Raw genomic sequence first — 110,313 nt, 5'->3', positions numbered from 1 at the left:
CTGGGCGCGGCTGCCATGGCCATAAGCATGATCATCGCCTCTGACCGGGCCGAAGCCGCCCAACACATGAAGAACGAAGAGCGCCGGCTCAGCGACATTCTGGACGGGATCGACAACGCGGTCTTCGCCTTTGATCCCTCTGGCGCGCTTCTGCATGTCAACGAAGCCGCCCAGGCGCTGACCATCGGCGCGCCCTCGCCCTCTGCCTGGCTGGACCAGGCGCGGTTCCACCACCTCCAACAACGTGCGCCCCTGGAAGATGGCGAACGTCCGTTGCAACGGCTGATCCGCAGCGGCCACCCCGGCGACATGACCCTGGGCTACCTGGACCCGGCCCAGGATGAACGCATACTGCATTTTGTCGCCCGCCGCACCGGAACGCCGGAAGCGCCAGGCCAGTGGATCCTCAACGTCACCGACGAAACGGCCCGCTGGCGGATGCGGAGTCAACTTGACCGGGCCGAAAGGCTGGATGCCATCGGCCAGATGTCCGGCGGCATCGCCCATGAAATGGCCAATATCCTGGGTGTCATCAGGCTGTCCGCCGATACCGGTCAACTGACGGAGGACGCGATTTCCCATGGGCGCTACTTCTCGGCCATCCAGGAAGCCTGCGACCGCGGCACGGAGCTGACAGAACGGATTCTGGCCATATCCCAGAGTCAGGGCTATGGCGCCCGTCCGTTCGAAGCCGCCCGCGTGATCCGCGAAGCGACCACCTTTGCCCGCCGCACCATGCCCAGCAACATCGCGCTTCAGGTGCGGATGCCGCGCAAGCCCCTGCCCACCGGCTGCGATCCGCGCGACCTCGAAAACGCCATTCTGAACCTGCTGCTCAATGCCCAGAACGCGATCATCGAAGCCGATCAGCGCACAGGGCGCATCTTGCTTTCGGTGACCCGCAGTGACGACGCGATCATCGTGACGGTCGAAGACGACGGCCCCGGCATGTCCCCCGATGTCCTGAGCCGCGCCACGGAGCCCTTCTTTACCACCCGCCAGCACAGCGGCGGCACCGGGTTGGGACTGGCGATGGTGCAGAACTTTGCCAGCCGCAGCGAAGGCCGCCTTTTCCTCAGTTCCGCTGAAGGGCGCGGGACCACCGCCCGGCTCACCTTCCCGGCCCTGCCGGAGGTCGAAGATCACGCCGCCTTTGGTCTGCCAGCGCATCCTGCCTCAGAAAACGGTCCCATCGGACCGCTTGATCTGACGGGCCTGAAACTTCTGCTGGCAGAGGATGATGTGCTCTTCGGTGAGACAGTGGGCGATTCCCTGCGCCTTCTGGGAGCGTCACTGGTCGCGGCGTCGACGGCCTCTGCAGCTGCGGAACTGCTGCGGTCGCGGCGCGACTTCGACCTTCTGATCACCGATATCGTCCTGCCCGGCGGGTTGAATGGCTTTGACCTGGCCGCGCTGGCCAGGGAGCAGCGCCCGGACCTGCCGGTGATTTACGTCAGCGGCTATGGTGCGGATTACCACAGCGCACAGGAACGGCCGCCGGGTATCTATCTGCGCAAACCCGTGAGCATGCAGGTCCTGGCCCACAGCATCTCTCGCCTCTGTCGCGCACCTGCCTGAGCGGCTATGGCGCTAGTCGGTTATCAGGCGGGTGGCAAATCCAGTGGGGCCCAGCGGACGGCCGTAGATGAACCCCTGCCCCATGTCGCAGCCCATCTCTTGCAGGCGCTTAGCCTGTTCGCTGTTCTCGATCCCTTCCGCGATGACCCGGAACCCAAGGTCCTTGGCCAGCTGCACGATCGAACTGACAATGGCCCGGTCGCGGTAATCGGTGCAGAGATCGCGGATGAAGGACTTGTCGATCTTGACGATATCCACCGGCCAGCTCTTCAGATGGCGCAAACCGCTGTAGCCCATGCCGAAATCGTCTAGCGCGATCTCCGCACCGCGTCGGCGCAGTTCCTCCAGGGTGCGGAAGACCTGGCCGGAGGGTTCCCCCATGACCACCGTTTCCTGGACCTCGATGATGATCGCGGACCAATCTACCCCGAAATCTGACAGCGCGGCCTGGAAATCGAAGACGAACTCACGGTCCATGAGGTCGAAATAGGTCAGGTTCAGCGAAAGCTTCACTTGCCGGTCCAGCGCCAGGCGGGCCCTGGTGAAATGCTGCAGTGAGCTCTGGATAATATGCCGCGTCAGCAGCGTGGCGAGGCCGTGATCGGTGAAGATGGATGAGAACGTCGCCGGGGACAGCAGACCGTGTCGCGGGTTTTCCCAGCGGCAAAGGACCTCGTAGGCGTGGGTCTCACCCGTGGACAGCTGCACCATGGGCTGGAAGTAGGGCACCACCTGCCCGGCCCGGCACGCCGCCTGGAAAGTCTTGGCAAGCTGCGCGTGATCGAAACGCTCTGCCACGTCCTCGCTGTAGACCGTCGCCGTGCTGCGCCCGGATTCCTTGGAGGCATAAAGCGCCAGGTCCGCGCGGTGATAAAGCGTGTCGTAATCATCGCCATGCTCGGGCGTCACCGCCGCGCCAATGCTGACCCGCCCAAGATCCGGCTTGTTCAGGTAGGCAGAGGCCCGCAGGATCGTCATCCGGCACATCGTCATCAGCGATTTCAGGTAGCTCTCACCCATCTTGGGCAGATCTGCGAAGACGGCGAATTCATCCCCCCCAATCCGGCCCACGATGGCATTTGCGCGCGAGGTATCTAGCAATGCCTGCGCCACGGTCTTCAGGTAATTGTCCCCGAACTGGTGGCCGTACATGTCGTTGACCGTCTTGAAGTGGTCCACGTCGATCAGGATGAAGGCCCCCGGCTCACCTTTCAACTCCAGACGCTCGCGCACCTTGCCTTCGAAGGTAGAGATATTCTCCAGGCCGGTCAGCGGATCCTGCTCCGAGATCCGTTGCAAGCGCAGTGCGCGGCTGCGACTTGCGGCCAAGTCGCGCTGCAGATCCAGCCGTGCCCACCAAGTCGAAAGCAGGAACTCCAGGTTGTCAGCGACCCGTTCGACATCTGCCAGCGTCAGCGGCGTGAAGGGGACCAGAGGGGGATCGTCCGGGTGATCGGAGGAGACGTCAGCGCTGGCATTGCCCGGAGCGTAGCCCAGGGCCAGCATGCCCGCACATTGCCCGTCCTGCAGGTACAGCACACGCGTCAGCGCACGCGCCGGAGTCGGGTCGCCCAACTCATGCATTTCTGTGGCCTCTGCCTGCAGGGCCAAGCCGCGCGCGTCATGATCGAGATTGGCGTCCGCCAGGTCTAGAAGCCTGTTCCAGGCCAGGTCGCGCAGCGCCGTGATGTCTGCCTCTACCTCGCCCAGATGGCATATCATCGGATTGAAGCTTTCTTTCTCCTCGGCCTCCGGAAAGCTGCTGGCGACCTCGGCGACGCCCGGCTGGACAGGCATGACGGGAACCCCGGTTCTGGCAACCAGAGCCGGGTTGAGAAGCAGCACGGCACAGCGCGCATCCGTGGTGCTGCGAGCCAGTTCGAGCGCGGCATCAAGAGACCGGGTCAAGCCGTCCAGCCCCAGGTCGAGCGTTTGCATCGGAACGAACCCATCTCCGCCGATCATGCGGGCACCCCGCGGTCCACGAGGCCTGTCGCGCGGGGTATCTTCCCCCGGCTCCTGCGACAGGTCGGACGCATATTCGGCCTCTGGATCGAACTCCGGTTGAGGGTCGCCATCAGGCCCGGATGCCACCCTTGCCCCGGCGCCGTCCACCGCATCAAACCATTGCCCATCCGAACGTCGAGGCTGGCGATGCGCCACCCGGTCCTGCTGAGCATCACGCCCTTCAATCGTCCCGTCTTTCGTGGATTGTCCCATTCGGGTCCCCCCGGAGCCCCGCAATCAAGCCCGGCCCCTGCTGTGCCCTTGCCATGGACAGATCTGTCATTCCCACTCCTGCACGGGGCACCGGCCCGCTTGAACTTGCGGTCCCGTCGCAGGCCCGCCTTTCGGTGATGACTGCCCCTGCGGGCCGCTTTCAGGGGCCATAGGTCAGGACAATCATACGAGCCCGCCAATGCAGCAGCCTGGCTGCGCGACGGGCATCTCACCGGTTCGGCGGGACTTTCCTACGCGACGAGTGTCCGCGTGATTGATTAATGAGTTGTTAATTCTTTTGCCGCGCAAAGCAACTCAAGGATGAATCCCGCCTTGCCGCTGCGCGGGCGCCGCAGGTCGCGCTTCCTGCATCCACCTGGCGACGCCGGCGCGCGTGGCGCTCAGGACCGCTTGGACCGCCGCTTCTGCGCTGGCGGTTTGCAGCCCGGCGTGACGCCCCTGACCTGCGGGTGCGGCGACGGCGATGCAATCGGTGCCGGTGCCCGTGGCAGGACCGGTCGGCATTGCGCACTTCGCGCCACAGGATCCTTCTGGTGGCGACGAAACCGGGGCGGCGTGGCCCAGATGAGAACCTGCATCTCCTGCCCCAGGTCGAATTCAAGCCAGGGCGCCCGGAAGCGCGCGCTTATTTCAGCACGCGCAGCGGCTGGAAGACCGGACCATCCGGGGTGTCTTCGTGGATAGCGGTGATCTGGAAGGCCCGCGCAAGCAGCTCCGGCACAAGCACCTTTGCAGGCGGGCCGTCGGCCAGGATGCCGCCCTCCGCCACCAGGATCAGCCGGGTACAATGACGCGCCGCAAGCCCCAGGTCATGCAAAGAGACCAGAAGCCCATGCCCTTCTTTCGCCAGATCCGCGAAGACCTCCATCACGGCGATCTGGTGGGCAGGATCCAGACCGGCGATTGGCTCATCTGCCAGCAGCAAGCGGCTTTCCTGGGCAAGGGCGCGGGCAATCAACGCGCGGGCCTGTTCCCCACCAGAAAGCTGAGTGGCATCCCGGTGGCGCAGCGGGTCAAGCTGAAGCCGGTCCAGGGCGGAATCCACGGCCAGGCGATCCGCTTCTGCCCCACCGGTGCCATGTGGCAGGCGGCCAAGCGCGACGAGGTCCTCAACGGAAACCGGCCAAGCGATCTCTCTCTGTTGGGGCAACCATGCGGCATGGCGGGCGCGATATTGCGGCGAAAGCTCCGCAAGAGAGCTCTCACCGCTGAAGGGCAAGAGCCCCATGGCCGCGCGCATCAGGGTGGTCTTGCCCGCGCCGTTCGGGCCGATCAGCCCTACCAACTCACCTTCGCGCAGCTCGAAGGAAACGCCGGAAAATACCGGGCGCTCGGCCAGTTCAACGCTCAGATCACGGATCAGAAGCAGGCTCACGCGCGCGCCCTCCGCATTTGCCAGAGCAGGCGCAGGAAGAAGGGTGCCCCGATCAGGGCCGTCAGAACGCCGAGTTTCAGGTCCCGGTCCGGGGCGATCAGGCGCACGGCAATATCCGCCGCCAGCAGCATCGCCGCCCCGCCCACGGCAGAGACCGCCAGAAGGCGCCCCGGCCGCCCGGCCACGCGGGCGCGCAGCAGATGTGGAACGACCAGGCCGACGAAGCCGATGACACCGGCCACCGCCGTCGCCGCGCCGATCGCCGCTGCCGTCCCCAATACCACCTGCCAGCGCAGGCGCGTCAGATCGATACCCAGCCCCTCGGCGGCGTCCTCGCCCAGTGTCAGCGCCTCGAGCCCCCGCGCAGAGCGCAGCAAGAGGAGCCACCCCAGCAGTGTGAAGGGCAGCGCCAGCATCACATGGGTCACTGACCGATCCGCAAGCGAGCCCATCATCCAAAAGACGATCTCTCCGGCGGCATAGGGGTTGGGCGACAGGTTCAGAACCAGCGATGTCAGCGCCCCGGCCATGGCCGAAATCGCGATGCCCGCCAAGATCAGCGTCAGCGACCCGCCGCGCGGCCCCGCCAGCGCCACGAGCAGCAAGACCGCCACCAGCGCGCCGGCCAGCGCTGCCAGCGGAAGGGCCAGCGCAAAGAGGGCGGCAAAGCCTGTTTGCAACGCCAGAACAGCGCCAAAGGCCGCTGCGCCGGAGACCCCTATGATCCCCGGCTCGGCCAAGGGATTGCGCAGAAAGCCCTGCATCGCCGCGCCGGACAGGCCAAGCGAAGCCCCGATCATCAGCGCCAGCAGGACCCTAGGCAGGCGGATCTCGCGCATGACCAAGACCGCCGGGCCATCGCCGCCCAGCACCAGCGCGCGCAGGCTCTCGCCCAGGCCCAACCCAGCCGGTCCCAATGCAAGCGACACCAGCGCCAGCAAGATCACCAGCGGGATCAGGATCCGCAGTACCGGGGTCATTCGATCTCCTTCCGGAAGATGGCAAGCTCCTCTACCGCCTGCAGCACGTAGGGCGTGCCGCACAGCCAGTCGCGATCCGCGACCGGGTGAGAGGCGCGCCGATCCCGGATTGCCTGTACAACCGGATGGGCAAGCACCGCTTCGGATCGGGAAGCCCCGGGATAGGGCGTACCGGTGATCAGGGCCTCCGGATCTGCCATCGCCAGCTTTTCCAGCGGCAGGTGGCCGCCGCGCATGTCCCCGGCGATATTGGAGAACCCGGCGGCCATCAGGATCTCTCCGGCCAGGGTGCGATCGCCGGTGGTATAACCATTCGCGTAATAGATCGCGGCAGAGGGGCTGCGCGCCACCTCGGCCCGCAGGACCTCCAGCCGGGCATCGAAATCAGCGATCAGCGCCTCCGCCCGTACCTCGCGGCCAAGCGCCGCGCCGATCCGGGCCAGACGGTCGCGAATGTCGGCCAGGCTGTAGGCCGGTTGCACCTCAAGCACCTCGCGGCCCAGCCGCCGCAGCATGGAAACCGTTGCGCGGGAGGTATAGCCGCCGGCCAGGACGAGGTCGGGCTGCATCAGCCAGACCTCCTCCGCGCCAGCGTGGTTGATCGGGTAGGCCCTGGCCTCTTCCACCATCGCAGAGCTGCGCGGTTCAACCGCCAAGTCGGAGACAGATATCAGTTGGCCCGGCGCGGCCAGCAACATCGCCAACTGATCGGTGCACAGGTTGATGGATACCACCCGCTTGGGGGGATTGCCTGCCGCCAGCAGGCCCGGCGCGGCGCCCAGAAAGAGCGCCGCGCCGATAATCCTAGAAACTGCCGCGAATGCCGACATAAAGTGCCCTGTCGCTTTGACCATAGCCCCGCACCGTCTGGTACTGTTCGTCCAGAAGGTTCACGACGCGAAGGTAAACCTCGCTTCTATCGGAGATACCATAGGCAACGGACAGGTCTACAAGCGTGTAGTCCGGCAGCGGCGTTCCGCGGTCCAGGTGGTCACTTACGTGACGCACTGACAGGTTCGAATTCAACTCATCGCTCAGATCTGCTGAAAGACGCAGCACCAGGTCGTTGCGGGGCACACGATCCAGCCGATCGCCCGCGGCATCGCTGGCCTCTGTCCATGTATAACTGCCTTGTAGACGCAGGCTTTCGTTCAAAGCCCAACCGCCGGACAGCTCAAGCCCCTGCATATCGCTGGTGCCGGGCACCTGAACGTAGCCGCCACCAATCCAGTCGATCAGGTCCGTGATTTCCATCCGAAACAGCGTCGCCTTCGCAAAGCCCGCGTCGAAGCGCTTTTCGATGCCCAGATCGAAGCTGCGCGATGTCTCAGGCGTGAGGCTGCTGTTTCCGTAGGTCAGGTCGTACAGCTCATATAGCGAAGGCGTTCGAAACCCCGTCCCGGCCGAGGCGCGAACGGTGATGTCTTCTTTTGGGCGCCAGGCCATGGCCAGCCGTCCGGTGGTCTCTCCGCCGAAAACAGAATGCTCATCCCGCCGGACAGAGGCCACCACGTCGAAGTTCCGCAGCGCCGCCCATCGGGTTTCCGCGTAGGCCCCAATGATGTCGCTTTCGACATAGAAGTCATCCGCGCGGTAGCCTTCCCGCGTGGCGTCCCCTCCGAAGGCCAGCATCACATTGGGCGACAGATCCATGCTTGCGCCATAGGCCAGTGCCTTCCGGGTGCCAAGGTTCGGGTAGTAGGAAGATCCCCAATTATCCGTGCCCCAGCTTTCCCTGTCGATCTGATAGAACTGGGCAGAGAATTCCTGCGCCAACACATCGCCTTCGACCTTCACGAAGCCCCGCACCCCGTAAGAGGTTGCCCTGTTCCTCTCGTCCGGGCTGCCGTCCATCGGGCCGGAGCCATATTCGTCGTACTCGGTTTCGGTCTTCTGCCAGAAGGCCGCGCCCCCCACCGTCACGCTGTCAGTCAGATCGTAAACGCCGGTGAAGGACAGCCGCGTGCCCTCATGTCCGTCGGCCTCGGTATTGCCGTCTTTCTCATCCGCGCTGGACCAGCCATCGGTGCGCACGTGGGACAGGGTCACAGCGTAGGTGCCCCGCGCTCCCATGTAACTTTGGTTCAGGCTGAAACGTCTGGTGTTGTAGCTGCCGTATTCCAGCGCGTAGTTGCGCGACAGGCCCATTTCCGTCGCCTGATTGGTCGAGATGGAGATCACGCCCGCGATCGCCTCGGACCCGTAAAGCGCCGATTGCGCGCCTTTCAGCACTTCCACACGGCCGATATCGGCGGTGGTCAGCGACCCGAAGTTGAAGGAGTTCTGAGAGGCCGAGGGGTCATTCACGTCGATCCCGTCGATCAGCACGCTGAAATAAGCACCACCCGCACCGCGAATGCGCAGGGTCGTGGCATTCCCGATACCACCCGCCGTGGTGACGCTTAGGCCCGGCAGCGTGGCAAGGTAATCGACCAGGCGGGCATCACCGGCCTCTTGCAGGTCCTCCCGGGTCACGATCTCGACCGTGGCGCCGGCGCGGGCGGCCTCGGTCTCTCCACGGTTGGCCGTTACGCTGATCTCATCCAGCGTGGTGATCTCCTGGGCCATAGCCGGTGCCAGAAGGCAGGCCGTCAGGCAGGTAGAGGCGGCGAAAGCCGCGATAAGTTTCTTGGTCATGCGAGTCCTTCCCGCGCCCCGGAGCCGGCGCGCGCAGTCACTGGGATCCCGGACAGTTTCCGGCCCGGAGGGTTGCCTTGCCACCTCTACGGAAGGTCCGTTGCCCCTGGCGCACCCCGCGCCCGGAACGGGTGATCGACTTCGGCAGGTCTCCTGACTTGCGGGTCCTCGCTTGGCCGGGTCTTCCCACCCCAAAGCTGCGGAGGCAGTGACATTGTCCGGCTTCGCTCTCCGCCTACAGTTGCGGGGGCAGTCGCGGCATTGGGGGTCCCCCTGACCGCATTCCCTATTCACCGGGCAAGGCCCGGACCGAAGCGGCGCGAGCGGTAGAGTAATCCCACCCCCAAGGCAAGCCGTCCTGGGCTTTGCGGCAATTTCGCACGGGCCGGGGCGACCTCTTGGCGTGTCATGGGCGTTCGGGATACAAGGGCACCATGAACCGCGTCCTGACCCATCGTCTGATCCTGACCGTGCTGGCCTGCTTCATTGCCCTGGCCGGCCCTGCCTCGACGCGGCACATGGCACCCGACGCGGACCAGGTCGCTCAGCTGGAACTGACCCTGGCGCTTGGCGCCCCGCTGGCCGAGCTTTGCGGTGACGAGCACGCCGTGCACGATCACCGCTGCCCCTTCTGTCACCTGCTGCCCGAAGCCCCCCGCGCTACCTTTGACGCGCAAGAGGCTCGCCTGGTCTTCGCGCTGGACGATCAGCTTCTGCGCGACCTCACGGCCGGCGCCCAACAGGGGCTGGGCCATCGGCTGGCCCGCGCCCCTCCGGTCACGACCTGATCCTTTCGACCAAGACAGATCAGACCCGCGGCCCGGAACAGGCTGCATCGGCGCATGGGCTCAGCCCCGCCAGACCGGAGATAGAAATGAAACGCTTCCTTACCGCCCTCGCCCTCGTAGCCCTCGGCACGACAGCCCAAGCCTCTGATATGGACCACGGCAGCAACCACGGCATGGACCACGAAACCATGGCCGAACAGCCGATGGCCATGACGACCACCCTGGGCGACCTGGCGCTTGAGGCGCCCTATGCCCGCGCAACCCTGCCCAATGCGCCGGTTGGCGGCGGCTTCCTGACGATCACCAACACCGGCGACACGCCCGATCGGCTGACCGCGGTGGAAACCTCTGTCGCCGGACGCGGAGAAATCCACGAGATGGTCATGAAGGGCGATGTGATGATGATGTCCGCCCTGCCCGACGGGCTGGAAATTCCCGCCGGCGAGACGATCGTTCTCAAGCCCGGTGGCTACCACCTGATGTTCATGGATCTGAAAGAGCCCCTGAGCGAAGGTGAAACCGTCACCGTCACGCTGACCTTCGAGACGGCCGGCACGGTGGACCTGCCCTTCGACATTCGCGCCGTCAACGCAGGCGCAGGCGGCCACTCCCACATGAAAATGGACTGAGATCGCAATCATGCAGCTGAACACCAAGACCGTTTCCATCCTGGGCCTCTGGGTGCTGGCGCTGCTGGCACTTCTGGGTCTGATCTGGGTCCGGGTGATCGAACCCCGGATCACCCGCGACGTGTCTGAACAACTGGGTCAGGGCGATTACACGCTGGTCGCAGCGGATGGTACCACGTTTACCGAAGACACTTTAGTGGGCGAGCCCACCGCGGTCTTCTTCGGCTTCACCCATTGCCCGGATGTCTGCCCGACCACGATGGGTGATATCGCCACCTGGCAAGAGACCCTGGCCGAGGAGGGAGCGGAGCCGATCCGCACCTTCTTCGTCACCGTCGACCCGGAACGCGACACCCCGGAACTGTTGGAGGACTATGTCTCCTGGGCGCCTAGTGTCACTGGCTTCAGCGGGGATCCGGACGAGGTTCAGAAGGCCATCAAGGCCTTCCGCATCTTTGCCTCCAAGGTCCCTCTGGAGGATGGCGATTACACCATGAACCACTCGGCCTCTGTACTGCTGTTCGACGACAAGGGGCAGTACTTCGGCGTCGTCGGATACCAAGAAGACTATGATCGCGTGATGGAACGTCTCCGCAAATTGCAAGCCAGCTGAGGCCACCTCGGCCAGATCAAGCTACCGCTTCCAAGGTACACATCGGCCCGCCCCCGCAAGAGGGCGGGCCGATGCCATTTCCGTGGCTTCATCCGCCGAAGATCCGAAAGCGCGTCCCGACTTTCAATAAAACACCGCCGCAGAAATCACCTGCACCGCCGATCCGACAATGACAACGCAGATGAAATAGCCCGACCGATTTCCTGGAGATACACCCCGGCGCTCGGGAAGGTCGCTATCACCTCCCCTATCGACGGGCTGCACCCGGCAAGCCTTCGACACGATTGGCATTTCGCGCAAGGCGCACAATTTCAAGGCACAGGCGCGCTGCACCTTGTGCTTAACGGCCACAACATGTTGGCAAAGCAGAAAAAAGCCACCCAGAAGGCCTTCAGCCCTCCGTTCTGGCGCCATTGCGTTTCTAAAGGTTGACTCGCGCCCTTCGCGCGGCATCATTCGTCAGGTCGGCTGTGCCACCAAATGCCGGCATCGGGATAAGAAGCAGCAAACTGCCCGCCCCGGGAGGTTTTTATGCGCGATGCGCCAGGCCTTGCCCTACCGCCTCTGCGCGGCAGGAAACGCCGTTTCATGGCCGTCGCGCCATTGAATTGAAGACAATCGGGAGGATCACATGATTGCATTTAAACCCCGCGGCGCGCGCGCGTCCGCGTTTCTTGGCACCGCTCTGGCACTTTGCCTGACCAGCCAGGCCATGGCGAAAGACCTGCGCTTCTGGACCACTGAAGAACAACCCGAGCGGCTGGCCCGCCAGGAACAGATGGCCGCCGATTTCGAAGAGGCAACCGGCCTCTCGGTCGAGGTCATCCCGGTCACGGAAAGCGAACTTGGCACCCGCGCCACCGCCGCCTACGCCGCTGGCGACCTGCCGGACGTGATCTATCACACCCTGCAATACGCCCTGCCCTGGGCCGAAGCCGGGCTGCTGGACGGCGATGCCGCGACAGAGGTCGTGGAAGAGCTGGGCATGGATACCTTTGCTCCCGGCGCGCTGGAAATGGCCGCCTTCGATGGTGGCATCGCCTCGGTTCCCGTCGATGGCTGGACGCAGATGATCGTCTACCGCAAGGACCTGTTCGAAGAAGCCGGGCTTGAGCCCCCCACCACCTACGCCGCCGTGACCGCCGCGGTCGAAGCGCTGCACAACCCGCCGGAAATGTACGGCTTCGTCGCGGCCACCAAGGTCGATGACAACTTCATGTCCCAGGTGCTGGAGCATGTCTTCCTGGCCAATGGCGTCAGCCCCGTGGGCGCAGATGGCTTCCAGCCGCTGGACCCGGCCAAGACCAAGGAAGTGCTGGAATTCTACAAGACCATCGCCGAAGCCTCTCCGCCCGGAGACCTGTTCTGGAAGCAGTCCCGCGAAGTCTACTTTGCAGGGGACGCGGCGATGATCATCTGGTCGCCTTTCATTCTGGATGAGCTGGCCGGCCTGCGTGACAGCGCGCCGCCCACCCTGAACGACGATCCCACCTCGCCCGAGCTTGCCTCCAAGACCGGGATCGTGACCAATTTCGCCGGTCCATCGAACCCCGATGGCGCCGCCTGGTCCGAGATGAACCTGTTCGGGATCACCGTGGACGCGGATATCGATAACGCCATCGAGTTCGTGAAATACTCCATGACGGATGGCTACATGAACACCCTGGCCATCGCGCCCGAGGGCAAGTTCCCGATCCGTCGCGGCACCGCCGACAACCCCACCGAATACTCCGATGCCTGGGCTGCGCTGCCCGTCGGCGTGGATCGCAAGGCTCCGCTCGGGGAGCTCTATTCGGAGGACATGATCTCAGAGATCGTCGGCGGCCTGGACGTAGCGCAACGCTGGGGCGTGGCGGATGGCCAGCTTGGGCTGGCGTCCAAGATGGTCAACACCCAGACCATCAATCGCTACGTGCGCGAGTACATCGACGGTGAGATCAGCGCCGACGACGCCATCGCCGCGATGAATGAAGAGCTGGCCAAGGTCGAGTAATGGAACGTCGCAAGACCGGAGGCGTGGCATGAGCACCGCCTCCTCGCATGATCCCGTCCCACCAAAGGGCCGGGGTCCCCTCGCCCGGCGCGAAGCGCGGTTGGCATGGCAACTCCTGCTGCCAACGCTGACCGCTGTGTCGCTTGTCGTCATCCTGCCGCTGCTGGCGATCTTCTGGATCTCCGTCAAACCGGTGACCCTGGCGGATCTGCGTCCGCCCGCCCCCATCGTGCGAGAAAGCCTGCGTGGGGAAGGCGATGAGATGCGCGTGGAATACCGTCTGCGCAACTCCTCTCGGGATACGGCGGTCACGGGAGTCGTGCTGACCGACACCCTGCCCGATGGCCTGACCCTGGCCGGGGAACCCGAAGCCCCCTGCCTTGTCGACGGACAGGACATCACCTGCGATTTCGGCGATCTTGAGGGCGGCGATCGCGCCACCGTCGCCATTCCCGTCACGGGCGATGCCGAAACCGCCGAGGACGCCGCCGAAGGCTCCGCCCCAAGGGTCACCGGGTCCGCCCCCAACGTGCTGACTAACTTTACCTTCACCTTGGAAAACTTCGCCCGGATCTTCGATGGCGATGAATTCTGGGGCGTGCTGGGCGTCACGCTGTTCTATACCTTCTTCGGCACCGCCGGCGCGCTGATCGTAGGGCTGTTTGCCGCCATGCTGCTGGACCGCAGTTTCAAGGGCCAAGGCATCCTGCGCGGGCTCTACCTGTTCCCATACGTGGCACCAGTTATCGCCGTTGCCTTCACCTGGGTTACCCTTTTCGATCCTTTCTCCGGCTCTGCAAACGCTCTGCTGATCCAGATGGGGGTCAGCAGTTCGGCCATCAACTTCTTCGGGGAACGCCCGCTTGCGTTGATCATGGTCACATTGTTCGAAGTCTGGCGCTATTTCCCGCTGTCCTTCCTATTCATCCTGGCGCGGATGCAGAGCATCGACACGGACATGTACGAAGCGGCAGACATGGACGGCGCCTCGCCCTTCCAGAAGTTCCGCTACCTGTCGATGCCGCAGCTGCTGGGGATCCTCTCTGTCCTGTTCCTGCTGCGCTTCATCTGGACCTTCAACAAGTTCGACGACATCTTCCTGCTGACAGGCGGCAACGCCGGGACGCGCGTGCTGACGGTCAACGTCTATGAACAGGCCTTCGCGGTCTCCAACATCGGCGCGGGCGCGGCCGTGGCGGTGGTGATCTTCGCCTGCCTGGTGCTGTTCTCCGTCTTCTTCTTCCGCGTCATGAGCCGAGAGGAAGGCCTATGATCAAGAACGGATATCTCACCGGCGCCGTGCTGGGGGTGCTTTGGTCCTTTACCATGGCGGTCACCGTGGCCGTGGCGATGAGCTTCGCCACCGGCGACGGCTTCCGCCCCGGTCTGCTGGGCATCTTGCTGGCAGGCGCGCTCTGCGGAGCAGCCGCCCCGCGCCTTGGCCGCTGGCCAACGCTGGCGCTCGGCGTACTGCTGACAGGCCTGCTGACGCTGATCGCCCTGCCGCCCGTGGTGGCAGAGACCATGCTTGTCTCGGCACTCATTACCGTGGCGCTCTTTGGCGCGGCGCTTGGTCTTGGCATGGCCAAGATCATGCAGCAGCTCCCCACCGGCGCGCTGACCCGCCATGAGTTCGAGGGCGCGATCATCCGCTTCCTCACCGGCTTCGGCTATGTCTTCTTCACCGCCATCGTGGTCATCCCTTTCTATGTGATGGTCATGACTTCGCTGAAAAGCCAGCAGGCGCTGTTGCAGAACCCTCTCGACTTTTCGCTGGACCTGTCGCGGGGCTGGGACCTGTTCCGCAGCTACCGTGAGCTGCTGACGGATTACGGCTTTGCACGCTACCTCTGGACCAGCTTTTATGTCTCCGTCCTGACGGTGCTGATCACCCTGGCCTTCTCCATCCCCGGCGCCTACGCCGTGGCGCGGCTGCGGTTCCGGGGGAGCGCGCTGTTTTCCCGCTCGATCCTGCTGATCTACATGGTGCCGATGATCGTCTTGGCGCTGCCCATCTACATCGGCTTCTCGATGCTGGGGCTGCGCAACACGATCTTCGGGCTTGTGCTGATCTACCCCGTCACCACCATCCCGGTCGCCCTCTACATGCTGCAGGGCTACTTCCGCGGTCTCCCCGGAGAGGTCGAGGAAGCCGGGCTCATGGACGGTCTCTCGCGCCTGGCCGTGATCTGGAAGATCACCCTGCCGCTGTCGCTGCCGGCCCTCGCCTCCGTGTCGCTCTACGTCTTCATGATCGCCTGGAACGAGTTCCTGCTGGCCTTCATGCTGCTGGACGACCCGTCGAAATTCACCCTGACCAGGGGCATCGCCAGCCTCAACTCCTCGGAAATCCCGCGCCAGCACCTGATGGCAGGCGCGGTGATCGCGACGGTGCCGATCATGGCGCTCTTCCTTGGTCTGGAACGCTTCATGACACGCGGGCTGACCGCGGGTTCCGTGAAAGGATAATTACAGATGTCCGCAATTACACTCCAGGCGGTCGAAAAATGGTACGGTGCCGTGCAGGTTATCAAGGGCATCGACCTTGAGGTGCAGGAAGGCGAATTCGTCGTCTTCGTTGGCCCATCGGGCTGTGGGAAATCCACCCTGCTGCGGATGATCGGCGGGCTTGAGGAAATCTCGCGCGGGGACCTGCTGATCGACGGGCGCAAAGCCACCTCCGAAGCGCCCAGCCAGCGCGGCCTCACCATGGTCTTTCAAAGTTACGCGCTTTACCCGCACATGTCCGTGGCCGAGAACATGGGCTTCTCGCTCAAGACCGCCGGCGCGCCGAAAAAGGAAATCGACGCCAAGGTCAACGAAGCCGCAGAGGTCCTGAAACTCGAAGCCCTGCTCGACAGGCGGCCAAAGGACCTTTCAGGCGGTCAGCGCCAACGCGTGGCCATCGGGCGAAGCATCGTGCGCGACCCCACCGCCTTCCTCTTTGATGAGCCACTTTCGAACCTGGACGCGGCCCTGCGCGTGGAAATGCGCTATGAAATCGCCAAGCTGCACCAGAGGCTGAAAAAGGCGATGATCTACGTCACCCATGACCAGGTGGAGGCGATGACCCTCGCCGATCGCATTGTGGTGCTGGACGCGGGTAAGATCGCCCAGGTTGGCACCCCGCGTGAGCTTTACGAGCGCCCGGCGAACCTTTTCGTGGCGCAGTTCATTGGCTCGCCCAAGATGAACGTACTTCCCTGCACCAGCTCCGGCGGCACCTGGCAGTTGGAAGGCGGCCGTGGGGCGCCCGGCGCCCCGGAAGGCGCGCAACACCTCGGCATCCGCCCCGAACATATCACCCTGCTTCCTGCCGGACAGGGCGCCTGCGACGGCACCGTGGACGTGGTCGAATACCTAGGTGCAGATACCTTCCTGCTGGTGGACTGCGGCACGCTCGGAAGGCTGACGGTGCGGGTGATAGGCGACACCGCCCTGCAGCCCGGCGACAGTTGCGGCCTGGGCTTCGACAGCGACTGGCTCAGCTTCTTCGACGCAGATGGGCTCGCCCTGCGCTAGGCCGCGTCTTCTTCTTGCCACGAAACTCTGGGGGGAACGAAACAGAGGGGCATCGAGCCCCTCTGTTTCGTTGGGGGCAAAGCCCCCCTACCTGCGGCCCTCACGGATCCACCCGGCCAAGATCAGAAGCGCCGCAACCAAGAGCACCAGCCAGGCAGGTAGCAGCGGAATCTGGTTGACATTGCGGGTTTCGTAGGCTTCCCTCGGCGAGAAACCGATCCAACCGCGCCCCGCTGCCGGGCGACCCGGCCGCACGTCGCGGAGTCCCGGCAGACCATCCGACAGTGCCATGATCCCGCCACGTGTCGCGTCCACCGCCGGTTCCAGAGCCGTGCCATCTGCGATCGTTTCCTCGAACTCGCGCGGCGCGGCAGGCCCCAGGCCAATGACACTCGAAAGCTCCCCTGCCGTCAGCCGGTAGAGGCCGATCTCCGGCCCCGTGAAACGTGCTTCGAAACGCCCGGGAGAAACCTCTTCCAGCGGCAGCTCTGTCTCGGTTCCGTCAGGCGCTGTCACTGTGACAGAGCCCACCCCTTCAGCGAGAGTGCGCCGTGTGATAACCATGTCCTGGCCTTGGGCCTCTGCTGTCAGGGCCTCTTCTTCCAGCTCGGGTTCCTTCATCATCCAATGGGCCAGCCGCCGCAGCAGTTCCAGCTGCGGGCCGCCGCCCTCGTATCCCCGCGTCCAGAGCCAGGCGTGATCCGAGGCCAGAAGTGCGACGCGCCCCTCTCCGACCCGGTCGAGAACCAGAAGCGGGCTCTCATCCACCCCGGACATGACCACCTGGCCGCGTTCCGGCGTCACCTCGATCTGGCGCATCCAGCGGCCCCAGTCGGCGCCCCACTCATCCTCAAGCCCGGCGGTCACCGGGTGGCGGTGGCCCAGGTCCGTCACCAAGGGCACATAGCCCTGTTCAAAGACTCGCGCGGTCGGGCGGGCCGGCAGAACCTCTGCCAGGGGCGAGCGATAGATGGAATCGGCCGAGGCGAAGTCGGGGCCGGCTGCAATCAGCACCGCCCCGCCGTTCTCTACATACTGGCGCACATTGTCGATGTAGAGCGTGGGCAGGATGCCGCGCCGCTTGTAGCGATCAAAGATGATCAGGTCGAAGTCTTCAATCTTCTCAAGGAAAAGCTCACGCGTGGGGAAGGCGATCAGGGATAGTTCGGACACCGGCACGCCGTCCTGTTTGGCCGGGGGCCTCAGGATGGTGAAATGCACCAGATCGACGGAGCTGTCGGATTTCAGAAGGTTGCGCCAGGTGCGCCCGCCCGGATGCGGCTCGCCTGACACCAGCAGCACCCGCAGACGGTCCCGCACCCCGTTCATCTGGACGATTGCAGAATTGTTGCGCTCTGTCAGCTCGCCCTCCTGCTCGGGGGTAGAGAACTGGATCACGTTGCGCCCGCCGTGGGTCAGGGTCACCGGTACCGCGATCTGTTCGCCGGGACGCACCTGCACGGTCACCGGATCGCCACCATCCAGCGACATGGTCAGATCTGCAAGGTCGCGGGCGTCTTCGGGCACCGCTCCGCTGTCTTCGACTTCCAGGGTCAGGGTAACTTCTTCGTCGATGATGCCGAAAGCCGGTGCATTTCGCACGATCAGCCGGCGGTCCCAATCCTGGGGCGTGCCGGTCAGCAGAAGGTGCATCGGCGCGGGGACCGATGGCAGTTGGTCCAGGTCATGCAGACGCCCGTCCGACAGCAGGATCACGCCAGAGATCCGCCCCCGCGGTTCCTCTGCCAGGGCCTCCGAGAGCGCCGTCATCAGCAGAGTGCCGCTGTCTTCGGCACCGTCTCCCAGTTCGACGCGTCGCAACTCAGTATTGGGGCGGCTCTCGATGCGGCTGGCCAGGGCTTGCGCCGCACGTTCGGTCTGCTCTGCCCGCGCACCCAGCCGTTGCGAGGCCGAGCGGTCCTCGACCATCAGCACGATATCGGTCAATGGCGCGCGATCTTCCTGGCGCAGCGAGGGACCGGTCAGCGCAGCCAGGATCACCACGCCCGCCAATCCGCGCCACAACCACCCGGCCAGCCCCAGCCAAAGCGCCAGCACAACCCCTGCAGCCGTCAGCACGGCCAGCAGGCCTAGCACTGCCCAGGGCAGAAGGGGGTCAAAGATGATCTGTCCGGTCATTACTGGCCCAATCGGTCAAGCAGTGCAGGCACATGCACCTGGTCGGATTTGTAGTTGCCCGTCAGGACATGCATCACGAGGTTGACGCCAAAGCGGAAGGCGACCTCTCTCTGGCGTTCGCCCGCCAGCCCTGACCCCACCGGCACAAGCGCCGCGCCACTGCCGTCCACGGCCCAGGCAGAGGCCCAGTCGTTGCCGCCGATCACCACCGGCGTCACGCCATCGTTGAGATTGCGGAAAGGCATCCCCTCGATCAGCTCGGCATCAGGCGGCGCGGCCTCGACCCAGATGTCGCCGCGGTCAAAACGGCCCGGGAAATCCTGCAGCAGGTAGAAGGTGCGGGTGATCACGTGGTCTTCGGGGATCGGCTCAAGTGGCGGGATGTCCAGCGGCTGGGCGATGCGTTGCAGGCGCCGCCCTTCCGGGCTGGAGGCGCCGTAGCCCGCGATATCGGCATCCCGGGTATCAAAAAGGATCATGCCGCCGGTACGCAGATATCGGTTCAGCTTGGCATAGGCCGCGTCCGAAGGGATCGGCTGATCCGCCGAGATCGGCCAGTAGAGGAAGGGAAAGAGCGAGAGTTCATCGGTCTCAAGGTCCACGGCCATTGGCGCGGCCGGCTCGACCGAGGTGCGGAAGGTCAGCACGTTCGAAAGACCCTGAAGACCTGCTTGCGCCAGACCATCCAGCTGGTCGTTTCCGGTAACCACATGAGCCAGCACCACCTCTTCCGTGGCCCGGACGGCGAAGGCATCGCTATCCTGTGCGCGGCCCTCTCCCGGCAGCGCCAGCGCCAGCAGCACCAGCGCGGCAGGGGCGGCCCGTGCCCCGTGCAGCCGACCCGACAAAGCCAGAGAGGCCAGGATATCCGCCAGCAGCAATACCAGAGCCAGCCCCAGAAGGAGCCCCCCCAAGGGCATCTCCTCGGGGTCGGTGAGACCTTCGACGATCACGTCGCCGGGCCAGGTCGTAGGCAGCAGGGCGCTGTCGCTGTTCATGACGTTGCGCGCAATCGCGCGATCCTCGCTTTGATAGAGCCCCGGCAGCATATCCGGCCCCAGAGCAGCCGAAAGCATCTCTGCGCCGTCAACGCTGGGCAAAGTTCCGGCGTTGGAGATCGTGCCGAAGGCATCGATCACGCGCTGCGGCTGCCAGGTGGTGCCTTCAAGCTCAACCGGATCGGGGTCGGCGGTGACAGAACTGACGGAGAGCCGCTCCAGCATCTGCACGAACAGCCCTGAGAGCGGCAGGTTCGACCATTCCGCGTTGGCAGTGACGTGGAACAGGACCACCTGCCCGTCGCCCAGATGCTTACGGGTAACCAGCGGGGTGCCGTCCGACAGCCGGGCAATGGCGCGTTCGGCCAGCGTGGGATCCGGCTGGGCCATGACCTGGGAAGACACGGTGACATCAGCGGGGATCTCCAGCCCGTAGAAGGGGCTGTCGGCATCGAAGGGGGCCAAAGTCTTGGGTTCGCCCCAGCTCATCGCCCCGCCCACGTTGCGCCCGCCAGCGCGTAGGCGCACGGGCATGAGCGTATCTATCTCGTCCCGGCCCAGATCGCTTGCCGCCAGCCGCGGCCCGGCAAAGCGCAGCAGCATCCCGCCGCCATCAACCCAATCCTCAAGCATCTGGGTTTCGCCCGCCGACAGGGTCGCCACATCGGCCAGAACCACCACGTCGGGGTTGGCCGGCAGCACGTCTGTCAGCGCGCCATGCAGCAGATCCGCGTTGGTTTCCAGCGCGCGTTGCAAGTAGTGCAGCGGCGAAAGCAGCTCGAGCCCTTCACGATCCTCACGGCCCGCGATCAGCGCCACTTCTCGCCGTCGCAAGCCGTCATCGGTCAGGGCAATGGCCCCGGCAGAGCGCTCCCCGGTCACAGCGAAATGGGTCAGCCGCGCACGCAGTTCGGCAGGCAAGATCAGCGGTTCGCTTGCCACGGCCTCTCCGCCAGAGAAGGTCAGATCGACGGTCTCAAGCACACGCATCGCGCCTGACGGGTCGCGCCCATGGGCCTGTACAGAGATCACCCTGGCGGCATCCAGCGCATGGCTTGCGCGCACGGCGGTCAGCTGTACCGCGCCGCCGTCAAAGACGGCGGGGCGCAGGGCAACGACATCCTGACCGGTCTCAAGCACCCTTACCTGGCCCTTGGCGGCAACGGCGGCAAGCACCTCCGCCCGCCCTGGCCGGTCCAGCCCGTCGGAAATCCATACGGTTTCGAAGCCGTCGGTCAGGTCACCCACGGCAGCAAGGAAGCGCGCCATGGCTGCATCATCTGCGGGGGCGGGCTGCCATGGTTCCGGCGCCAGGCCCGGCAAGCGGGTCGCCCAGGTCTCCGGCGTCTGGAACACGGGCGCTTCGGGGGTGGTCAGGCGGACCACAGCGGCAGAGCGCCCCTGGCGCCCGGCTTCGGCCAGCAATGTCTCTACCGCCTCTGCCTTGCGCGGCCATTCGGGCGCAGAGGCCCAGGAACCATCCAGCAAGATCAGCAGGGGGTCAGAAGTGGTTTGGCGTTCGGGATCGGGGTTCAGCACCGGACCGGCCAGACCGATGATCACGGCGGCCACGGCCAGCATCCTCAGCAGCAGCAGCCACCATGGCGTGCGGTCGGAAACGCTTTCCTCATCCTTCAGGCCCAGCAGCAGCGCCACGCCGGGAAAGCGGCGGCGCACCGGCGCGGGTGGCACGGCTCGCAGCAGGATCCACAGCAACGGCAGGGCGAAAAGGGCCAGCACCAGCCATGGCGCGGTGAAACCTATGCCGCCAAGTATCATGTTGTCCCCCTGTCAAGCGCCTGCCAGATCCACAGCAAGGCGGACTGCGCAGAGGCCTGGGTGTGATGGGTATTGAACTGCCAGCCGGTCACGCGGCACAGCGATTGCAGCTCGTCCTTGCGCTCTGCCAGCCGGTCCAAGTAGCGGTCCCGAAGGTCATTGGCCTTCAGGGTCTCATGGGCGACGCTGCCGCCGACGCTTTCAAAGATCGTCCTGCCGGAGAAGGGAAATGCCTCTTCCACCGGGTCGAGCACCTGAAGCAAAACGCCCCGCACGCCACGGTCCGCTGCCTTGGTCAGGGCCAGTTTCAACTGGTCCACCGGCCCCAGGAAATCCGAGACGAAAAGCGCCCGCGCGTTGGGGATCATCGACCGATGTTCGGGCACGCCGAAATCCGCCGGATCCGGTTCCGAAAAGAACTCTGCCAGCCGCAGGATCTGGTTCTGGCCGCGCCGGGGCGGCAAGAGGGTGCCAGTTAGGCCAACGCGCTCTCCGCCACGGATCAGCAAGATGGCCGTGGCCAGTGCGAGGTTGCGCGCCCGGTCGCCCTTCATCGGCAGCTTCTTTGTGCTGGCGAACTGCATTGAAGCCGATTGATCGACCCAGAGCATGACGCTTTGAGCAATCTGCCATTCCCGTTCCCGCACGAACCGGTCGTCAGAGCGCGCAGACCGGCGCCAGTCGATCCAGCGGCGCGGATCGCCCGGCTGTACCGGGCGATATTGCCAGAAGTCATCGCCCAGGCCAGCACGACGTCGGCCGTGATCGCCCAGCAGGACGGTCCCCGCCAGTTGCTCTGCCCGTGCCAGAAGCGGCGGGAGCTTGGCGGCCTCTTCCTCGGCCCGGTGGCGAAGTTGGGCGGGTGTCCTCACGCGGCGGCCTCGACCCCTGAGACAGAGGCAGCCACATCAGCGATCAGCCCATCCAGGCTGTCACCACGCGCGCGGGCGGCGAAGTTCAGCCCCATGCGATGCGACAGGACAGGCTGGGCGCAGGCGATCACATCTTCAGAAGACGGCGCCAGGCGGCCCTGTAACATGGCGCGCGCGCGAACCGTCAGCATCAGCGCCTGTGCTGCACGGGGGCCGGGCCCCCAGGACACGCTGTCTTTCACGCTTTGTGGCGCGGTGACATCATCGGGACGGCAGGCGCGCACAAGGTCCAGGATCGTTTCGACAACGCTGTCACCCACCGGCATCCGGCGCAGCAGGACTTGGGCTTGCAACAGCTCCTCCGCGGTAAAGACGGCATGGGCCTCTTCCTCGATAGCGCCGGTGGTGGACAGCAGGATTTCCCGCTCCGTGTCGCGGTCCGGATAGGTCACGTCGATTTTCACCAGGAAACGGTCCAGCTGCGCTTCGGGCAGCGGATAGGTGCCCTCCTGTTCGATCGGGTTCTGGGTCGCCAGCACAGAGAACGGCTTCCCAAGCGAGCGATTCTCTCCGGCGACGGTCACGACCTTTTCCTGCATCGCCTGCAGCAGGGCGGATTGGGTCCGGGGCGAGGCACGGTTGATCTCATCCGCCATCAGGAGCTGGCAGAAAACCGGACCGGGCAGGAAGCGGAAGGCACGTGTGCCGTCCTCTGAAGTTTCCAACACTTCGGAGCCAAGAATATCCGCCGGCATCAGGTCCGGAGTGAACTGGATTCGGTTGCCATGCAGGCCCATCACGGTCGAGAGCGTCTCTACCAGCCGGGTCTTGCCCAGGCCCGGCAGGCCGATCAAAAGCGCGTGCCCGGAACACAGCAGCGCGGAGAGCGTCAGGTCGACGACCTGCTCCTGCCCCACGAAACGCTTGGTGATGGAGCTCTTGGCCTGCGCCAGCTTTTCCTCCACCGCTTCGATCGCGGCGACGAGATCCTCGGCTTCTGCCATGGCAATACTCCTGCGTGAAACTATATCTTAATGACGAACCCTACCGCTCATATGGTTAACGGCCAATTCATGACGTCACAAAATCCCGTGAAAGTCACCGCAGACAGCATACTCGCCTCCGCACGCGCGGCGAAGGGGCGCGGATTGCCGCCGGTGCACGACTGGAACCCGCCCTTCTGTGGCGACCTGGACATGCGCATTGCGCGCGATGGCACATGGTTTTACCTCGGGACGCCGATCGGGCGGCCAGAACTGGTGCGACTTTTTTCCACCATCCTGCGCCGGGACGGGGACGATTACTTTCTGGTCACGCCGGTCGAAAAGGTGGGCATCAGAGTCGATGACGCCCCTTTCCTTGCCGTGGATTTCGAGGTCTCGGACCCCGGTCCCGATCAGGTTCTGACCTTCCTGACTAACGTGGCCGACCGCGCCGAGGCAGGCCTCGATCATCCGATCCGGGTAGAGCGGGATCCCGAAACCGGCGAACCCGCACCCTATGTGCTTGTCCGCGACCGGCTTGAGGCGCTGATCGACCGAAAGAGCTTCTATCGGCTGGTCGATCTGGGCGAGACGCGTGAACAATACGGCGAAGGCTGGTTCGGGATATGCTCCGGCGGCGTATTTTTCCCGATAATCCTCGCGAAAGAGTTGACCACGGATTAACCACTTCGCATCCTCCGCCGACGGTAGGCACAGCCTTGTAGGTAGCCACTGCTGGGGGACACGGATGCTGAAGTTCGCGGCAAATCTATCGGGGCTGTTCTGTGAACTGCCGGTGCAAGACCGCGTGCTGGCGGCAGCGGATGCAGGGTTCGACGCGGTAGAAATCCCCTTTCCCTATGACGCACCGGCCATGGACCTGCGCAACGCACTGGGCTTCACCGGCCTGCCGGTCACCATGATCGCAGCACCGCCGCCGAATTACACCGGTGGCACGGCGGGCTATGCCGCCTTGCCCGGTGGCCAAACCCGGTTCCAGCACGATTTCCGCCGCGCCCTGCGCTATGCTCAGGCGCTGAAAGCCCACCATATCCATGTCCTGTCCGGCGCCGCCCACGGTCAGGAGGCCTTTGAGACGCTGGTCGAGAACCTGACCTGGGCCTGCGATTTTGCCCCCCGCCAGAGCCTGGTGATAGAGCCGATGAATACCGCCGACCTGCCCGGCTACTTTCTGGACAGTCCGGAACGGGCCGCGGAGGTGATCGAAGCAGCGGGGCGCAAGACCCTGGGACTGCAATTCGACGCCTACCACATCCATAAGATCACCGGCGATGTGCCCGGCAGCTGGCAACGTTTCGGGCACCTGGCCCGCCACGTGCAGATCGCCGCAGCCCCCGACCAGGGCGAACCCGACCGCGGGGGCATCGACTTTGCCGCCTTCTTCGACCAACTCCGGCATGATGGCTACGCTGGCTGGATCGGGGCGGATTACCGGCCGCGCGGACAGACCACCAAGGGGCTCGGCTGGCTGGCCGCCGCGCAGGAAGGTACCGGTTCCTTCAAGAAACAGGCCTGACCGCGTCCGCGCGCGCCTCGCATGTTTCACCACCGCCCCTAGGCAGCAGGTTTCCCGATTTTCCTGACAGGCTGCTGACACTATGCTGTCAGCAGCCCTGTGTCATGACATCCTTACCGCAACCCGAGTAAGGAAGTTTTCCATGACACCTCCCATCGTCGTCTGGACAGAGATCCCCGTGACCGACCTGAAGAAAGCCATCGCCTTCTACAACGCCGTCTTCGACTGGCAGATGGTGCCCAGCATGATGGGTCCCGAAGAAGTCGCCGTCTTCGGCGGCCAGGGTTCTGCCCAGACCGTCTCCGGCAACCTGGTCGAGGGGCCTGCCGCCGGCGGTACGGGACCCGTCGTCCATATCGCCGTGCCGGACCTTGCCGCCGCCACGGACCGCGCAAAAACCGCCGGCGCCAAGGTGATGGAGGGCCCGGTGCAGATCCCCGCAGGCCGTTACACCAACATCCAGGACCCCGACGGCAACCGCATCGGCCTGTTTGAGCCGAAGGCCGCATGAACCGGAGCATCAAATGAGACGGGCCGACCGCCTTTTCCAGATCGTCCAGTACCTGCGGGGCGGACGCCTGGTGACGGCGGCCCAACTTGCGGAGCGCCTGGAAGTGTCGCTCCGCACGATCTACCGCGATGTCGCAGACCTGATCGGCTCCGGCGTGCCCATCGAAGGGGAAGCCGGTGTGGGCTACATCATGCGGGACGGCTACGATCTGCCGCCACTGATGTTCACCCGAGACGAAATCGTCGCGCTGGTGGCAGGTGCCAGGCTGATCCGCGCATGGGGCGGGCTGACCATGGCCGCCAATGCCGAAGAGGCCCTGGCAAAGATCGAAACCGTTCTGCCCCCTGCCCTGCGCACCCGCGCGTCAGAGGTTCAGATCCACGCCTTTGCCCAACGCTCCATGACGGATGCCGAACGCGCCCGCCTTGACCGGGTGGAAGAGGCGATCCATGCCCGCCTGCGCCTGTCCCTGTCCTATGCGGATGAGGCTGGCGTGGTGACCGGCCGCTGCGTCCGGCCTCTGGGGCTGTTCTTCTGGGGGCGCGTCTGGACCCTCGTCGCATGGTGCGAGCTGCGCGACGACTTCCGCACCTTCCGCCTGGACCGGATCACGGAGATGACCGAGGAAGACCGCTTTCCCGCGGACAGAGACAAGTCACTAGCCCGGTTCAAGGTGATGCAGCGTGCGAGCCACGCTAGCAGCGACACAGGCGCCAACCCGATCCGGACCTAAGGCCACTGGTGACGCACCCCGGTCAATGCCCGATCAATGGCGCGCCCTGGCAGGCCTCCTCGGGGCTTTCGACCTCGATGGTGACATGGGTCAGCGCAAAGACACTGGACAGCCGCGCCTTGATCTCTGCCCGCACCGCCAGCGGATCGCTGCCATCGGCGGCCAGGACCACGTGGGCCTCAAGCGCCGCTTCCTTTTCCTGCATCCGCCAGAGGTGAAGATGGTGAAGGGAGTCCACCCCCGCAACACCCCGGATCTCTTCCGCGACCTCGCTCACTGTCGGGCTGTCCGGGCTGCCCAGCATCAAAAGGCGGATCACCGGACCGACCTCTCGGCCAGCGTGCCAGAGGATATAGGCAGAGATCCCCAGCGTGACGATCGGATCAATGAGCCGCCAGTCATAGAGAAGGATCAGCGTGCCCGCGACGATCACCGCGACAGAGCCCAGGGCGTCCGCGATATTATGCAGGAACGCCGCGCGCATGTTCACACTGTCCTTCGACAGCCCCAGGATCATCAGAGCGGTGATCGTATCGATGACCAGGGCGACGACAGCGACCACGACGACGATCCAGCCCTCGACATCCTGCGGGGAAAACAGGCGCTCAACGCCCTGGTAAGCGAGCATGATCGCGATGACGATCAGCGTGGTGTAATTGACCAATGCGGCCACGACCTCGGCCCGGCCATATCCGAAGGTCATGGCCTCATCCGCCGGCCGGCGAGCGATCTTGCGGGCCCAGAAGGCAATCACCAAGGACAGCGCATCGGACAGGTTGTGAACTGCATCAGCGATGAGGGCGAGAGAGCCTGACAAAACCCCGGCGACGATCTGCACCACTGTCAGCGCCACGTTCACCACGACCGCCCAAGCGACGCGCCTGTCCCCCAGATCCGCGGCGTGATGATGGTGGTGGTGGTGCCCATGCGCGGCCCCCGTAGAGCCCGCATGGTGATCGTGGTCGTGTTCGTGGGCGCCGGCCTTGACCTCTGGCCCTGCTGCATCCTGTGACATCGCGGAATATCCTTTTCACGTCTCCGGTAGCGAGCCTGTACGGCCCTTTACCTTCTTCGCGGCCCAACCTAAGACCTCCAGTGACTGGAGGTTCAAGGAGAAAATCCATGTTTTCCATAGGAAACCTGTCCCGCGCGACGGGCGTGAAGGTCAATACGATCCGCTATTACGAAGAAGCAGGGCTGATGCCCCAGACAGAGCGCACTGCGGGGAACCAGCGGCGCTACACGGCGTCGGCGCGGGATCGACTCCATTTCATCGCGCACAGCCGGGCACTCGGCCTGCCGCTGGACGCAATACGCCGCTTGCTGGAGCTCTCGGACAAGGGGCGCGACTGCACCGACGCCCATGAGATAGCCCAGGACCATCTGCGCGACGTCCGAAAACGGATCGCCCGCCTGCGCCGCCTTGAAGCCGAACTCCTGCGCCTTTCGGAGGCGTGTGACCACGCGCCCGGCGCGCCCTGTGGCCTGATCCAGGCCTTGGGCGATCATGATCAATGCCACGGCGAGCACTAAATCGTGTTAGCGGGCTGCGCCCGTCGCATGCGCGAATCCATGACCCGCGCAGATACCGGCATCCGCGCTAGGGGCGGTGAAGTACGGCCAGGGCGCTCAGTGCGCCTCGGCCCAGTTCTTCCCTTGCCCGGCATCGACGATCAGCGGCACGTCCAGTTTGAGCGCCGGTTCAGTGGCCGCTTCCATGACCTTCTTCGCCGCTGCGATCAGATCATCGACGGCAGAGGCATCCACCTCGAAGACCAGTTCATCGTGCACCTGCAACAGCATCTTGGCCGGCAGGCCCTCGATCGCATCGGGCATCCGGATCATGGCGCGGCGGATGATGTCTGCCGCCGTGCCTTGGATCGGCGCGTTGATGGCCGCGCGCTTTGCGAACCCGGCATGGGGGCCTTTCGCGGCAATCTCGGGCGTATGGATCTTGCGACCGAAGAGCGTTGAAACGAAAAGGTTTTCCTTCGCATAGGCCACGGTTTGATCCATGTATTCCTTGATGCCCGGGAAGCGCTCGAAGTAGCGGTCGATGAAACCCTGCGCCTCGGCGCGCGGGATGCGCAGGTTGCGGGCCAGACCGAAACCAGAGATGCCGTAGATCACGCCAAAGTTGATCGCCTTGGCCTGGCGGCGGACCTCTGGTGTCATCTCATCCAAGGGCACGCCGAACATCTCGGAGGCGGTGGCGGCGTGGATGTCCTGGCCTTCGTGGAAGGCCTGCTTGAGCGATCCGATATCCGCCACATGGGCCAGGATGCGCAGCTCGATCTGAGAATAGTCAAGCGACACCAACGCCTTGCCATCCGGCGCAACGAAAGCCTCGCGAATGCGGCGGCCCTCCTCGGACCGGATCGGGATGTTCTGCAGGTTGGGGTCCGAGGACGCCAGCCGCCCGGTGTTCGCCCCGGTCTGCAGGTAGGAGGTATGGACCCGCCCCGTTTCCGGGTTGATGAAGCGTTGCAGCGCATCCGTATAGGTCGATTTCAACTTCGACAGCGCCCGCCAGTCCAGCACGCGCCCGGGCAGGTCGTGTTCCGTCGCCAGATCTTCCAGCACGTCGGCGCCCGTGGCATAGGCGCCGGTCTTGCCCTTCTTGCCGCCCGGCAAGCTCATCTTGTCAAAGAGGATCTCGCCCAGCTGCTTGGGAGAGCCGACGTTGAAGGTTTCCCCGGCCAGCTCGTGGATCTCGGCTTCCAGCCCGGCCATCTTCTGGGCAAAGGCATTGGACATGCGCGACAGCGTATCGCGGTCGACCTGGATGCCCTGCATCTCCATCTTCGCCAGAACCGGGGACAGCGGGCGTTCAAGGGTCTCGTAGACCGTGGTCACCTTTTCCCGGTGCAGGCGCGGCTTGAGCAGCTGCCAGAGGCGCAGGGTTACATCCGCGTCCTCTGCCGCATAGGTGGCAGCCTTTTCGATCGGCACCAGGTCAAAGGTGATCTGGCTCTTGCCGGATCCCAGCAGTTCCTTGATCGGGATCGGCGTGTGCCCAAGGTAGCGTTCAGACAGCGCGTCCATGCCGTGGTTATGCAGCCCGGCGTTGAGCGCATAGCTGATCAGCATGGTGTCATCGTAAGGTGCGATGGAAATCCCGTATCTTTTCAGGATCTTGGCATCGTACTTCATGTTCTGACCGATTTTCAGGACCGCTGGGTCCTCGAAAAGCGGCTTGAGCAGGTCGAGCGCATCATTCAGCGGCATCTGGCCTTCTGCCAAGGCATCCGAGGCAAACAACCCGTCGTCCGCCCCTTCCGCCTTGTGGGTCAGCGGAACATAGCAGGCATGGCCCGCATCGACGCAAAGACAGATGCCGACAAGCTCTGCCTGCATCTCGTCCAGGCCGGTGGTTTCGGTGTCCACGGCGATGGCGCCACGCTCATTGGCGCGGGCGATCCATTTCAGGAGGGTCTCTGCATCCGTAACTGTCTCGTATTTAGAGGCATCGAGCGGCGGGGCCGCTGGCGCATCCTCTTCCACAGCGGCATCGGGTGCGGCGGGGGTATCGTCGATCTCCGGGGCCTTTTCACCCATCTGTTCGGCAATACGCTTTGTCAAGGTGCGGAATTCCATCTCTGCCAGGAAGGGCAGCAGGACGTCGGGCTCGGGGTCGCGCACTTCCAGGTCGTCCAGCGTGAAATCGAGCGGCGTGGAACAATCCAGCGTGACCAGGCGCTTGGAAAGTTCGATCTGCTCGCGCTTCTCGATCAGGGTCTGGCGGCGCTTGGGCTGCTTGATCTTCTCTGCGTTGTCCAGAAGCGTCTCAAGGTCGCCCCACTCATTGATCAGCAGGGCGGCGGTCTTGATCCCGATGCCGGGCGCGCCGGGAACGTTGTCGACGGAATCGCCGGCCAGCGCCTGAACGTCGATCACCTTGTCAGGCGTGACGCCAAACTTGGCCTCCACCCCTTCGCTGTCGATGCGCAGGTTCTTCATCGGGTCGAGCATCTCGATCCCGCCGCCGACCAGCTGCATCAGGTCCTTGTCAGAGGACAGGATTGTCACGCGCCCCCCGGCCGCGTCGGCTTGGCGAGCCAGCGTGGCCATGATGTCATCGGCTTCGTACCCCTCAAGCTCCTTGCAGGCGATGTTGAAGGCTTCGGTGGCCCGGCGGGTCAGGGGCATCTGGGGCCGCAGGTCTTCCGGCATGGCCTCTCGGTTGGCCTTGTAGAGGTCGTAAAGATCGTTGCGGAAGGTGTGGGAGCCCTTGTCGAAGATCACGGCCACGTGAGTTGGCGCATCCGGCCCGGTGTTGCCCTCGACATAGCGGTGCAGCATGTTGCAGAAGCCGGAGACGGCACCGATTGGCAGCCCGTCGGACTTGCGCGTCAGCGGGGGAAGGGCGTGGTAGGCCCGAAAGATATAGGCCGATCCGTCGATCAGGTGCAGGTGACAACCCTTGCCGAATGCCATAGCGGCCTCTCCTGTGGTGATGCGTCTTTGCGGCGTTATCCCAGTTTTCCCGCCCGGGCGCCAGCCGCTTGGCCCTGCCGCGCCGCGCAGCTTCCAGCCGGTGTGCGGTGCTGAACAACGCCCTCCGCAAAACGGCCCTTTTCAAAGATCCATCACGCCCCAAGTCGATGGGTGAGGCACGCAAGCCTCGGGAGATACGAAAGGAACCCGACATGTCTGGCACAAGCTACGAAGGGAAAACCGTCCTGATCACCGGCGCCAACGGCGCGATCGGCACGGCCACCGCGAAACTGCTGGCCGAGCGCGGGGCAGAGGTCTTTGCCGTGGACATTCCCGGCACGGATTGGAGCGCCTTCCGCAACGCCGTGGGCCACGAAGACCGGGTCGCCACCGGAGAGGCAGATGTGACCCTCGAAAAGGACGTGAAGGGCTACGTGGAAGCGGCCAAGGCGCGCTTCGGAAAGATCGATGTCTTCTTCAACAACGCCGGGGTCGAAGGACCTGTGGCCGAATTGCCGGACCTGAAAATCGACGATCTGCGCAAGGTCTTCGACGTCAACGTGGTGGGCGTGGTCCTGGGCCTGAAGTACGTCCTGAAAGAGATGTACGCTGCAGGCAAGGGCGCCGTGGTGAACACCTCCTCCGTGGCCGGGCTGGGCGGCTCGCCGGGGATGACTCCCTACATTTCTTCCAAGCACGCGGTGCTGGGGGTAACCCGTACTGCCGCGCTTGAAGGTGCGCCAAAAGGGGTGCGCGTGAACTGCGTGAACCCGGGACCTATCGACAGCCGGATGATGGATTCGATCAACACCGGCCAGGGCGACAAGGAAAAGATGCACGATGCGACCGCCAGCGCGGTCCCCATGGCGCGCTACGGCACCCCCGTGGAAGTGGCCGGACTTGTGGCTTTCCTGGGCTCCGACGATGCGGGCTACTGCAATGGCGGCTTCTACACCGTCGACGGCGGCATGACAGCGACCTAAGCCGCCCCTACCCCCTGAAATGATGAAAGCAGATGGATCGCGCCGGCCTACTGGGCTGGCGCGTTTTCCTTTTGCGGGAAGGGGTTCAGGCCTTGGGGGCCTTGTCCTGGTGCCCGCGCAGCACGTATTTCGCGTCGCAGTAGCCGCATTCCACGTAGCCAGTGTCTTCCGGAATGGTCAGCCAGACGCGGGGATGGCCAAGTGCGCCCTCTCCGCCGTCACAGGCGACCTTGCGGCTGTCCACGATCTTGGTTTCCGGAGCTTCGATCGGCATGTGGCTGGTCCTCTTGAGGCTGTGGCGCCGTCCTTTGCGCGCTGAGCCGGGATAGACCAGAATCCGTCCCGGAGGCAAGGTGGCCTGGGGGCTCGTCCCTTTCGCGGGACGGGCCATGTTTTGATCCGGGCGTGAGCTTGCCCGAGGGAGAGAAGCTTAGGCGGGATCCACCAGGCGCCCCAGCGGTCGGCCGCCCAGGATGTGAACGTGCATATGTGGCACTTCCTGCATCCCGTGTTCGCCCGCGTTGGAAATGAACCGGCAACCTGCTGCCTCATCGGCCGTGATGCCCGCGGTCTTGCAGATCTTTGCCACGGCCCGGGTGAAATCCAGGATCTCCTCGTCCGAGGCCTCTGCCGCGAAGTGATCGTAGGTGACGTAAGCCCCCTTGGGGATCACCAGGATATGGACCGGCGCATGGGGGCGGATATCCTCAAACGCCAGGGTGTGGTCGGTCTCCAGCACGGTGTTGTTGGGGATCTCTCCGCGCAGGATCTTCGCGAAAATGTTTTCAGTGTCATAGACATAGGACATGAGGGGCCTCAATCGGTGAACAGGTGGTCGAGCGCGACGATCTCTTTCGCCGTGTCTTCTGGTATGGACAGGAAGCGGGCCAGCGCCGGGGCGTTTTCCGCCGCATCCCGGGATTCCCGAATCCTGAAATGGTTCTCGAATTCGCTATCGCGGATCTGGTCGCTTTCAAAGGTTATGTCGTGGCGAATCGTCGGCAGCAGCCGGTCCAGCGTATCCTGAGAGGTCTGTTCGCCCGCAAGTTCGACACGCTTGGCATGTCCGATCAGGTAGTCATCGGTGAAAGTGCACTCGACCTCCAGCAGGCGGGTCTGGGCGCGGTCACCGCAGAAATCGTTCAGCAGGTCCAGCCCGGACGGGTCCAGGCAGATCACCATACGGTCCGTCTGGTAGTAATCAAAGAGCATCCGCATCAGTGCGCGGCGATGACGGGTGCGCTTTTCCAGCGTCGACTGGATGCCGCCCAGGTCCGGAAGCGCGGAGTCCTCCTCATGGAAAAGATATTCCAGGGTGACGATGTCGGTCTTCTCGCGAATCTGCTGCGCCAACCGCTTGGCCACGTGCCATTTCTTGCAAACCACGATCATCAGCTCGCGTTCGCGCCCCAGAGAGCTTTCCGTCTCCCAGAACCGTGTAGCGAATCGGCGGCCAACCCGCCCGCGACCAGACAGGAACCGGAACAGCGAGCGCCCTTCATTGGAAATCTGGAAATCGACGCCCTTCGCGGCGTAAAGCTGGCCCAGCCGGCGCTTAACCTCATGCGCCTCCGGGGAAATCTTACGTGCAAACAGGAAGTCCTGCCCCAGCAGCAAATCGTAGTGATCGTTGTAGAATGTCACCGGCATTCCGTAATCGGTGAACATCAGGAAGGTCAGCGTGCGCGTCCGCAGCTCCTTTTCCGCTACAAGGTGGCGCACCACGGTCTGGAAAAAGGTCTCATCCGGGATCCAGGTGGTGCGGAAAAAGCGCATCACATCGTCGCGGGTGTCGCAGAATTCCAACACTGCTTCGATGGTGCGCCGCCGCAGGCACCACCATTGCGATCCGATTTGAACCTGGATGTCTTCGGGGATCTCGCGGGTCAGCCCAAGGCGGCGCTGCCAGTCCAGAAACTTGTAGAACCAGAACTTGTGCTTCCGCTCATTCAGGTAGTGACGGTAGATCAGCCGCTCTTCCTTGATCCCCGTCTTGATCCAGCCGGAGTCGAAGAAATCGAAGCTCTCGATGTAATCCACCTCTTCCCGATCTAGGAAAGCATGAGCGTATTCCGCCGTCTTGATCGACATGCAATCCCCTGAAAGCATGTAGAAATGTGTGGCCTTGGGGAAATCCCGGATCGCCGTCTGAACCGCGTAGAGCGTGGCCTGCACAAGGGACCATTCCCCCCAGCCGCATTTCGCGCGCTTGTGGGAAAAGGTCACGTTCGGGTTGTCCTTCAGTGCTTCGCGGATCTTCTGGTAATGGGCGGGCTTGGCACGGGCGTCGAAATGGATCGACATGTAGTCCCCCACGGCGGTCAGCCGCTGGGCCTGTTCGATGATGCCTTCCGGGTCCTTGTGGCAGAGCAATATGAACGCGATCGTCGCCATTGGCGAAACATAGTGCCTTTCTGCTACAGGTCCCCTGAGAAGACTTATGCGTCATGACAGATTGATAATATAGACTTTCTTTGCTTTTTTGTGCGGGATAGGGCGTGGGCAACAAGCGCCCTCGGCGGAGGCAGCACAATATGGGGTTTCCCGGAACCTGGATGACGGAGAGCGAGAGCGTGGTGTATCGGGTGGTCCCGAAATGCGCGTGCTCCACAATCGGCCAGATCATGTTTTACTCGGACCACGGTCGTTTCTTCGACGGTGACATCCACGATTCAACCGAAGGGCTGCACAAGTGGTCCCAAGAGGCCAGCCAGCCGCTGATCGAGGCGAATGCGCAGGCGCACAAATCCTATGCGTTCACCTGCGTGCGCAATCCCTACACGCGCATCCTGTCGTCCTTCTTCGACAAGATCTGCGGGATCCAGCGCAACGGGAATCGCTACCGGGGCAACCTGGTGCCGATGGTGATGCAGAAATACGGGATCGACGTTGGCGGCGACGACGGAAAGCAGGAATTCGACCAGATCAAGAGCTTCCGGCGCTTCCTGCTGTTCGCGCGCGACACGATCCGCTTCAAGAAGCCGATGGACCCAGACATTCACTGGTCCGCCATGTCCGGCCACGTGTCGACCTACATCGTAAACGGGGGTCTCTACGACAAGATCTTCTGGACTGAGCGTTTCAACGAGGGAATGCAGGACGTCCTTGAGCACATCAAGACACCCCATCAGGTCGATCTGGCCAGCATCCCCCGTTTCAACGAGAGCGAAGGGCACGGCCCGAAGCGCGCGCATCCCGTAGAGGACTACTTCGACGACCTGTCGATGCATCTGGTCTACGAGATCTACAAGCGCGACTTCCACCTGTTCAAATACGATTTCGAGAACCCCGCCAACAAGATGCCGGTAGGAGAGATCGACCTGGACGAGGTTCACGCAAAGCTGGGCGAATAATCCTGCCGGACCGCTGGTTATACTTGAGATCAACAGGAAGGTCCGGAGTTCTCCGGGCCTTTTTCATTTCCGGCACGCCCAAGCCCCAAGGCAGCTGAGCAAGCGCGGAGCAAACAAAAAGCCCTGCCGCAGAGCGGCAGGGAGAGTGGCCGCCGCGCCAAGGCGCGACGGTACAGGCATTCTGGAATTTTCTTGAAGTCAGCGCATTTCCGACCGGATCTGCTGACGCAGAAGGTCGATCGGGATGGTTTTTCCATCCTTGCGGAAATGCCAATAGGTCCAGCCGTTGCAGGAGGGCGCGCCTTCAAGGTGCGCTCCAACTTGGTGGATAGAGCCCTTCACGTCATCGCCGATCAGCGTACCATCGGCACGCACCTTGGCCTTGTGACGACCGTTCATGGAATAAAGCTGTTCACCCGGGCGCAGCATGCCGCGCTCGACCAGCTGACCAAATGGCACGCGGGGTTCCGCACGTTTGCCGGTGCTGACCTCCAGCGCTTCCTTGTTGAACTTGCGGATCTTCTTGAGGCGGGCTTCCGCGATCTTGCGGTAGCTTTCCTCGCGCTCGATACCGATGAAATCGCGGCCCAGCATCTTTGCCACGGCGCCAGTTGTGCCGGTGCCGAAGAAGGGATCCAGCACCACGTCACCAGGGTTGGTGGAGCCCACCAGAACCCGGTGCAACAGGCTTTGCGGTTTCTGTGTCGGATGAGCCTTGTCGCCGTGTTCATCTTTCAGACGTTCATGGCCGTTGCAGATGGGCAGAACCCAGTCAGAACGCATCTGCACGCCTTCGTTCAGGGCCTTCAGCGCCTCGTAGTTGAAAGTGTATTTCGCGCCCTCGGACTTCGACGCCCAGATCATCGTCTCATGGGCATTGGTAAAGCGCTTGCCACGGAAGTTCGGCATCGGGTTCGACTTGCGCCAGACGACATCGTTCAGGATCCAGTAACCGGCATCCTGAAGCGCCGCGCCGACCCGGAAGATGTTATGATAGGAGCCGATCACCCAGATCGCGCCGTTGGGCTTCAGCACCCGCCGCGCCGCCTTCAGCCACTCCCGCGTGAAGCGGTCATAGGCTTCGAAACTGGCGAACTGGTCCCAATGATCATCCACCGCGTCCACGCGGGAGTTATCGGGCCGGTGCAGGTCGCCGCGAAGTTGCAGGTTGTAGGGGGGATCAGCAAAGATCAGGTCGATGGAATTCTCGGGAAGCGCATTCATCGCCTCCACGCAATCGCCGGATAGGATCGTGTTTAGGGGGAGCTCGAGAGCCCCTTTCACCTTGGATTTCATCATGTACTGCCTCATTACGGCGCATTTGTTGCGCTCGATTATAGGTCCAAATGATGAGTCAATGGCGATTCTTGGTCAATTTATTTATTTGAATCAGGCCGTTAGTTTTGCTCTCGACACAAGATATTGCGAACCGGCGCAAAGCTGCGTCTATGATGTGGGGTCACACCAAGATCCTGTAGAGCGGCGCGGTGACCAATCGTTGGGTAACCGGCATTCGTTTCCCAGCCATAGCCGGGGTAGTGTTGCGCCAAATCCCACATGATCTGATCACGTGCGATTTTTGCGGCGATAGAGGCCGCCGCGATCGACAGGGATCGCGCATCCCCTTTGACGAGCGGCGTCGCCGGCAGATTCAACGCCTTGGGGACCAGATTTCCATCGACCAGGACGTGATCGGGGCGCTCGCTCAGGCCCTGGATCGCGCGGCACATCGCCAGATGGCTGGCTTGCAAAATGTTGAGCTCGTCGATCTCCTCTACCGTGGCGTGCGCGACGGAGACGATGGCGCTGCCTTCCAGCATCTCGTTCACGGCCAGCCGCAGGCGTTTGCCCAGCTGCTTGGAATCGTTGATCCCTTCAGGGATGCAGGCGGGATCCAGGATCACCGCCGCCGCAGTCACGGGACCGGCCAGCGGGCCGCGCCCCACCTCGTCCACCCCGGCCACGCGAAGCGCGCCCTCGGTCAGAAGGGCGCGTTCATGGGTGAAATCGGGGGCTGTCTTGGGCTTTTTCATGCTCCGGTTCTCACAGAGCGCTCCGCACCGTGCAAGGCCCGGCAGGATAGGCCAAGAGGGAAAGGCCTGTCAGTTCCAGCGCCGGTGATCGCCACCCCGCTTGCGATCTTCGTCACGGCGATGTCCAGGCCGCTGGTCCCCGTGCTTGTACCGCGGGCGAACCGGGGCGAATTCATGCAACCGGTGCCGGGGAACCCAAATGTAGCGCCCCTGAGGGCGCGGCGTGCGGTAAACGGGCTTCGGCTGCGGTCTGGGTCGGAATTGAGCGACTGGCGGCGCGGACTTGTACCCGGCGTTGTCCAGCGCCTTGCCAAGGGCAATCAACGCGGCGGTGCCGATGATAAGCCCGGTTACGGCCTCCCGATCCGCGGCCCTGGCCTGACCGGCAGCCAGAGGGGTAAAGACGATGGCTCCGGCAGCAAGAAGAGCAATTGCGATACGACGCATGGTCTTTCCTTTCATGAGGTGGCCCGGCGGACCTGAGGCTGACGCGTCCGGTGGATCCGAACGCCATGGCCCAACCTCAATCCGCACCCCGAAATCGCGCAATAACCACAGATGGCTATCCGATAGCACGCGCTATGCGGCCGGCTGGGGCGCGTTGGTTATTGAATGTCATGGCCGTTGCGCCGACAGTCAGCCCATGAAACGCACCCGCTTCCTTCCTGCCGCACTCGCAGCGCTGCTGCTGGCCGGCCCTGCCCTTGCGCAGACCCCGTGCTATGCCGATTACAAGGCCCGCCGGGACAATCCCTATGAGCTGCACTACGGCGTCATGAAGCTGGGCAGCTGCAACGCCCAGACCGCCGAAGCGGAGCTGCGCACACGGCTGGCGCAAGCAGGCTGGACGCTGCTCAACCTGGTATCCATCTTCAAGGCCGATGGACTTGAGCAGAGGAAGGCAAATGCCGGAGCCAACTATCTACGCTTCTGACCTGCGCCGCAGGACGCTGTGGATCACCGCCTTCGGCCTTGGTGCCGTGGTGATCATCCTGGCCGTGGCGGCGGTCTTCCTGTTCCTCAGCCTGCCGGATGCGAACGCCTTCAATGCGCGGGTCGAACGGATCTTTGTCGAAAATGACCTGACCAGCCAGGCAGAGGTCAAGCTGCTCAACATCCTGGCGCTTTCGGGCACCGCCTTTTCGGAAACGCTGGTCAGCTACCGAATGGTGATCTTCGTCCTGTTGGTCTTTGCCACGGCACTGCTTTTGGCCGCGGTCGGTGCGCTTGTCCTGCTCTTGTCGCTCAGCCGCCGGCTGGCGCGGATCGAACGCGCGGGAATCGAGGTCAACTCCCTCATGATCTCGCGCGAGGAAAAGATGGTCTACCTGAACAACCTCGGCTTCAAGCTGACCGATGCCGCGCTTGAGACGCTTTCGGTGCTGGCAGAGGCCCGGATGGACGATGACGTACTGACGGGCGCCCAGATCGAGGCCCTGCTGTCGGGCCGGGCAGAGGAAGATTGCGAAGAAGCCGCCGGCGCGACACGGATCAAGCGCCTGCGCGACACGCTGGGCAACCAGATCGTGTCCGAACTTCTGATCCGCAATATCGCGCGCCGCGGCTATGTTCTTTCCGTGGGCAAGGATGTTATCCGGGTGATCTAGGACAGGAGACCCCGCATGCCCCGTACCATCGATCTGAATTCCGACCTTGGCGAAGCCTACGGCCCCTGGCCCATGGGCGATGACGACGCCATGCTGGACCTGGTCAATTCGGCCAATATCGCCTGCGGTGGCCATGCCTCTGACCCTGAAACCATGTACCGCTCGCTGCGACTCTGCGCGGAAAAGGGCGTCAAAGTCGGTGCCCATCCAGGCTACCCGGATCGAGAGGGCTTTGGCCGCCGGGTGATCCCGATGACCCCGGAAGAGGTCGGGCGCATCACCGCAGCCCAGATCGGCGCGCTGCAAGGCATGGCAGCCCTTGCCGGAACACAGGTCACCTATGTGAAGCCCCACGGCGCACTCAACAACCATGCCTCTGCCAACCGACCCTATGCCGATGCCATCGCACAGGCCGTGAAATCCATGCCGGGTGACCTTGCGCTGCTGGCGGTCTCTGGCACTGAACTGGACAAGGCCGGGCGCGCGGCGGGGCTGCCAACCTATTCAGAGATCTTTGCGGATCGCGGTTATACGCCTGAGGGTCAGCTTGTGCCGCGCAGCCAGCCCGGCGCCATGATCCATGACCCGCAAGCCGCCACCGACCGACTGCTGCGTTTTCTGGACAGCGGCCTGATGGAGGTCGTCGGGGGCGACCCCATCCCGCTCGAGGCTGCTTCGATCTGCATCCATGGCGACAGCGCCTCTGCGGTGGCCATGGCGCGGGATATCCGCGCCCGCCTTGCTGCGGCTGGCGTGGACTTCCAAGCCTTTACCTGAGCGGGTTTCGCAGCTCGCAAAGCTGAATGCAAAAGGGGGCCGAAGCCCCCTTTTTCCGTTTCCGCATCTGGTTGCTGTCAGCTGGGCGACATGCCCCGCAGCCGCTCGCTGCGGCGGCGCAGAAGCTCCAGCGTTGCCAGCAGCGCGATGGAGATACAGACTAGGATCGTCGCAACCGCAAGGATCGTCGGAGATATCTGTTCGCGCAGACCGATGAACATCTGCCAAGGCAGCGTCTTCTGACCGGCAGAGCCGACGAACAGCACCACGACCACCTCATCGAAAGAGGTGATGAAGGCGAAGAGCCCGCCAGAGATCACGCCCGGAAGGATCAGCGGCATCTGCACCCGGAAGAAGGTGGTGATCGGGTTGGCCCCCATGTTGGCCGCCGCGCGCGTCAGAGAGTTGTCAAAGCCCACCAATGTCGCCGTCACGGTGATGATGACGAAGGGAATGCCAAGCGCCGCATGCGCCAGCACGACACCCAGGTACGTCCCCTGAAGACCGATCCGCGAGTAGAAGAAGTACATGCCCGCGGCCGAGATGATCAGCGGCACAATCATTGGAGAGATCAGGATCGCCATGATCGCCCGGCGGAAAGGCACATGGGGTTGGGACAGGCCGATGGCCGCCAGCGTGCCGAAGCCCACCGACAGGATCGTCGCCATCGGAGCAATGCGCAGGGAGTTCCACAGCGCCTGTTGCCAGTCCGAGTTGGTGAAGAAGTCGCGGTAATGCTTCAGCGAATATCCCGCTGGATCGAATTTCAGCATTTCCGGCGTGAAGGTGAAGAAATCTTCCGCGTTGAAGGACAGCGGCATGACCACGAGGATCGGTGTGATCAGAAAGACCAGGATCGCGCCAGCGATGGTGCGGAAGGCGTAGTACCACAGCACCTGCCCCGGAGTGGAATAGGGCGGCATGGCCGTCCGGTAACGCCCCGAGGCCACGAAGAAGGTGATCACGCCGAAGAGCCAGCCCAGCAGTCCGCCGAAGACCATGCCAGACAGGCCCGATGTGACAAGGCCGGAGATGGCAAAGATCAGGATGAAGAGCCAGCGCCCGACCGTCTCCTTCTCACGCAGGAAGGTGACCGCGGCCCAGGCCAGCGCCCCGCAGACCACCGCGCCAGCGATGATCCCCAGGATGCCGGACCCTTGGGATGTCCCGAAGAAGAGGCCGAAGAAGGCCCCGAAGGCTGCTACCACACCGGCAGCAAACGAAGCGGGTTTCGGTTGTACGATTACAAGAGACATTGCTTACCCCAGCTTCACATTGTCGATGCCGACGATCCGGTCGTAGGCCCAGTAGAGCAAGAGCACCACGGCCAGCAGGATCGACCCGAGTGCGGCCGCAAGGCCCCAGTTCAGCGAGGACGAGATATGATAGGCGATCCGGTTCGAGATGAACGTACCGGTGGTACCGCCCACGATTTCCGGCGTGATGTAATAGCCGATGGACAGGATGAAGACGAGGATCGAGCCCGCGCCGATACCCGGCACCGACTGCGGGAAGTAGACCCGCCAGAAGGCCGTCCAGTTCGTTGCCCCAAGGCTCTTGGCCGCCCGCAGGTAGGTCGGCGGAATGCCCTGCATCACAGAGTAGAGCGGCAGGATCATGAAGGGCAGCAGGATGTGGGTCATGGCGACGATCGTGCCGAACTGGTTGTTGATCATCACCAGCCGGTTCATGTCATCTACCAGTCCAAGCCAGACCAGCACATCGTTGATCACCCCTTGTTGCTGCAACATCACCTTCCAGGCAGAGGTCCGCACTAGCAGAGATGTCCAGAAAGGCAGAAGTACCAGGATCATCAGCAGGTTAGCGCGGCTGGCGGGCAGGTTGGCCAGCAGCCAGGCCACCGGGTAGCCCAACAGGATGCAGGACCCGGTGATGACCAGCGACATGAACATCGTGCGCTTGAAGAGCTTGAGGTAGATCTGCTGGTTCTCGGGACGCATCGAAATGCCATCCGGAGTCAGCTGCATGTCCACCGCGTTCAGGAAATAACCCGAGGTGTATTTCGGCGAATAGGTCTGGATCGTGGCCCAGACATTCGGGTCCAGCCAGTCGCCATCTTCATCCGCGAAGAACTGCTTGAGCGGAACCAGGGGAATATCGGCGGCCTTGGCAGCTTGCAGCGCCTCGGCTTCGGGACCGGAGTAGCTGGCCACATCGGCAGTCTGTAGATCCTCGATCAGGCCGACATAAACGGCCTCCCAGGGGTCTTCTTCCGCAACGACATCTTCCTCTACCAGCGCGGTGAAGGTGGCGAAATCGGTATAGGCCAGCGTGGTCGCCGGCAGAAGCTGACGGATCTCCTCTGAGGGCGCGAAGCCCACGTCACCTGGCAGGGTCTCGGATGTCATCTTCTCAAGCACCCGGACGCGATCCGCGACGAAGCCCGTTTCGGACGGGCCGGTGCCGGTCATCAGCCTGTAGACGAAATCGCCTTCGCCCCAGCGTTCATCCACCTCTTCCAGCGCGTCGAGGTAATCATCCCCGACATCATCAAGGCCGCGCCCCGAGGACCGGAAAAGAGAGGACAGCCCGGTCTGCTCATAGTTCAGCCGGGTGCCAAGCTTGGTGTGTTCCTTGGCTTCAGCCGCCAGGAAAAGATCGAAGTAGAGCGCATCGTAAACGCCTTCGCCGGGGGCTTCACCGACGGAGTGGTCCCAATCATCAAGCGCCTCGACCGTGCCGGGAAGCGTGTTGGTGACGATGTCGTTTTCGACCGAGCGGAACAACATGTCCGCGATCGGCGCAATGAAGGTCACGAGGACAAAGATCAGCAGCGGCGCGATCAGCATCAAGGCGCGCAACTTCTGCCGTCGCAGGGCCCGGTTCAGGCTGCTCTTCAGCGAACGGCCGTCTGCCGACAGCATCTCACCGTGCTTTCCGGTTTCATCGCCCGTCGCGGGCTTGTCCGGTATCGGGCCTGTCTGCGTGGTATCGCTCATGTCATCCCTGTCGTTCTGTTACGGATCCTTTTCCGGATCCTTTATGGGTGCAGCGGGCCCCGAAGGGCCCGCCTGCTATGTCAGACGCTTAGCGTCTTATTGAGCCAGCCAGGCTTGGAATTTCGCGTCGATGTCGTCGCGATAGTCAGCCCAGAACTCGTAGTTGTAGAGGAAGGTGTTGCCGGAGTTCGCAGGGTCGGTCGGCATGTGCTGCTTCATCTCTTCCGGAACCAGCGGCGCAGAAGACACCCGTGCCGGGCCGTAAGAGATGTACTGAGCCTGGTCAGCCAGACGCTGCGTGTCCGTGGCGAACTTCACGAAGTGCTTGACGCGTGCAAGGTGTGCTTCGTCCAGGCCTTCCGGGATGATCCAGCCGTCCAGGTCGAAGACCTGCGCGTCCCACATCATGCCAACGGGCTGGTCCTGCTCTTCAATCACGGAGTAGAGGCGGCCGTTGTAGGTGGAGCCCATGAAGACTTCGCCATCTGCCAGAAGCTGCGGCGTATCGGCGCCGGCAGACCACCAGATCACGTCATCCTTGATGGTGCCCAGCTTGGCGAGCGCTTGCTCCTGGCCTTCCGGGGTTGCCAGCACGTCATAGACTTCTTCCTTGTCGACGCCGTCGCAAAGAAGGGCCCATTCCATGTTGTTGATCGGACGCTTCTCAAGCGCACGCTTGCCCGGGTAGGTTTCCAAATCGAAGATATCGCAGATCTCGGAAGGGGCATCCGCACCTTCGGGGACCAGGTCCGTGCGATAACCGAAGGTGGTGGAGTAGACGATCTGCGGAATGAAGCAATCGTCGACCAGCAGGTCGCCGAAGTCATCTTCTGCAGAGGTGCCGTCGTCGCCTTCGGCAAGCAGGTCTTCCGGATCGTATTCCATCGCCAAGCCTTCATCGCACAAGCGGATGGAGTCCGCTGCGACGACGTCGACCAGGTCCCAGGTGATGTTTCCGGCTTCGTTCATGGCGCGCAGCTTGGCCACGGCCTCGGCCGAGCTTTCATCCCAGGTGACGCTCACTTCGGGATGCATTTCCATGTAGGGTTCGACATAGGCCTTCAGCTGCGAATTCTGATAGGCGCCGCCCCAGGAGACGATGGTCATTTCGTCCGCCATTTCCTGAGCGGAGGCTCCACCAGCCACAAGGGCCAGGGCCGTACCGGCCAGAAGGGTTTTCGTGAGTTTCATTGGTTAACTCCCAAGTTGCCTCGTTTTATGGGTTGAACGGATCCCGCGTTACGGGCGGAACGAACAGGATCGCGATTGGCCGTCTCCACACAGGGCGGAGACGGTTACTCAATTGGGTCGCTCAGGCGTCAAGCGCCCGGCAATCTTCCGGAAGCCAGCCGATTTCCACCACCTCGCCCTTTTTCAGGCGGCGTTGGTCCGGGGCATTCCGGGTTTTGACGACGAAATCGCTGTTACCCGCCACGCGCAGGCGGGTACGGAAGATATCGCCCATGTAGACGAACTCCAGCACCTCGGCCTTGAGCAGATGGACGCCATCCTGAAGGCGGCTCCGGTCCATTTCGACCCGCTCGGGCCGGATGGAGACGCGGGTGCGTTCGCCGGGCTGGGAAACGTTCACCGGGCGGGCGGCGATGGTGGCGCCACCGTCCAGCTCGACCAGGCAGGTCCGTTCGCCAGTGATTTCCTTGATGGTGCCCTCCATCGTGTTGTTTTCACCGATGAACTGGGCGACGAAGCTGTTTTCCGGCTCTTCATACAGCTGGTCCGGCGGCGCAAGCTGCTGGATACGGCCATCATTGAAGACGGCAACACGGTCCGACATGGTCAGCGCTTCTGTCTGGTCGTGGGTGACGTAGACGGTCGTGATCCCAAGATCATGTGCCAGGCGCGTGATCTCGAACTGCATGTGCTCCCGCAACTGCTTGTCGAGCGCACCGAGCGGCTCATCCATCAGAACCAGTTCGGGCTCGAACACCAGTGCGCGGGCGAGGGCGATCCGCTGCTGCTGGCCACCCGACAGTTGCGCGGGGCGGCGACCGCCGAACTCCCCCATCTGCACCATGTCCAGGGCGCGCTTGACCTTGGCTTCACGGTCCGACTTGCCGATCTTGCGGACCTCGAGCGGGAAGCTCAGGTTCTCTGCTACGGTCATGTGCGGGAAAAGCGCGTAGTTCTGGAAAACCATTCCGATACCGCGCTTGTGGGGCGGAATGTTGTTGATCGGCGTACCGTCCAACATGATCTCGCCGTGGGTGGCGGTTTCAAACCCCGCCAGCATCATCAGGCAGGTGGTCTTGCCCGACCCCGACGGACCCAGCATGGTCAGGAACTCCCCCTTCGGCATGCTGAGGTTGAGATCCTTCACGACGAGCGTCTCGCCGTCATAGCTCTTTTGCACACGTTCGAATGCGACGAATGCTTCGCTGTTCGCATCTAATGCCAATTGCGGCTCCCCGTTTTATTTTTCTTCGCAGACCGCCTGTTCCAGCCTAACCTAGGCTAAGTGGCGGCCCCTTCCCCACCAAAGCGCTTCGTCGACTTCAACGATCGTTGCCTAGTCTACACTAACCTGTCTCTTCTAGAGACCAACCGGCTTGGTGGACCGGGACCCTTATTCTCAGGTCCGAATATCGTTCACGTTGAAGTATTAATCAGATCTGACTCCGTTCCACATCAACAATGACCCGGTTTTCGGCAATTTCCAGCCTAAAATTAATATTTTTTCGCTGGGTGCCGCTTTGCTTGGCATTTGATCACCGTCACGCTGGCAGAAGGAAAACAGCCGCCAGACATTACTACCAGGCGTCATTCACTTGCGAGTACAGTCAACCTTGAATATCGTTCACTTTCAAGAGGGCTGTTTTGATGAACGACGAAAAGGCGGTATCGCCGAAAGAGGGACGCGTGGCGCGCCGCCAGCGGCGCAACCGTGCGGCATTGATTCGCGCGGCCAGCGACGTGATGTCTCTGAAGGGGATCGATGCCGCGACCATGCTGGAGATTGCCGAGCGGGCCGACATGGGGGCCGGAACAGTCTACAACTACTTCCGCTCCAAAGAGGACCTGGCCGTCGCCGTGCTGGAAGAGATCATGCAGGATCTTGCCCTTCGCGTCGAAACGGCTGCCCGGTCCTTCCGGGATCCGGCTCATATCTACGCGCTTACCTTGCTGACCGTCCTGGATACCGCCGCGACAGATCCCCGCTGGAAACAGTTGTTGGGCCGCTCGGGGATCGTGGCCGATGCGATGTATCGACGGATTGGCCCCCTGGCCAAGGACCTGCTGGCAAACGGCGCCTCCGCCGGCCGTTTCGCGAAGGGTGATCCCTCGCTGTGCTGGACCCTGACCACCCATGCGATCGTCGGCATCTGCCTGGCCGTCTATCGCGGCGAAACCAGCGCGGAATCCTTGCCCGAAGCGGCCATCCGCCTGTTGTGCCTTGCCGGACTGACACCAGAAGAGGCGCGGGACCTGGTTACAAGGCCGCGCCCCGACCTTCCGCCGATGCGCGTGCTTTCCGAAGCCCACCCCGGTTAGGCCAGCCGCTACGTTCCAAGCCGCGACAGATCGGGCGGCTTTGCCAGCCCGCCTCAGCTCATCTGGAAGCCGGGCGTTGAGGTAGAGATCGCCAGCTCTTCCTCGTTCATATCCTCTGCGATGGCCTCGAAAAGCGGCGTGGTCATATAGCGTTCGCCGGTGTCCGGCAGCATGGCCAGAATGACAGAGCCGGGCGCCGCCTTTTGCGCAACCGCCATCGCCACGGCCAGGGTGGAGCCGCCGGAGACCCCCGTCAGGATCCCTTCCTTGGCCGCCAGTTTCCGGGCCCATTCCATGCCGTCCGCGCCGGCAACGGGAAGCAATTCGTCATAGGCCCCGGCATCCAGCCCTTCTTGCAGGACGTCGGGAATGAAATCGGGGGTCCAGCCCTGAATCGGGTGCGGCTCAAAGGCGGGGTGACTGCCGGCCGGACTACCGTCGGCCTCGCGCTCCTGGGGCGTTCCGGACGCGACGAGTTGGGCATTGGCGGGCTCTGTCAGGATGATTTTCGTGTCAGGGCTTTCGCGCCGCAGGACACGGGACACGCCGGTCACGGTGCCCCCGGTGCCATAACCCGTCACAAAGTAATCCAGCTTCTTGCCGGCGAAATCGGCGATGATCTCACGCCCGGTGGTGGTTTCGTGGATGGCGGCATTTGCCTCCGTCTCGAACTGGCGCGCAAGAAACCAACCGTTCTTTTCGGCCAGTTCCTTGGCCTTCTGGTACATGCCGAACCCCTTGGCCGCACGCGGCGTCAGAACGACCTTCGCCCCGAGCATACGCATCAGTCGGCGCCGCTCGATCGAAAAACTTTCAGCCATGGTGATGACCAGCGGATAGCCCTTCTGCGCACAGACCATGGCCAGGCCGATGCCGGTGTTGCCAGAGGTCGCCTCGACCACGGTCTGACCCGGCTTCAAGGCCCCGGTCTTTTCCGCATGTTCGATGATGTTCAGCGCCAGGCGATCCTTGACCGAGGCCGCGGGGTTGAAGAACTCCGCCTTGACGTAGATCTCGACGCCGTCGGGTGCCAAGTGATTGAGCCGGATGACCGGCGTATTCCCGATGGTATCGACGACGCTGTCATAAAGCTTGCCGCGACCCGAGGTGCTGCGTGTGGCGAGGCTGTCCATGATGAGAATCCCTTTCAAGCTGTATCGGCTGTGCGACCACACTTGCATGGTAGCACGGCACTTCGCTTGGGAAAGTTCCGCAGATGGTGGGCGAGGCCGACGTGGGACCTCAGCTCACGCCCTGAGCCAAGGCTCGAACGGTCTGTCCCTGTCGCAGCATCGGGCGCAAAGCGCCCTGCCGCAGATGCGCAATCGGGTCCAATATGCTGAGCCCTGGCAGGAAAGGCGGCCCTCCCTGATCGTAGGGCGGCAGGCTGGGCGAAAGCAGCCAGAGGGTCAGCCCCGCTGCCTCGAACTCTGCGGCATCATATAGCGCGCGCCCGCCGGCCATGTTCACATAGTCCGTGGCCCCAGCCTCTTTGCAGATGGCAATCACCCGCGCTTGCCCGCGCAGGTCTTCCGGCACATTCAGGCTTGATGCGCGGCGCACCGGCGTTTCGATACCGAGCGACTGAAAGGTCGCCCTCAACGCATGTTCCGTAGCTGCCGTGAAATCCGGAGCCTCTTCCGCCCGATCCAAATACGCTCCGAGCGACTGAAGCAGCGCCTGGGCCCTTGTCACCCCCGGCCTGCCAGCATAGGCCTGCAAAAGCGTTTTCTCCAGTTTTCCAAGCACATGGCGTACACGTGGATCGTACCGCATGCCACGGATCAACGTGTCGTGGGACGCGCGACGGACCGGCAGGGTGAATAGGCTGCGCTGTCCGGCCACACCCAAGGCATTTCGGTTCATCCAGCCGTTGCGGATGAATTGCACGGTGTCGAGAAGCCAGAACTCATCAACCGCTTGGGCCAGTTGGAAGTAGCCGAGGTAGGGAAACAGGTAGGGCTGCATGATGGCAATCCGCCGGGAGGTCATGCACGCCTCTTGGAGGCCTGCGGTGCGGCCTCTTCCTGACCGGTTAACCTGGCATGCACGCGCGACCAGTTTTCAAACCTGTCACGCTCTTGCCTCGGCAGGGCCTGGTAGGATGGCTTTTCATCCAGTTCCTGCGCCTGCAGCCGCTCTCGCAGGCTGGCCAGGTCATGATACCGGCCGAAAGGTGGGCGACCGTCCCGCACGCTTTCATAGCCAAGCGCCCGCATGTAGGGGCCGGCCAAGGCCTCCACATAGGCAATCTGATCGTCATCCAACCCGTTCCGGAATTTGCCCGCGTTATCGGACAGGAGCGGCGCGCCCAGGTTGGCCCACATGGCGCTGCGCGCGGCATCGGCCTTGGCGGAGTCGCTTACCTCAAAGAACCGCAGCATCACAGGAAAGAAATCGAGCCGGAGCGCACGGCAAATACGGCGCAACTCCGCCTCGGGTTTTGCAAGCAGATCCTCATAGCGCAGGAAAGCCACGGGCACCCGCCCGGCCCGTTCCGCCGTGGCGGATAGATAGCCCTGCTGATCCCTTTGCCAGCGCTCCGCAGCGCGTATGGCCCCACCGCGCATGACCGGTCCGTTGATCCAGGACAGCGCCATGTCACGCGGGTCCCGAACCATCCACAGCAGCCGAGGCGCCCGCGCCTGCCTCAGGATCGCGGGCAGAAATTCATGGGCGGAGTTCTCTTTCAGGAGCACATGCGGCTTGCCGCTGTGTCGCGCCTCTGCGGCGTAGAGCGCCGCGGCCATCTCACTGGCGCTCTCCTGTCGCTTGAGCAGCGCCATCAGCCGCGCGTCGCTCCAGCAATCGATCTTCCAGGCGCTGACCTTTGCCCGAAAGAGCGCCAGCGCAGCCTGGCGCAGCGCTGCACTACCCGGCGGGTACCGTGCGGCGCATTGATCCAGAACCCGGAAAAGATGTGCCGCGCCTGGGGCGCAGACTTCTGGATGGGCATCCAGGATCTTGGCGATCAGGTTGCTGCCGGAGCGCTCAGAACAGAAGAGCACAATGGGTTCGTCCAGTACCACTGTCACGCGCGCCCTCCCTCACCTTCAGACGTCCCATTGCGGACCAAATCTCTGATCTGGCTTATGATTTCCTGATTTTCCACCAACCGCATCTCCGGCGCGTTCGAGAGACAGAAGATACGGCTGTAAAGTTGCTCTGCATTCGGGGTTGGCGCCTGTTCTGCCTGCCCGCCGCGAAGTGGGCGATAGTATTTTCGGATTGTCAGGGGTCCCGGCGCAAATGCGGGATCCACCGCGTGAGCGGCAAGGAAGGCCGTATGAGCGCGCGGGGACCTGACCTGCGCCACTCCGGGAAACGGGGTCACGTTCAGGCCCGCGTCGATCACCAAGGACTTCATCCTCCGCTCCTGCCAGCGGTAGAAACGGGCCCAATAGAACATCCTTTCCAGCCGATCCAGGATCGCAGCGGCCGCCAGATCGCTCATCTTGTAGTTCCCCGCCTGAGGATTGGCCGAGGGGTGCAGGCGTGCTGCGAAGTTCGCCAGATCCCGGATGCATCCCTCTTCCGCCCGGTCGCAGATGACAAAGCCGCCCTCCCCCACGCCCCAGGGCTTGGTATGATGGGCCGAAATCGCCTCCAGCGGGGCCCGCCCCGCCACCTGGGCAGAGGCCGGACGATCCAGAAGGCCCGTCGCATTGTCGACGACGAAGTGCTTTCCGTTGCTGCGACAGAAATCGGCGACCGCGTCCCAATCGGATTGCTGGCCGAAGACATTGGTGTAGATCACGCCGTCATAGGCAGAGAGCGGGAGTGCACGCAGCGCCTCCAGATCAAAGCGCCCGTTCGGAGCGCAATCCAGAATGCGCGTGCCGGCAAGAGGGCCAATTGCGCAGGAAAAGAAGTTCATTGCGCTGGCGACCCACCGCAGGCCGCGCGCTTCCGTGCCTTCCCGAGCGCGCATTCCGCAGGCCAGGTGAAGTGCAGCCGTTCCGCTGCTGACCGCGACCACGCGACGGTGGTGCGGAAGGCCCGCGACCCGCTCCACCGCGCGCTCAAGCAGGGCCGTGACGGGGCCGCCGTTGGCGTGGTGATTGGCAGCGACAGAGAGTGAAAGCAGCTCTGTCATCCGCCGGTGGTCGTAGATCTTGTTCTCTATGAAGGGCAGCGGCCTTCGCGGCATGAGGCCCGGCAACTCATCCGCCGAGGCCGGACCGGGCACGCCAGCTTCTTGCGCAAGGGCGATTAGACCGGGGTCCCTGATCCCCACATGCGTCGGGCTGTTCTGTTCGAACGGCGCGACTGCCGGCAGCGTTCTGGTCAGCTGCCGCTGCCAGGCTCTGGTCCAGTTCATCCGGGCTGCGGCCTGCGGATCGAAAGCGGCAAGAGCCCCCCCGAAATCGATGAATTGCAGGTGCCCGAAGGTGGCACTGGCATGGATCCCCAGCCAAGTCGTCATGGCGCCTCCGGCGCTGGCGATGACCACGGGCCGATGACCTGCCCGGTTCGACCGTTCGATCGCCGCGCAAAGGTTGTCACGAATGCTGAACCTGTCCGACCGCGCTTGGGTTGGATGGACCGGCACCTCTTCCAGATGCGCCGCGGCAAGACCCTCCAGCCAGGATCGGTTTGCGGCCGGCCCGATGTAGATCAGGTGGCGCCCCTTCAGCGCCTGCCCCAGCAGCGCGATATCGCCAGTGATCACGGCTGCCTTCAATTCGTGCCCGGTGAAGCCCAGGGCTTGGATGCGTGCAAGATGGGTTTCCGGCACGGCCCAGGCAATCAGCTCTTCACATTGGTCGCGGCTTTCGAGCGGCGTTCCCTCTACCCGGTCAGAGAGCGGCCAGGGCGACAGGCTGGGCACAACGAATAGGCGGTCATCTGGTGGCGGTAAGCCTTGCAAACTGCTTAGCAATTCAGCGAGCAAGCCGCCTTCGGCGAAATGGGTGCCGGGAATACCCAGAAGGCGATCAAGTTCCTCCCCCGACCGCCCCGTGATCTGCTCGCGGGGGACGCCGAGCCGTTCAAGACGCGCTAGGCGCTCCCAGAAGCCATGGTTCAATTTGCAGAAGGTGAAATCATGCCCCGTCTTCAGGCGCGAGAGGATCTCCTTGAAGCCGGGTTGTGGGCCTGACAGTTCCGGCATCGCGCGGAAACCGTTCCTTGCATCCGTGCCACCCCCCACAATAGCCGGGCACACCTGAGTGCCGATGACCTTCTGCCGGTCCGCGCTTCTGCGCAGCCTGTTCCTGAGGAAACTCATTCTGTCCGTTCCTGCCGTTCCGGCGCTATCGGACGCGGATAATCTTTAAGAATGTTTAAGCTGCCCGGATCTTCCCCAATCGCGCCGTTTTTGCAGGCCTTTTCCCGCCGTGTTTAAGTTCAGGGGCGGTATCTCGCCTGCCACACGTTTGGGGAAGGAACGCCAGTATTCACCTCGCGGTCCAAATTGTTAACCTGGAGTTGCATTTTACGCGATGCGAGGGGACGAGACGAGATGACATTCGAGGACAAGCCATTGGGGCAAGAGACACCATGAGCGCCTTGCCCGTCGCCAAAGCCTGGTATCGCTCCGCATCCCCTTCCCCCGGCCTGACGCTGATTACAGAGCCCCATGTGCATCCGATCTTCTCAGCCAACATGTATCTGGTTGAAGGAGAAGACCTGGAAATGATCATCGACACCGGGATGGGCGTTGCGCCGCTCAGGCCCTTTGTCGATGCGCTGCGACCCGATCCCTCCAAGCCCATGATTTGCCTCACCACGCACACGCATGTTGACCATTTCGGCGCGGTACAGGAATTCGACACGCGCCTGGTCCATCCCCTGGAAGCCGGCGAACTGGCGACGCCGCCGGCCTATTCCCTGGATGCCTCGACCCTGCCGCAATCGCTTGTCGAGGCGTTCGAGGCAGCAGGCTATGCTCCGCTCTGGCCGATGCTGATCGACGCGCTGCCCCATGAGGGCTACGACCCCCGCAGTTATCGGTTTCCCGGTGCCCCTGCCACCGGCACGGTGACCGAAGGGGATGTCATCGATCTTGGCGGCTGGAAGGCAGAGGTCATCCACCTTCCCGGTCATTCTCCGGGCCAGATCGGGCTGTGGCAGGAAGAGACCGGCACGCTTTTCAGCGCCGACGCGATCTATGACGGCCCCCTGTTATGGGATGGCCCGGACTATGATGTGCCTGCCTATGCAGAGACCCTTCGCAAGATCCGCGAGCTACCGGTGCAAATCGTCCATGGTGGTCACGATACCGCCTTTGGCCACGCCAGGATGCAGGAGATCTGCGACGAATATCTTTCCCTTTGGGAAGGCAAGGGGCTGATCTGAAACGCCCGGGGGACAGCCCCCGCCACTGACAGGGCGGGGAAACTGCCGCGTCAGCGGTGCCAGACCTCTTCCCGAAGCGTGCCGAAGTAATCCGTTCGGAAAAGGTGCAACCGGGCATCTTCAAGCCCGGCAAGAGAAAGGATGACCTGCCCCTCGCGCAGCGGGTCCGTTGAAAGGCGCGCAACACCACGATCTCTATCCCAATGGCCAAGCGTGTATTCGGCGGTGAAGAAATCGGCCAGTGCCGCCTCCGGGCGCTCCCCTTTTTCCAGGGCCTGGCGCAGGGAAAGGCTGTCCGGCGCATCCGGAACCCCGGTTGCCAGCAGGAAGGTCGATCGCGTCCAGGCAAGATGCAACACGCGATCTTCCAGCCTCCACGTGGCATGGTCACAAGGCGCATGGGCCAGGCGCGTCCAGACCTCTCTGTAAGCGCCTTCGGCACCGTCTTCGATAATGCGCCCCCCGGGGCCGCGACGCAGGGTGCCGACATCCGCCGCCGCGCCCTCGGGTGTCCCGTGAAATGCGATCTGGCGATGCCAGGTGCAGCGGTCCCCCTTTAGCTGGGTCGTGCCTGCAAAGCCGAAGCCGTTCATGAGCTCCAGCAGCGCGTCGGCCCCCAGTTCGCAAAGCGCGCCTGCACCCTCTGTATCGGGCCGGGTCAGCGGGATGCGGATGTCGCAAAACCCTTCCTCCGCCTGCAACCAGTGAACACGGGTCGTGCGATCCTCCATGCCCGGTGCAGTGATGCTTTCACGCTGCCAGTGCCCGCCGATGCGCATTTCGCTCATGCAGCGGCGCTGAGGGACAGGATCTTGGCAATGGCGTCTTCCGTTTTGATCACGGCACCTTCCTGAAGGTATTCCATCGCGTTGAGGGAGGCCTGGTGCGCTTCGGGCGAGGTTCCCCCGACAGAGTCGGAAACGACCCGGCAGTAGTAGTCATGCTGGTGCCCATCGACGAAGGTGTAATGCACGCAGACATCCGTCATGCCGCCGATCAGGATCAGGGTTTGCGCCTTGAGCCCCTTCAGCAGGATCTCAAGATCCGTTCCGAAGAAGGCAGAGTAGCGGCGCTTGGGGACAAAGTAATCCTCTGGCCGCTGGCCGGTGATCTCTGCCGGCAAGCGCGTTCCAGGGTGGTCCTCACGGCAGTGGATTCCCTCAGAGCCATCCAGTTCGCGACCGTAGTCGACCATGTCCTTGCGGTGGATTTCCTGTACGTAGACAGTGGGCAAACCAGCTTCGCGCGCGGCCTCGATGACCTTGAGGGCCCGGGCCATGTTGTCCTTGTATTCGGGCATCATCGGGATGCCCTCTTTCACATCCATGAAGGCAGAGGCCTGGATGTCGATGACCAGCAGGACGGCGTTTCCGACGATTGTAGGTTGGCGGGGCATGGCAGTTCCTTCAGTTGCGGGATTGATCGGCACCCATCAGGCGCGGCAGATCGCCGTAGCGCGCGACCAGGGAAAAGGCGGCGACGGAGACGAAGATGAAGGTGATCGCGCCAACGGCCATCGTGGGCGTGAAGCCGTTGCGCAGTGAATTGAAGATCTGCAGCGTCACCGTCGCGTAGGAGGAGCTGGAGACGAAGAACATCACGATGAACTCGTTGAAGCTGAGCACCATGGCAAAGAAGAAGCCCGAGATGGTGTAGGGGATGGTCTGTGGCAGGATGATCGTGCGGAAGGTCACGCCCTCGGTCGCGCCCATGGTTGCGGCGGCGTCTAGGTGGGCACGATCGATGCTTTGCAACCCGATGGAGATGGTGACCAGCGGCAGCGCGGCGAACAACGCCCCATGGGACAGGATCCCGGCCCAGAGGGAGCCCAAGCCACCGAGAAAGGACCACATGAAGCCAAGCCCGACGCCAAAGACGATGGGCGGAACGGCAAAGGGCAAGGCCATCAGCCCGGCGATGGCCTTTGACAGCCCGGTCGCCCTTTTCCACAGAAAATAAGCCGCGGGCCAGGCGAAGAGCACCGCGATCGCCGCGGAACTGAGCGCCACGATCACCGAGTTGCCAAGCGCCGTGCGCCAGATCGGTTCAGAGATGAAGAACTCTGAAAACCGGGTCAGTGTCGGGTCCTGCGGCGGGAACAGCATGGATCGCCCGCCGTTCAGCGCAGAGGCCGCAACCACCAGGATCGGCAGCATCAGCATCACCGCGCTCAGCCCCATGAACAGCCGCCCGAAAAGAGAAATCCTCATGCCGTGCCTCCGGCTTTGGAAAGCTTCTGTCCCGCAATCAGGAATAGCCCCGCCGTGATCAGAAGGATGACCGACTGGGCCGCGCCGAAGGGGGCGTTAAGGGTCGAGCCGCGTACGGAATCGTAGATGGAAACCGCCAGCGTGTGCTGCGACGGATCGGCAAAGACGGAAATCGTGACATAGGTGCCCAGCAGGAAGACGAAGAGCAGCAGGGTGGAGCCGAAAAGAGGCAGCCGAACAGAGGGCAGAACGACCGTCCTGACGACCTGCCCGGGCCGGGCGCCCATGGTGCGCGCGGCCTCGACCAGCGCCGGGTCCAGACGTGACAGCGCCGGGTAAAGCAGGATCACCGCATAGGGCCAGACCAGGTAGGCCATGCAGAGCACCGTCGCGAAGCCCGATGTCTTGAACTTGAAGGCACGGGGTGAGGCCAGGCCGACATCCCTGAACCACTGGAACCAGCCCAGGTCTTTCATCAGGTCGGTGAACCCGATCCCGTCGAGCAGCGCGGGCAATCCGGAGCGTGCGGACAGCAGGATATCCCAGCCCATGACGATGAAGACCTCTGACAGGGACAGGGATGAGAGCAGCACCACCAGCCAGACCGTCTGTGCCCGCCGGCTCATCCGGGTCAGGAAATAGGTGAAGGGAAAGGCCAGCGCGACGGCGATCACGGCACCGATCGCCGCGAAAAACAGAGAATAGCCAAGCCGCTGGATGTAGAGCGACTGGAACGTCTCCGGCCATGTCGCGCCAAGGAAGAAGCGCTTGTAATGGCTGAACTCAAAGCCGAACGCCCATCCCGCCCCTTCGATCTTGTGACCGAATGAAATGGTAAGCACGAAGAGGAATGGCACGAGACACAGAAGGGCCAGCAAGGCGACCAGCCCCAGCTTGAACCAGAGAGAGGGTTCGCGGACCACGATGGGGGCCGGTGTAGGCAGATCCTCTGCGGTGCTCAGGCTCATCCCGCCGCCTCCACGTCGCGGGGGAAGACATGAAGTTTCTCGGGCGGCAGATGAAGCGGCACCTTTTCACCCACGGAAAGGGGGCGCAGGGTCTCACCGGCGCCGTATTCCACGATCATCTCGCCCACCGGTGTCTTCAGGTAGATGTCGCGGGTAGAGCCCACATCACGGATGAAGGTGATCTCTGCCGGGATGTTGTTGCCAAGGGCCGCGTTTTCCGTCTCTGCGATCACGGCGTTCTCGGGACGCACTGCAATGGTCACCGGTGAATTGTTGGTGAACTGACGGCTTTCCGGGGCCTGCAGAAGGTAGTCACCCACCCGGAACCTGCCACCCTGCGCTTCACCCGCCAGGAAGTTCGCCTTGCCGATGAAAGAGGCAACGAAACTGTTGGCCGGCCTGGAGTAGATCTCTTGCGGGGTGCCGACCTGTTCGGCGCGACCCTTGGACATGACCACGATCTGGTCGGCCATGGTCATCGCCTCGCGCTGATCATGGGTCACGACGATGGTGGTGATGCCGACGCGCTGCTGAAGCAGGCGCAACTCTACCTGCATGTCTTCGCGCAGCTTTGCATCAAGCGCCGACATCGGTTCATCAAGCAGGAAGACGGAAGGTTCCTGCGCAAGGGCCCGGGCAATGGCCACCCGCTGGCGCTGCCCGCCGGAGAGCTCTCCGATGCGGCGATCGCCGTAGCCAACAAGTTGAACCAGCTCCAGCAGCTCATCTGCCCGCGCCCGGCGCCTGGCCTTTGCCACCCCTTCAATCGCGAGCGAATAGGCGATGTTCTCTGCCACGCTTAGGTGCGGAAACAGGGCGAAGTTCTGGAAGACCATGCCGAACTTGCGCTGATGAGCAGGCTTGGCCGTGATCTCCTGATCGCCCAGCATGAGCTGCCCCCGGGTGGGGGTCTCCAGCCCCGCGATCATCCGCAAAAGGGTAGTCTTGCCGCATCCTGACGGGCCCAGAAGCGCCGTCAGCTTGCCATGCGCAAAGGTCAGGTTGATGTTGTCCACCGCCCGGAAGGACCCAAAATCCTTCCGGATGGCTTTCATGACGAGATCGGCCATGGATCAGCCCTCGGCCAGCATCGCGTCCCAGGTTTCCTGAATGAAGGTCTCGTTATCCAGGTAAGCGCCGTAGGCCGGGCGGATGGAAGGGGAGCCGGAAACGGCGGCGAATTCCTCGTCCGTTAGGTCGGTCGCCTCCTGGGGCAGCAGCGGCGCGGTGCCGATCATGCGGGACATGATGGCCTGCACTTCCGGCGTGGAGGAATAGTTCACGAACTCAGCGGCCTCCGCGCCTTTCTCCGACAGGCCGGACAGGCACCAGGACCCGTAATCCTGCACGCAGCCCTCTTTCGGGAACATCGACAGGATCGGGAAGCCATCGGCAGCCATGATCCCCGCGACATCGTGGTAGTAGGTGCCCGCCACCACATCGAGGTTCTTCATCGCCTGTTCCATCTGGCTTTCTGCCGACCACCAGAGCGCAACGTTGGGCTTCAGCTCTGCGGCCTTCTCGGTGATGGCGATGATGCCTTCGTTCGTGGCAAAGGTTTCTTCCCCGTCGAAGAAGGTCGCGGCGATGACATCCATGAAACCGGCATTGTAGCGCCGCGCGATCCCAAGGGAGGCTTCGAAGATCTCCGTGTTCCAGAAATCGGCCCAGCTTGCCGGCGCGTCGATCTCATCAGGGTTGATCACCATGGAAGAGAACCAGGACATCGCCCCCACGCCCAAGACCCCGGGGCTGTCTTCGAAGACGAAGTACGGATCAAGCTGGCTGGCGGCCGGCACCTTGGACATGTCGAGCGGCGCAAGAAGCCCTTCCTCCCGGCTGGCCTTGATCAGCGTGTCACGGGCGTAAAGCGACAGGTCCGCAGGCACGGTCCCCGCCATGGCCGCTTGCTGCATGGTGATCAGCCAGTCGGCAGAGTTGGGCTGGGTCACGCTCTCCACGGTGATGCCAGTCGCCTCGGTGAAACCGGGATAGACGTATTGCTTGAAGCTGTCCTCGAAATAGCCGCCGTAGGAGCCGATCTTCAGCACCCGGTCCTGGGCGATCAGGGGCGCGGCAAGGCCGGAGGCCGCGGCAGCGGCTGCACTGGTCTGAAGGAAGCTTCGGCGGGTCAGGTTTGTCTTGATCGTCATAGTGTGAATTCCCTGTTGCTTTTGCGGCCCTTGGCCTGTTTTTTCATGGCTGGCGCTTGGCCAGATCTAACCGGGCGGCCCAAGGCGCATCCGCCATGGACCGGGACGATCGTCTTGCCGGGACGCCGGCTTCATCCTTGCGCGGGCTGTTTCGCCTCGCGTTTGAAGGGGTTCTCGTCCGGGATTTCGTAGTCGGGGATGAAGACCCCCTTGTCCCGGGCGTCGGACATGTAGCGGAACCCCTTCGTGGTCATCCGCATCAGGTGCTCTCCGGCCGCCATGGGCGGGTACCTTGCCACGGCCTCCGGCGTGCGGAACTTCTCCAGCGGTTCCACCACGGCATGGTAGTCGAAGCCGAAGAAGAGCGGCATGGAATAGCGCTCCCTGCCTGAGTTGATCACCCGGTGCTGGGTGGATTTGAACTGCCCGCCCGACCAGGTTTCGAAGATATCCCCGATGTTAACAACGAAGGTGCCCGGAATTGGCGGGGCCTCTATCCAGACGTCATCGGCATTCATCACCTGTAGCCCGGGACCGCCGGTGGCGAGGATGGTGAAACACTCGAAATCGGAATGCGCGCCGATGCCCATCATCTCTTTCGTGGCTGGCATGTCGTTGGCGACGTAATGCAGCAGGCGCAGTTGAGAGCACGGGACGTTGATGTGCTGGCGCAGCTCCGCCGGGTCGACCTGAAGCTCAAGCGCCAGCGTGTCGAGCAGTTTCAAACCAAGGGCGAAGACCGCGTCGTAATAGCCAGATACGGTCTCTTTCCAGCCCGGCAGGTCGGGCCAGACGTTGGGGCCGGTCATGCGCCAGCCGGCCAGGTAATCGGGGTGATCCGCCGGGGCCTCGTAGGACATGTCCCAGGCCTCGTTGAAGTTGATGGTCTTGGGGAAATCCCAGCCGTTTTCCTCGTAAGGGACGAACCCGCGATGGTGGGTGGTGAACCCGCACCAGTACTTCATCTTCTCGGAACGGGTCATCTCGTGAAATTGCTTCGACGCAGCGAAGGTCGCCTCGACCTGTTCCTGCGGGATGCCGTGGTTGATGATGTAGAAGAAGCCCGACTCCCGCGCGGCCTTGCCAAGCGCAGCGGCCACTCGGGTCCTGTCGGCCTGCGTGCCGGTCATCAGCGGCCCGAGATCCACGACGGGCAAGGTGGCGTCATCTATCGTGAGCGCCATCTGATCATCTGCGATTACACGCGCAACTTCTGCCTTTTCCTTCAAATCACGGGTCACGATCCTTCGGCTCCCTTAAGCTTTGGTCGTGGGGTCGTCCCCTTTGTCAGGATGGGCGCTCAGGGCAAATCCGGGGTCGTCCCCGGCCATCGGCTCATGACAGAAGTGTTAACCCCGGCAGGGCACCTGTCTTGCCTCACATGACCTGTGGGCCGAAACGGACCGATTTTGATCGCTTTTTGACCCCGAGCACGCGCGGAATGCTCAGCCTTTGGTCACCCAAGCGGCAAAAGTCCCCCTAGAGAGGGCGCGAATCAAACGGGATCAGACGACGTTGCGCTCACGGTAGGTTTGCAGGAAGCGCTGGATACGGGGATCTTCCGGCTCCTTGCCGAAGATCTCTGACGGGGGGGTGACACCGACCAGCCGACCGCCGTCAAGAAAGGCCACGCGATCCGCCACATGGGCGGCAAAGCCCATTTCATGGGTCACGACAACCATGGTCATGCCCTCTGCCGCCATCTGCTTCATGGCGGCAAGCACCTCTCCGACCAGTTCGGGATCAAGTGCCGAGGTCGGCTCATCGAAGAGCATCAGCCGGGGTTCCATCGCGACGGCGCGGGCGATGGCCACGCGCTGCTGCTGCCCGCCCGACAGGTTGGCCGGGTGGTTACCCGCCTTGTCAGACAGCCCGACCTTTTCAAGCGCAGCCTGCGCCTTTTCCTCAGCCTGCTTGCGGGACAGGCCCTTCACCTGCATCAGCGCCTCGGTCACGTTGCCAAGCGCTGTCATGTGGGGCCAGAGGTTGAATTGCTGGAAGACCATTCCGATCCCCTGCCGCTGCTTGCGCAGGGCGCCCGACGCCAGGGCACGCCGCGGAGAGGCCCCGCCTTCACGCCAGCCGATCAGCTCCCCTTCCAGACGCACTTCGCCATCGTCATAGGCCTCAAGGAAGTTGAGACAGCGAAGCAGCGTTGATTTGCCGGACCCGGACGGCCCGATCAGGCAGAGAACCTCGTTTTGGTTCACGTCCAGGTCGATGTGCCGCAGCGCCTCGAAATCTCCGAAACGCTTGGACAGGCCACGGACGGTCAGGATCGGTTCGGACATGGGGGTGTTCCTTTCAGGCGCGGCTCAGGTGCCGTGTGACGCGGGTTTCCACCCAGGCGCCGAAGCGGGCTGTGAGGGTGACCATGAACCAGTAGAAGAGCGACAGCGCCAGCAGCGGTTCGACGTAGGTGAAGGTCTCTGCCATCATCGATTGCACCTGGAACAGAAGCTCCGGCACCGTGACGGTGGCAAGGATCGCGGTTTCCTTGGTCAGGATGATGAAGAAGTTGGTCAGCGGCGCGGTGATCGGCACCAACATCTGCGGCAGGGTGATGCGCAGCACGATGCGCCATTCCGGGATGCCAAGGCAGCGGGCGGCCTCAATCTGGCCCAGCGGGATGGCGTTGAAGCCGGACCGGAAGATCTCTGCGAAATAGGGGGAGCCGTAGACGATGAAGCTGAGGATACCCGCCTGGATCGGCGTCAGGACAAGACCCATGTAGGGCCCGCCATAATAGAGCAGGAAGAGCTGGATCATGAAGGGCGTGCCGCGGATGACCTCGACATAGGCGTAGATCACCCAGCGAAGCGGCGCGGGGCCCCAGCGATAAAGACAGGCCAGGATGAAGCCCAGCACGACGCCGCCCAGCGAGCCGACGATCCAGCACAGGACCGTGACGCCGAAGCCCTCCAGAAGCGCGGGCCCGTAGCGAAGGAAAAGATCCAGTTCCATCAGGACACCTTCAGACGCTTCTCAGCCAGCAGCCCGGCGCGGGAGATGACGAGGTTGATCAGGAAGTAGAGCACGGCAGCGGTTATGTAGATCTCCAGCGGGCGGTAGGTCTGGCCCGTGATGTTCTGCGCAACGCGGGTCAGCTCACCGATGCCGACGACCGACGCAAGGGAAGACACCTTCACCAGCAGGATCAATTCGTTGATCAGAGAGGGCAGCCCGATGCGGATCGCCTGTGGGACGAGAATGCGCCGCCAGAGCGACATGGGCGGCATCCCAAGGGCATGAGCGGCCTCAGTCTGACCGGCCGGGATCGCCTGCAGGGAGCCGCGCAGGATCTCTGCCGAATAGGCCGCCGAACACAGGCCGACGGCCGCGATGGCCGCGGCAATGGCAGGCAGATCCAGACCCACATAGGGCAGGATGTAGAAGAACACGAGGATCTGCACCAGCAAGGGCACCCCGCGGAAAAACGAGATGTAGAGCGCGGCAATTCCCGACAGCAGGCGCGAAGAAGAGATACGCGCGGCACAGATGCAGATGCCCCAGATCACCGAAATCGCCATGCCGGCCAGGGAAATGATCAGCGTCCAGCGCGCCGCCGCCAGCAGGTAGGGCAGGTTGTGCCAGATCGTCTCGAACGAGAAATTCACGGAGCATGCATCCTTCTGGCGGAACAGGCCAAAGGGGAAACCGGCGGATCGCAGTGACCCGCCGGCATGGTCTTACTTCACTTCCGGCATGGTCGTGGGCAGCTCAGGTGCCGCGCCCAGCCATTTCTCGTTGATCGCATCAAGGGAGCCGTCTTCGTGCATTTCCAGCAGGATCTCGTTCACCTTGGCGATCAGGCTTTCGCTTTCCTCGCCACCGGCGGCGACCCAGCCGAAGTACTTGGGATCACCGAAGGGCGGCATCACCAGCTCGAACAGGCCCGGACGCTGGACAGCGGCATAGCCCATCAGCGGCAGGGAGTTCGCAACCGCCTTCAGACGGCCCGCGGCCAGATCCGCCAGCGCCTCGTCGATGTTGCCGTATTCGCGGATCTCCGCTTCGGGCTCCAGGGTGGCAGAGAAGGCCTGAAGTTGTGCCAGCTGCGCCGTGCCCTTCTGGGTGCCGACAGGTTGACCCGCGATGTCCTCAGGGACCGAGATGCTGTCATCGCCGGCCTTCTTGGCCAGGGCAACGGTGGCATTGCCGATCGGCAGGGTGAAGTTGTAACGCTCCATCCGTTCGGCAGTCATGGTGACGGGCGCGATGACGAAATCGAACTTGCCGGCTTCCAGGCCGGGCAGGATCGAATTCCAGGGCAGGTCCATGTATTCGACTTCGACGCCCATCTTCTCGCCCATGATGGCGAAGATATCCGCGTCGATGCCCACGTATTTGCCATCTTGCAGGATGTCGAAAGGTGCGTAGTGCATCTCTGTCGCGACAGTGATCTTGCCTTCTTCCATGATGTCGGAAAGCACGTCGGCCTGCGCCGCACCGGCCAGGCCAAGCCCGGCGACGGTCAGCATTCCCAGCAGAGTCTTCTTCATGTTCGGTTCTCCATCTGTTGGATTGGGGGAGGGTCTTGTTTTTGTTTGGATCCGCCCTTCCCGAGTTGTTAGTCGGCGGACCCGAGTATCCCGGGAAGTTTGAGTTGATGTTCGCGCGCGCAGTCCAGAGCGATGTCATAGCCCGCATCTGCATGTCGCATAACGCCGGTTGCCGGGTCATTCCAGAGCACACGGGCAAGCCGCGCATCCGCGTCCTCGCTACCGTCGGCGCAGATGACCATGCCGGAGTGCTGGGAGAAACCCATTCCGACCCCACCGCCATGATGCAGCGACACCCATGTCGCGCCCGAAGCGGTGTTCAGCAGGGCATTCAGCAGCGGCCAGTCGGACACGGCGTCGGAGCCGTCCTTCATCGCCTCGGTCTCGCGGTTCGGCGAAGCGACCGAGCCCGAATCAAGGTGATCGCGCCCGATGACCACCGGGGCCTTCAGCTCTCCGGTGCGGACCATCTCGTTGAAGGCCAGGCCCAGGCGGTGACGCTGGCCAAGGCCGACCCAGCAGATCCGCGCCGGCAGCCCCTGGAAGGAGATCCGCTCGCGCGCCATGTCCAGCCACTTGTGCAGGTGCGGATCGTCGGGGATCAGCTCCTTCACCTTCTGGTCGGTCTTGTAGATATCCTCCGGATCGCCGGACAGCGCACACCAGCGGAAGGGCCCGACACCGCGGCAGAAGAGCGGGCGGATATAGGCAGGCACGAAGCCGGGGAAAGCAAAGGCGTTCTCGAAACCTTCGTCCAGCGCCACCTGCCGGATGTTATTGCCGTAATCGAGCGTGGGCACACCTGCGTTCCAGAACGCCACCATCGCCTCGACATGTTCGCGCATGGAGGCACGCGCGGCCTTCTCTACCGCCTTCGGATCGCTCTCGCGCTTTTCGCGCCACTCGGCCACGGTCCAGCCCTTGGGCAGATAGCCGTTCACAGGATCATGGGCCGAGGTCTGATCGGTCACGATGTCCGGGCGCACGCCGCGGCGCACAAGCTCAGGGAAGATATCGGCCGCGTTGCCGACCAGCCCCACGGATTTTGCTTCCCCCGCCTTGGTCCAGCGCTCGATCATCTCAAGCGCCTCGTCCAAGGTGGATGCCTTTTCGTCCACGTAGCGGGTGCGCAGGCGGAAATCGATCCGGGTTTCGTCGCATTCCACGGCCAGGCAGCAGGCGCCCGCCATGACGGCGGCCAGCGGCTGAGCGCCACCCATGCCACCAAGGCCGCCCGTCAGGATCCACTTGCCGGTCAGGTCGCCGTCATAATGCTGACGGCCGGCTTCGGCGAAGGTCTCGTAGGTGCCCTGGACGATGCCCTGCGTACCGATGTAGATCCAGGACCCGGCGGTCATCTGGCCGTACATCGCCAGACCCTTCTTATCGAGCTCGTTGAAATGGTCCCAATTGGCCCAGTGCGGCACGAGGTTCGAGTTCGCGATCAGCACGCGCGGCGCGTCCTTGTGGGTCTGGAAGACGCCGACGGGCTTTCCCGATTGCACCAGAAGGGTCTCCGTCTCGGACAGGTCCTTCAGGGCGGCACAGATGCGGTCGAAGTCTTCCCAGGTGCGGGCCGCGCGACCGATGCCGCCGTAGACCACCAGCTCATGCGGGTTCTCTGCCACGTCGGGATGCAGGTTGTTCATCAGCATCCGCAGGGGCGCCTCGGTGAGCCAGGATTTCGCGTTCAGCTCCGTGCCGGTCGGCGGGTAGACATCGCGCAGGTTGTGGCGGCGGTCAGCCATGTTTCTTTCCTCCCGGAAGGTATGGGGCCAAGGCATCAAGGGTGCCAAGCATGGGTTTCAGCGTGTTGCGCAGGCGCTCTGCCCGGGCTTCATCGAAGTCGAAGGGCGCGCTTTCGCTGCGCAGGTGGGTCTTCTGGGCCAGCTCCAGCTGGATCGCGTGCACATGTTTGTCCGGCTGACCATAGTGGCGCGTGGTCCAGCCGCCCTTGAAGCGGCCGTTCAGCACCCAGCTGTAGCTGTCCGCATGCTGCGCGGCGATTGAGGCGACGTCCGTTTCCAGCACCGGCGCACAGCTCTTGCCGTCGTTCGTACCGATGTTGAGATCGGGCAGGATGCCGTCGAACAGGAAGGCGATCTCTGACCGGATCGAGTGGCAATCGAACAGGATCGCGACCCCGTGCCTTTCCAGCGTCTGGTCGATCATGCGCTGCATGGCGGCGTGATAGGGCGCATGCCAGGCTTGGCGCCGTGCCTCTACCTCTGCGGCATCGGGCTCCTGCCCCGGCAGGTAAAGCGCATGGCCTTCAAAATCCGTCAGCGGGCAAAGGCCGGTGGTGTTCTGCCCGGGATAAAGGCTTTGCCCGGAGGGATCGCGGTTGGCGTCGATCACGTAGCGATGGAAGTTTGCCTGCACCACGCTCGCACCGTCCAGCACACCGTCGTAAAGCAGATGAATGTGCCAATCAGTATCGGCCAGCGCCTTGCCGGTCTCGTTCAGGCGGTTGAAGATATCCTCGGGCACATAGGTGCCGACATGGGGCATCCCAAGGATGACGGGGCTGTCGCCGGGAAAGACGCTCACGGGCTCCATATCAGTCTCCGAGTGTCATGAGGGGCGTGCCGGATACGGAAGCCACCAACGCGCCTGAGGCGACAAGCTGCGCGGCGGTCTCGATCTCCGGCGCAAGGTAGCGGTCCTGATCAAGTGGCGGGACCGTTTCGCGCAGTTTCGCTATGGCGGCCTGCAAGGTCGCGCTGGTCTTGAGCGGCGCGCGGCATTCGATCCCAAGCGCCCCGCACAGCAGCTCGACCCCCAGGATGTTCGACAGGTTCTCGACCATGCGCGACAGCCGCCGCGCGCCATGGGCGGCCATGGAGACGTGGTCCTCTTGGTTCGCAGAGGTCGGCGTGCTGTCTGTCGAACAGGGATTGGCGAGGTGTTTGTTCTCGCTCATCAGCGCGGCGGTGGTGACCTCGGCAATCATGAAGCCGGAGTTCAGGCCGGGATCCATCGCAAGGAAAGGCGGCAGATCGAAGCTGAGCGTCGGGTCCACCATCAGCGCCACGCGGCGTTGCGCAATTGCCCCGATCTCGGCCACCGCCAGCGCGATCTGATCGGCGGCAAAGGCCACCGGCTCTGCGTGGAAATTTCCGCCCGAAACGATGCGCCCGGCCTCGGTCAGGACCAGCGGGTTGTCGGTGGCCGCATTGGCCTCGATCTCGAGCGTGGTGGCGGCCATGCGCAACAGGTCGACACAGGCGCCTACGACCTGGGGTTGGCAGCGAATGCAGTAGGGATCCTGAACGCGGCTGTCGCCTTCGCGGTGGCTCTCGCGGATTTCGGAACCCTCCATCAGGTCGCGCATGGCAGCGGCAACCTCGATCTGACCGCGATGTCCGCGCAGGGCGTGGATTTCAGCCAACAGCGGCGCGGTGGAGCCCATGATCGCATCGGTCGACAGGCTGGCGGTGACCAGGCAGGCCTCTGCCATGCGCCAGGCCTCGAACAATCCGGCCAGGGCATGAGCGGTCGAGAATTGCGTGCCGTTGATCAGCCCAAGCCCTTCCTTCGGCCCCAGCACCACAGGCGACAGCCCCGCTTTTTCCAAAGCCTTCGCACCGGGCATCCGCGCGCCGTCAAACACGGCCTCGCCTTCGCCGATCATCACGGCGGTCATATGGGCCAGCGGCGCAAGATCCCCGGATGCCCCGACAGAGCCCTGGGCAGGCACGACAGGCACGAGGTTCGCCGCCAGCATCCCCTCGATCAGCTCCATGACCTCCCAGCGGACACCGGATGCCCCGCGTGACAGCGATAGCAGTTTGAGCGTCATCATCAGACGCGTCACCGGGGCCGGCGTGGGTTCTCCGACACCGGAGCAATGGGACAGGATCAGGTTGCGTTGCAGCGTCGCCGTGTCTTCCGGGGCGATCTTGACAGAAGCCAGCTTTCCGAAGCCAGTGTTGACGCCGTAGACGGCCTCTTCGCCCTGGGCGGCCTTGCGCACCGCCTCAGTTGCGGCTTCCACGGCGGGCTTGGCGGCCCGATCAATACGCACCGGACCCTCGCTGCGGTAAAGCGCCTCAAGCTGTGAAAGCGTGGTCGCGCCAGGAATGAGATCGGTCATGCATGTCCTCCGATGATACGGCGATGGAGCGGGTTGAAACCGATCCGATAGGCAAGCTCTGCGGGTTCAGCGACGTTCCAGATGCCCAAGTCCGCACGCGCACCGGCGCGCAGCACGCCGCGATCCGTCAGGCCCAGGGCCTGTGCCGCGTTGCGCGTCACCCCGGCCAGCGCCTCTTCCGGCGTCAGGCGGAACAGCGTGCAGCCCATGTTGAGCGTCAGCAGCAGCGATGTGAGCGGAGAGGACCCGGGGTTGCAATCCGTGGCCAGGGCAATCGGCACACCCGACTCACGCAACAGGGCGACGGGGGGCACCTGTGTCTCTCTCAACGTATAGAAGGCGCCGGGCAGCAGAACCGCGACGGTTCCAGCCGCGGCCATGGCAGAGACACCCTCTGCATCCAGGTATTCGATGTGATCTGCCGACAGCGCGCCATGCCGGGCGGCCAAAACCGCGCCGCCGAGGTTCGACAATTGCTCTGCGTGCAGCTTTACGGGCAGGCCAAGCGCCTTTGCCTCTGCAAAGACCCGTTCGATCTGTTCCGGCAGAAAGGCGATCCCTTCGCAGAAGCCATCCACCGCATCAACCAGCCTCTCTGCATGCGCCGCCCGCAGAGCAGGCAGACAGGCCTCTTCCAGGTAGGCATCCGCGCGGTCCGCATATTCCGGCGGGATCGCATGAGCGCCAAGGAAGCTGGTGCGTATGGTCACATCGCGCATGGCCGCGATGCGACGCGCAACACGCAGCATTCGCAGCTCTGTCTCTATGTCCAGACCGTAGCCCGATTTCACCTCAAGCGTTGTGACCCCTTCGGCCAGCTGGGCGTCCACGCGCCGCAGAGCATCGGCAAGCAGCGCCTCTTCGCTGGCCTCCCGCGTGGCACGCACGGTTGAAACGATCCCGCCGCCGGCCCGCGCCACTTCTTCATAAGACGCCCCTTCCAGCCGAAGCTCGAATTCACGCGCGCGGTTCCCGCCGAAGACGACATGTGTGTGGCAATCAATGAAACCGGGCGTCACCAGGCGGCCACCCAGATCCTCGACCTCGGCATCGTCGTAAGCGGGCAGTTCAGAGGCCGGACCGCACCAGAGGATCTTGTCATCCTCCATCGCCAGGGCGCCACAGGACAGCAACCCGTAAGAGCCAGCACCTGCCTCCATCGTCGCCAGAGTTGCATTGGTCAGGATGCGGATCGGCACGAAAACCTCGATTTGAAAACCTTGGGACTTGAATAAGTCGCGTTAATTGAGATTATGACCAGACATATTTACCTGTCAACGAGGTTCGCGCCATGACTTCCGGATCCGCCCGAAACAGCGCCGAAGCTGGTCAAATCCTGTTCGCCGAACAGGCATTGCTGCCCACGGGCTGGGCGCAGGATGTCTTGATCCGCGTCGATGCCGCCGGACGGATTACCGAGGTCACCCCGAACGCCAAGGCCGAAGGGACCCGCCGCCCCATCCTGCTGCCTGCCCCGACGAACCTGCATTCCCATGCCTTCCAGCGCGCCATGGCCGGGATGAGCGAACGCCGCGGGCCCGAGAAACGCGATACCTTCTGGACCTGGCGGCAAATCATGTTCCGCTTCCTGGATGTTCTGACACCGGAAGACGTGCAAGCCATCGCCGCCCTGGTCCAGGTCGAAATGGCAGAGGCCGGCTATGCCTGCGTGGGAGAGTTCCACTACCTGCACCACCAGCCGGGCGGCACGCCCTATGATGCGCTTGGCGAAATGTCCGAACGGATCGTCGCGGCTGCGCAGGAGACCGGGCTTGGGCTGACCCTCCTGCCGGTGCTCTACAGCCAGGGCGGCTGCGATGGCAGGCCCCTGGGCGCCGGGCAGATCCGCTTCGGCAATGACCCGGACCGTTTCTTGCGGCTGCACGAGGCCGCAGGGCAGGCGCTTTCAGGGCTGCCAGAGGATGCGCGGCTGGGCGTCGCGCCGCATTCCCTGCGCGCGGTCACACCTGAGGGGCTTCGGGCTGCCGTATCCCTTGCCGGGCAGAGCCCGATCCACATGCACCTGGCCGAACAGGTGGCAGAGGTGACAGAGGTCGAAGCGGCCTACGGCCAACGCCCGGTGGATTATCTTCTGGCGCAGCATGAGGTCGGCCCGCGGTGGTGCCTGATCCATTGCACCCAGATGACGGACCGGGAAACTAGGGCTCTGGCCGCAACTGGCGCTGTTGCAGGCCTGTGCCCGATCACGGAATCGAGCCTTGGGGACGGGATCTTCAACGGGGTTACGTACCTTGAGGCCGCCGGGCGGATCGGCCTTGGCTCTGACTCCAACATCCGCATCTCGCTGTCCGAAGAGCTGCGCACGCTGGAATACAGCCAGCGCCTGCGGGATCTCTGCCGCGCCAGCGTCGCCACGCAGGATCGCTCGACCGGGCGTGTCCTTTTCGATGCCAGTGTCGCGGGCGGCGCGCAGGCCGCCCGGCGCAGCTCCGGCAGTATCGAAGTGGGTCAATGGGCCGATGTGCTTGCCCTGGACGGCACAGCCCTGGACCTGGAAGGGCGCGACGGCGACGCGCTTCTGGATAGCTGGATCTTTGCCGGCAGCGATGCCATGGTCACCGACCTCTGGTCCGCAGGCCGCCACATCGTGCGGGATGGCCGCCACATCAAGGGGGACGCGGTGCGCGAAGGCTACCGCCAGACCATGCGAAAGCTGAGGCAGAAACTGTGACATCGCGGGAAACGACCAGCTGGCTGCAAATCCGGGACGAATTGCTGCGCCGGGTGCGTGAACGCGTCTGGGAGCCGGGCGCGCTGATCCCCGGAGAAGTCGAGCTGGCTGAGGAATTCGGCTGCGCCCGCACCACCGTCAACCGGGCGCTCCGGGAACTGGCAGAGGCTGGGCTGATCACGCGGCGCCGTCGCGCTGGCACGCGGGTCTCGATCAACCCGCCGCACAAGGCCACGCTGACGATTCCGATCATTCGGGAGGACGTCGAAGCTCGTGGCGCCAGCTATCGCCACGCGATCCTGCATCGGGATACCCGCCTGCTGCCCGCGCATCTGGGCGGAGCCTTCCACCTGCCGGAGGGCACGCAGGTCCTTTACACCGTCACCATGCATTACGAGAACGACCGCCCCTACATCCACGAAGAGCGCTACACCCATTTCGCGGCCGTGCCGGGACTGGAAGAACAGGATTTCGCGCAGATCAGCGCCAATGAATGGCTAGTGCAGAACGCGCCCTTCACCGGCGGGGACATGGCCTTTTTCGCGATCACCGCGACGGAAGACCTGGCACGCTGCTTCGATGTCGCGCCGGGGGCTGCACTGTTTACGGTCGAACGCTCAACCTGGAATGATCAGGCACCGATCACACTGGCGCGGATGACCCATGCGCCGGGATACCGGATGCGCATGAGCCTCTAGGGTGGCAGTGCTCTTGCTGAGCCACCAGGTGGCTCAGCCGCCCACAAGCCGCACGTATAGCCGGAATGGCAGGCACCGCCCCAGGACGGTGAAGACCCAAGAGAACGGCGCCGGGAAGTTCACCTGCCGGGACTCCGGATTCCGGATCAAGCACATCACGTGGTAGACGGCCTTGTCGACATCCATCAGCTGCGGCATGTCGAAAGTGTTCTTTTCCGTCAGGCGCGTCTTGATGAAACCAGGATTGGCAACCTGCACATCCACCCCCGTCCCCTTCAGATCAATAAAGAGGTCTTCCGCAAGGTGGCGCAGCGCCGCCTTGCTGGCCCCGTAGCCGATCGCGCCGGGAAGCCCCTTGAAACCTGCCAGGGAACCGATCAGCACGATATGTCCGAAACCGCGTTCGACCCAGCCCGGTACCGTCCGCCCAAGAACCCGCATGGCCCCCATGAAGTTCGCCTCGACGATCTCTTCGGCTTTCTCGGGGTCCCATTCGGACGCGGTCATCGGCTCGTACATGCCGGCGCAATAGATCAGCCCGTCGGCCTTGCGGCCCGTTTCCAGTGCGGCGGAAACAGAGGCAAGATCACAGACATCCATCGGCAGGACTTCGGCGCCGCCAAGATCACGTGCCAGTTCTTCTAGCCTGTCGCTGCTGCGCGCTGACAGGATCAGACGAGCGCCCAGGCGCGACATCTCACGGGCGACTGAGCGGCCAAGACCTTCACTGGCTCCGATGATCCAGTAGGTCTTGCCTTCGAGGTTTCTGGGCGACATGCGGGGCTCCTTCAGACGAAAAATCCGAAAATCAAAATACGGCCCCAGCCTTGAGACCCTTGCTTAAAAAAATACAAAAGAAAGTCTAGGAAGTTTCGTCATAGTTGAGATTTTCTCAATACGACACTGGACGAACTCGCCTAATGGGCGAGTTTTCGCCTGAGGATTTCAATATGTTGCGCGTCGTTCTGCGTAAGCGGGCTTACGCAAGGACCGAACTGCGTCAAGCGCGGACAAGTTCAACCTGAACCACATCCGTCTGGCCAACGGAAAAGGACGCCGCGCAGATGCCCAGGTAGTACTGCCAACTCCGCAGAAAGGCGGAATCATGGCCTAGCCGAGCGATGCGCGTCTTCTCTGCATCCATACGGTCCAGCCAGGTCCGGCAGGTCCGCGCATAATCCTGGCCAAAGGCAAAGTTGCCCGCAACCTTGAGGCCGGATGCGCGCGCAGCCTTGGAAATTTCACTGTCACACAGCAGCTGCCCCCCGGGGAACGCATGCTGGCGGATGAAATCGGAACCGCTGCGATAGGTCGGGAAGTAGCTGTCCGGCACGGTGATGGCCTGAACCACCGCCCGGCCACCCTCTGTCAGACGGTCGCGCAGGGTCTGGAAATAGGTGGGCCAATAGCGCTCACCCACGGCCTCGATCATCTCGATGGAGACGATGCTGTCGAACCGGCCGTCCGCGTCACGGTAGTCCTGCAATCGGATCTCTGCCCGGCCATCCAGCCGCGCATCGGCATAGGCCTTCTGCGAAGGAGAAATCGTGAGCGCGGTCACGTCACGCCCCTGCCCGGCCGCGCGTTCGGCAAACCCGCCCCAGCCGCACCCGATCTCAAGCAGGCGCTCGCCTTTGCCGACGCGGTCCAGGATCCGGTCGTACTTGCGCATCTGGGCGCGCCCAAGATCATCGTCATCCGGCGCGAACAGGGCCGAGGAATAGGTCATCGACGGGTCCAGCCAGAGCTGGAAGAACTCGTTCCCGGTATCGTAATGCGCGCGGATGTTGCGCCCGGCCCCCTTGCGGGAATTGGCGCGCAGCAGCCGGTCCACCAGCCGGAACTTGAGGCTTTGCCAGTAGCCCGCATAGGCGAACTTTTCGAACTGGCGCAGGTTCAGCAAGGCCAGCTTCGTCAGCTCCTCGATGGAGTTCGTATCCCAGAGGCCGGCAACATATGCCTCTCCGAAGCCGACATCGCCACGGGCCAAGGCGGCGGTGATTGCCTGCCAATCGTTGATTTTCAGCTCCACCTCGGTCCCGGAGCTGCCAAAGTCATGCACCACCCCTTCCGGTGTGATCAGGCGCAGGCGGCCGGTCTCTATCGCTTCGCAGCTGGCAATGAAGTCTTTCTGGACGCGGTCGGAAAGGTAGGACATCAGGACAGTTCCTTGGATGGCGGAGCAGGTCTGCGGCGATAGATAGCGCCCTTGGATCGCAGAACGATGGCCTGCCAGTAAATAAGGATCAAGGTGCGAAGCGCTCCCAGCGGGCGGCGCACCAAGGCCGCGTGGAAAAGTCCCGCACTGGTCATGGGTGCACGCGGCCCCGTAAGCGTGGCATGCAGCCCTTCGTTGCCGTCCTTGTGGTCGATCAGGATCGCGACATGCTTCTGCGTGATCGAGAAGCGGAACCGATAGGTGCCAGAGACCTCCCGGAAGGGAGAAACATGCATCAGTTTCTCCGATTCCAGCGTCTGGCTTGGCGCGATCGGCGTGAAACCGGGATGGGCACAAAGGTAGCAATGGCGGTCACCGAAGGTATTGTTCACCTCGGCAATGACCGCGATCAGGTCGTCTTCCTCATAGGCAAGCCAGAAGGACACCGGGTTGAAGACCGCGCCCAGGAAGCCGGGCTGGGTCAGCAGGAGGACCTGGGTGATCCGTGCCGCAGGCAGTCCCTTGGCAGCAAGGACCTCACGGAACCAGGCAGATCCGCGCCCTGCCCCGCGCGTACCGCCGTGATTGCGGTCATGGACGGTCGCAAGGTTCGCGCCCTTGCGCGAGAAAAGCAAAGGGGTCTCAGAGCTTTCGGGATCGATCAGGACATAATCCACGCTGTAGCGAAACTTGTGGCCGATCTTGCCCTGACGGGCATGAACTGTCTGCCCACGGATATGTTCTGGCCGGGCAAGCATCAGGCCACGCCCGCCAGCTGCGGGTCCAGCTGCCGCGCCACGCGCACCGCGCTGGCAAAGCCGTCCTCGTGGAAACCATGGCGCAGCCAGGCACCGGCGTACCAGGTCGCGTTCTGCCCCTGAAGCGCGGCGATCTGGCCTTGCGCCTTCAGCGCGGGTCCGTCGAAGACAGGGTGGCGGAACGTCTTGGTGTCATAGGTCTTGGCAGGGTCGATGGCTCCGTCGCGCGGGTTCAGAGACACGAAAAGCGGATCGCCTTCGTCAATGTTCTGCAGCCGGTTCATCCAGTAGGTCACGCCGATGCCGCCGCCCGTCTCGTCCGCGCGGTAGACCCAGGACGACCAGGCAGCCCGGCGCCTGGGCATCTGCCGCGTGTCCCGGTGCAAGACCGCCAGGTTGTCCTGGTAGCCGACCGCGGAAAGCGCCGCGCGCTCGGCCTCTGTCGGCTGGGCAAGCAGGCGAAGGGCCTGGTCGGAATGGCAGGCCAGGATCACCTGGTCGAAGCTCTCCGGCTCGGCGTCGCGGAAGGTCAGGCGCGGCAGCGGGCCGTCGCGATGCAGCCCGGTGATCTCTGCCCCGGTGCGGATGTCCGCGCCCAAGGTGCGCAACCGGGCTTCCAGCCGCCGCAGGTATTCGACGGAACCGCCCTTGACCGTCCACCACTGGTGCTGGCCAGAGGCCGAAAGAAGCGCGTGGTTGCGGAAGAACTGCACGAGAGACCGCGCCGGAAAGCTGGAGATCCCCTCAGGCGGTGTCGACCAGATCGCGCCGCAGATCGGGCGCAGGTAGTAATCGCGGAACCAGCGGCCCAGGCGCAGCTCTTTCATCAGCTCGCCGATAGTTACGTCGTCAGAGCTGGCAGCGGCTTCTGCCCGCGCGTTAAAGCGCAGGATATCCCGCACCATCCCCGCGAAACCGGGGCGCAGCAGGTTGCGCCGCTGCGCGATCAGCGCCGACAGATCCCGCAGACCGTATTCCACCCGGCCGTCATCGATGGTCGCCCCGAAGCTCATGTCGCTGCGCGTGACCGGCACATCGAGTTCCCGGAACATCGACGTGAGATGCGGATAGTTTGCGTAGTTGAAGACGATAAACCCCGTATCCACGGGCTGATCACCCCGCAGACCCGCCGTGACTGTGCGTGCGTGCCCGCCCAGCCGCGGCGCGGCCTCAAGCAGGGTGACGCGGTGGTGCGGCGCCAGCAGGTAGGCAGCCGCCAACCCGGAGATGCCACCGCCGACGATGGCGATCCGCTGCGGTCGGAAGGATAGGGCATCGAAGGACATGGGCTCTCCTGTCGGGGTTACATGTGATAGATACGGCGGGAACGCGCAAATGGTTCACATGCATCGGAAACTCTTTTTGATCCGCCGCGGAGCTGGCGGCGTAATCCGGCTATGTTGAACACAGACACGATGCCTGCGACAGTGATGGAACGGCCTGCTCCGCCTCTGCCGGGGTGGCAGCGAAAGGCCCGTGAATTGACAGCCAGCCCCAAAGTGGGCGGGAGGCTCAGGATAGAACGATCTGAACAGACCGAGTGGATGCTGGCCGTGCGGGACAAGCGCGATCGCGCGGCCTTTGCCCGGCTCTTCGGCTTCTTCGCGCCCCGCATCAAGGGAATGTTGATGCGCTCGGGCATGTCCGCCGCGGCGGCAGAGGATGTTGTGCAGGACGTGATGCTGTCCGTCTGGCACAAGGCCGGCCAGTTCGACCCGGCCCGCGCGCCGGTCTCCGCCTGGGTCTACAGGATCGCACGAAACCGGCAGGTGGACCTGGCCCGCAAGGCCAACCGCCCGCTGCCCGAAGAGATAGAGACAGAGACGCCGCCGGAAGAAGATCCGGGCCAGATCCTTGGCGTGGCGCAGGAGGGGGCAGAGCTGCGCGCGGCCCTCGCCCGTCTCAAACCGGAACAAAGAGATGTCATCGCCCGCGCCTACCTGGGGGATCTGACACACGGAGAGATCCAGGCCGAAACCGGCCTGCCCATGGGCACGATCAAGTCGCGCATTCGCCTTGGTCTGGAACGTCTCCGTCACGAATTGAAGGACCTGAGGTCATGAGCATGACCCATCATATTCCCGACTCAATGCTGGCAGGCTATGCCGCCGGTCGCCTGCCCCATGCTTTCGAGATCGTCGTGGCTGCGCATATCTCCATGTGTGATGAATGCCGCGCGGCGATGGAGGCCCACCAGGTACTGGGCGGCGCCCTTCTGGAAGACAGCGCCGGCGCGGAAGAGATCAGTGCCGATGCGCTTGAAAACGTCCTGGCACGCCTGGATGAAGCCCCGCAGCCTGAGCCCGAAAACCGCCGTGTGGATATTTATCCCGGCCCCGTGGCGGCCGCCATGGGCGGCAAGGCGCCCCGCTGGCGGGCGGCGGGCGGCGGCGTGCGCCAGATGATCCTGCACGAGGATGGACGCAGCTCTGCCCGGCTGCTCTACATTCCAGGCGGCATGGCCGTGCCCGATCACGGCCACAACGGCACGGAGTTGACGATGGTCCTGCAAGGGGCCTTCCATGATGAAACCGGGCAGTTCGGTCCCGGCGACGTGGAAGTGGCCGACGAAAGCCTGGAACATACACCCATCGCGGATCACGGCGCCGCCTGCATCTGCCTGGCCGCCACCGATGCCCGCCTGCGGTTCAAGTCACTGCTGCCCCGGTTGGCGCAACCCTTCCTGCGGATCTGACGCTTGGGGCGGTTGGCAGGCCCCACCCGGGCCCTGCCAACCTTGACTGCCACAAAACTTTCACTTGCCGGGTCTGCGGGCGCCCTCTACTTCATGAAATATGGAAATAGAGACTCATACCCAGCTTGCCGTGCTAGGTCACCCGCAGCGCCTGATGGTCTGGCGCATGTTGATGCGCCGCTACCCGGACGAAATGCCCGCCGGTGAAATCGCCGAGGCCACGGGGCTCAAGGCCTCTACCCTGTCGGTATATCTGTCGGCCCTGCGCAAGGTGGGACTGGTGGAGCAACACCGCATGGGGACCTCCCTGCGGTACAGGGCGAATGTCACATCCGCCAGCACGATGCTGACCTACCTCTTTGCCGATTGCTGCCGCAGCCGGCCGGAGCTCTGTTTCAGACCGGACCTGGCCCAGGCGGCCTCCTCGCCCGTGGTCCGCAAGCCCCCCTATAACGTGCTGTTCATCTGCACGGCCAATTCCGCGCGCTCCATCTTTGCCGAGGCGCTGCTGACCCAGCTAAGCGGTGGGATCTTCAACGTGTACTCCGCCGGAACCGCCCCGGCCACGGCCCCGAACCCCACCGCCCTTGAGATGCTGCGCGCGAAGGGGCACGACACCTCTGGCCTGCGCTCGAAATCGGTAGAGGAATTCTCGGGCCCCGATGCCCCGGTGATGGATTTCGTCTTTACCGTCTGCGACAGCGCCGCGAACGAGGAATGCCCGGCCTGGCCCGGCCAGCCGGTCAGCGCCCATTGGGGTCAGCCCGATCCGTCCAAGGCCACCGGCAGCGACGCGGAAAGAATGCTTGCGTTCCAGCAGGCCTACGGGGCCCTGAAGAACCGCATCACCGCCTTCGCCGCCCTGCCCTTCGACCAGCTTGACCGCGCTTCGCTGCAGGCGCGCGTCGATGAAATCGCCCTCTCACACGGTACCGAAAACGCATGACCACCTACGCTCTCAACGGCCTTGGCAGGATCGGAAAGCTGGCCCTGCGGCCTCTGCTTGCCTCTGGTGCCGATATCGCCTGGATCAATGATGCCGCAGGCAGCGCCGCGGATCACGCACACTTGCTGGAGTTCGACACGGTCCACGGCCGCTGGCCCGCCAGCTTTGGCCATGACGACGATGCCGTGCTGATCGATGGCACCCGCCTGCCCTTCATAGGCACCGGGGATCTGTCCAGCCTGCCACTGGAGGGCGTGGACGTGGTCATCGACTGCACCGGGAAATTCAAGTCAGAGGCCGCCCTGGCCCCCTATTTCAAGGCCGGCGTTAAGAAGGTCGTCGTTTCCGCCCCGGTCAAGGACGGGCCCACTGCCAATATCGTCATGGGCGTGAACCACGACAGCTACGACCCTGCGGCGCACCAGATCGTCACGGCGGCAAGCTGTACCACCAACTGCCTGGCCCCCGTCGTGAAGGTCATCCACGAGGGGCTGGGGATCCGCCATGGCTCAATGACCACGATCCATGACGTGACCAATACGCAGACCATCGTGGACCGGCCGCACAAGGATCTGCGGCGGGCGCGATCGGCACTGAATTCGCTGATCCCGACGACCACGGGATCGGCCACCGCGATCACGCTGATCTATCCGGAGCTCACGGGCCGGCTGAACGGCCATGCCGTGCGGGTCCCGCTGCTGAATGCCTCGCTCACCGATTGCGTCTTCGAAGTGGAGCGCGAGACGACAGCCGAAGAGGTGAACGCGCTCTTTGAAGCCGCCGCCAATGGTCCGCTCAAGGGCATCCTGGGGTATGAAACCCGCCCGCTGGTCTCCACCGATTACACCAACGATGACCGAAGCTCGATCGTGGATGCGCCTTCGACCATGGTGGTGAACGGCACCCAGGTGAAGATCTACGCCTGGTACGATAACGAATGGGGCTATGCGCACCGGCTGGTGGACGTGGCCCGGATGGTGGGGAACAGCCTGTGACCTCTGCCGCACGGCCCGAGGGCCTGACGGCCTATATCTCTGTCACTGCGGCCTACTGGGCCTTCATGCTGACCGACGGGGCGCTGCGGATGCTGGTGCTGCTGCATTTCCACGGCCTCGGCTTCAGCCCTGTGCAGCTGGCGTACCTGTTCCTGCTCTACGAGGTCGCGGGGATCCTCACCAATCTCTCCGCCGGCTGGATCGCCGCGCGCTTCGGGCTGACGAAGACGCTCTATGCCGGGCTGGGCATCCAGGTGTTGGCCCTGCTGGCACTGGCCTGCCTGTCAACGGAGTGGAGCGTCACCACCTCCGTCATCTTCGTCATGGCGGTGCAGGGCGCTTCGGGCGTGGCGAAGGACCTGGCCAAGATGTCGTCGAAATCGGCGGTCAAGCTGCTGGCGCCGACGGGACAGGGCGGCCTGTTCAGATGGGTGGCGGCGCTCACCGGGTCGAAGAACGCGGTCAAGGGGCTGGGCTTCCTGCTGGGCGCCGCCCTTCTGGGGATCCTGGGCTTCGTGCCATCGGTGCTGAGCATGGCCGTCGTGCTGGCCGCGATCCTGGCCGGCGTGGCCCTGACGATGCCGCCGGGCCTGCCGACAGGACGCAAGGATGCGAAGTTCTCAGAGGTTTTCTCCAAGGACCCGAACGTCAACTGGCTGAGCTTCGCGCGCGTCTTCCTATTCGGCGCGCGGGATGTCTGGTTCGTGGTCGGCATCCCGATCTACTTCTACGCCGTGCTGTCGGACGGAACCGAGGCCGGCAACCGTGCGGCCTTCTTTGCCATCGGCAGCTTCATGGCGGTCTGGACGATCCTTTATGGCGCAGTCCAGGCCGCCGCCCCCAAGCTGCTGAAGGCCGCAACCCGCCCCCAGGCCCGGATCGTCGCCGCCGCCAAGGCCTGGACCGGCGCCTTGATCGCCCTGCCCGCGGCGCTGGCCCTCCTGGTCCTGCTCAGCGACGGCCCCTCCCCCTGGCTTACCACGGCCCTGGTGCTGGGATTGCTGGCGTTTGGCGCCATCTTCGCGGTCAATTCCTCTCTTCATTCCTACCTGATCCTCGCCTTCACCAGCGGGGAGCGGGTAACCATGGACGTGGGCTTTTACTACATGGCCAATGCGGCCGGGCGGCTTCTGGGCACGCTGCTATCGGGGCTCAGCTATCAGGTGGGCGGGCTGCCCGCCTGCCTTGGTACCGCCGCGCTGCTGCTGGTGATAAGCCGCTTCGGCGCGGGGAAACTAGACCGAAAGGATCCGGTCCTCGCATGAGCATTTTCGAACGTTACCTCACGGTCTGGGTCGGGCTTGCCATCCTGGCGGGCCTGGCGCTTGGCACCCTGCTGCCCGGCCTTTTCCAGCTGATCGCGGCGGCAGAGATCGCGCGGGTCAACATCGTGGTGGCGGTGCTGATCTGGGCAATGGTCTACCCGATGATGGTCGGCGTTGATCCGCAGTCCATGGGCGGCGTGATGAAGCAGCCCAAGGGGCTGGTGATCACGCTGGTGGTGAACTGGCTGATCAAGCCCTTCACCATGGCGCTGATGGCCGTGCTCTTCTTCGAATACGTCTTTGCCCCCTGGATTGCACCGGAGGATGCGGCGCAATACACCGCCGGGCTGATCCTGCTGGGGGCAGCCCCCTGCACCGCGATGGTCTTCGTCTGGTCCCACCTCACCAAAGGGGACGAGGCCTATACCCTGGTGCAGGTCACGGTGAACGACTTGGTGCTGGTGGTGGCCTTCGCGCCTATCGTGGCCTTCCTGCTGGGGGTCACGGATATCGCCGTGCCCTGGGAGACGCTGCTGCTCTCGGTGCTGCTATTCGTGGCCCTTCCGCTTGTCGCGGGCCTTGTCACACGCCGGCAACTTGGCTCCGAAGCGGCGATCGAACGCTTCCAGCAGAAGGTCAAACCCTTCTCCGTCTTCGGGCTGGTGGTGACTGTGGGGATCCTCTTTGGCCTGCAAGGAGGCGTGATCCTGGCGAACCCGGCGGTCATCGTGATGATCGCGGTGCCGATCCTTCTGCAAAGCTACGGGATCTTTGCCCTGGCCTATGGCGCTGCCTGGGCCTGGGGCGTGCCGCACCGGATCGCCGCCCCCTGCGCGATGATCGGCACGTCGAACTTCTTCGAACTGGCCGTGGCCGTCGCGATCAGCCTGTTCGGCCTGCAATCGGGCGCGGCTCTTGCCACCGTGGTGGGCGTGCTGGTGGAAGTGCCTGTGATGCTGTCGCTCGTGGCTTTCGCCAACCGCACAAGGACGCGCTTCGGCTGACGCCCTCCGGGAGCGCCAGCGACAAGCGGCGCAGCACGGGGGGCCTGCCCCCAGGAACGCGCCGCTCTCTCAGGCTGTCATGACACCAAAAGGGCCGCTGATCAGAGCCCGGATTCCGCGGCGATCTGCGCGCGGGATTTCCGGGCGCGCTCCGTGGCGGACTTGAGCTGACCGCAGGCGGCCATGATATCTTCACCACGGGGGGTCCGGATGGGCGAGGCATAGCCCGCCTTGTAGACGATATCCGCGAAGGCCTCGATCCGGGACCAGTCGGACCGCTGGTAGGGCGCGCCGGGCCATTCGTTGAAGGGGATCAGGTTGATCTTCGCCGGAATGCCGGAAATCAGCTTCACCAGGCGGCGGGCATCGGCATCGGAATCGTTCACGTCCTTCAGCATCACGTATTCAAAGGTGATCCGTTCGGAGTTGGACAGGCGCGGGTATTCCTTGAGCGCCGCAAGCAGCGTCTCGATGTTCCAGCGCTTGTTGATCGGCACCAGCTTGTCGCGCACCTCGTCCGTGGTGGCATGGAAGGAAACCGCAAGCAGGCAGCCGATTTCCTCGGCCGTCTTGGCGATCTCCGGCACGACGCCAGAGGTGGACAGCGTGATGCGGCGGCGGGACAGGGCGATGCCCTCTCCGTCCATGGCGATCTTCATCGCGTCGCGCACGTTGTCGAAGTTGTAGAGCGGCTCGCCCATGCCCATCAGCACGATGTTGCTCAGCAGACGGGGGCCGTTCTCTCCGGTGCCCGTGCCGGGCTCGGGCCATTCGTCCAGATCGTCGCGCGCCAGCATGATCTGGCCGACGATTTCACCGGCGGTCAGGTTGCGCACCAGTTTCTGGGTGCCGGTGTGGCAGAAGGAACAGGTCAGCGTGCAGCCCACCTGCGAAGAGATGCAGAGCGTGCCACGATCGGTTTCGGGGATATAGACCACCTCGACCTCGTGACCGCCAGCGATCCGCACCAGATATTTCCGCGTGCCATCGGCAGAGACGTTCTTGGACACGATCTCTGGCAGGTCGATCACGAAGTTCTCTGCCAGCTTGGCGCGGAAGTCCTTGGCAAGGTTGGTCATCTTGTCAAAGTCGCGCACGCCCCAGTGATAGATCCACTGCCACAGCTGGTTGACCCGCATCTTGGCCTGCTTCTCAGGCGTGCCGATTTCCAGCAGCGCCTCGCGCAGGGCGGGGCGTGTCAGACCGACAAGGTTCACCGGTCCCGCCGGAACCTTCCGGGGGATCGTCATGACATCCTGCGTGATCGGGGCATTGGCGCCCGCGCCGTCGGCCTGGCTCATATCTGGCTCCTGCTGGAAAACCGTTCAGGGAAAGACTGGGCCTATAGCGGATTCTTTTCCACATGAAAAGGAGGGCGCGTGCCAAAGGCCCGCCCCCTTCCATTCCCTGCGCCCTGCGTGGGGGCTTACTTGCAGCGGCCGGCGCTGTCCTCGACCGCGGCGGTGAACCCCATGAGGGAGAACGTATCCTTGGTCACAGTACCCCGGCCGGAGCGGCCGGTGAGCGTGGCTTCCGATCCGCCCTTGAGCGCGGCAAGGATCTTGCCGTCATCGCCGGTGTTTGCCGGCCAGGCCCATTCGCCCTGCGTGTAAAGTTCGAAAGAGCTGCCATCCACGTTCAGGCTGACGGTGGACCCGTCCGCAAAGGGATAGCCGCCGGTAAAGGCGATCTGGCCGCTCAGGTCCGCGCCGGGCCGGAAGAAGGCCATCAGGCGGATTTCGCTGCGCCGCACCGAAACGACCTGGCCGTTGCGCGTATTGACCGTTTCCTTCGGCTGGGACACCGCCCAGCACTCCTTCGGATCGCTTTCCTCGAAAACGCTCCAGTCGGTCATGACCGCAACCTGATTTTCACTGACGCTCTGCGCCATGGCCTGACCGCCGGTGGCTGCCAGAATGGCGAGCGCTACCCCAAAGATCCGAGATGTCATCTGTCCAGCCTCCAAGCTGTACTTGCCTCATTTGTGCCCCTGCGAATTGGCTTCGTCTGCGGGGCTTTCTGCGTACTCGACATTGCAATAATAGACGCAAAGCTGCCACATACGAAAGTCCGATTGGGCAGAAAACCGCACATCTTCGAGAGGCAGGCCATGGGGATCAAGGGAACAGAGAACGCAGTGGACACCGGCGCCACCAAACTGGTCGAGGTCTGGCGCGGCCCGATCCTGGAATCCATGCACTTCGGGCATGCCGCCATCGTCGATGCCAGCGGCCAGCTGGTCCGTGCCTGGGGAGATCCGGAAACGATCATCCTGCCGCGCTCCTCCTGCAAGATGCTGCAGGCCCTGCCGCTGATGGAAAGCGGCGCCGCGGATGCCGCCGGCCTCAGCGATCGCCAGCTTGCCCTGGCCTGCGCCTCTCACAATGGGGCGGCGATCCACTCGGAAGCGGTCACCGCCTGGCTTTCCGACATGGGCATGAGCGAAAGCGACCTGCGCTGCGGCTCGCAGGAGCCGGCGGATATCCCGGCCCGTGACGCGATGATCCGCGCGGGTGAAACGCCCTGCCAGATCCACAACAACTGCTCGGGCAAGCACACAGGCTTCCTGACCCTGAACCGCCACATCGGCGGCGGGACGGAATACGTGGAAGCCGATCACCCGGTCCAGAAGGCCGTGCGCGCCGCCTTCGAGGAAACCACCGGCATGGACAGCCCCGGCTATGCCATCGACGGCTGCTCTGCCCCGAACTTCGCCACCTCCGTCACCGGGCTGGCCCGTGCGATGGCCTTCTTCGCCAATGCGCACAAGGGCAGCTCTGTCCGCGACAAGGCCGCGGCGCGCCTGACCGCTGCCATGGCCACCTTCCCCGAGATGGTCGCCGGCGAAACGCGCGCCTGCACGGAGCTGATGCGCGCCATGGACCACAAGGTGGCGATCAAGACCGGGGCTGAGGCCGTCTTTGTCGCCATCATTCCAGAGCTTGGCCTGGGCGTTGCGCTCAAGGTCATCGACGGCGGGACCCGTGGTGCGGAATGCGCCATCGCGGCGATCCTCTGCGAGCTTGGCGTGCTGGATCCGGAACACCCGGCCACCCGACAGCGCATGAACGTGCCGCTGCTGAACCGCCGCGGACTCGATACCGGGATCATCCGCCCGGCGCCCGGCTTTCCCACCTGAACGCGAAAGAGGGGGCGTTTTGCCCCCTCTCCGATCTTGGCGCTTTGGCGTTGGTCAGTTGACCTCTTCCAGCCCTTCCGGCTGCCCCACCACGACGAAGCGCAGCTTGTCCGGGTCCAGTCGTTCGCGCGCAACGCGGTTGATCTCTTCCAGGGTCACGGCGTTCACCCGGTCATTGCGGCTTTCGGGGTAGTCGATGGACATCCCGTCATGCTGCATCCCCACCAGGATGGAGGCGATGGGACCATTGCCGTCAAAGCGCAGCGGGTATTCCCCGGTCATGTATTTCTGCGCCGCTTCAAGCTCTTCCTCGGTCACGCCATCTTCGGCGATGCGCGCCCATTCGGAGCGGATGACGTCGATCGCCTCGGCCACGCGATCATTGGAGGACGCCACGGCCCCCTGCCAGAGATCGGCGTAGTCACGATCCGCGAGCCAGGAATAGACACCATAGGTCAGGCCGCGCTTTTCACGCACCTCGTGCATCAGCCGGCTTTCAAAGCCGCCGCCGCCAAGGATCGTGTTCAGGATGTAGGCCGGGAAGAAATCGGGATCTTCCAGGTCCAGCCCCTCCTGCCCCCAGATCACCTGGGCCTGGGGCGTATCGAAGGGCAGAATGCTGACCCCCGGCTGAATCTGGATATCCGCCATGGCCGGCAGCGGCGCGCCGCCCGTGGGCAGATCGCCCAGCAGGCGATCCAGCAGCGCGCCCAGTTCTTCGGGGGTAATATCCCCGACGGCCGCCACGCTGACACGATCCTTCACCAGAACGTTGTCGCGCGCGGTGAACATGTCCTCCTGCGTCAGCGTCTCGACCCCTTCGATGGTACCTTCCTTGGGGGTGGCATAGGGATGATCGGCAAAGGCCTGCGCGTTGAAAGCCCGCGCGGCGATGGTCTGGGGATCCTGCTCATCCGACCGCAGGGAGGAGACGATCTGCCCCTGCACCCGTGCAATGGCATCCTCGGGGAAGGTCGTGTCCACAAGGCTCTGGCGCAGCAGGTCCACTGCTTGGTCGCGATTCTCCGTCAGGAAGCGCGCAGAGATGGAGACGCTGTCATCGGAGACATCGTAGCTGAAGCTGGCTGCCAGCGCGTCCGTCGCCTTGGCAAAGGCGCGGGAATCCATCTCGCCGGAGCCCTCTTCAAGCAGCCCGGTCATCAGGTAGGTCGCCCCGCGCTTGCCCTCTTCATCCAGCGAAGCGCCGCCGGCAAAGCGCAATTCGAGCGCAACGAAGGGTATGGAGTGCTCCTCTACCAGCCAGGCGTCGATGCCACCGGGGCTGGTGACCGGCTGGATCTCTGTCTCTGCCAGGGCCGGAAAGGCTACGAGCGTGGCCACGAGGGGAAGGACGAAACGCATCATTGGGTGATCTCCTCATCGCTCATGACAAAGCCGGTCACGGCGCGGTCGCGGTTCAGCACCTCCTGCGCGGCGGCGATGATATCTTCCGGGGTGACGGCCTGAAGGATCTCTGGCCAGTCCTGGATATCCTGGATCGTCAGGCCACGGGTCAGGCCCGTGCCGTACATCCGGGCCAGCCCGGCCACGTCGTCGCGGTCGTAAATGTCCTGGGCCCGGATCTGCAGCTTGATCCGCTCCAGGTCCTCTTCGTTGACGCCCTCTTCCACGAAGCCCGCCAGCGCGGCGTCCATGGCGGCTTCGGCCTCTTCCAGCGAAACGCCCGGGGCCGGCACGATGTAGGTGCCGAAGACCGTGTCATCCAGCGAGGTGCCGTTGTAATAGGCCGAGGTATAGACCGCCTTCTGTTCGTCCAGCACCAGCTTTTCGGTCAGGTAGCCGGTCTGGCCGCCCCCAAGCAACTGCGCCAGCATCACAAGTGCCGCGGCCTTGGTCTGATCGCCGGGATCCCGTTCCGGCGCCAGGTAGGTGCGGGTCACATAGGGCTGGGCGATCCGCGGATCGGAAAAGACCAGACGGCGTTCGGCGCGCTGCGGCGGCTCCTGCGGGCGCACACGCTCCGGCAGGTCGGGATTGGCGGGGATCGGTCCGTAGTAGGTCTCTGCCAGCGTCTTGACCTCATCCGGGGTGACGTCCCCGGCGACGATCAGGATGGCATCGTTGGGGGCGTAATAGGTCTGGTAGAAGTCCTTGGCATCCTGAAGATCCAGCTCTTCCATCTCGTGCCGCCAGCCGATCACGGGGATGCCGTAGTGGTGGTTCAGGTACTGGCTCGCCCGCATCTGCTCCTGGAACAGCGCGCCGGGATCACTGTCGATCCGCATGTTGCGTTCTTCCAGGATCACGTCACGCTCCGTCTTCACGACGTCTTCGGTGAGGTTGAGGTTGACCATGCGGTCCGCCTCCATCTCCATCATGATCGGCAGGCGATCCGCTGCGACCCGCTGGTGGTAGGCCGTGGCGTCGTAGGAGGTGAAAGCGTTGTCCGTGCCGCCGTTCTCGGCCACCGTGGCAGAGAATTCGCCGGACTCCAGCTTGTCCGTCGCCTTGAACATCAGGTGTTCCAGGAAATGCGCGATGCCGGAAACGCCCGGCTGCTCATCGGCGGAGCCCGCCTTGTACCAGACCATCTGGACGACGACCGGGGCGCGGTGATCCTCGATCACAACGACCTGCATTCCGTTATCCAGGGTAAAATCCGTCACCAGGTCCTTGCTGGTCTCCTGCGCAAGGGCAGGTGTGGCAAGGGCGGTGCTCAGGGTCGCCAGGGTCATCGCCCCGGCAGCGAGCCGTCTCAGCATCAGAGGTCCTTTCGGCCGATCACTCATGCAGCGAACATACGGCGCAGCCCCGCTGCCGCAACCGCCTGACAGGTTTTTCACCACCATGTGACAGGTGATGAGCCCCGCGCAGCGCGTGTCACTGCCCCCAAGCCTTGAAAGATCATGGCTAAGAAAGCGTTAAATCAACGTTGGAGAGCCGTTGGGCAGCACGGCCGAAAGGCAATGGGGCCTAGTCGTATTCCGGCGGATAGGCGGGGGTCTTGACCCCGGCGCGGCGGAAGGCATCGGCCACTTCGCGCGGTTCGATCGCCTGATCCTTGTAGGCCCGGTAGTAGCGGTCGATGTTGAACGGGTTGAGCGCCGTCCAAGAGGCCTCGCGCCGGCGGAATTCGGCATCTTCCGCGGCCAGAACCGGGCGGATACTGGGATCAAGGCCCGCACGGCCCGCGTAGCTCACCAGCGCGGTATCGGACGCCGGCACGCCGGTCCGGGACAGGGCTGCTGCGCTGCCACCAAGGGCGGCAACCGCATCGGCCTTGGGATTCTGATCGACCCGGTTGGCGCCGCCCGGCGTGGGCACCGGCAGCGACGCGATGTTGGTCGGCGCTTCCAGCGGCTTCGTGGGCGAGACGTTGAATTCCTCGGGGCCTGGGCTGGTGTTTCGGAAGCTGCGCAGGCGTTCATCGCTGCCGCAGGCCGCAAGCAGCCCAAGCGTCATGCAGCCAATCACAAGGTTCCGTGCCCGTGCCATCTTCATGGCGACCCCTTCTTTCTCTCTTTGGCCGAGACCTACCCGATCAGCGGGTCAAGGTCACGTCTCTTTCTCTGCCGGCAGGAAGACCAGCATCACCGCGCCCAGGAAGATCGCGATATCCGCGACGTTGAAGGCATAGGGATTGTGGATCCCGCAACACGTCACGTTCATGAAATCCGCCACGGCCCCGTAAAGCAAGCGGTCCACGACATTTCCAAGCGCGCCCCCCACCAGCAGGCCGGCGGCGATCAGCCCGATCCGGCGGGGCTGCTCACGCTGCACCCACCAGAGCACACCGGCGGAGATCAGCAGGGCGATGCCGATCAGGATCCAGCGCCCGTAGTCGCCGTCCTGGGAGAACAGGCCGAAGTTGATCCCGTCGTTCCAGGCCATGTGGAAGGCGATGAATCCGGGGATCACGTCGATCTCCATGAGCGAGCGGAGGTTCAGCACGTGAACCACCAGGAACTTGCTCAGCTGATCGGCCAGGAAGACCCAGAACCCGGTCCAGAAGACAACACGCATGGCCATCAGTGGCGGAAGTGGCGCATGCCGGTCATCACCATGGCCAGGCCTGCTTCATCCGCCGCGTCGATCACTTCCTGGTCCCGCATGGAGCCGCCGGGCTGGATGACAGCCGTTGCGCCCGCCTCTGCCGCGGTCAGCAGGCCGTCCGCGAAGGGGAAGAAGGCATCGGAGGCCACGACGGAGCCCGTCGTCAGCGGATCGGAGAGGCCAAGCGCCTCTGCCATGTCCTGCGCCTTGCGCGCCGCGATACGGCAGCTGTCCACGCGGGACATCTGGCCAGCGCCAACGCCCACGGTCGCGCCGTCCTTGACGTAGACGATGGCGTTGGATTTCACATGCTTGGCGACCTTCCAGGCAAAGAGCATGTCGGCCATTTCCTTGTCCGAAGGCGCGCGCTTGGTCACCACCTTCAGGTCGTCCATGTCGATGTGGCCCGAATCCTTGTCCTGTACCAGGAACCCGCCAGAGACCTGCTTGATCATCAGGCCGGCGGCGCGGGGATCGGCCAGGCCTTCGGTCAGCAGCAGGCGCACGTTCTTCTTCTTCGACAGGATTTCCTTGGCCTTGGCATCGGCGCCGGGCGCGATGATCACCTCGGTGAAGATCTGGGAGATCTCCTCGGCGGTTTCACCGTCCAGCGGCTGGTTCAGGGCAATGATGCCGCCGAAGGCGCTGGTGCGGTCGCAGTCGAAGGCGTTCATGTAGGCTTCGCGCAGGGTGGTGCCGCGCGCCACGCCGCAGGGGTTGGCGTGCTTGATGATCGCACAGGCCGGGCCGTTGGCGGGCAGGAATTCCGACACCAGCTCAAAGGCGGCGTCGGTATCGTTGATGTTGTTGTAAGACAGTTCCTTGCCCTGAACCTGGGTGGCCGTCGCCACGCCGGGGCGGGCAGAGCCATCCAGGTAGAAGCCAGCCTTCTGATGCGGGTTCTCACCGTAGCGCAGGGTCTGTGCCAGTTCACCGCCGAAGACACGGCGGCGCGGTGCGGCCTCTTCCAGGGCGCCCGCCATCCAGGCGGAGACAGCGGCGTCATAGGCACCGGTGCGCGCATAGGCGGTCAGCGCCAACTTCTGGCGGAAGGCGTAGGAGGTGCTGCCGTCATGATCGTCCAGCTCTGCCAGCAGGGCGGCGTAATCTTCGGTATCCGTCACGGTGGCGACGAACTTGTGGTTCTTGGAGGCCGCGCGGATCATCGCCGGGCCACCGATATCGATGTTCTCGATGCAGGTGTCGTAATCCGCGCCCTTGGCCACGGTTTCCTCGAACGGGTAGAGGTTGACCACCAGCAGGTCGATCGGGCCGATGCCGTGTTCGTTCATCGCCGCCACGTGGCCCGCGTCATCGCGCAGCGCCAGCAGGCCGCCGTGCACCATGGGGTGCAGCGTCTTCACCCGGCCGTCCATCATCTCGGGAAAGCCGGTGACCTCTGCCACGTCCTTCACCTCAAGCCCTGCCTCGCGCAGCATCTTGGCACTGCCGCCGGTGGACAGCAGCTCCACGCCGCGGCGCACCAGCTCACTGGCCAGCTCGACGAGGCCGGTCTTGTCGGAAACGGAAATAAGGGCGCGGCGCAGCGGTTGAAGCGCGAGGGTCTCGGTCATTTCAGGGCCATCCAGTCCGGTCAGGTCATATCGCTCATCAGCGGATCCTCTTCCTCTATCCCGGCAAGGTCGCGTATGGCGACCGGCGTTTCCCGTGTCTTGGCAAAGGACCAGCGAATGCGGGTCGCATATCCCATCGCGCGGCCAGAGAGAACCAGCTGTTTGGTACTTCTTGGGCGGATCCGGTCTTTTTCCAGGTAGACCGAGGCCTCTACCTCGGGGCTGACCTGCCCGTCGAAGCGGAAATGCCAGGCCTCTCCGTTGGGCAGGGCGATCCGGATGGCCCCGTCCGCGACATCCTGCGCCACCTCGACGTCAGGGTGCAGGTGGAAGCGGATCTTGTAGGGAATCCCGAGGCTTCCGCGCTTTTCAAGCGCCCGGTCAAAGCGCCTCCTGGCCTTGTCCTCCACCGCCAGAAGCATGTCTTCGCCCGCCATGGCGCGGCCATCGAAGGTCAGGTCCAGCATCCGGGCATGAGTCAGGCCGAATTCTTTCACGTATCCATCATGACCGCCCTGGAAACGGCTGCCATCGGGGGTGAATTCCATTTCCACCGGCACCTGCTCGGGCACGCGGACCAGCGTATCGCCCTTGCCCGCAAAGGCGGAAGAGGGCGTTCCACCCACCACCAGCACCGAATGGCTGGGGGTCGAGCGCCCCGCGCGTCGCCATTCGCTTCCCTTGCCATGACCCGATCCGCAGCTCACCACGACAGGCCTGCGGCCCGAGGTCAGCTCGAACGCCAGGGTCGAGGCATGGGCGCCATGGCTGTCCCTGCCCTTCTGCGGCGGGCTGGCATCCAGGATGACAGAGGTCCGTCCCGCCGAAAGCCGCGCATAGCCCATGGCCCGGCCCTGCGGGCTGGCCGTGGTCACGCCGGAAGCCGCGAGCATCCGGTCCAGCCGTCCCTCCGGGCCGCGCCCCCCGCCCTGGAACCGCGCCAGCGTCCCGTCCGCGTGGCGCAGGGTACGCAACACCGGGGCGATCCTGCGGATCGCGGCGACATGGGCGGCGGGGACCTCTCCGCCCGCTTCCTCAAGCGCCATGGCGGACCATGTCAGCAGGGTGGAAACCTCCAGCAATTCCTCGGGGTTGCGGCTGGCGATGGCGCCGTCTTCCTGCAGGGTGGCGGCGATTTCGCCCTGCAAGGCCTCCTGCGCGGGGGAGCTGAACCGCGCCATGTCGCGCAGGGCAGAGGCCCCGGCGATGAGCCCCGCGAGGGCCTGCAACCGCGGCAGGCCTCCGGGTGCCCCCTGCCAGCGACGGGAGAGGAAAATCACATGCCGGCCAAGGCTTTGCGTGATCTTCCGGGCATCGCCCGCTTCAAGGTCGCGCATCACAAATTCGGCGTGATTGCACAGGCGCAGCACCCGCAGCCCGGCGATGCGGGGCGTCCAGCCGGGCCCGCCGCCGCGTCCGAAACGGGCGATCCAGGCCAGGGTCCACTCCTGCGCCGCCGCGCGGGCGTGCTTGTCGCCAAGGGCCGCGAGCGCCTCGAGCCAGGCGAATGACTGCAGCTCTGCGCTGAAACCCGCATCCGGGATCTCGATCTGCCAGGGTGTCTTTCCGGGGGCAGAGACCTCTGACCCGGCAAAGAGGAAATCACCGGATAACAGACGCTTGCCGGCCTCCATCTGCCCGAAACCGCGAGGCTCTGGGTAATACCGGAAAGAGGTACGGGACCGGGCGCGGGTGGCGATCCGGGCATTTAGACGATTGAGAAAGCCCACCCCGCCGGTGGGGCGGGGATCGGTAGACGCCATTGGCTGCCCCTGGGTTTGCGGGGACCGGCCCCGGTTCACTGGCGCCACAGTAGCGAAGGCAGCCCGCCCTGTCATGGGCGAATAACCACGGTCTTTCCGGGGCTTACCCCTTACGCAGGCAGGCCATGTAGAAACCGTCCATCCCACCGTCCTGCGGCCAGAGATCGGGGGTCAGGCGCAGGCCGCCTTCTTCCGTGATCCAGGCGGGATCGACACCGGGCAGATCCAGCGCGGCGCGGTCCACGACCAGCTCCTGGTTCAGCGCAAGGGCTTCATCCACATGGCATTCTCCCTCGTCGGGAATCAGCGAGCAGGTGCAGAAGACCAGCCGCCCGCCCGGCTTCAGAAGCGACAGCGCATGGCCCAGCATGGCCTCTTGCAGGCCGATCAGATCGCCGATCTCCGCCCCGTCGCGCACCAGCGGCAGGTCCGGGTGGCGCCGGATCGTGCCCGTGGCGGAACAGGGCGCATCCAGCACGATGGCGTCGTAAAGCCCTTCATGTTCCAGCGCGTCGCCGGCCAGAACCTGGGCGGACAATCCGGTGCGCTGCAGATTTTCTTCCAGCCGCTTCAGGCGGTTGGCAGAGAGGTCCAGCGCGGTGACCTCGGCCCCGGCGGCGGCCAGCTGAAGGGTCTTGCCCCCCGGAGCGGCGCAGAGATCAAGGATTTTTTCGCCCGGTTTCGGGGCAAGGATCCGCACCGGCATGGCGGCGGCGGCATCCTGAATCCACCAGGCGCCTTCCGCGAATCCCTCAAGCGCAGAGACCTGCTGTCCGGCCTCAAGCCGGATGGAGCCGGTGGGCAGCAGCTTGCCGTTCAGACGCTCCGCCCATTCGGCGGCGCGGGCCGGATCGCGCGGGGTCAGGTCCAGCGGCGCGCCCTGGGCGTGTGCCGCCTCGAAGCCGAGAATCCGTTCTTTTCCATAGGCTTCCGCCAGCGGACCGCGCAGCCAGTCGGGCAGGCGCGGGGCGCGCAGGCGGCTCCATTGTGTGGGGGCTTCTTCCGCCATCTTGCGCAGAACGGCATTGACCAGGCCCTTCATGTGCCCCTGCCGGGGCAGCCTGCCGGTGGCCTGGACCAGGTCATTGACCACGCCGTGGGCAGCGGCGCCATGGGCCAGCTCACAGGTGCCAAGGCGCAGGATATTCTGCACCTCAAGCGGGGGCATCTTCTTGAGATGGTTGGACAAAAGCCGGTCGCAGCGCTCAAGGCCGCGCAGGGTCTCCGTGGCAAGGCGCAGGGCGCGGGCGCGATCGGCAGGCGCCATCGGCCCCAGCCAGGGCGCATCGCGCAGGTCCGCCAGCAGGCGCGGCTCTTCCCCAAGGACATCGCCCAGCATGCGCAGCGCCGCACCGCGCGCGGACAGCGGCGGTTTCGGCTTTGCATTCAAAGGCTTGCCCCCTTGAGGGCCTTTGCCCTTACCACGGTTCTGGCCGGGTTTCGGGGAACGGGGCTTCTGCATGGCGGCGGACTCCTTGCCGGTGCTCAGGGCGGGCGTATAACATGGGCAGAGCCGAAAGGAAGCATGATGCCACAGGACGAGACCCGCAAGGACCTGCCCCCCGCTGCCCAGCGCGCGCTGGCAGAAGCCGCCGAGCGCCGCGCGAAGGCAGAGGCCGAAGCCCAGGCGCAACCCAAGGAATACGGGGGCCGCGACGGCCCCGATCCCGCCCGCTACGGCGATTGGGAGAAGAAGGGCCTGGCGATCGATTTCTGAGCCCCGAACGGGGCCGGATCGGGGCCTGAAAACCGCGTCGGTACCGCATCTGTTTTGCGTCGGTATCACGTCGGTGCGCTCCGCGCGCGATGTTAGGCTTTCCGAAAGGGTACAGCGCCCAGCGCAGCCTGCTCAACAGCCGGGACAGCGCACGACCTGTCGACCGGGTCGGGAGGCGCAGGCCGACAACGGGCGCGGCCCCCTCGATGGGGGTCGGGGCCGTTCCCCCTAGCGCAGGCGCAGGTCGGCCCATTCCCCGGTGCCGCGGTCCGATCTGAAGCGCAGCTCTTCACCGCGCCGCGTGACCATCTGGCAGTTCCAGGGGAATTCACGCGATCCCCAGTAAAGCACCCGGCAGAAGTAGCCCTCTTTCCAGGACCAGCTCCCCGTGACTTCGCGCCCGAAGGCGCGGCCGGTGATCTGCCCGTCGGGGTGCACGGTCAGCTGCACGCCAAGGCGATGCAGCCCCCTGCCCTGGACAAGCGCCATGAAGCCGGACCGGGAGCTGATGCGCGCCGCGTCCTGGGCGGCAAGCGGCAGGGCCAGCAGAAGGCAGGCAGAGAGGCAAAGCGCGCGAAGGGTCATGCCCTTCCTACGCATCACCCGGCGGGGTGGATCACTCGTTCAGGCCCAGCACGTCCAGCATGTCGTATTCGCCGGGCGCCTTGCCCTGCCCCCAGAGCGCGGCCTTGAGCGCGCCCTTGGCAAAGACGGTGCGATCCTCTGCCACGTGGCGCAGGATCACGCGTTCGCTTTGCGAGGCAAAGAGCACGTCGTGTTCGCCCACGATCCCGCCCGCGCGCACGGCGGAAAAGCCGATATGCCCGCGTTCGCGGGCGCCGGTGATTCCATCGCGGCCCCGGTCGGCCACGTCCTCAAGCGACACGCCGCGCCCTTCGGCGGCGGCCTCGCCCAGCATCAGGGCGGTGCCGGAGGGGGCATCGACCTTGCGGTTGTGGTGGTATTCCACGACCTCGATATCGAAATCCTCGTCCAGGGCGGCGGCGACCTTCTTGGCCAGCATGGTCAGAAGGTTCACGCCCAGGCTCATGTTGCCGGCACGGACCACGGTTGCGTGGCGGGCGGCGGCAGCGATCTTTTCCAGGTCCTCGGGGGCCAGGCCGGTGGTGCCGATCACGTGGACGGCGCGGGCCTGAGCGGCCAGCGCGGCAAACTCCACCGTGGCGGCGGGGCTGGTGAAATCGATCACGGCCTGGGCCTTGGAGAAGGCTTCCAGCGGGTCATCTGTGACGGTCACGCCAAGGGGCGCACCGCCCATGGCTTCGCCCAGATCCCGGCCGATCCAGGGAGTGCCGGCGCGTTCCACCGCCCCCACCAGTTTCGCCTGCGGGCTTTCCAGCACCGTGCGGATCAGCATCTGGCCCATGCGCCCGGAGGCCCCGGTCACCACGATACCCGGCAGTTGCGTCCCATTTTCAGCCATCGTCTTCTCCTGCTCAAGAGCCGTGCCGCCCTCCTTACCGCGCGGCTTCGCACATGCAAAGACCTGCTCACGCGGGCTTTGCTTGGCAAAAGCCGAAGGAAGGATTAGATGCGGGATATGAGCAGGAACAAATTCCATGACGGGGACGGCCCCTCGCAACGCCAGCTGCGCGTGGGCGAGACGATCCGCCGTGCCCTATCCGAAGTGCTGGCCCGGGGCGATATCCACGACCCGGAGCTGAACCGCATGTCCGTCACCGTGGGAGAGGTCCGCACGACCCCCGATCTGCGGATCGCCACGGCCTTTGTCATGCCGCTTGGCGGGGACAACGTGGATGACGCGATCGCCTTGCTGGCCAAGAACAAGTACGAGCTGCGCCGGATCATCGGCCGCAAGCTCAAACTGAAGTTCACCCCCGATCTGCGCTTCCGCCCGGACGATACCTTCGACCGGCTGGACGAGACGCGGCGGCTGTTCTCCGATGAAACCGTGCGCCGGGACATCGCCGCCGGCAAGGCGGAGCCGGACGAGGACGAGGGCTGAGCCATGCGGCTGCGCCCCCGAAAGCTGCGGCCCGTCCTGCTGCGCCCCTTCCACCCCCGCCCGGTGCTGCTGGCGCTGGCGGCCGGTCTTGGGCTGCTGTCCTTCCTGTCGCCGGCCGTGGCCGGGGCGGTGAACTGCCGCAATACCGATTTCGAGGGCAACCGCTATTCCGTCTGCGAGGTCGACGTGACCCGCGAGGAGCTGCGCCTGTTCCTTTATGATCCGGGCGGCGCGCCCTACGGCGATTTCTCTGCCGTCGATTCGCGCCTGGCCGGGGAAGGCAAGGCGCTGGCCTTCGGGATGAACGCGGGCATGTACCACGAGGATCGCGCCCCCGTCGGCCACTACGTCGAGGACGGCAAAGAGCTGATGCGCGTGATCCCCAACGAGGGGCCGGGCAACTTCGGCCTGCTGCCCAACGGCGTGCTCTGCATGGGCGAGGGGCAAGCCCGCGTCTATGAGACCCTGGCCTACGAGGAAGCCGCGCCCAAGTGCCGCTATGCCACGCAGTCCGGCCCGATGCTGGTCATCGACGGAGAGCTGCATCCGCGCTTCCTGCCCGACAGCACCTCGCGCTACATCCGCAACGGGGTGGGCACCTCTGACGACGGCAAGACCGCGACCTTCGTGATCTCGCGCAATTCCGTCAGCTTTTACGATTTCGCCAAGTTCTTCCGCGACGGGCTGAAGCTGAACCAGGCGCTGTACTTCGACGGCAACATCTCTCGCCTCTACGCGCCTGAACTGGGGCGGTCCGACTGGGGCCGCGCCATGGGGCCGATCGTGGGCGTTGTCGTGGACAAGCCGGGCGAGGACGGCTGAGCGCCTCTTGCAACGCCCCTGTCAGGCCGTGGCGCGCTGTGCCTTGCGGCGGGCTTCCAGCATGTTGATCTTGCGATAGGCGGGATCGCCGGTAACTTCCGCCCCGGCCCAGTCGGGCAGCGGCGGCTCTGCCTCTTCCGAGGGCAGCTCCACCTCTGCGATCAGGACGCCGGCGAGCAGCCCGTCATATTCATCCACGCACCATTCAAAGCCCGCGAAGGGCACGTGATGGCGGGTCTTTTCAACGACATCGTCGCTGCAATGCTCTGACAGCAGGGTTTGGGCATCCTCGGCCGGGATCGGGTATTCGAACTCGTCCCGGGTGAATCCCCGGCCCATGCAGGGGCCCTTGATCGTCAGGGTGGCGTCATCGTCGTAGAAGCGGACGCGGACCTTGCGCCCCTGCGTCTGGGCGACCAGCCCGTCGCGCAGCCGGACCGATTTGCTGACCCCGGCGCGCCAGCTGTCGCTTGCGATCAGGAACTTGCGTTCGATTTCCCGTGCCAAGGAATGCCTCTTCCGTTTGCCAGGCCCGTTTGGAAAGCCCGCTTGCAAGACCCGTGACGCCGCCCGGTTGCAGGGGGCAGACGGGCGCTCTCCTGCCCCGGTGGGGCGGGATTGTCCAGCGGGTCAGGGTCCGGCGGGTCGCTTTGGGGGCGTTAGTCGCCCGAGACCTCGTCGAGCACGCGGGTGATCAGCAGGGCCGCGCCGCCGATCAGCAGGGAGCGCCCGATGGAATCGGTGACATTAGAGGGGGCAAAGGTATCCGCCCCGTCGCGCCCCTTGCGCATCGCACGGCGCCAGCGCGGGCGGGTGGGCAGATCTGCCGACAGGCGGGATTGCGGCACCTGGCCAAGCCGGGGCTTGGCGATCAGCAGCGCCGCCCCGATGGCCAGCATGCCGCCGGCATAGACCACCGGCGCAAGGCGCTCCCGGCGGGAGGGCGGCATCTTGGCGGGCAGGTCGAAGATATCGCGGGGTTTGAGCTTCATGGAACACCTCCTGTTCAGGATGAACCCCGCAGGGGCCCCGCATGTTCCCTGTCTTGCGTCACCCCCGCGCCCTTCCCCGGCCCGCTGGCGCCCTGCCCCGCTTGACGGATGCCCGCGCGAGCGTTACGTCGCGGGCCTTCCAAGACATCCGGCCCGCACTTTCGGGCCAAGACATCCAAGCCGGGCCCGACCGGCCGCTGACAGCAGGACAGGGACACCATGGGACGTAAACGCAAGGGACGCGATATCTCCGGCTGGCTGGTGGTGGACAAGCCTGCGGGGATCTCTTCCAACGCCGTGGTGAACAAGGTTCGCTGGGCCTTCGAGGCGAACAAGGCCGGCCACGCGGGCACGCTGGATCCCGAAGCGACCGGCGTGCTGGCCGTGGCGCTTGGCGAGGCGACGAAGACCGTGCCCTTCGTGACAGATGCGCTCAAGGCCTATGTCTTTGACGTGCGGCTGGGCCAGGCCACCAATACCGACGACGCAGAGGGCGAGGTGATCGCGCAAAGCGACCAGCGCCCGACGGATGAAGAGATCAAGGAAGCCCTGCAGCAGTTCGTGGGCGATATCGAGCAGGTGCCGCCGCAGTTCAGCGCCGTGAAGATCGACGGGGAACGCGCCTACAAGCGCGCCCGCGACGGCGAGGAAATGGAGATCGCGGCCCGCCCCCTTTTCGTGGAAAGCCTGATCCTGCTGGACCGCAAGGATGCCGATCACGTCACGCTGGAGATGGTCTGCGGCAAGGGCGGCTACGTGCGCTCCATCGCGCGCGACCTGGGCAAGGTGCTGGGCTGCCATGGCCACGTGGCGCATCTGCGCCGGGTCTGGTCCGGTCCCTTCGAGGCCGACAAGGGCCTGAGCTTCGACACCATCCAGGAGCTGGCGCGCACGCCGGAGCTGGACAGCCACCTGCTGCCGCTTGAGCTGGGCCTGAGCGATCTGCCCCAGGTCACCGCCACCGCCGAGGGCGCAGCGCGTCTGCGCCACGGCAACCCCGGCATGGTGATCGCCAGCGGCGTGGACTACGGAGAGACCTGCTGGGCCAGCCACCAGGGCCAGCCTGTGGCCGTGGGCAGCTACCGTGGCGGTGAACTGCATCCGAGCCGGGTCTTCAACCTGTGAGCCTGATCACCCGCAGCTTCCTGAAGGGGGATGCGGAAAGCCAGGCGCTTTATTCCGCCTGTGACGGCTACCGCTATGCCCTGACCCGCACCTGGGGGCCGGGGGCGCGGATGCTTTACGTAATGCTCAACCCCTCCACCGCGACGGAAGCGCAGAACGACCCCACGGTGGAGCGCTGCGAACGCCGCGCACGCGCACTTGGCTTCGGGGGTTTCCGGGTCTGCAACCTGTTTGCCTGGCGCGAGACCTCGCCCGCCCTGCTGAAAAAGGCCGCCGCGCCGGTGGGGCCGGAGAATGACGCGGTGCTGCGCGACAGTGCCGCCTGGGTCGGGGATGGGGGTCTGCTGCTGTGCGCCTGGGGCGTGCACGGCAACCACCTGGGCCGCGACGCCGAGGTGCTGGCGCTGCTGCGCGACACGGGCCGCCCGCTGGCGCACCTGGGGCTGACGAAGGACGGGCATCCGCGGCATCCGCTTTACCGGCCCTATGCCGTCCGGCCCGAGGCCTGGGTGGGGTGAATCCGCCGGTCACGACTGGCCGTCAGGGCTGAGGGACCGCTTTGCACCGTCCCGTCAGGCGGGCATGTCCTGCCTTGCTCCACGCCCCTTTTGCTGGCCCTGATGCTGCGGAAGCACCAGGAGCATGTCGAAGAGGTAGGTGAACACGAAGGTGTAGACCAGGAAGAACAAAAGGACGGCGCTTTCCATCAGCACGGCCTCAAGGAAGCCGACGTGATACCACACCATGTACAGCGGCAGCGTGAGCAAGAAGAGCCCAAGCTCGAAACTGCCGGCGTGGATCAGCCGCAGTTTCAGCGAGCGCAGCATGACGCCGGACTTGCGCTCCCAAAGCTCGAACAGGGTGTTGAAAGCGTAGTTCCAAACCAGCGCCATGACCGAGACCGCGGCGGCAACGGGAAGGGAATCGGTCGCGGGTCCGCCGCTCAGGATCGTCAGCAAGACGGTCGAGAGGAGCAGGCCGAAGAATTCGAAGGTGATGACATAGGTGAGACGCCGCGCGCGCGGACTGAGGACAAACATTCGGGGCTCCTGAAACCTTGCAAGGTTTCGATATTCCAAGCCGGTCCGCCCCGATCATGACGTGTCTTCAATTGTGAACCGCGGTTTCCGCTCACGGCGCAGCCTTACCGCCGGGGTGTCGGGAAGGTCAATTCCCGTCTCCGTTACCTAAGGCCACCCCCAGCCGCGCAGCGGAACCTTGCCGCGACGGGTGGGTCCGCCGGACGCGGGCGTTAACCAAAGCTTCACCTTTACAGCAGTTTAACTATGACTTGCCCGCCCCCGACATGCGACAAACCCTGCGAAGAAGGAGGGGTGACATGGGCAACACGGAGCGCTTCCGGGGAAGGATCAGCATGACACGTCAGGGTCGGGCGATGCCGGGGCGGGATACGCTTCTGGCGCGGATCGGCGCGATCCGGCACGCGATCGAGACGCAGGAACGTGCCCGGTGCCGGGCCGTGATCCGGCTTGGCGATCACCCCGTGGGGGCAGGCTCGGTCACCCGAATCGCGCGGCTTGCCGGCAGTGTCGACCGGCTGGAGCTGAGCTACCCCGAGGGCGCGCCCATGCCCGTCATCGAAATCCGCCCCGATGATGCGGCCGGCCTGACCCGCATCTTTGCCGACGGCTCCTGCATCGCGGTGCTGAGCGGCCCAGCCGCCCTGGAGCAGACCGACATCCGCCTGACCCGAGAGCCAGAGATCCGGCGCGGGGAGATTCGACGGGAGGAGTTTAGGCGCGGCAGGCCGGCCTGACGGATCGCGCAGGCCGAAGGGGACGATCGGCAGGCTGTGCCCCATGAAACCTTGAAGTTTCCGCTTCCCAAGCCGCGCCGAATCCCTTATCAGCGCGCAATCTTCCGAACCGGTCCTGCCGGGGCGGTGGACATCCATGGACCTTGCTGGACGACATCCCGGCTTGCGCCCCAACCCTCTGAACACAGGAGATCCCGATGTCGATCACCGTTGAAGAAAAACAACGCCTCATCAAGGAATACGGCACCAAGGAAGGCGACACCGGTTCGCCCGAAGTCCAGGTTGCCATCCTCAGCTCGCGCATCGCGACGCTGACCGAGCACTTCAAGACGCACAAGAAAGACAACCACGGCCGTCGCGGCCTGCTGATGATGGTTGCCCAGCGTCGTAAGCTGCTCGACTACCTCAAAGGCAAGGACGAGGGCCGTTACCAGGACCTCATCAAGCGCCTCGGCCTGCGTCGCTGATATCGCAGACCGCCGGTTGGAACGCCCGTCTCCGAAAGGAGGCGGGCGTTTTGCGTTGTGGGGGCGGTTTCATGGGGGCCTTTGCAGGTGCCTCAAGGCAGTCTTTGCGCCGCCGGGTCAGTGATCCCTGCAATCGCAGGCAGAGCCCGCCCACCGACAGGGGCAGCGGGCAAGCGGGGCCGATTCGACCAGCCGCGACCGAGTGCAGCCGCTTCATTTTGACTCGCGCCGACGTGGCGAAACCTTCCGAAAATGCAATCCCTGCTTGCAGGCAAAAGGGCGCGGGCCTAGTCTTTGGACAGACACGAGGGGCCCGAAACACCTGCCCCTGCGATGTTTGAGGGAAAGACAAACGTTTTGACTGACAGACCGCGGCCCTGCCACGTCCTGATCCTGCAGGACCAGCCACTGCTGAGGGAAGTCCTGGCCGACACGGGCCTGGCCGAAGGGTTTCACGTGCATTCCTGCCCGGACATGCCCGGCCTGCTTGCAACCCTTGCGGGTCTTGAAGGGCCGGTTCTGGCCTATATCGACATCCACCTGGAAGAGGGCGACGGATCGGAGTTGATCGGCCCGCTCAGCCAGCATGAAGGCCCCCTGCGGATCCGCTTCATGAGCGATGGCGGAAATGCCCATGCGATCGGCGCACGCATGATGGCAGAGGGGCGCGGGATGAGCGTGGGGCGGACCCTGCTCAAGCCCTTCCCCCATGAGACCTTCCGCGAGGCGCTGGAAAGGGACCTGGCCAGCCTGGAAGACGCCGACGCGGAGTGATCCGCAGTACCCCGTAAGCCCTTGCACGCAAGGGGCCGGCGCCGGGAGGGCCAGCGACTGGTCCCGCGCGCCCTTTCAGGCTGCGGTTGCGCGGACCCCGGGGCAGATTTCAGCCGAAGGTTGCGCGCCCTGCGGCGGGTGGCGGATGTGAATACCCTTCCCTCGGAGCCTGTTTTCCTGTATGGCCCGCCCATCTGAGACGTGGCGCGCAGACCCCCGCGCCGTGAAGCAAAGGATGATGGGGTCGGCGGCAATGGGGCCGCCATGCAAACGGGAGACCCGGGAAGGCCCGGGAGTGCTCCCCGTAAGGATACACCGATGTTCAACGTGACAACGAAATCGATGCAGTGGGGCGACGAAACGCTCACGCTGGAAACGGGCAAGGTTGCCCGTCAGGCCGACGGCTCCGTCATCGCCACTCTGGGCGAGACCTCCGTCATGGCCAACGTGACGTTTGCCAAGAAGCAGAAAGAAGGCCAGGACTTCTTCCCGCTGACCGTTCATTACCAGGAAAAATACTACGCCGCGGGCAAGATCCCCGGCGGTTTCTTCAAGCGTGAGGCCCGCCCCACCGAGAAAGAAACCCTGACCGCGCGTCTGATCGACCGTCCGATCCGCCCGCTCTTCGTGCCCGGCTTCAAGAACGAAGTCTTGGTGATGTGCACCGTGCTGAGCCACGACCTGGAAAACGACCCCGACGTCGTTGCCATGATCGCCGCCTCTGCCGCGCTGACGATCTCTGGCGCGCCCTTCATGGGCCCGATCGCCGGCTGCCGCGTGGGCTACTCCGAAGGCAACTACGTGTTGAACCCCTCTGTCGACGACATGCAGGGCCTGCGCAACAACCCCGAGCAGCGTCTCGACCTGGTTGTGGCCGGCACCAAGGACGCCGTCATGATGGTCGAATCGGAAGCCTACGAGCTGACCGAGGAAGAGATGCTTGGCGCCGTGACCTTCGCCCATGAGCAGATCCAGCCCGTCGTGGACCTGATCATCGACCTGGCCGAAGAGACCGCGAAAGAGCCCTTCGACTTCACGCCGCCGGATTACTCCGACCTGTTCGCAGCCGTGAAGGCCGCCGGTGAAGAGAAGATGCGCGCCGCCTACGCGATCACCGACAAGCAGGAGCGCACCACCGCCGTTGCCGCCGCCAAGGAAGAGATCAAGGCTTCCCTGACCGAAGAGCAGCTGGCCGATGACAACTTGGGCTCTGCGCTGAAGAAGCTGGAATCCGGCGTTCTGCGTGGCGATGTCGTCAAGAACGGCCGCCGCATCGATGGCCGTGCCACCAACGAAGTGCGCCCGATCGTGGCCGAGACCGGCATCCTGCCGCGGACCCACGGTTCCGCCCTGTTCACCCGTGGTGAAACCCAGGGCCTGGTCGTGACCACGCTGGGCACCGGCGATGACGAACAGTTCATCGACGCGCTGCACGGCAACTTCAAGTCGAACTTCCTGCTGCACTACAACTTCCCCCCCTACTCGGTCGGTGAAGTCGGTCGCGTCAGCGGCCCGGGTCGTCGTGAAATCGGCCACGGCAAGCTGGCATGGCGCGCCCTGCAGGCTGTCCTGCCCGCCGCCACCGATTTCCCCTACACGATCCGCATCGTGTCCGAGATCACCGAATCCAACGGCTCGTCCTCCATGGCGTCCGTCTGCGGTGGCTCGCTGTCCATGATGGATGCAGGCGTTCCGCTGAAGGCCGCCGTTGCCGGTGTGGCCATGGGCCTGGTGCTGGAAGACGATGGCGACTACGCGATCCTGACCGACATCCTGGGTGACGAAGACCACCTGGGCGACATGGACTTCAAGGTTGCCGGTACGTCCGAGGGCATCACCTCCCTGCAGATGGACATCAAGGTCCAGGGCATCACGCCCGAGATCATGAAGACCGCCCTGGCCCAGGCCAAGGAAGGCCGGATGCACATCCTTGGCGAGATGAACAAGGCGCTTTCGGGTGCCGCGGAATTCTCTGCCCATGCGCCGCGCATCGAGACCATGCAGATCCCGACCGACAAGATCCGTGAAGTGATCGGGTCCGGCGGCAAGGTCATCCGCGAGATCGTGGAAACCTCCGGCGCCAAGGTCGACATCAACGACGACGGCATCATCAAGATCGCCTCGTCCGACGGTGAAGCCATCCAGAAGGCCTACGACATGATCTATTCGATCGTGGCAGAGCCGGAAGAAGGCAAGATCTACAAGGGCAAGGTCGTGAAGCTGGTCGATTTCGGCGCCTTCGTGAACTTCTTCGGCAAGCGTGACGGCCTGGTGCACGTCTCCCAGATCGAGAACCGCCGCCTGAACCACCCCTCCGACGTCCTCAAAGAGGGCCAGGAAGTCTGGGTCAAGCTGGTCGGCTTCGATGATCGCGGCAAGGTGCGCCTGTCCATGAAGGTCGTGGACCAGGAGACCGGTGAAGAAGCTGCAAAGGAAGACGCGGCTGAATAAGCCCGCGCCCTCTGCGGATATCGGAAAGGCCCTGCGAAAGCGGGGCCTTTTCTTTTGGGCTACTTGAGCTGGCTGTCCTTGGAGCCGCGCCGGTTGATGCCGCCGCGCGCCTGGAAACGGCTGTCGCGTTCGGTCTGGCAATCGATGCAAAGCTTCACGCCGGGGCGGGCCAGGCGCCGCGCCTCGGGGATTTCCTCTTCGCATTCGGCGCAATGGGTCAGGCTTTCGCCCTGCGGCGCCGGCCGCGCCTTCAGGCGGTTGAGTTCGTCGTTGATCGAGGCTTCGATCTGTTCGCTGACTGCGCCGTCACGGGACCATCCACCGGCCATGTGCATCACTCCTTCGGGATGGAAAGAGTGTAGGCCTGCCGCGCCGCAAGTCAAATGGGGATGGTTCCGCAGGGGCAGGGCCCGCCGCCTAGGCGCCGACGGGAACGGCTTGTCCGGGAGGCGCCAGCCGACAACGGGCGAGCCCCCCTTACGGGGGTCGAGCCCGTGCACGGATCCGCCGGCGGCGCGTGCGGCGGGGCTGGACCGACGCGGGATTCACGCCTAAGCAGGCGAGATGGTCCAGTCCTATGTCATTCACCTTGATAGCAGCACCGCGCGGGAGCCCCTTGTGGACGCCCTGGCAGAGGGGCTGCCCGATCTGCATGTCGTGCCGGCGGTCAACGGGCGGGCCATGAGCCATGAGGCCGTGGCCGAGATCACCCGCGCCCGCCTCAAGCCAAAGTATCCCTTCGGCCTGATGCCCTCTGAAATCGGCTGTTTCCTGTCCCATCGCGCCGCCTGGGAGCGGATCCGCGATTCCGGCGCGCCCTTCGGCCTGGTGGCCGAGGATGACGTGGTGCTGGGCGCGGATTTCCCCAAGGCGCTTGAGTTGGCCATGGCGCACGGCGGGCCGGACAGCCTGATCCGTTTTCCGATGTCGCCGCGCGAAGAGCCGGGCAAAGTCATTGCAGAGGCGGGCGGCGTCAAGCTGTTCCGCCCCAAGGTGATCGGCCTGACGGCGGCGCTTTACCTGCTGGGCAGCGATGCCGCGGCCAGGCTGCTTGAGGCCTCGAGCACCTTCGACAGGCCCGTGGACACCTGGCTGCAGATGCGGTGGGAGACCGGGGTGGACAGCCTGACGCTCTGGCCCGCGCATATCCGCAGCGCGGCCGAGGATCACGGCGGCTCCACCATCCAGCGCAAGAAGACCCTCTGGTCAGAGATCGCGCGCACCTGGAAACGCGGCCGCTACCGGGCGGCCATTGCCCGGAGGTCGCGCGAGGCATGATCTACACGCGGTTTCACGGACGTACCGGCAACCAGATGTTCCAATATGCCGTGGGGCGGGCGCTGGCGAAGCGGCGCGGCGTCGGCCTGGTGGTGGATGACCGGCTGGCCCTGGCGCGGGGCGAAAAGAGCCTGAGCCGGATCTTCGATCTGCACCGCTCAGAGCCCGCGCGCATGCCCCCTTCCAAGCATGACCGCCCGTTGGCCTATACCCTGTGGCGGCATTTCGGCAGCAAGCCGAAGTACTGGCGCGAAAAGGGCCTGGGCTTTGACCCGGCGGTCCTGGCGGCCCCGGACGAGTCCTACCTGCACGGCTACTGGCAATCGGAGAAGTACTTCGCCGATGCCGCCGAACAAATCCGCGCCGATTTCGCCTTTCCGCCGCCAGAGGGTCGCAATGCGGAACTGGCAGAGCAGATCGCGGGCGGGCTTTCGGTTTCCCTGCACCTGCGGCGGGGGGATTACGTCAGTAATGCCTCCCACGTGATCTGCGGGCAGGCCTACTACGATGCGGCCCTGGCCGAGCTTCTGCCGCAGCTGGACGGCGAGCCGGTCATCTATGTCTTTTCCGATGAACCCGACTGGGCGCGGGAGAACCTCAAGCTGCCGGGCACGCCCGTCTTCGTGGATCACAACGGGGCAGACGCGGATTACGAGGACATGCGGCTGATGTCGCTGTGCCGGCACAACGTGATCGCCAACAGCTCCTTCAGTTGGTGGGGCGCCTGGCTGAATGCCACCCCCGGCAAGCGGGTCATGGCCCCGTCGCGCTGGTTCGGCAAGGCAGAGCTTTCCAACCCCGATATCATTCCGGACGGCTGGCAGAAGATCGCGGTGCCGGCGGGTTCATAGGGGCAGCAGCTCCCTGTAGACCTGCCAGAAATTGTCCCGCTCCACCGTAAAGGCAAGCGCGGGATGCTCCGCCAGCAGCGCCTTGCGCAGCGCGCCGGCCTCATGCAGCGAGGCCGCGTAGGCCAGGTAGGTCACCTCCCGGGGCGTGGCCTTCACCACGGCCAGCACCGCGCGCCCCCTGCCCGCGCCAAGGGTGCGCAGGCGGTCTTCCACGATGCCCGGATCACTGCCGGGCCGGGGCAGGGTCACGCGGCAGAGCACGCCGAAATCGAACCGTTCTTCCCAGTCCTCGAGCGCGCGGTTGATGCGCAGGCTCTCATCGCCCGCCGGCAGCTCCTGCCAGCGTTCGGGGGGCACGAAGGGCGATTTGCGACCGAAAAGGAAACCCAGCATGGGGGGTGGCCGGCCCCGCGAAGGGGCCGGCCCGCACCGTCAGAGCGGCGACTTGGCGAAGCGCAGATAGGGCAGCTTCTTGTCGAGCGTGCCGTATTTCTCTTCCGCGGCCGCGTCATCCAGGGACAGGGCCACGATCACGTCCTGGCCCACTTCCCAGTTGGCGGGCGTGGCGATCGGCGTGCCGAAGGTGGCCTGCAGCCCGTCCAGCGCGCGCAGCACTTCGGCAAAGTTGCGGCCCACGGACATCGGGTAGGTCATGGTCAGCTGCAGCTTCTTGTCCGGCGAGATGATGAAGACGGAGCGCACGGTGGCGCTGTCTGCCGGGGTGCGGCCATCGGGCAGGTAGGCTTCTGCCGGGAGCATGTCGAAGGCCTTGGAGACCTTCAGATCGCCATCGGCGATGATCGGGAAGGACGCGGGCGCGCCGGCGACGCTTTGGATATCGCCTTTCCATTTCTGGTGTTCTTCCACGCCATCGACGGAAACGCCGATGACCTTGGTGCCGCGTTTTTCCCATTCCGCCGCCAGCTGCGCCACGGCGCCGAACTCTGTCGTGCAGACGGGCGTGAAGTCCTTGGGGTGGGAAAAGAGAATGGCCCAGCTGTCACCGATCCAGTCGTGGAAAGAGATCTCTCCCTGGTCGGTCTGGGCGGTGAAATCGGGTACGGTATCATTGATACGCAGAGACATGCGTGTCCTCCGGTTCACAGGTTGCGTTGGCACAGAACCTAGGTGCGCTGCGTGCCGATTGCACCCCCTGAGACCTGCGTCAGATGCACACCTGTCACCTGAGTGCCATGTGAGGCCGGTGCGCCCCACCCGCGCGGCGGCCTTGCCGGGGCGCTGCGGACAGGCCTCACGGTGCCGCGACTGGATGCCGCTACGGGGGGATTGCGCCTTTTGCATGGCGGTGCCAGAGTGGCTGGGAAGCCTGTGAAAGAATGGTCCGCATTGCGGAAATACAGGCCCGAATGACCGGGGCACCGTCCCGCGCAAGTCAGGAGATCACGATGATCGAGAAACGCCAGTTCTACATCAATGGTGCCTGGGTGGACCCGGCGCAGCCGCGCGACCACCAGGTGATCGACCCCTCCACGGAAGAGCCCTGCGCGGTCATTTCCGTCGCCGGTGAGGCAGACGTGAATGACGCCGTGGCCGCCGCTAAGGCCGCCTTCCCCGACTGGATGGCGACCCCGCCGGAAGAGCGCATCGCTTATGTGGAAAAGATCCTGGAGATCTACGCCGAGCGGCGCGAGGACATCGCGCAGGCGGTCTCTACCGAGATGGGCGCGCCGATCGACCTGGCCCGCAACAGCCAGTGGGGCGCGGGCTTCGCCCATACGACCAACTTCCTGAATGCCGCCAAGGAGTTCAAGTTCACCCGCCCGCTGGGCGATCATGCCCCCGATGACCGGATCGTCTACGAGGGCTTCGGCGTCTGCGCCATGATCACGCCCTGGAACTGGCCGCTGAACCAAATCACGCTGAAGGTGATCGCCGGGCTGATCGCGGGCTGCACGATGGTGCTGAAGCCCTCTGAAGAGAGCCCGCTGAACGCCATGATCTTTGCCGAGGTCATCGATGCCGCCGGCCTGCCCAAGGGTGTCTTCAACCTGGTGAACGGCGATGGCGCCACGACCGGCACCGCGCTGACAGGCCACGAGGACGTGGACATGGTCAGCTTCACCGGCTCCACCCGCGCCGGCACCGCGATTGCCCAGAATGCCGCCAAGACGCTCAAGAAGGTTCACCTTGAGCTGGGCGGCAAGGGCGCCAACGTGATCTTCGCCGATGCCGACGACAAGGCTGTGAAGCGCGGCGTGCTGCACATGATGAACAACACCGGCCAGAGCTGCAACGCGCCCTCGCGGATGCTGGTCCAGCGCGAGATCTACGATGCCGCGGTGGAAGAGGCCGCAGCGGTCGCCAATGCAGTCACCGTCGGCTCGGCCCATGACGAGGGCAAGCATATCGGCCCGGTGGTCAATGCCGCCCAGTTCGACAAGATCCAGGGCCTGATCCAGAAGGGCATCGACGAAGGCGCGCGCCTTGTCGCCGGTGGTCCGGGTCGCCCCGAGGGCTTCAACCGAGGCTACTTCGTGCGCCCGACTGTCTTTGCGGATGCCAACAACCAGATGACCATCGCGCGGGAAGAGATCTTTGGCCCGGTGCTGACGATCATGCCCTTCGACACCGAGGAAGAGGCGATCGAGATCGCCAATGACACTCCCTACGGGCTGACAAACTACGTCCAGTCCACCGATGGCGCGCGCCGCAACCGCATGGCCCGCGCGCTGCGCTCGGGCATGGTGGAGATGAACGGCAAGTCCCGCGGCGCCGGGTCGCCCTTTGGCGGCATGAAGGCCTCTGGCCTGGGTCGTGAAGGTGGCGTCTGGGGGCTTGAGGACTTCATGGAAGTGAAGGCCGTCTCTGGCTGGGACAGCGATGTCGAACCGGCCTGACCGGGCCTGACAGACAGCAGGAATGGGCCCCGTGCGGATCGCGCGGGGCCCATATTTTTGCCCCGGGCCTGATGTCATCCGGGTGTCCCGGTCTTCGATGGCGCCGGGGGGCTTTGCCCCCCACGTTTGCCGGCCCCCTCCGCGGGGGCCGGCAAACGTTCCCCCCAGAGTTTCCTGGCAAGAAGAAAGGGGGCGTCAGGCGAAGCGGCAGCTGCGCTCCAGCACTTCGATCTCGTATCCGTCGGGATCCTTCACGAAGAAGAAGCGGCCGATCAGAGTGCCTTCGGGCGCGAAGGCGACGATGTCGCGCGGCGCAAGGCCTTCCTTGAGGAAGCGGGCGTGTTCCGCATCCAGATCCGCGACGGAGACGGCCAGGTGGCCATAGCCATTGCCCAGATCGTAGGCCTCCTGCTGGCCCTTGTTGACGGTTAGCTCAAGTTCGAAATCTGTTTCGGCATTGGAGAGGTAGATCAGCGCGAAATTCTCGAAATCGAGCTTCTCCGCGATTTCCAGCCCGAAGGCCCGGCGGTAGAAATCAAGCGAGGCGGCTTCATCCGTCACGCGGATCATGGAGTGGATCATCTTGGCCATGGCGGGTCCTTTTCCTTTGATATGTTGCAAGGTCTAGGGCGCGGCGCGGGCAAGGGGAAGGGGCCGGGCTTGCTCCGGGGGGGCCGGGCGCGCTAGATGCTGGGAAAGCCGCAGGAAAAGCCATTGTCCGAGCCACAGTTCATTCCCGTCACGGTCCTGAAACGCGATCCCTTCTCGGAGACCGTGACAGGCCACCTGTCGGATGCGCCGGAGCGAAAGCTTGCGCTGCGCAAGCTGGATGAGCTGCCCTGGTGGTCCTGGCCCGTCGCGCGCTACCTGGCCCGGCGCGAGGTGCGCGGGTTGCGCGCCGTGAAGGGGATCGAGGGCTGCCCGGAGCTGATCCGCTATGACCGCGAGGGCATCCTTCGCGACTGTTCAGAGGGCACGCCCTTGCCCCTTTCCTCTCCTTCCTTTGCTGCCTTTTCCCGCGACGCCCAGCGCCTGCTGCGCGAGATGATGCGCCTTTTCTTCACCCATAACGATATCGCCAAGCCGCAGAACTGGTTGCAGCGCCCGGATGGCGGCGCGGCGGTGATCGATTTCCAGCTGGCCTCTGTCCACCGGCTGCGTGGCCCGCTGTTCCGGACCATGGCCCGCGAGGATCTGCGCCACCTGCTGAAGCAGAAGCGCGCCTATGCGCCGGATCTTCTGACCCCGTCCGAACATGCGATGCTGAACCGCAAGGCCCTGCCCAGCCGGATCTGGATGGCCACCGCCAAGAAGCTCTACAATTTCGTCACCCGCCGCCTGCTGGACTGGTCCGATGGCGAGGGCACCGAAGACCGGATCGAGCGCGACGGCGATCAGATCGCCCGCCTTCTGGAGGCGGACGGGCGCATCCGCGCCCATGCGCTGGCCACCTATGCTCAGCCCGGCAAGGGCGTGGGGATCTACACCTTCGCGGAAACCGACCTGTCCCAGGGGGCCCTGCGCGCCCTGCTGCCCGAGGCCCTTTCGGAAAAGGTCCAGGCCGTCACCGCCCTGCCCCGGGACGCCGGCGGCGCGGCCCGGGTCGATGTGCTGGCGCTGGTCGCCGCCAATCGCCTGGATGAGCTGGAGCTGCTGCAAGCGCGCGATCCGGCCCTGGCAGAGACCCTGGCCCCGGTGATTGCCGGGCGGCAGAACCTGACGGATCGCATCCTGCGCAAGTGAGGGCCTGGAACGGGCCTTTCAGAACGGGGCCTTGGCCCGGAACCGCATGCCTTCGCCACCATCGGGATGCAGCAGGCGCAGTTCTTCCGAATGCAGCATCAGGCGGGGAAAGTCCCGCGCCGCACCCTCTGCATAGAAGGGATCGCCCAGGATCGGGTGGCCCAGGGCCAGCATGTGCACGCGCAATTGGTGAGAGCGCCCGGTCCTGGGGAACAGCCGCACGCGGCTTTCGCTGTCAGAGGTCTTGACCACTTTCCATTCGGTCTGCGCCGGCTTGCCGTTTTCATGATCGACCATCTGGCGCGGGCGGTTGGGCCAGTCGACGCAAAGCGGCAGGTCGACTTCTCCGGTCTTCGGTTCGAGCTTGCCCCAGACGCGGGCGACGTAGATCTTCTTGGTGCGGCGGTGTTCGAATTGCAGGCCCAAGTGGCGCTGCGCATGGGGCGTCAGGCCAAAGACCATGACGCCGGAGGTATCCCGGTCCAGCCGGTGCACCAGCAGCGCCGTGGGAAAGGCCGCCTGCACGCGGCGGATCAGGCAATCGGCCAGGTGTTCGCCCCGGCCCGGCACGGAAAGCAGGCCGCTGGGCTTGTCGACGACCAGGATCTCGTGATCCTCGTGCAGGACGGAAAGCGGGGTATCGGGCGGGTTGTAGCTGTCTGACATGGCAAACCTCTACGTCCTGGCGCGACCGAGGTCCATGGAGGAGGTGAGTCAGGGGATTTGCTGCGGTCCGGGCTCGATCTCGTAGTAATCGCCCTTTGAGCCGCAGTGGATGTGACGTTCCGTGATCAGACCGGAGGGACCATCGATGGAGCCCGAGGCGATGGAGGTCATGTCCTGCCCCTCGATCTGCCAGAACAGCGAGGATCCGCAGGTGGCGCAGAAACCGCGACGCCCCTGGGCGGAACTGGCGTACCAGCGCAGCGCCTGCGATCCGGTGATGGTCAGGCTTGCGGTCGGCACGGCGGTGGCGGACCAATAATGGCCCGAGGTCTTGCGGCACTGGCTGCAATGGCAGGCATGGGACGCCCGCGCCGGGGCGCCGCTTTCCCAGTGGACCGCCCCGCACAGGCAGGAGCCGCGCAGCATCACAGCCGCCCGAAGACAGAGGCCAGGATGGCCGAAAGCTGGCGGTCGTCCTCTGCGGTGAAGGCATCGGGCTGGTCACTGTCGATATCCAGCACCGCGATGACCTGCCCGGCCTTGTTGCGCACGGGAATCACCAGTTCGGACCGGGTGGAGCTGGCGCAGGCGATATGGCCGGGGAAGGCCTCTACATCCGGGACAAGCTGGGTTTCCCCGTTCCGGGCTGCCGCGCCGCAGACCCCGCGTGAAAACGGGATCACCAGGCAGCCGTGGCCGCCCTGGTAGGGCCCGATCTTGAGCAGCCCCGGTTCGGTCACCCGGTAAAAGCCTGTCCAGTCAAAGCGCTGGTCGGAGTGGTGGATTTCGCAAGCCAGGGTCGCCATCAGCGCGACCTCATCGGTTTCCCCCTCCGTGAGGGAGGCGATGGCGGCGGCAAGTTCGCGGTAATCCACTTTCAGGGTCTGGGGGCTCATCTGGGTCTCCGGTCCGGTCACAGGCTCATGTCCACGGATTGGTAAGGAATGCCCCCTAGCCTGTCCAGCAAGGACCAGAAACCGGAAGGTGCCGCGATGGATCTGACGACCACCACCACGGACGGCGTGACAATCGTCACGGTCAATGCCCTGCGGATCGACGCCGCGGTGGCGATCCAGTTCAAGGACCTCATGCGAGAGATCACGCGCGGGCTGAGCGGGCGGATCGTGCTGGATCTTGCGCAGGTCGATTTCATCGATTCCAGCGGGCTGGGTGCGATCGTCGCGGCGATGAAACAGCTGGAAAGCGGTGCGCAGCTTGAGCTGGCCACGCTGCGCCCCAACGTGGACAAGGTGTTCCGGCTCACGAGGATGGACGCGGTCTTTCCGATCCATTCCGGGGCAGAGGCT

At 64.2% G+C, this 110,313-nt stretch carries 109 protein-coding genes, 1 pseudogene and 1 riboswitch (1 of these 111 only partly in view); of the genes and pseudogenes, 43 read left to right on the top strand and 67 right to left on the bottom strand.

Annotated features, from left to right (window positions below):
* Positions 1-1,578 carry the 3' portion of a PAS domain-containing sensor histidine kinase gene (locus HCZ97_RS06775; protein WP_167687927.1) on the top strand. Its footprint begins 1,077 nt before the window's first position, so only the last 1,578 of its 2,655 coding nucleotides appear in the window; its start codon lies off the left edge, out of view; it ends in the stop codon at positions 1,576-1,578.
* Between the two features lie 12 nt (positions 1,579-1,590).
* On the opposite strand, the gene HCZ97_RS06770 is transcribed toward HCZ97_RS06775, so the two are convergent.
* The 6 genes and pseudogenes from HCZ97_RS06770 to HCZ97_RS06745 form a co-directional block, all read right to left on the bottom strand.
* Entirely contained in the window at positions 1,591-3,543 is a 1,953-nt protein-coding gene (locus HCZ97_RS06770; RefSeq protein WP_167687926.1) for a bifunctional diguanylate cyclase/phosphodiesterase, read from the bottom strand.
* Positions 3,544-4,113: 570 nt separating this feature from the next.
* Positions 4,114-4,323 (bottom strand): annotated as a pseudogene (locus tag HCZ97_RS06765) (adenosylcobinamide amidohydrolase); the annotation flags it as partial.
* Positions 4,324-4,444: 121 nt separating this feature from the next.
* Positions 4,445-5,194: an ABC transporter ATP-binding protein gene (locus HCZ97_RS06760; RefSeq protein ID WP_167687924.1), complete on the bottom strand. Its 750-nt coding sequence runs from the start codon at positions 5,192-5,194 to the stop codon at positions 4,445-4,447.
* Positions 5,191-6,174, bottom strand: a complete 984-nt coding sequence (locus tag HCZ97_RS06755) for an iron ABC transporter permease (RefSeq protein WP_167687923.1) — start codon at positions 6,172-6,174, stop codon at positions 5,191-5,193. Before HCZ97_RS06755 ends, HCZ97_RS06760 begins: the two co-directional genes overlap by 4 nt.
* On the bottom strand, positions 6,171-7,004 hold the full coding sequence (locus HCZ97_RS06750) for an ABC transporter substrate-binding protein (RefSeq protein WP_167687922.1): 834 nt from the start codon (positions 7,002-7,004) through the stop codon (positions 6,171-6,173). The genes HCZ97_RS06755 and HCZ97_RS06750 overlap by 4 nt, the downstream gene beginning before the upstream one ends.
* Positions 6,979-8,811, bottom strand: a complete 1,833-nt coding sequence (locus HCZ97_RS06745; RefSeq protein WP_167687921.1) for a TonB-dependent siderophore receptor — start codon at positions 8,809-8,811, stop codon at positions 6,979-6,981. Before HCZ97_RS06745 ends, HCZ97_RS06750 begins: the two co-directional genes overlap by 26 nt.
* A gap of 125 nt (positions 8,812-8,936) precedes the next feature.
* Positions 8,937-9,140: riboswitch (cobalamin riboswitch) on the bottom strand.
* A 105-nt stretch (positions 9,141-9,245) separates the two neighbouring features.
* On the opposite strand from HCZ97_RS06745, the gene HCZ97_RS06740 reads away from it, so the two are divergent.
* From HCZ97_RS06740 to HCZ97_RS06730, 3 genes are all read left to right on the top strand, one after another.
* Positions 9,246-9,599 carry a hypothetical protein gene (locus HCZ97_RS06740; protein ID WP_167687920.1) on the top strand — a complete coding sequence of 118 codons (354 nt, stop codon included), beginning with the start codon at positions 9,246-9,248 and terminating at the stop codon, positions 9,597-9,599.
* 86 nt (positions 9,600-9,685) lie between these two features.
* Positions 9,686-10,228: a copper chaperone PCu(A)C gene (locus HCZ97_RS06735; protein WP_167687919.1), complete on the top strand. Its 543-nt coding sequence runs from the start codon at positions 9,686-9,688 to the stop codon at positions 10,226-10,228.
* A 10-nt stretch (positions 10,229-10,238) separates the two neighbouring features.
* A complete protein-coding gene (locus HCZ97_RS06730; protein ID WP_167687918.1) occupies positions 10,239-10,841 on the top strand; it encodes an SCO family protein in 603 nt (200 codons plus the stop codon).
* Positions 10,842-10,964: 123 nt separating this feature from the next.
* Here HCZ97_RS06730 and HCZ97_RS06725 read toward each other — a convergent pair whose 3' ends face one another.
* A complete protein-coding gene (locus HCZ97_RS06725) occupies positions 10,965-11,297 on the bottom strand; it encodes a hypothetical protein (RefSeq protein WP_217701734.1) in 333 nt (110 codons plus the stop codon).
* A 175-nt stretch (positions 11,298-11,472) separates the two neighbouring features.
* Here HCZ97_RS06725 and HCZ97_RS06720 point away from each other — a divergent pair, with 175 nt between their 5' ends.
* From HCZ97_RS06720 to HCZ97_RS06705, 4 genes are read left to right on the top strand one after another with little or no spacing between them, the layout of a single operon-like run.
* Positions 11,473-12,834, top strand: a complete 1,362-nt coding sequence (locus HCZ97_RS06720) for an ABC transporter substrate-binding protein (protein WP_167687916.1) — start codon at positions 11,473-11,475, stop codon at positions 12,832-12,834.
* Positions 12,835-12,862: 28 nt separating this feature from the next.
* A complete protein-coding gene (locus HCZ97_RS06715) occupies positions 12,863-14,107 on the top strand; it encodes a sugar ABC transporter permease (RefSeq protein ID WP_167687915.1) in 1,245 nt (414 codons plus the stop codon).
* Positions 14,104-15,303, top strand: a complete 1,200-nt coding sequence (locus HCZ97_RS06710) for a carbohydrate ABC transporter permease (protein ID WP_167687914.1) — start codon at positions 14,104-14,106, stop codon at positions 15,301-15,303. The genes HCZ97_RS06715 and HCZ97_RS06710 overlap by 4 nt, the downstream gene beginning before the upstream one ends.
* A gap of 6 nt (positions 15,304-15,309) precedes the next feature.
* Positions 15,310-16,356 (top strand): ABC transporter ATP-binding protein, encoded by a 1,047-nt coding sequence (locus HCZ97_RS06705; RefSeq protein ID WP_167687913.1) that lies wholly within the window; start codon positions 15,310-15,312, stop codon positions 16,354-16,356.
* A gap of 87 nt (positions 16,357-16,443) precedes the next feature.
* On the opposite strand, the gene HCZ97_RS06700 is transcribed toward HCZ97_RS06705, so the two are convergent.
* The 4 genes from HCZ97_RS06700 to HCZ97_RS06685 are packed head-to-tail and all read right to left on the bottom strand — an operon-like array spanning position 16,444 to position 23,148.
* A complete protein-coding gene (locus HCZ97_RS06700; RefSeq protein WP_167687912.1) occupies positions 16,444-18,495 on the bottom strand; it encodes a glutamine amidotransferase in 2,052 nt (683 codons plus the stop codon).
* Positions 18,495-21,272: a DUF4159 domain-containing protein gene (locus HCZ97_RS06695; protein WP_167687911.1), complete on the bottom strand. Its 2,778-nt coding sequence runs from the start codon at positions 21,270-21,272 to the stop codon at positions 18,495-18,497. Before HCZ97_RS06695 ends, HCZ97_RS06700 begins: the two co-directional genes overlap by 1 nt.
* On the bottom strand, positions 21,269-22,144 hold the full coding sequence (locus tag HCZ97_RS06690) for a DUF58 domain-containing protein (RefSeq protein ID WP_167687910.1): 876 nt from the start codon (positions 22,142-22,144) through the stop codon (positions 21,269-21,271). The genes HCZ97_RS06695 and HCZ97_RS06690 overlap by 4 nt, the downstream gene beginning before the upstream one ends.
* Positions 22,141-23,148 carry a MoxR family ATPase gene (locus tag HCZ97_RS06685; protein ID WP_167687909.1) on the bottom strand — a complete coding sequence of 336 codons (1,008 nt, stop codon included), beginning with the start codon at positions 23,146-23,148 and terminating at the stop codon, positions 22,141-22,143. The genes HCZ97_RS06690 and HCZ97_RS06685 overlap by 4 nt, the downstream gene beginning before the upstream one ends.
* 69 nt (positions 23,149-23,217) lie before the next feature.
* Between HCZ97_RS06685 and HCZ97_RS06680 the strand changes: the two genes are divergently transcribed.
* The 4 genes from HCZ97_RS06680 to HCZ97_RS06665 all read left to right on the top strand — a co-directional run bounded on the left by HCZ97_RS06680 (position 23,218) and on the right by HCZ97_RS06665 (position 25,908).
* Positions 23,218-23,811: a DUF1285 domain-containing protein gene (locus HCZ97_RS06680; RefSeq protein WP_167687908.1), complete on the top strand. Its 594-nt coding sequence runs from the start codon at positions 23,218-23,220 to the stop codon at positions 23,809-23,811.
* A gap of 64 nt (positions 23,812-23,875) precedes the next feature.
* Positions 23,876-24,664, top strand: a complete 789-nt coding sequence (locus HCZ97_RS06675) for a hydroxypyruvate isomerase family protein (RefSeq protein ID WP_167687907.1) — start codon at positions 23,876-23,878, stop codon at positions 24,662-24,664.
* 142 nt (positions 24,665-24,806) lie between these two features.
* A complete protein-coding gene (locus HCZ97_RS06670; protein ID WP_167687906.1) occupies positions 24,807-25,175 on the top strand; it encodes a VOC family protein in 369 nt (122 codons plus the stop codon).
* Positions 25,176-25,188: 13 nt separating this feature from the next.
* Complete coding sequence (locus tag HCZ97_RS06665; protein WP_167687905.1) at positions 25,189-25,908, top strand: YafY family protein; 720 nt, start codon at positions 25,189-25,191, stop codon at positions 25,906-25,908.
* 22 nt (positions 25,909-25,930) lie between these two features.
* Here HCZ97_RS06665 and HCZ97_RS06660 read toward each other — a convergent pair whose 3' ends face one another.
* Positions 25,931-26,923, bottom strand: coding sequence for a cation diffusion facilitator family transporter (locus HCZ97_RS06660; RefSeq protein WP_167687904.1), 993 nt, complete (start codon positions 26,921-26,923; stop codon positions 25,931-25,933).
* Positions 26,924-27,030: 107 nt separating this feature from the next.
* Between HCZ97_RS06660 and HCZ97_RS06655 the strand changes: the two genes are divergently transcribed.
* Positions 27,031-27,441, top strand: a complete 411-nt coding sequence (locus HCZ97_RS06655; RefSeq protein ID WP_167687903.1) for a helix-turn-helix domain-containing protein — start codon at positions 27,031-27,033, stop codon at positions 27,439-27,441.
* Positions 27,442-27,537: 96 nt separating this feature from the next.
* On the opposite strand, the gene polA is transcribed toward HCZ97_RS06655, so the two are convergent.
* Positions 27,538-30,345, bottom strand: a complete 2,808-nt coding sequence (gene polA / locus HCZ97_RS06650) for a DNA polymerase I (RefSeq protein ID WP_167687902.1) — start codon at positions 30,343-30,345, stop codon at positions 27,538-27,540.
* A gap of 212 nt (positions 30,346-30,557) precedes the next feature.
* On the opposite strand from polA, the gene HCZ97_RS06645 reads away from it, so the two are divergent.
* Positions 30,558-31,328 (top strand): SDR family NAD(P)-dependent oxidoreductase, encoded by a 771-nt coding sequence (locus HCZ97_RS06645; protein WP_167687901.1) that lies wholly within the window; start codon positions 30,558-30,560, stop codon positions 31,326-31,328.
* An 85-nt stretch (positions 31,329-31,413) separates the two neighbouring features.
* On the opposite strand, the gene HCZ97_RS06640 is transcribed toward HCZ97_RS06645, so the two are convergent.
* From HCZ97_RS06640 to HCZ97_RS06630, 3 genes are all read right to left on the bottom strand, one after another.
* Positions 31,414-31,602 carry a zinc-finger domain-containing protein gene (locus tag HCZ97_RS06640; RefSeq protein ID WP_167687900.1) on the bottom strand — a complete coding sequence of 63 codons (189 nt, stop codon included), beginning with the start codon at positions 31,600-31,602 and terminating at the stop codon, positions 31,414-31,416.
* Positions 31,603-31,758: 156 nt separating this feature from the next.
* Positions 31,759-32,136: an HIT domain-containing protein gene (locus HCZ97_RS06635; protein WP_167687899.1), complete on the bottom strand. Its 378-nt coding sequence runs from the start codon at positions 32,134-32,136 to the stop codon at positions 31,759-31,761.
* Positions 32,137-32,144: 8 nt separating this feature from the next.
* On the bottom strand, positions 32,145-33,722 hold the full coding sequence (locus tag HCZ97_RS06630; protein ID WP_167687898.1) for a DUF5928 domain-containing protein: 1,578 nt from the start codon (positions 33,720-33,722) through the stop codon (positions 32,145-32,147).
* A gap of 140 nt (positions 33,723-33,862) precedes the next feature.
* Between HCZ97_RS06630 and HCZ97_RS06625 the strand changes: the two genes are divergently transcribed.
* Positions 33,863-34,681 (top strand): sulfotransferase family protein, encoded by an 819-nt coding sequence (locus HCZ97_RS06625; protein WP_167687897.1) that lies wholly within the window; start codon positions 33,863-33,865, stop codon positions 34,679-34,681.
* Between the two features lie 198 nt (positions 34,682-34,879).
* On the opposite strand, the gene HCZ97_RS06620 is transcribed toward HCZ97_RS06625, so the two are convergent.
* The 3 genes from HCZ97_RS06620 to HCZ97_RS06610 form a co-directional block, all read right to left on the bottom strand.
* A complete protein-coding gene (locus HCZ97_RS06620; RefSeq protein WP_167687957.1) occupies positions 34,880-35,977 on the bottom strand; it encodes a site-specific DNA-methyltransferase in 1,098 nt (365 codons plus the stop codon).
* 101 nt (positions 35,978-36,078) lie between these two features.
* Positions 36,079-36,714 (bottom strand): ribonuclease HII, encoded by a 636-nt coding sequence (locus HCZ97_RS06615; RefSeq protein ID WP_167687896.1) that lies wholly within the window; start codon positions 36,712-36,714, stop codon positions 36,079-36,081.
* Between the two features lie 69 nt (positions 36,715-36,783).
* A complete protein-coding gene (locus tag HCZ97_RS06610; RefSeq protein WP_217701733.1) occupies positions 36,784-37,176 on the bottom strand; it encodes a hypothetical protein in 393 nt (130 codons plus the stop codon).
* Between the two features lie 181 nt (positions 37,177-37,357).
* On the opposite strand from HCZ97_RS06610, the gene HCZ97_RS06605 reads away from it, so the two are divergent.
* From HCZ97_RS06605 to HCZ97_RS06595, 3 genes are read left to right on the top strand one after another with little or no spacing between them, the layout of a single operon-like run.
* Positions 37,358-37,648, top strand: coding sequence for a hypothetical protein (locus tag HCZ97_RS06605; RefSeq protein WP_167687894.1), 291 nt, complete (start codon positions 37,358-37,360; stop codon positions 37,646-37,648).
* Complete coding sequence (locus HCZ97_RS06600) at positions 37,620-38,321, top strand: helix-turn-helix domain-containing protein (RefSeq protein WP_167687893.1); 702 nt, start codon at positions 37,620-37,622, stop codon at positions 38,319-38,321. The genes HCZ97_RS06605 and HCZ97_RS06600 overlap by 29 nt, the downstream gene beginning before the upstream one ends.
* A 15-nt stretch (positions 38,322-38,336) precedes the next feature.
* Positions 38,337-39,098 carry a LamB/YcsF family protein gene (locus tag HCZ97_RS06595; RefSeq protein ID WP_167687892.1) on the top strand — a complete coding sequence of 254 codons (762 nt, stop codon included), beginning with the start codon at positions 38,337-38,339 and terminating at the stop codon, positions 39,096-39,098.
* 77 nt (positions 39,099-39,175) lie between these two features.
* On the opposite strand, the gene HCZ97_RS06590 is transcribed toward HCZ97_RS06595, so the two are convergent.
* The 4 genes from HCZ97_RS06590 to HCZ97_RS06575 form a co-directional block, all read right to left on the bottom strand.
* The gene (locus tag HCZ97_RS06590) at positions 39,176-40,354 is read right to left on the bottom strand and encodes an ABC transporter permease (RefSeq protein WP_167687891.1); all 1,179 of its coding nucleotides are present in this window, start codon (positions 40,352-40,354) and stop codon (positions 39,176-39,178) included.
* Between the two features lie 3 nt (positions 40,355-40,357).
* Positions 40,358-41,983, bottom strand: coding sequence for an ABC transporter permease (locus tag HCZ97_RS06585; protein ID WP_254871395.1), 1,626 nt, complete (start codon positions 41,981-41,983; stop codon positions 40,358-40,360).
* A gap of 171 nt (positions 41,984-42,154) precedes the next feature.
* Positions 42,155-43,249, bottom strand: coding sequence for an extracellular solute-binding protein (locus HCZ97_RS06580; RefSeq protein ID WP_167687889.1), 1,095 nt, complete (start codon positions 43,247-43,249; stop codon positions 42,155-42,157).
* Positions 43,250-43,370: 121 nt separating this feature from the next.
* The gene (locus HCZ97_RS06575; RefSeq protein ID WP_167687888.1) at positions 43,371-44,474 is read right to left on the bottom strand and encodes an ABC transporter ATP-binding protein; all 1,104 of its coding nucleotides are present in this window, start codon (positions 44,472-44,474) and stop codon (positions 43,371-43,373) included.
* A gap of 422 nt (positions 44,475-44,896) precedes the next feature.
* Here HCZ97_RS06575 and HCZ97_RS06570 point away from each other — a divergent pair, with 422 nt between their 5' ends.
* Entirely contained in the window at positions 44,897-45,568 is a 672-nt protein-coding gene (locus tag HCZ97_RS06570; protein ID WP_167687887.1) for a TetR/AcrR family transcriptional regulator, read from the top strand.
* A 53-nt stretch (positions 45,569-45,621) separates the two neighbouring features.
* Here HCZ97_RS06570 and cysK read toward each other — a convergent pair whose 3' ends face one another.
* The 4 genes from cysK to HCZ97_RS06550 all read right to left on the bottom strand — a co-directional run bounded on the left by cysK (position 45,622) and on the right by HCZ97_RS06550 (position 50,681).
* A complete protein-coding gene (gene cysK / locus HCZ97_RS06565) occupies positions 45,622-46,701 on the bottom strand; it encodes a cysteine synthase A (protein ID WP_167687886.1) in 1,080 nt (359 codons plus the stop codon).
* A gap of 109 nt (positions 46,702-46,810) precedes the next feature.
* Positions 46,811-47,560: a WbqC family protein gene (locus HCZ97_RS06560; RefSeq protein ID WP_167687885.1), complete on the bottom strand. Its 750-nt coding sequence runs from the start codon at positions 47,558-47,560 to the stop codon at positions 46,811-46,813.
* On the bottom strand, positions 47,557-48,603 hold the full coding sequence (locus tag HCZ97_RS06555; RefSeq protein ID WP_167687884.1) for a sulfotransferase: 1,047 nt from the start codon (positions 48,601-48,603) through the stop codon (positions 47,557-47,559). The genes HCZ97_RS06560 and HCZ97_RS06555 overlap by 4 nt, the downstream gene beginning before the upstream one ends.
* On the bottom strand, positions 48,600-50,681 hold the full coding sequence (locus HCZ97_RS06550) for a DegT/DnrJ/EryC1/StrS family aminotransferase (protein WP_167687883.1): 2,082 nt from the start codon (positions 50,679-50,681) through the stop codon (positions 48,600-48,602). The genes HCZ97_RS06555 and HCZ97_RS06550 overlap by 4 nt, the downstream gene beginning before the upstream one ends.
* Positions 50,682-51,070: 389 nt before the next feature.
* Here HCZ97_RS06550 and HCZ97_RS06545 point away from each other — a divergent pair, with 389 nt between their 5' ends.
* A complete protein-coding gene (locus HCZ97_RS06545) occupies positions 51,071-51,868 on the top strand; it encodes an MBL fold metallo-hydrolase (protein ID WP_167687882.1) in 798 nt (265 codons plus the stop codon).
* A 50-nt stretch (positions 51,869-51,918) separates the two neighbouring features.
* Here the strand turns inward: HCZ97_RS06545 and HCZ97_RS06540 are convergent, their stop codons facing one another.
* From HCZ97_RS06540 to hutI, 15 genes are all read right to left on the bottom strand, one after another.
* Positions 51,919-52,656, bottom strand: a complete 738-nt coding sequence (locus tag HCZ97_RS06540; protein WP_167687881.1) for a hypothetical protein — start codon at positions 52,654-52,656, stop codon at positions 51,919-51,921.
* Positions 52,653-53,264, bottom strand: coding sequence for a cysteine hydrolase family protein (locus HCZ97_RS06535; RefSeq protein ID WP_167687880.1), 612 nt, complete (start codon positions 53,262-53,264; stop codon positions 52,653-52,655). The genes HCZ97_RS06540 and HCZ97_RS06535 overlap by 4 nt, the downstream gene beginning before the upstream one ends.
* A 10-nt stretch (positions 53,265-53,274) precedes the next feature.
* Entirely contained in the window at positions 53,275-54,078 is an 804-nt protein-coding gene (locus tag HCZ97_RS06530) for an ABC transporter permease (RefSeq protein WP_167687879.1), read from the bottom strand.
* Positions 54,075-55,046 carry an ABC transporter permease gene (locus tag HCZ97_RS06525; protein WP_167687878.1) on the bottom strand — a complete coding sequence of 324 codons (972 nt, stop codon included), beginning with the start codon at positions 55,044-55,046 and terminating at the stop codon, positions 54,075-54,077. Before HCZ97_RS06525 ends, HCZ97_RS06530 begins: the two co-directional genes overlap by 4 nt.
* Positions 55,043-56,116 carry an ABC transporter ATP-binding protein gene (locus tag HCZ97_RS06520; RefSeq protein ID WP_167687877.1) on the bottom strand — a complete coding sequence of 358 codons (1,074 nt, stop codon included), beginning with the start codon at positions 56,114-56,116 and terminating at the stop codon, positions 55,043-55,045. The genes HCZ97_RS06525 and HCZ97_RS06520 overlap by 4 nt, the downstream gene beginning before the upstream one ends.
* A gap of 3 nt (positions 56,117-56,119) precedes the next feature.
* Complete coding sequence (locus tag HCZ97_RS06515) at positions 56,120-57,199, bottom strand: PotD/PotF family extracellular solute-binding protein (RefSeq protein WP_167687956.1); 1,080 nt, start codon at positions 57,197-57,199, stop codon at positions 56,120-56,122.
* Positions 57,200-57,330: 131 nt separating this feature from the next.
* On the bottom strand, positions 57,331-58,383 hold the full coding sequence (locus tag HCZ97_RS06510) for an isopenicillin N synthase family oxygenase (RefSeq protein ID WP_167687876.1): 1,053 nt from the start codon (positions 58,381-58,383) through the stop codon (positions 57,331-57,333).
* A gap of 321 nt (positions 58,384-58,704) precedes the next feature.
* The gene (locus HCZ97_RS06505; RefSeq protein WP_167687875.1) at positions 58,705-59,490 is read right to left on the bottom strand and encodes an amino acid ABC transporter ATP-binding protein; all 786 of its coding nucleotides are present in this window, start codon (positions 59,488-59,490) and stop codon (positions 58,705-58,707) included.
* Positions 59,491-59,503: 13 nt separating this feature from the next.
* On the bottom strand, positions 59,504-60,163 hold the full coding sequence (locus HCZ97_RS06500) for an amino acid ABC transporter permease (RefSeq protein ID WP_167687874.1): 660 nt from the start codon (positions 60,161-60,163) through the stop codon (positions 59,504-59,506).
* A complete protein-coding gene (locus tag HCZ97_RS06495) occupies positions 60,163-60,816 on the bottom strand; it encodes an amino acid ABC transporter permease (protein WP_167687873.1) in 654 nt (217 codons plus the stop codon). The genes HCZ97_RS06500 and HCZ97_RS06495 overlap by 1 nt, the downstream gene beginning before the upstream one ends.
* Before the next feature lie 72 nt (positions 60,817-60,888).
* On the bottom strand, positions 60,889-61,701 hold the full coding sequence (locus HCZ97_RS06490) for a transporter substrate-binding domain-containing protein (protein ID WP_167687872.1): 813 nt from the start codon (positions 61,699-61,701) through the stop codon (positions 60,889-60,891).
* A gap of 68 nt (positions 61,702-61,769) precedes the next feature.
* Positions 61,770-63,449, bottom strand: coding sequence for a urocanate hydratase (gene hutU, locus HCZ97_RS06485; protein ID WP_167687871.1), 1,680 nt, complete (start codon positions 63,447-63,449; stop codon positions 61,770-61,772).
* Positions 63,442-64,260 (bottom strand): N-formylglutamate deformylase, encoded by an 819-nt coding sequence (gene hutG / locus HCZ97_RS06480; RefSeq protein ID WP_167687870.1) that lies wholly within the window; start codon positions 64,258-64,260, stop codon positions 63,442-63,444. The genes hutU and hutG overlap by 8 nt, the downstream gene beginning before the upstream one ends.
* Before the next feature lies 1 nt (position 64,261).
* A complete protein-coding gene (gene hutH / locus HCZ97_RS06475) occupies positions 64,262-65,797 on the bottom strand; it encodes a histidine ammonia-lyase (RefSeq protein ID WP_167687869.1) in 1,536 nt (511 codons plus the stop codon).
* Positions 65,794-66,957: an imidazolonepropionase gene (gene hutI, locus HCZ97_RS06470; RefSeq protein ID WP_175581654.1), complete on the bottom strand. Its 1,164-nt coding sequence runs from the start codon at positions 66,955-66,957 to the stop codon at positions 65,794-65,796. Before hutI ends, hutH begins: the two co-directional genes overlap by 4 nt.
* A 131-nt stretch (positions 66,958-67,088) precedes the next feature.
* Between hutI and HCZ97_RS06465 the strand changes: the two genes are divergently transcribed.
* Together HCZ97_RS06465 and HCZ97_RS06460 are read left to right on the top strand one after the other, a co-directional pair.
* Positions 67,089-68,489 carry a formimidoylglutamate deiminase gene (locus tag HCZ97_RS06465; protein WP_167687868.1) on the top strand — a complete coding sequence of 467 codons (1,401 nt, stop codon included), beginning with the start codon at positions 67,089-67,091 and terminating at the stop codon, positions 68,487-68,489.
* Positions 68,486-69,187 (top strand): UTRA domain-containing protein, encoded by a 702-nt coding sequence (locus HCZ97_RS06460; protein ID WP_167687867.1) that lies wholly within the window; start codon positions 68,486-68,488, stop codon positions 69,185-69,187. The genes HCZ97_RS06465 and HCZ97_RS06460 overlap by 4 nt, the downstream gene beginning before the upstream one ends.
* Positions 69,188-69,220: 33 nt before the next feature.
* Here HCZ97_RS06460 and HCZ97_RS06455 read toward each other — a convergent pair whose 3' ends face one another.
* From HCZ97_RS06455 to HCZ97_RS06440, 4 genes are all read right to left on the bottom strand, one after another.
* A complete protein-coding gene (locus tag HCZ97_RS06455) occupies positions 69,221-69,964 on the bottom strand; it encodes an SDR family oxidoreductase (protein ID WP_167687866.1) in 744 nt (247 codons plus the stop codon).
* A gap of 223 nt (positions 69,965-70,187) precedes the next feature.
* Positions 70,188-71,345 carry a cyclopropane-fatty-acyl-phospholipid synthase family protein gene (locus HCZ97_RS06450; protein WP_167687865.1) on the bottom strand — a complete coding sequence of 386 codons (1,158 nt, stop codon included), beginning with the start codon at positions 71,343-71,345 and terminating at the stop codon, positions 70,188-70,190.
* Entirely contained in the window at positions 71,345-72,103 is a 759-nt protein-coding gene (locus HCZ97_RS06445; protein ID WP_167687864.1) for a DUF1365 domain-containing protein, read from the bottom strand. Before HCZ97_RS06445 ends, HCZ97_RS06450 begins: the two co-directional genes overlap by 1 nt.
* Positions 72,103-73,389 (bottom strand): NAD(P)/FAD-dependent oxidoreductase, encoded by a 1,287-nt coding sequence (locus tag HCZ97_RS06440; protein WP_167687863.1) that lies wholly within the window; start codon positions 73,387-73,389, stop codon positions 72,103-72,105. Before HCZ97_RS06440 ends, HCZ97_RS06445 begins: the two co-directional genes overlap by 1 nt.
* A gap of 258 nt (positions 73,390-73,647) precedes the next feature.
* Between HCZ97_RS06440 and HCZ97_RS06435 the strand changes: the two genes are divergently transcribed.
* The 6 genes from HCZ97_RS06435 to arsB all read left to right on the top strand — a co-directional run bounded on the left by HCZ97_RS06435 (position 73,648) and on the right by arsB (position 79,008).
* Positions 73,648-74,166: a sigma-70 family RNA polymerase sigma factor gene (locus HCZ97_RS06435; protein ID WP_217701732.1), complete on the top strand. Its 519-nt coding sequence runs from the start codon at positions 73,648-73,650 to the stop codon at positions 74,164-74,166.
* Positions 74,163-74,798 (top strand): ChrR family anti-sigma-E factor, encoded by a 636-nt coding sequence (locus HCZ97_RS06430; protein ID WP_167687861.1) that lies wholly within the window; start codon positions 74,163-74,165, stop codon positions 74,796-74,798. The genes HCZ97_RS06435 and HCZ97_RS06430 overlap by 4 nt, the downstream gene beginning before the upstream one ends.
* Positions 74,799-74,898: 100 nt before the next feature.
* On the top strand, positions 74,899-75,744 hold the full coding sequence (locus HCZ97_RS06425; protein WP_167687860.1) for a helix-turn-helix domain-containing protein: 846 nt from the start codon (positions 74,899-74,901) through the stop codon (positions 75,742-75,744).
* The gene (locus HCZ97_RS06420) at positions 75,741-76,739 is read left to right on the top strand and encodes an ArsJ-associated glyceraldehyde-3-phosphate dehydrogenase (RefSeq protein WP_167687859.1); all 999 of its coding nucleotides are present in this window, start codon (positions 75,741-75,743) and stop codon (positions 76,737-76,739) included. The genes HCZ97_RS06425 and HCZ97_RS06420 overlap by 4 nt, the downstream gene beginning before the upstream one ends.
* Complete coding sequence (gene arsJ / locus HCZ97_RS06415) at positions 76,736-78,004, top strand: organoarsenical effux MFS transporter ArsJ (protein WP_368484330.1); 1,269 nt, start codon at positions 76,736-76,738, stop codon at positions 78,002-78,004. The genes HCZ97_RS06420 and arsJ overlap by 4 nt, the downstream gene beginning before the upstream one ends.
* The gene (gene arsB / locus HCZ97_RS06410; protein ID WP_167687857.1) at positions 78,001-79,008 is read left to right on the top strand and encodes an ACR3 family arsenite efflux transporter; all 1,008 of its coding nucleotides are present in this window, start codon (positions 78,001-78,003) and stop codon (positions 79,006-79,008) included. Before arsJ ends, arsB begins: the two co-directional genes overlap by 4 nt.
* Before the next feature lie 101 nt (positions 79,009-79,109).
* Here arsB and rlmN read toward each other — a convergent pair whose 3' ends face one another.
* Both rlmN and HCZ97_RS06400 read right to left on the bottom strand, forming a co-directional pair.
* On the bottom strand, positions 79,110-80,309 hold the full coding sequence (rlmN, locus tag HCZ97_RS06405; protein ID WP_254871388.1) for a 23S rRNA (adenine(2503)-C(2))-methyltransferase RlmN: 1,200 nt from the start codon (positions 80,307-80,309) through the stop codon (positions 79,110-79,112).
* A 125-nt stretch (positions 80,310-80,434) separates the two neighbouring features.
* Positions 80,435-80,959: an invasion associated locus B family protein gene (locus HCZ97_RS06400; protein ID WP_167687856.1), complete on the bottom strand. Its 525-nt coding sequence runs from the start codon at positions 80,957-80,959 to the stop codon at positions 80,435-80,437.
* Positions 80,960-81,118: 159 nt separating this feature from the next.
* On the opposite strand from HCZ97_RS06400, the gene HCZ97_RS06395 reads away from it, so the two are divergent.
* A complete protein-coding gene (locus HCZ97_RS06395) occupies positions 81,119-82,147 on the top strand; it encodes an asparaginase (protein ID WP_167687855.1) in 1,029 nt (342 codons plus the stop codon).
* 54 nt (positions 82,148-82,201) lie between these two features.
* Here HCZ97_RS06395 and HCZ97_RS06390 read toward each other — a convergent pair whose 3' ends face one another.
* From HCZ97_RS06390 to HCZ97_RS06360, 7 genes are all read right to left on the bottom strand, one after another.
* The gene (locus HCZ97_RS06390; RefSeq protein WP_167687854.1) at positions 82,202-83,512 is read right to left on the bottom strand and encodes a pitrilysin family protein; all 1,311 of its coding nucleotides are present in this window, start codon (positions 83,510-83,512) and stop codon (positions 82,202-82,204) included.
* Positions 83,509-84,870, bottom strand: a complete 1,362-nt coding sequence (locus HCZ97_RS06385) for a pitrilysin family protein (RefSeq protein WP_167687853.1) — start codon at positions 84,868-84,870, stop codon at positions 83,509-83,511. Before HCZ97_RS06385 ends, HCZ97_RS06390 begins: the two co-directional genes overlap by 4 nt.
* A 211-nt stretch (positions 84,871-85,081) precedes the next feature.
* The gene (locus tag HCZ97_RS06380; RefSeq protein WP_254871384.1) at positions 85,082-85,609 is read right to left on the bottom strand and encodes a DUF3035 domain-containing protein; all 528 of its coding nucleotides are present in this window, start codon (positions 85,607-85,609) and stop codon (positions 85,082-85,084) included.
* A 54-nt stretch (positions 85,610-85,663) separates the two neighbouring features.
* Positions 85,664-86,131, bottom strand: a complete 468-nt coding sequence (lspA, locus tag HCZ97_RS06375) for a signal peptidase II (protein ID WP_167687952.1) — start codon at positions 86,129-86,131, stop codon at positions 85,664-85,666.
* Between the two features lie 5 nt (positions 86,132-86,136).
* On the bottom strand, positions 86,137-87,735 hold the full coding sequence (gene purH, locus HCZ97_RS06370; RefSeq protein WP_167687852.1) for a bifunctional phosphoribosylaminoimidazolecarboxamide formyltransferase/IMP cyclohydrolase: 1,599 nt from the start codon (positions 87,733-87,735) through the stop codon (positions 86,137-86,139).
* A gap of 20 nt (positions 87,736-87,755) precedes the next feature.
* Positions 87,756-89,498 (bottom strand): heparinase II/III family protein, encoded by a 1,743-nt coding sequence (locus HCZ97_RS06365; protein WP_167687851.1) that lies wholly within the window; start codon positions 89,496-89,498, stop codon positions 87,756-87,758.
* Between the two features lie 103 nt (positions 89,499-89,601).
* Positions 89,602-90,888 carry an RsmB/NOP family class I SAM-dependent RNA methyltransferase gene (locus HCZ97_RS06360; protein ID WP_368484329.1) on the bottom strand — a complete coding sequence of 429 codons (1,287 nt, stop codon included), beginning with the start codon at positions 90,886-90,888 and terminating at the stop codon, positions 89,602-89,604.
* 135 nt (positions 90,889-91,023) lie between these two features.
* On the opposite strand from HCZ97_RS06360, the gene HCZ97_RS06355 reads away from it, so the two are divergent.
* On the top strand, positions 91,024-91,215 hold the full coding sequence (locus HCZ97_RS06355) for a DUF1674 domain-containing protein (RefSeq protein ID WP_167687849.1): 192 nt from the start codon (positions 91,024-91,026) through the stop codon (positions 91,213-91,215).
* Positions 91,216-91,443: 228 nt separating this feature from the next.
* On the opposite strand, the gene HCZ97_RS06350 is transcribed toward HCZ97_RS06355, so the two are convergent.
* Both HCZ97_RS06350 and dapB read right to left on the bottom strand, forming a co-directional pair.
* Entirely contained in the window at positions 91,444-91,800 is a 357-nt protein-coding gene (locus HCZ97_RS06350; protein ID WP_167687848.1) for a dihydrodipicolinate reductase, read from the bottom strand.
* A 31-nt stretch (positions 91,801-91,831) separates the two neighbouring features.
* Positions 91,832-92,659 (bottom strand): 4-hydroxy-tetrahydrodipicolinate reductase, encoded by an 828-nt coding sequence (dapB, locus tag HCZ97_RS06345; protein ID WP_167687847.1) that lies wholly within the window; start codon positions 92,657-92,659, stop codon positions 91,832-91,834.
* A 117-nt stretch (positions 92,660-92,776) separates the two neighbouring features.
* Between dapB and rbfA the strand changes: the two genes are divergently transcribed.
* Both rbfA and HCZ97_RS06335 read left to right on the top strand, forming a co-directional pair.
* Positions 92,777-93,202 carry a 30S ribosome-binding factor RbfA gene (rbfA, locus tag HCZ97_RS06340; protein ID WP_167687846.1) on the top strand — a complete coding sequence of 142 codons (426 nt, stop codon included), beginning with the start codon at positions 92,777-92,779 and terminating at the stop codon, positions 93,200-93,202.
* 3 nt (positions 93,203-93,205) lie between these two features.
* A complete protein-coding gene (locus HCZ97_RS06335; RefSeq protein ID WP_167687845.1) occupies positions 93,206-94,024 on the top strand; it encodes a phosphodiester glycosidase family protein in 819 nt (272 codons plus the stop codon).
* Positions 94,025-94,045: 21 nt separating this feature from the next.
* Here HCZ97_RS06335 and HCZ97_RS06330 read toward each other — a convergent pair whose 3' ends face one another.
* Positions 94,046-94,531, bottom strand: a complete 486-nt coding sequence (locus tag HCZ97_RS06330) for a CYTH domain-containing protein (protein WP_167687844.1) — start codon at positions 94,529-94,531, stop codon at positions 94,046-94,048.
* Positions 94,532-94,683: 152 nt separating this feature from the next.
* On the bottom strand, positions 94,684-95,016 hold the full coding sequence (locus tag HCZ97_RS06325; RefSeq protein ID WP_167687843.1) for a hypothetical protein: 333 nt from the start codon (positions 95,014-95,016) through the stop codon (positions 94,684-94,686).
* Between the two features lie 219 nt (positions 95,017-95,235).
* Here HCZ97_RS06325 and truB point away from each other — a divergent pair, with 219 nt between their 5' ends.
* Positions 95,236-96,141, top strand: a complete 906-nt coding sequence (gene truB, locus HCZ97_RS06320) for a tRNA pseudouridine(55) synthase TruB (protein ID WP_167687842.1) — start codon at positions 95,236-95,238, stop codon at positions 96,139-96,141.
* A 2-nt stretch (positions 96,142-96,143) separates the two neighbouring features.
* The gene (locus HCZ97_RS06315) at positions 96,144-96,659 is read left to right on the top strand and encodes a DUF1643 domain-containing protein (protein ID WP_167687951.1); all 516 of its coding nucleotides are present in this window, start codon (positions 96,144-96,146) and stop codon (positions 96,657-96,659) included.
* 54 nt (positions 96,660-96,713) lie between these two features.
* Here HCZ97_RS06315 and HCZ97_RS06310 read toward each other — a convergent pair whose 3' ends face one another.
* Positions 96,714-97,181: a PACE efflux transporter gene (locus HCZ97_RS06310; RefSeq protein WP_167687841.1), complete on the bottom strand. Its 468-nt coding sequence runs from the start codon at positions 97,179-97,181 to the stop codon at positions 96,714-96,716.
* A 335-nt stretch (positions 97,182-97,516) separates the two neighbouring features.
* Between HCZ97_RS06310 and HCZ97_RS06305 the strand changes: the two genes are divergently transcribed.
* The 4 genes from HCZ97_RS06305 to pnp all read left to right on the top strand — a co-directional run bounded on the left by HCZ97_RS06305 (position 97,517) and on the right by pnp (position 101,610).
* Positions 97,517-97,918: a hypothetical protein gene (locus tag HCZ97_RS06305; protein WP_167687840.1), complete on the top strand. Its 402-nt coding sequence runs from the start codon at positions 97,517-97,519 to the stop codon at positions 97,916-97,918.
* Positions 97,919-98,115: 197 nt separating this feature from the next.
* A complete protein-coding gene (gene rpsO / locus HCZ97_RS06300; protein WP_167687839.1) occupies positions 98,116-98,385 on the top strand; it encodes a 30S ribosomal protein S15 in 270 nt (89 codons plus the stop codon).
* Positions 98,386-98,742: 357 nt separating this feature from the next.
* Positions 98,743-99,159, top strand: coding sequence for a response regulator (locus HCZ97_RS06295; protein WP_167687838.1), 417 nt, complete (start codon positions 98,743-98,745; stop codon positions 99,157-99,159).
* A 318-nt stretch (positions 99,160-99,477) separates the two neighbouring features.
* Complete coding sequence (gene pnp / locus HCZ97_RS06290; protein WP_167687837.1) at positions 99,478-101,610, top strand: polyribonucleotide nucleotidyltransferase; 2,133 nt, start codon at positions 99,478-99,480, stop codon at positions 101,608-101,610.
* A 59-nt stretch (positions 101,611-101,669) separates the two neighbouring features.
* Here pnp and HCZ97_RS06285 read toward each other — a convergent pair whose 3' ends face one another.
* A complete protein-coding gene (locus HCZ97_RS06285; RefSeq protein WP_167687836.1) occupies positions 101,670-101,939 on the bottom strand; it encodes a DksA/TraR family C4-type zinc finger protein in 270 nt (89 codons plus the stop codon).
* A gap of 235 nt (positions 101,940-102,174) precedes the next feature.
* Between HCZ97_RS06285 and HCZ97_RS06280 the strand changes: the two genes are divergently transcribed.
* Positions 102,175-102,888 carry a glycosyltransferase family 25 protein gene (locus HCZ97_RS06280; RefSeq protein ID WP_167687835.1) on the top strand — a complete coding sequence of 238 codons (714 nt, stop codon included), beginning with the start codon at positions 102,175-102,177 and terminating at the stop codon, positions 102,886-102,888.
* Positions 102,885-103,739, top strand: coding sequence for an alpha-1,2-fucosyltransferase (locus HCZ97_RS06275; RefSeq protein WP_167687834.1), 855 nt, complete (start codon positions 102,885-102,887; stop codon positions 103,737-103,739). Before HCZ97_RS06280 ends, HCZ97_RS06275 begins: the two co-directional genes overlap by 4 nt.
* Here the strand turns inward: HCZ97_RS06275 and HCZ97_RS06270 are convergent.
* Positions 103,734-104,132, bottom strand: a complete 399-nt coding sequence (locus HCZ97_RS06270; RefSeq protein WP_167687833.1) for a hypothetical protein — start codon at positions 104,130-104,132, stop codon at positions 103,734-103,736. The genes HCZ97_RS06275 and HCZ97_RS06270 overlap by 6 nt on opposite strands.
* A gap of 39 nt (positions 104,133-104,171) precedes the next feature.
* The gene (locus HCZ97_RS06265) at positions 104,172-104,825 is read right to left on the bottom strand and encodes a peroxiredoxin (RefSeq protein WP_167687832.1); all 654 of its coding nucleotides are present in this window, start codon (positions 104,823-104,825) and stop codon (positions 104,172-104,174) included.
* Between the two features lie 320 nt (positions 104,826-105,145).
* Here HCZ97_RS06265 and HCZ97_RS06260 point away from each other — a divergent pair, with 320 nt between their 5' ends.
* Positions 105,146-106,597 (top strand): aldehyde dehydrogenase family protein, encoded by a 1,452-nt coding sequence (locus HCZ97_RS06260; RefSeq protein ID WP_167687831.1) that lies wholly within the window; start codon positions 105,146-105,148, stop codon positions 106,595-106,597.
* Positions 106,598-106,792: 195 nt separating this feature from the next.
* On the opposite strand, the gene HCZ97_RS06255 is transcribed toward HCZ97_RS06260, so the two are convergent.
* Positions 106,793-107,188, bottom strand: a complete 396-nt coding sequence (locus tag HCZ97_RS06255) for a VOC family protein (RefSeq protein WP_167687830.1) — start codon at positions 107,186-107,188, stop codon at positions 106,793-106,795.
* Positions 107,189-107,311: 123 nt separating this feature from the next.
* Between HCZ97_RS06255 and HCZ97_RS06250 the strand changes: the two genes are divergently transcribed.
* Complete coding sequence (locus HCZ97_RS06250; protein WP_217701731.1) at positions 107,312-108,340, top strand: serine/threonine protein kinase; 1,029 nt, start codon at positions 107,312-107,314, stop codon at positions 108,338-108,340.
* Between the two features lie 18 nt (positions 108,341-108,358).
* Here HCZ97_RS06250 and HCZ97_RS06245 read toward each other — a convergent pair whose 3' ends face one another.
* The 3 genes from HCZ97_RS06245 to HCZ97_RS06235 are packed head-to-tail and all read right to left on the bottom strand — an operon-like array spanning position 108,359 to position 109,902.
* Positions 108,359-109,006, bottom strand: coding sequence for an RluA family pseudouridine synthase (locus HCZ97_RS06245; RefSeq protein WP_167687828.1), 648 nt, complete (start codon positions 109,004-109,006; stop codon positions 108,359-108,361).
* A gap of 48 nt (positions 109,007-109,054) precedes the next feature.
* A complete protein-coding gene (locus tag HCZ97_RS06240; RefSeq protein WP_167687827.1) occupies positions 109,055-109,432 on the bottom strand; it encodes a GFA family protein in 378 nt (125 codons plus the stop codon).
* Complete coding sequence (locus HCZ97_RS06235; RefSeq protein ID WP_167687826.1) at positions 109,432-109,902, bottom strand: GAF domain-containing protein; 471 nt, start codon at positions 109,900-109,902, stop codon at positions 109,432-109,434. The genes HCZ97_RS06240 and HCZ97_RS06235 overlap by 1 nt, the downstream gene beginning before the upstream one ends.
* Before the next feature lie 96 nt (positions 109,903-109,998).
* On the opposite strand from HCZ97_RS06235, the gene HCZ97_RS06230 reads away from it, so the two are divergent.
* Positions 109,999-110,313: STAS domain-containing protein (locus tag HCZ97_RS06230; RefSeq protein WP_167687950.1), on the top strand; the 315-nt coding region annotated here is incomplete at its 3' end.

The organism is Pseudooceanicola sp. HF7, from assembly GCF_011806405.1.
Lineage (GTDB): Bacteria > Pseudomonadota > Alphaproteobacteria > Rhodobacterales > Rhodobacteraceae > Pseudooceanicola.
The sequence above is the reverse complement of the archived record's forward strand: the minus strand, read 5'-3'. Positions and strand labels throughout refer to the sequence as shown.

Excerpts from the sequence above, each read along its gene's own strand:
- HCZ97_RS06770 (WP_167687926.1), bottom strand. The coding sequence starts at position 3,543 with ATGATCGGCGGAGATGGGTTCGTTCCGATGCAAACGCTCGACCTGGGG.
- HCZ97_RS06755 (WP_167687923.1), bottom strand. The coding sequence starts at position 6,174 with ATGACCCCGGTACTGCGGATCCTGATCCCGCTGGTGATCTTGCTGGCG.
- HCZ97_RS06750 (WP_167687922.1), bottom strand. The coding sequence starts at position 7,004 with ATGTCGGCATTCGCGGCAGTTTCTAGGATTATCGGCGCGGCGCTCTTT.
- HCZ97_RS06745 (WP_167687921.1), bottom strand. The coding sequence starts at position 8,811 with ATGACCAAGAAACTTATCGCGGCTTTCGCCGCCTCTACCTGCCTGACG.
- HCZ97_RS06740 (WP_167687920.1), top strand. The coding sequence starts at position 9,246 with ATGAACCGCGTCCTGACCCATCGTCTGATCCTGACCGTGCTGGCCTGC.
- HCZ97_RS06735 (WP_167687919.1), top strand. The coding sequence starts at position 9,686 with ATGAAACGCTTCCTTACCGCCCTCGCCCTCGTAGCCCTCGGCACGACA.
- HCZ97_RS06730 (WP_167687918.1), top strand. The coding sequence starts at position 10,239 with ATGCAGCTGAACACCAAGACCGTTTCCATCCTGGGCCTCTGGGTGCTG.
- HCZ97_RS06725 (WP_217701734.1), bottom strand. The coding sequence starts at position 11,297 with ATGATGCCGCGCGAAGGGCGCGAGTCAACCTTTAGAAACGCAATGGCG.
- HCZ97_RS06720 (WP_167687916.1), top strand. The coding sequence starts at position 11,473 with ATGATTGCATTTAAACCCCGCGGCGCGCGCGCGTCCGCGTTTCTTGGC.
- HCZ97_RS06715 (WP_167687915.1), top strand. The coding sequence starts at position 12,863 with ATGAGCACCGCCTCCTCGCATGATCCCGTCCCACCAAAGGGCCGGGGT.
- HCZ97_RS06710 (WP_167687914.1), top strand. The coding sequence starts at position 14,104 with ATGATCAAGAACGGATATCTCACCGGCGCCGTGCTGGGGGTGCTTTGG.
- HCZ97_RS06705 (WP_167687913.1), top strand. The coding sequence starts at position 15,310 with ATGTCCGCAATTACACTCCAGGCGGTCGAAAAATGGTACGGTGCCGTG.
- HCZ97_RS06700 (WP_167687912.1), bottom strand. The coding sequence starts at position 18,495 with ATGACCGGACAGATCATCTTTGACCCCCTTCTGCCCTGGGCAGTGCTA.
- HCZ97_RS06695 (WP_167687911.1), bottom strand. The coding sequence starts at position 21,272 with ATGATACTTGGCGGCATAGGTTTCACCGCGCCATGGCTGGTGCTGGCC.
- HCZ97_RS06685 (WP_167687909.1), bottom strand. The coding sequence starts at position 23,148 with ATGGCAGAAGCCGAGGATCTCGTCGCCGCGATCGAAGCGGTGGAGGAA.
- HCZ97_RS06680 (WP_167687908.1), top strand. The coding sequence starts at position 23,218 with ATGACGTCACAAAATCCCGTGAAAGTCACCGCAGACAGCATACTCGCC.
- HCZ97_RS06675 (WP_167687907.1), top strand. The coding sequence starts at position 23,876 with ATGCTGAAGTTCGCGGCAAATCTATCGGGGCTGTTCTGTGAACTGCCG.
- HCZ97_RS06670 (WP_167687906.1), top strand. The coding sequence starts at position 24,807 with ATGACACCTCCCATCGTCGTCTGGACAGAGATCCCCGTGACCGACCTG.
- HCZ97_RS06665 (WP_167687905.1), top strand. The coding sequence starts at position 25,189 with ATGAGACGGGCCGACCGCCTTTTCCAGATCGTCCAGTACCTGCGGGGC.
- HCZ97_RS06660 (WP_167687904.1), bottom strand. The coding sequence starts at position 26,923 with ATGTCACAGGATGCAGCAGGGCCAGAGGTCAAGGCCGGCGCCCACGAA.
- HCZ97_RS06655 (WP_167687903.1), top strand. The coding sequence starts at position 27,031 with ATGTTTTCCATAGGAAACCTGTCCCGCGCGACGGGCGTGAAGGTCAAT.
- polA (WP_167687902.1), bottom strand. The coding sequence starts at position 30,345 with ATGGCATTCGGCAAGGGTTGTCACCTGCACCTGATCGACGGATCGGCC.
- HCZ97_RS06645 (WP_167687901.1), top strand. The coding sequence starts at position 30,558 with ATGTCTGGCACAAGCTACGAAGGGAAAACCGTCCTGATCACCGGCGCC.
- HCZ97_RS06640 (WP_167687900.1), bottom strand. The coding sequence starts at position 31,602 with ATGCCGATCGAAGCTCCGGAAACCAAGATCGTGGACAGCCGCAAGGTC.
- HCZ97_RS06635 (WP_167687899.1), bottom strand. The coding sequence starts at position 32,136 with ATGTCCTATGTCTATGACACTGAAAACATTTTCGCGAAGATCCTGCGC.
- HCZ97_RS06630 (WP_167687898.1), bottom strand. The coding sequence starts at position 33,722 with ATGGCGACGATCGCGTTCATATTGCTCTGCCACAAGGACCCGGAAGGC.
- HCZ97_RS06625 (WP_167687897.1), top strand. The coding sequence starts at position 33,863 with ATGGGGTTTCCCGGAACCTGGATGACGGAGAGCGAGAGCGTGGTGTAT.
- HCZ97_RS06620 (WP_167687957.1), bottom strand. The coding sequence starts at position 35,977 with ATGAAATCCAAGGTGAAAGGGGCTCTCGAGCTCCCCCTAAACACGATC.
- HCZ97_RS06615 (WP_167687896.1), bottom strand. The coding sequence starts at position 36,714 with ATGAAAAAGCCCAAGACAGCCCCCGATTTCACCCATGAACGCGCCCTT.
- HCZ97_RS06610 (WP_217701733.1), bottom strand. The coding sequence starts at position 37,176 with ATGAAAGGAAAGACCATGCGTCGTATCGCAATTGCTCTTCTTGCTGCC.
- HCZ97_RS06605 (WP_167687894.1), top strand. The coding sequence starts at position 37,358 with ATGAAACGCACCCGCTTCCTTCCTGCCGCACTCGCAGCGCTGCTGCTG.
- HCZ97_RS06600 (WP_167687893.1), top strand. The coding sequence starts at position 37,620 with ATGCCGGAGCCAACTATCTACGCTTCTGACCTGCGCCGCAGGACGCTG.
- HCZ97_RS06595 (WP_167687892.1), top strand. The coding sequence starts at position 38,337 with ATGCCCCGTACCATCGATCTGAATTCCGACCTTGGCGAAGCCTACGGC.
- HCZ97_RS06590 (WP_167687891.1), bottom strand. The coding sequence starts at position 40,354 with ATGTCTCTTGTAATCGTACAACCGAAACCCGCTTCGTTTGCTGCCGGT.
- HCZ97_RS06585 (WP_254871395.1), bottom strand. The coding sequence starts at position 41,983 with ATGCTGTCGGCAGACGGCCGTTCGCTGAAGAGCAGCCTGAACCGGGCC.
- HCZ97_RS06580 (WP_167687889.1), bottom strand. The coding sequence starts at position 43,249 with ATGAAACTCACGAAAACCCTTCTGGCCGGTACGGCCCTGGCCCTTGTG.
- HCZ97_RS06570 (WP_167687887.1), top strand. The coding sequence starts at position 44,897 with ATGAACGACGAAAAGGCGGTATCGCCGAAAGAGGGACGCGTGGCGCGC.
- cysK (WP_167687886.1), bottom strand. The coding sequence starts at position 46,701 with ATGGACAGCCTCGCCACACGCAGCACCTCGGGTCGCGGCAAGCTTTAT.
- HCZ97_RS06560 (WP_167687885.1), bottom strand. The coding sequence starts at position 47,560 with ATGACCTCCCGGCGGATTGCCATCATGCAGCCCTACCTGTTTCCCTAC.
- HCZ97_RS06550 (WP_167687883.1), bottom strand. The coding sequence starts at position 50,681 with ATGCCGGAACTGTCAGGCCCACAACCCGGCTTCAAGGAGATCCTCTCG.
- HCZ97_RS06545 (WP_167687882.1), top strand. The coding sequence starts at position 51,071 with ATGAGCGCCTTGCCCGTCGCCAAAGCCTGGTATCGCTCCGCATCCCCT.
- HCZ97_RS06540 (WP_167687881.1), bottom strand. The coding sequence starts at position 52,656 with ATGAGCGAAATGCGCATCGGCGGGCACTGGCAGCGTGAAAGCATCACT.
- HCZ97_RS06535 (WP_167687880.1), bottom strand. The coding sequence starts at position 53,264 with ATGCCCCGCCAACCTACAATCGTCGGAAACGCCGTCCTGCTGGTCATC.
- HCZ97_RS06530 (WP_167687879.1), bottom strand. The coding sequence starts at position 54,078 with ATGAGGATTTCTCTTTTCGGGCGGCTGTTCATGGGGCTGAGCGCGGTG.
- HCZ97_RS06525 (WP_167687878.1), bottom strand. The coding sequence starts at position 55,046 with ATGAGCCTGAGCACCGCAGAGGATCTGCCTACACCGGCCCCCATCGTG.
- HCZ97_RS06520 (WP_167687877.1), bottom strand. The coding sequence starts at position 56,116 with ATGGCCGATCTCGTCATGAAAGCCATCCGGAAGGATTTTGGGTCCTTC.
- HCZ97_RS06515 (WP_167687956.1), bottom strand. The coding sequence starts at position 57,199 with ATGACGATCAAGACAAACCTGACCCGCCGAAGCTTCCTTCAGACCAGT.
- HCZ97_RS06510 (WP_167687876.1), bottom strand. The coding sequence starts at position 58,383 with ATGGCGCTCACGATAGATGACGCCACCTTGCCCGTCGTGGATCTCGGG.
- HCZ97_RS06505 (WP_167687875.1), bottom strand. The coding sequence starts at position 59,490 with ATGTCCGAACCGATCCTGACCGTCCGTGGCCTGTCCAAGCGTTTCGGA.
- HCZ97_RS06500 (WP_167687874.1), bottom strand. The coding sequence starts at position 60,163 with ATGGAACTGGATCTTTTCCTTCGCTACGGGCCCGCGCTTCTGGAGGGC.
- HCZ97_RS06490 (WP_167687872.1), bottom strand. The coding sequence starts at position 61,701 with ATGAAGAAGACTCTGCTGGGAATGCTGACCGTCGCCGGGCTTGGCCTG.
- hutU (WP_167687871.1), bottom strand. The coding sequence starts at position 63,449 with ATGGCTGACCGCCGCCACAACCTGCGCGATGTCTACCCGCCGACCGGC.
- hutG (WP_167687870.1), bottom strand. The coding sequence starts at position 64,260 with ATGGAGCCCGTGAGCGTCTTTCCCGGCGACAGCCCCGTCATCCTTGGG.
- hutH (WP_167687869.1), bottom strand. The coding sequence starts at position 65,797 with ATGACCGATCTCATTCCTGGCGCGACCACGCTTTCACAGCTTGAGGCG.
- hutI (WP_175581654.1), bottom strand. The coding sequence starts at position 66,957 with ATGGAGGCAGGTGCTGGCTCTTACGGGTTGCTGTCCTGTGGCGCCCTG.
- HCZ97_RS06465 (WP_167687868.1), top strand. The coding sequence starts at position 67,089 with ATGACTTCCGGATCCGCCCGAAACAGCGCCGAAGCTGGTCAAATCCTG.
- HCZ97_RS06455 (WP_167687866.1), bottom strand. The coding sequence starts at position 69,964 with ATGTCGCCCAGAAACCTCGAAGGCAAGACCTACTGGATCATCGGAGCC.
- HCZ97_RS06450 (WP_167687865.1), bottom strand. The coding sequence starts at position 71,345 with ATGTCCTACCTTTCCGACCGCGTCCAGAAAGACTTCATTGCCAGCTGC.
- HCZ97_RS06445 (WP_167687864.1), bottom strand. The coding sequence starts at position 72,103 with ATGCTTGCCCGGCCAGAACATATCCGTGGGCAGACAGTTCATGCCCGT.
- HCZ97_RS06440 (WP_167687863.1), bottom strand. The coding sequence starts at position 73,389 with ATGTCCTTCGATGCCCTATCCTTCCGACCGCAGCGGATCGCCATCGTC.
- HCZ97_RS06435 (WP_217701732.1), top strand. The coding sequence starts at position 73,648 with ATGCTGGCCGTGCGGGACAAGCGCGATCGCGCGGCCTTTGCCCGGCTC.
- HCZ97_RS06430 (WP_167687861.1), top strand. The coding sequence starts at position 74,163 with ATGAGCATGACCCATCATATTCCCGACTCAATGCTGGCAGGCTATGCC.
- HCZ97_RS06425 (WP_167687860.1), top strand. The coding sequence starts at position 74,899 with ATGGAAATAGAGACTCATACCCAGCTTGCCGTGCTAGGTCACCCGCAG.
- HCZ97_RS06420 (WP_167687859.1), top strand. The coding sequence starts at position 75,741 with ATGACCACCTACGCTCTCAACGGCCTTGGCAGGATCGGAAAGCTGGCC.
- arsB (WP_167687857.1), top strand. The coding sequence starts at position 78,001 with ATGAGCATTTTCGAACGTTACCTCACGGTCTGGGTCGGGCTTGCCATC.
- rlmN (WP_254871388.1), bottom strand. The coding sequence starts at position 80,309 with ATGAGCCAGGCCGACGGCGCGGGCGCCAATGCCCCGATCACGCAGGAT.
- HCZ97_RS06400 (WP_167687856.1), bottom strand. The coding sequence starts at position 80,959 with ATGACATCTCGGATCTTTGGGGTAGCGCTCGCCATTCTGGCAGCCACC.
- HCZ97_RS06395 (WP_167687855.1), top strand. The coding sequence starts at position 81,119 with ATGGGGATCAAGGGAACAGAGAACGCAGTGGACACCGGCGCCACCAAA.
- HCZ97_RS06390 (WP_167687854.1), bottom strand. The coding sequence starts at position 83,512 with ATGATGCGTTTCGTCCTTCCCCTCGTGGCCACGCTCGTAGCCTTTCCG.
- HCZ97_RS06385 (WP_167687853.1), bottom strand. The coding sequence starts at position 84,870 with ATGCTGAGACGGCTCGCTGCCGGGGCGATGACCCTGGCGACCCTGAGC.
- HCZ97_RS06380 (WP_254871384.1), bottom strand. The coding sequence starts at position 85,609 with ATGAAGATGGCACGGGCACGGAACCTTGTGATTGGCTGCATGACGCTT.
- lspA (WP_167687952.1), bottom strand. The coding sequence starts at position 86,131 with ATGCGTGTTGTCTTCTGGACCGGGTTCTGGGTCTTCCTGGCCGATCAG.
- purH (WP_167687852.1), bottom strand. The coding sequence starts at position 87,735 with ATGACCGAGACCCTCGCGCTTCAACCGCTGCGCCGCGCCCTTATTTCC.
- HCZ97_RS06365 (WP_167687851.1), bottom strand. The coding sequence starts at position 89,498 with ATGGCGTCTACCGATCCCCGCCCCACCGGCGGGGTGGGCTTTCTCAAT.
- HCZ97_RS06355 (WP_167687849.1), top strand. The coding sequence starts at position 91,024 with ATGATGCCACAGGACGAGACCCGCAAGGACCTGCCCCCCGCTGCCCAG.
- HCZ97_RS06350 (WP_167687848.1), bottom strand. The coding sequence starts at position 91,800 with ATGACCCTTCGCGCGCTTTGCCTCTCTGCCTGCCTTCTGCTGGCCCTG.
- dapB (WP_167687847.1), bottom strand. The coding sequence starts at position 92,659 with ATGGCTGAAAATGGGACGCAACTGCCGGGTATCGTGGTGACCGGGGCC.
- rbfA (WP_167687846.1), top strand. The coding sequence starts at position 92,777 with ATGAGCAGGAACAAATTCCATGACGGGGACGGCCCCTCGCAACGCCAG.
- HCZ97_RS06335 (WP_167687845.1), top strand. The coding sequence starts at position 93,206 with ATGCGGCTGCGCCCCCGAAAGCTGCGGCCCGTCCTGCTGCGCCCCTTC.
- HCZ97_RS06325 (WP_167687843.1), bottom strand. The coding sequence starts at position 95,016 with ATGAAGCTCAAACCCCGCGATATCTTCGACCTGCCCGCCAAGATGCCG.
- truB (WP_167687842.1), top strand. The coding sequence starts at position 95,236 with ATGGGACGTAAACGCAAGGGACGCGATATCTCCGGCTGGCTGGTGGTG.
- HCZ97_RS06310 (WP_167687841.1), bottom strand. The coding sequence starts at position 97,181 with ATGTTTGTCCTCAGTCCGCGCGCGCGGCGTCTCACCTATGTCATCACC.
- HCZ97_RS06305 (WP_167687840.1), top strand. The coding sequence starts at position 97,517 with ATGACACGTCAGGGTCGGGCGATGCCGGGGCGGGATACGCTTCTGGCG.
- rpsO (WP_167687839.1), top strand. The coding sequence starts at position 98,116 with ATGTCGATCACCGTTGAAGAAAAACAACGCCTCATCAAGGAATACGGC.
- pnp (WP_167687837.1), top strand. The coding sequence starts at position 99,478 with ATGTTCAACGTGACAACGAAATCGATGCAGTGGGGCGACGAAACGCTC.
- HCZ97_RS06285 (WP_167687836.1), bottom strand. The coding sequence starts at position 101,939 with ATGGCCGGTGGATGGTCCCGTGACGGCGCAGTCAGCGAACAGATCGAA.
- HCZ97_RS06280 (WP_167687835.1), top strand. The coding sequence starts at position 102,175 with ATGGTCCAGTCCTATGTCATTCACCTTGATAGCAGCACCGCGCGGGAG.
- HCZ97_RS06275 (WP_167687834.1), top strand. The coding sequence starts at position 102,885 with ATGATCTACACGCGGTTTCACGGACGTACCGGCAACCAGATGTTCCAA.
- HCZ97_RS06270 (WP_167687833.1), bottom strand. The coding sequence starts at position 104,132 with ATGCTGGGTTTCCTTTTCGGTCGCAAATCGCCCTTCGTGCCCCCCGAA.
- HCZ97_RS06265 (WP_167687832.1), bottom strand. The coding sequence starts at position 104,825 with ATGTCTCTGCGTATCAATGATACCGTACCCGATTTCACCGCCCAGACC.
- HCZ97_RS06260 (WP_167687831.1), top strand. The coding sequence starts at position 105,146 with ATGATCGAGAAACGCCAGTTCTACATCAATGGTGCCTGGGTGGACCCG.
- HCZ97_RS06255 (WP_167687830.1), bottom strand. The coding sequence starts at position 107,188 with ATGGCCAAGATGATCCACTCCATGATCCGCGTGACGGATGAAGCCGCC.
- HCZ97_RS06245 (WP_167687828.1), bottom strand. The coding sequence starts at position 109,006 with ATGTCAGACAGCTACAACCCGCCCGATACCCCGCTTTCCGTCCTGCAC.
- HCZ97_RS06240 (WP_167687827.1), bottom strand. The coding sequence starts at position 109,432 with ATGCTGCGCGGCTCCTGCCTGTGCGGGGCGGTCCACTGGGAAAGCGGC.
- HCZ97_RS06235 (WP_167687826.1), bottom strand. The coding sequence starts at position 109,902 with ATGAGCCCCCAGACCCTGAAAGTGGATTACCGCGAACTTGCCGCCGCC.